Source organism: Pseudomonas sp. 22526, assembly GCF_052044735.1.
Classification (GTDB): domain Bacteria; phylum Pseudomonadota; class Gammaproteobacteria; order Pseudomonadales; family Pseudomonadaceae; genus Aquipseudomonas; species Aquipseudomonas piscium.
Genome location: NZ_JBQENK010000009.1, coordinates 222,490 through 309,286 on the forward strand (window position 1 = coordinate 222,490; position 86,797 = coordinate 309,286).

Annotated in this window: 75 protein-coding genes and 5 pseudogenes (1 of these 80 cut by a window edge); 42 read left to right on the forward strand and 38 right to left on the reverse strand. The window is 57.3% G+C overall.

Features of this window, described 5'->3' with window-relative positions; all coding sequences use genetic code 11:
* From ACTJKT_RS16065 to dadA, 4 genes are all read right to left on the reverse strand, one after another.
* Window positions 1–530: the 5' portion of a cupin domain-containing protein gene (locus ACTJKT_RS16065; protein ID WP_007932420.1), read on the reverse strand. 19 nt of this gene lie to the left of the window's left edge; the window shows 530 of its 549 coding nt (coding positions 1–530); its start codon is at window positions 528–530; the stop codon falls past the left edge of the window.
* 128 nt (window positions 531–658) lie between these two features.
* Window positions 659–1,735 carry an alanine racemase gene (gene alr / locus ACTJKT_RS16070; protein WP_440787752.1) on the reverse strand — a complete coding sequence of 359 codons (1,077 nt, stop codon included), beginning with the start codon at window positions 1,733–1,735 and terminating at the stop codon, window positions 659–661.
* 91 nt (window positions 1,736–1,826) lie between these two features.
* Window positions 1,827–2,180: a RidA family protein gene (locus tag ACTJKT_RS16075; protein WP_025807025.1), complete on the reverse strand. Its 354-nt coding sequence runs from the start codon at window positions 2,178–2,180 to the stop codon at window positions 1,827–1,829.
* Window positions 2,152–3,453 carry a D-amino acid dehydrogenase gene (gene dadA, locus ACTJKT_RS16080; RefSeq protein ID WP_440787753.1) on the reverse strand — a complete coding sequence of 434 codons (1,302 nt, stop codon included), beginning with the start codon at window positions 3,451–3,453 and terminating at the stop codon, window positions 2,152–2,154. Before dadA ends, ACTJKT_RS16075 begins: the two co-directional genes overlap by 29 nt.
* A gap of 155 nt (window positions 3,454–3,608) precedes the next feature.
* On the opposite strand from dadA, the gene ACTJKT_RS16085 reads away from it, so the two are divergent.
* On the forward strand, window positions 3,609–4,097 hold the full coding sequence (locus ACTJKT_RS16085) for an Lrp/AsnC ligand binding domain-containing protein (RefSeq protein ID WP_007932443.1): 489 nt from the start codon (window positions 3,609–3,611) through the stop codon (window positions 4,095–4,097).
* 93 nt (window positions 4,098–4,190) lie between these two features.
* Here ACTJKT_RS16085 and ACTJKT_RS16090 read toward each other — a convergent pair whose 3' ends face one another.
* Window positions 4,191–4,544, reverse strand: coding sequence for a YkgJ family cysteine cluster protein (locus ACTJKT_RS16090; protein WP_009051553.1), 354 nt, complete (start codon window positions 4,542–4,544; stop codon window positions 4,191–4,193).
* A gap of 148 nt (window positions 4,545–4,692) precedes the next feature.
* Here ACTJKT_RS16090 and ACTJKT_RS16095 point away from each other — a divergent pair, with 148 nt between their 5' ends.
* A complete protein-coding gene (locus ACTJKT_RS16095; RefSeq protein WP_440787754.1) occupies window positions 4,693–6,006 on the forward strand; it encodes an NAD(P)/FAD-dependent oxidoreductase in 1,314 nt (437 codons plus the stop codon).
* Window positions 6,007–6,152: 146 nt separating this feature from the next.
* Here ACTJKT_RS16095 and ACTJKT_RS16100 read toward each other — a convergent pair whose 3' ends face one another.
* A complete protein-coding gene (locus ACTJKT_RS16100; protein WP_025807022.1) occupies window positions 6,153–6,398 on the reverse strand; it encodes a DUF1127 domain-containing protein in 246 nt (81 codons plus the stop codon).
* Between the two features lie 180 nt (window positions 6,399–6,578).
* Between ACTJKT_RS16100 and ACTJKT_RS16105 the strand changes: the two genes are divergently transcribed.
* Entirely contained in the window at window positions 6,579–8,009 is a 1,431-nt protein-coding gene (locus ACTJKT_RS16105; RefSeq protein ID WP_440787755.1) for a PLP-dependent aminotransferase family protein, read from the forward strand.
* Between the two features lie 60 nt (window positions 8,010–8,069).
* On the forward strand, window positions 8,070–9,638 hold the full coding sequence (locus ACTJKT_RS16110; RefSeq protein WP_440787756.1) for a phospholipase D family protein: 1,569 nt from the start codon (window positions 8,070–8,072) through the stop codon (window positions 9,636–9,638).
* 93 nt (window positions 9,639–9,731) lie between these two features.
* On the opposite strand, the gene ACTJKT_RS16115 is transcribed toward ACTJKT_RS16110, so the two are convergent.
* On the reverse strand, window positions 9,732–10,880 hold the full coding sequence (locus tag ACTJKT_RS16115; RefSeq protein ID WP_440787757.1) for an MFS transporter: 1,149 nt from the start codon (window positions 10,878–10,880) through the stop codon (window positions 9,732–9,734).
* 142 nt (window positions 10,881–11,022) lie between these two features.
* Window positions 11,023–12,516: an aldehyde dehydrogenase gene (locus tag ACTJKT_RS16120; RefSeq protein ID WP_440787758.1), complete on the reverse strand. Its 1,494-nt coding sequence runs from the start codon at window positions 12,514–12,516 to the stop codon at window positions 11,023–11,025.
* Between the two features lie 235 nt (window positions 12,517–12,751).
* Between ACTJKT_RS16120 and ACTJKT_RS16125 the strand changes: the two genes are divergently transcribed.
* A complete protein-coding gene (locus ACTJKT_RS16125; RefSeq protein WP_097306485.1) occupies window positions 12,752–13,114 on the forward strand; it encodes a cupin domain-containing protein in 363 nt (120 codons plus the stop codon).
* 58 nt (window positions 13,115–13,172) lie between these two features.
* Here ACTJKT_RS16125 and rpmG read toward each other — a convergent pair whose 3' ends face one another.
* Window positions 13,173–13,328, reverse strand: a complete 156-nt coding sequence (rpmG, locus tag ACTJKT_RS16130; protein ID WP_003177274.1) for a 50S ribosomal protein L33 — start codon at window positions 13,326–13,328, stop codon at window positions 13,173–13,175.
* An 11-nt stretch (window positions 13,329–13,339) separates the two neighbouring features.
* Window positions 13,340–13,573 carry a 50S ribosomal protein L28 gene (gene rpmB / locus ACTJKT_RS16135; protein WP_007921114.1) on the reverse strand — a complete coding sequence of 78 codons (234 nt, stop codon included), beginning with the start codon at window positions 13,571–13,573 and terminating at the stop codon, window positions 13,340–13,342.
* Window positions 13,574–14,118: 545 nt separating this feature from the next.
* Here rpmB and ACTJKT_RS16140 point away from each other — a divergent pair.
* Entirely contained in the window at window positions 14,119–15,708 is a 1,590-nt protein-coding gene (locus ACTJKT_RS16140; protein ID WP_440787759.1) for an ABC transporter substrate-binding protein, read from the forward strand.
* A gap of 8 nt (window positions 15,709–15,716) precedes the next feature.
* Here the strand turns inward: ACTJKT_RS16140 and ACTJKT_RS16145 are convergent.
* Window positions 15,717–15,875, reverse strand: a pseudogene (locus ACTJKT_RS16145) (JAB domain-containing protein); the annotation flags it as partial.
* Window positions 15,876–16,006: 131 nt separating this feature from the next.
* Between ACTJKT_RS16145 and ACTJKT_RS16150 the strand changes: the two are divergent.
* The 4 genes from ACTJKT_RS16150 to ACTJKT_RS16165 are packed head-to-tail and all read left to right on the forward strand — an operon-like array spanning window position 16,007 to window position 21,891.
* Window positions 16,007–17,059: a tyrosine-type recombinase/integrase gene (locus ACTJKT_RS16150; RefSeq protein WP_440787760.1), complete on the forward strand. Its 1,053-nt coding sequence runs from the start codon at window positions 16,007–16,009 to the stop codon at window positions 17,057–17,059.
* A complete protein-coding gene (locus ACTJKT_RS16155) occupies window positions 17,052–19,280 on the forward strand; it encodes a hypothetical protein (RefSeq protein WP_440787761.1) in 2,229 nt (742 codons plus the stop codon). Before ACTJKT_RS16150 ends, ACTJKT_RS16155 begins: the two co-directional genes overlap by 8 nt.
* Window positions 19,281–21,275: a hypothetical protein gene (locus ACTJKT_RS16160; RefSeq protein WP_440787762.1), complete on the forward strand. Its 1,995-nt coding sequence runs from the start codon at window positions 19,281–19,283 to the stop codon at window positions 21,273–21,275.
* A gap of 1 nt (window position 21,276) precedes the next feature.
* Window positions 21,277–21,891 (forward strand): hypothetical protein, encoded by a 615-nt coding sequence (locus ACTJKT_RS16165; protein WP_440787763.1) that lies wholly within the window; start codon window positions 21,277–21,279, stop codon window positions 21,889–21,891.
* Between the two features lie 232 nt (window positions 21,892–22,123).
* On the opposite strand, the gene ACTJKT_RS16170 is transcribed toward ACTJKT_RS16165, so the two are convergent.
* Complete coding sequence (locus tag ACTJKT_RS16170; protein WP_440787764.1) at window positions 22,124–23,002, reverse strand: exonuclease domain-containing protein; 879 nt, start codon at window positions 23,000–23,002, stop codon at window positions 22,124–22,126.
* Between the two features lie 262 nt (window positions 23,003–23,264).
* On the opposite strand from ACTJKT_RS16170, the gene ACTJKT_RS16175 reads away from it, so the two are divergent.
* The 8 genes from ACTJKT_RS16175 to ACTJKT_RS16210 all read left to right on the forward strand — a co-directional run bounded on the left by ACTJKT_RS16175 (window position 23,265) and on the right by ACTJKT_RS16210 (window position 35,318).
* Entirely contained in the window at window positions 23,265–25,685 is a 2,421-nt protein-coding gene (locus tag ACTJKT_RS16175; RefSeq protein WP_440787803.1) for a TerB N-terminal domain-containing protein, read from the forward strand.
* Window positions 25,682–26,977: an ATP-binding protein gene (locus tag ACTJKT_RS16180; RefSeq protein WP_440787765.1), complete on the forward strand. Its 1,296-nt coding sequence runs from the start codon at window positions 25,682–25,684 to the stop codon at window positions 26,975–26,977. Before ACTJKT_RS16175 ends, ACTJKT_RS16180 begins: the two co-directional genes overlap by 4 nt.
* Window positions 26,978–27,020: 43 nt before the next feature.
* Entirely contained in the window at window positions 27,021–29,204 is a 2,184-nt protein-coding gene (locus tag ACTJKT_RS16185; RefSeq protein WP_440787804.1) for a DEAD/DEAH box helicase, read from the forward strand.
* A 564-nt stretch (window positions 29,205–29,768) separates the two neighbouring features.
* Entirely contained in the window at window positions 29,769–29,951 is a 183-nt protein-coding gene (yhhA, locus tag ACTJKT_RS16190; protein WP_440787766.1) for a YhhA family cyclophane-containing RiPP, read from the forward strand.
* Between the two features lie 8 nt (window positions 29,952–29,959).
* Entirely contained in the window at window positions 29,960–32,134 is a 2,175-nt protein-coding gene (gene yhhB / locus ACTJKT_RS16195) for a cyclophane-forming radical SAM/SPASM peptide maturase YhhB (RefSeq protein WP_440787767.1), read from the forward strand.
* A complete protein-coding gene (locus tag ACTJKT_RS16200) occupies window positions 32,091–33,104 on the forward strand; it encodes a hypothetical protein (RefSeq protein WP_440787768.1) in 1,014 nt (337 codons plus the stop codon). Before yhhB ends, ACTJKT_RS16200 begins: the two co-directional genes overlap by 44 nt.
* The gene (locus ACTJKT_RS16205) at window positions 33,089–33,544 is read left to right on the forward strand and encodes a GNAT family N-acetyltransferase (protein WP_440787769.1); all 456 of its coding nucleotides are present in this window, start codon (window positions 33,089–33,091) and stop codon (window positions 33,542–33,544) included. Before ACTJKT_RS16200 ends, ACTJKT_RS16205 begins: the two co-directional genes overlap by 16 nt.
* Window positions 33,545–34,130: 586 nt before the next feature.
* Entirely contained in the window at window positions 34,131–35,318 is a 1,188-nt protein-coding gene (locus tag ACTJKT_RS16210) for a Fic family protein (RefSeq protein WP_440787770.1), read from the forward strand.
* A gap of 73 nt (window positions 35,319–35,391) precedes the next feature.
* Here the strand turns inward: ACTJKT_RS16210 and ACTJKT_RS16215 are convergent, their stop codons facing one another.
* The 12 genes and pseudogenes from ACTJKT_RS16215 to cyoA form a co-directional block, all read right to left on the reverse strand.
* On the reverse strand, window positions 35,392–36,276 hold the full coding sequence (locus ACTJKT_RS16215; RefSeq protein WP_440787771.1) for a ParA family protein: 885 nt from the start codon (window positions 36,274–36,276) through the stop codon (window positions 35,392–35,394).
* A gap of 689 nt (window positions 36,277–36,965) precedes the next feature.
* Window positions 36,966–37,139: a hypothetical protein gene (locus ACTJKT_RS16220; RefSeq protein ID WP_440787772.1), complete on the reverse strand. Its 174-nt coding sequence runs from the start codon at window positions 37,137–37,139 to the stop codon at window positions 36,966–36,968.
* A 226-nt stretch (window positions 37,140–37,365) separates the two neighbouring features.
* Window positions 37,366–37,596 (reverse strand): annotated as a pseudogene (locus tag ACTJKT_RS16225) (IS3 family transposase); the annotation flags it as partial.
* Window positions 37,597–38,946 (reverse strand): IS110 family transposase, encoded by a 1,350-nt coding sequence (locus tag ACTJKT_RS16230; protein WP_198919839.1) that lies wholly within the window; start codon window positions 38,944–38,946, stop codon window positions 37,597–37,599.
* 222 nt (window positions 38,947–39,168) lie between these two features.
* Window positions 39,169–39,429, reverse strand: a pseudogene (locus ACTJKT_RS16235) (transposase); the annotation flags it as partial.
* 371 nt (window positions 39,430–39,800) lie between these two features.
* Entirely contained in the window at window positions 39,801–40,730 is a 930-nt protein-coding gene (locus ACTJKT_RS16240; protein ID WP_440787773.1) for a hypothetical protein, read from the reverse strand.
* A gap of 229 nt (window positions 40,731–40,959) precedes the next feature.
* The gene (locus ACTJKT_RS16245) at window positions 40,960–42,483 is read right to left on the reverse strand and encodes a CoA transferase (RefSeq protein WP_440787774.1); all 1,524 of its coding nucleotides are present in this window, start codon (window positions 42,481–42,483) and stop codon (window positions 40,960–40,962) included.
* A 370-nt stretch (window positions 42,484–42,853) separates the two neighbouring features.
* Entirely contained in the window at window positions 42,854–43,798 is a 945-nt protein-coding gene (locus tag ACTJKT_RS16250) for a 3-hydroxyacyl-CoA dehydrogenase NAD-binding domain-containing protein (protein ID WP_440787775.1), read from the reverse strand.
* A 285-nt stretch (window positions 43,799–44,083) separates the two neighbouring features.
* Window positions 44,084–44,485, reverse strand: coding sequence for a cytochrome o ubiquinol oxidase subunit IV (gene cyoD / locus ACTJKT_RS16255; RefSeq protein WP_440787776.1), 402 nt, complete (start codon window positions 44,483–44,485; stop codon window positions 44,084–44,086).
* Complete coding sequence (locus ACTJKT_RS16260; RefSeq protein ID WP_440787777.1) at window positions 44,482–45,111, reverse strand: cytochrome c oxidase subunit 3; 630 nt, start codon at window positions 45,109–45,111, stop codon at window positions 44,482–44,484. Before ACTJKT_RS16260 ends, cyoD begins: the two co-directional genes overlap by 4 nt.
* Complete coding sequence (cyoB, locus tag ACTJKT_RS16265; RefSeq protein WP_440787778.1) at window positions 45,108–47,114, reverse strand: cytochrome o ubiquinol oxidase subunit I; 2,007 nt, start codon at window positions 47,112–47,114, stop codon at window positions 45,108–45,110. The genes ACTJKT_RS16260 and cyoB overlap by 4 nt, the downstream gene beginning before the upstream one ends.
* A 22-nt stretch (window positions 47,115–47,136) precedes the next feature.
* Complete coding sequence (cyoA, locus tag ACTJKT_RS16270) at window positions 47,137–48,045, reverse strand: ubiquinol oxidase subunit II (protein ID WP_440787779.1); 909 nt, start codon at window positions 48,043–48,045, stop codon at window positions 47,137–47,139.
* Window positions 48,046–48,357: 312 nt separating this feature from the next.
* Between cyoA and ACTJKT_RS16275 the strand changes: the two genes are divergently transcribed.
* Window positions 48,358–49,635, forward strand: coding sequence for an NAD(P)/FAD-dependent oxidoreductase (locus ACTJKT_RS16275; protein ID WP_440787780.1), 1,278 nt, complete (start codon window positions 48,358–48,360; stop codon window positions 49,633–49,635).
* A gap of 81 nt (window positions 49,636–49,716) precedes the next feature.
* Window positions 49,717–50,421 (forward strand): OmpW/AlkL family protein, encoded by a 705-nt coding sequence (locus ACTJKT_RS16280; RefSeq protein ID WP_440787781.1) that lies wholly within the window; start codon window positions 49,717–49,719, stop codon window positions 50,419–50,421.
* Between the two features lie 499 nt (window positions 50,422–50,920).
* On the opposite strand, the gene ACTJKT_RS16285 is transcribed toward ACTJKT_RS16280, so the two are convergent.
* A complete protein-coding gene (locus ACTJKT_RS16285; RefSeq protein WP_440787782.1) occupies window positions 50,921–52,180 on the reverse strand; it encodes a PucR family transcriptional regulator in 1,260 nt (419 codons plus the stop codon).
* A 236-nt stretch (window positions 52,181–52,416) separates the two neighbouring features.
* Here ACTJKT_RS16285 and ACTJKT_RS16290 point away from each other — a divergent pair, with 236 nt between their 5' ends.
* Genes ACTJKT_RS16290 through ACTJKT_RS16300 form a run of 3 tightly spaced genes read left to right on the forward strand, consistent with a single transcriptional unit; the run spans window position 52,417 to window position 55,784 of the window.
* The gene (locus ACTJKT_RS16290; RefSeq protein ID WP_440787783.1) at window positions 52,417–52,686 is read left to right on the forward strand and encodes a YtcA family lipoprotein; all 270 of its coding nucleotides are present in this window, start codon (window positions 52,417–52,419) and stop codon (window positions 52,684–52,686) included.
* A gap of 10 nt (window positions 52,687–52,696) precedes the next feature.
* Complete coding sequence (gene mdtN, locus ACTJKT_RS16295) at window positions 52,697–53,776, forward strand: multidrug transporter subunit MdtN (RefSeq protein ID WP_440787784.1); 1,080 nt, start codon at window positions 52,697–52,699, stop codon at window positions 53,774–53,776.
* Window positions 53,760–55,784, forward strand: coding sequence for an FUSC family protein (locus ACTJKT_RS16300; protein ID WP_440787785.1), 2,025 nt, complete (start codon window positions 53,760–53,762; stop codon window positions 55,782–55,784). The genes mdtN and ACTJKT_RS16300 overlap by 17 nt, the downstream gene beginning before the upstream one ends.
* A gap of 167 nt (window positions 55,785–55,951) precedes the next feature.
* Here the strand turns inward: ACTJKT_RS16300 and ACTJKT_RS16305 are convergent, their stop codons facing one another.
* A complete protein-coding gene (locus ACTJKT_RS16305) occupies window positions 55,952–56,863 on the reverse strand; it encodes a hypothetical protein (protein WP_440787786.1) in 912 nt (303 codons plus the stop codon).
* A 166-nt stretch (window positions 56,864–57,029) separates the two neighbouring features.
* Window positions 57,030–57,476 (reverse strand): hypothetical protein, encoded by a 447-nt coding sequence (locus tag ACTJKT_RS16310; RefSeq protein WP_440787787.1) that lies wholly within the window; start codon window positions 57,474–57,476, stop codon window positions 57,030–57,032.
* 84 nt (window positions 57,477–57,560) lie between these two features.
* Here ACTJKT_RS16310 and ACTJKT_RS16315 point away from each other — a divergent pair, with 84 nt between their 5' ends.
* Window positions 57,561–57,842, forward strand: a complete 282-nt coding sequence (locus tag ACTJKT_RS16315; protein ID WP_440787788.1) for a helix-turn-helix domain-containing protein — start codon at window positions 57,561–57,563, stop codon at window positions 57,840–57,842.
* 184 nt (window positions 57,843–58,026) lie between these two features.
* A complete protein-coding gene (locus tag ACTJKT_RS16320; RefSeq protein WP_440787790.1) occupies window positions 58,027–59,262 on the forward strand; it encodes a hypothetical protein in 1,236 nt (411 codons plus the stop codon).
* 379 nt (window positions 59,263–59,641) lie between these two features.
* Here the strand turns inward: ACTJKT_RS16320 and radC are convergent.
* Window positions 59,642–60,154 (reverse strand): annotated as a pseudogene (gene radC / locus ACTJKT_RS16325) (RadC family protein); the annotation flags it as partial.
* Window positions 60,155–60,285: 131 nt separating this feature from the next.
* On the opposite strand from radC, the gene coaBC reads away from it, so the two are divergent.
* From coaBC to argB, 4 genes and pseudogenes are all read left to right on the forward strand, one after another.
* Window positions 60,286–61,494 (forward strand): bifunctional phosphopantothenoylcysteine decarboxylase/phosphopantothenate--cysteine ligase CoaBC, encoded by a 1,209-nt coding sequence (coaBC, locus tag ACTJKT_RS16330; RefSeq protein WP_007921117.1) that lies wholly within the window; start codon window positions 60,286–60,288, stop codon window positions 61,492–61,494.
* Window positions 61,495–61,499: 5 nt separating this feature from the next.
* Entirely contained in the window at window positions 61,500–61,955 is a 456-nt protein-coding gene (gene dut / locus ACTJKT_RS16335; RefSeq protein ID WP_016703155.1) for a dUTP diphosphatase, read from the forward strand.
* 251 nt (window positions 61,956–62,206) lie between these two features.
* Window positions 62,207–63,610 (forward strand): annotated as a pseudogene (locus ACTJKT_RS16340) (phosphomannomutase/phosphoglucomutase); the annotation flags it as partial.
* Window positions 63,611–63,649: 39 nt separating this feature from the next.
* Window positions 63,650–64,555: an acetylglutamate kinase gene (gene argB / locus ACTJKT_RS16345; protein ID WP_007921120.1), complete on the forward strand. Its 906-nt coding sequence runs from the start codon at window positions 63,650–63,652 to the stop codon at window positions 64,553–64,555.
* Window positions 64,556–64,699: 144 nt separating this feature from the next.
* Here the strand turns inward: argB and pyrE are convergent, their stop codons facing one another.
* On the reverse strand, window positions 64,700–65,344 hold the full coding sequence (pyrE, locus tag ACTJKT_RS16350; RefSeq protein WP_009051565.1) for an orotate phosphoribosyltransferase: 645 nt from the start codon (window positions 65,342–65,344) through the stop codon (window positions 64,700–64,702).
* Window positions 65,345–65,425: 81 nt separating this feature from the next.
* Here pyrE and ACTJKT_RS16355 point away from each other — a divergent pair, with 81 nt between their 5' ends.
* Window positions 65,426–66,205, forward strand: a complete 780-nt coding sequence (locus ACTJKT_RS16355) for an exodeoxyribonuclease III (RefSeq protein WP_003176915.1) — start codon at window positions 65,426–65,428, stop codon at window positions 66,203–66,205.
* A gap of 61 nt (window positions 66,206–66,266) precedes the next feature.
* On the opposite strand, the gene ACTJKT_RS16360 is transcribed toward ACTJKT_RS16355, so the two are convergent.
* Complete coding sequence (locus tag ACTJKT_RS16360; RefSeq protein ID WP_007921123.1) at window positions 66,267–66,635, reverse strand: DUF4870 domain-containing protein; 369 nt, start codon at window positions 66,633–66,635, stop codon at window positions 66,267–66,269.
* 31 nt (window positions 66,636–66,666) lie between these two features.
* Window positions 66,667–67,389 carry a ribonuclease PH gene (rph, locus tag ACTJKT_RS16365; RefSeq protein WP_007921124.1) on the reverse strand — a complete coding sequence of 241 codons (723 nt, stop codon included), beginning with the start codon at window positions 67,387–67,389 and terminating at the stop codon, window positions 66,667–66,669.
* Between the two features lie 270 nt (window positions 67,390–67,659).
* Here rph and ACTJKT_RS16370 point away from each other — a divergent pair, with 270 nt between their 5' ends.
* From ACTJKT_RS16370 to ACTJKT_RS16395, 6 genes are all read left to right on the forward strand, one after another.
* Window positions 67,660–68,523 carry a YicC/YloC family endoribonuclease gene (locus ACTJKT_RS16370; protein ID WP_007921125.1) on the forward strand — a complete coding sequence of 288 codons (864 nt, stop codon included), beginning with the start codon at window positions 67,660–67,662 and terminating at the stop codon, window positions 68,521–68,523.
* Window positions 68,524–68,535: 12 nt separating this feature from the next.
* A complete protein-coding gene (gene gmk / locus ACTJKT_RS16375) occupies window positions 68,536–69,156 on the forward strand; it encodes a guanylate kinase (protein ID WP_102676138.1) in 621 nt (206 codons plus the stop codon).
* A 168-nt stretch (window positions 69,157–69,324) separates the two neighbouring features.
* The gene (gene rpoZ / locus ACTJKT_RS16380; RefSeq protein ID WP_007921129.1) at window positions 69,325–69,588 is read left to right on the forward strand and encodes a DNA-directed RNA polymerase subunit omega; all 264 of its coding nucleotides are present in this window, start codon (window positions 69,325–69,327) and stop codon (window positions 69,586–69,588) included.
* A gap of 57 nt (window positions 69,589–69,645) precedes the next feature.
* Window positions 69,646–71,751 (forward strand): bifunctional GTP diphosphokinase/guanosine-3',5'-bis pyrophosphate 3'-pyrophosphohydrolase, encoded by a 2,106-nt coding sequence (gene spoT, locus ACTJKT_RS16385; RefSeq protein ID WP_025807013.1) that lies wholly within the window; start codon window positions 69,646–69,648, stop codon window positions 71,749–71,751.
* Between the two features lie 36 nt (window positions 71,752–71,787).
* Window positions 71,788–72,168, forward strand: coding sequence for a RidA family protein (locus ACTJKT_RS16390; RefSeq protein ID WP_007921133.1), 381 nt, complete (start codon window positions 71,788–71,790; stop codon window positions 72,166–72,168).
* Window positions 72,169–72,223: 55 nt separating this feature from the next.
* Window positions 72,224–72,964: a hypothetical protein gene (locus ACTJKT_RS16395; protein WP_440787791.1), complete on the forward strand. Its 741-nt coding sequence runs from the start codon at window positions 72,224–72,226 to the stop codon at window positions 72,962–72,964.
* A 52-nt stretch (window positions 72,965–73,016) separates the two neighbouring features.
* On the opposite strand, the gene ACTJKT_RS16400 is transcribed toward ACTJKT_RS16395, so the two are convergent.
* On the reverse strand, window positions 73,017–73,868 hold the full coding sequence (locus ACTJKT_RS16400; protein WP_440787792.1) for an SDR family oxidoreductase: 852 nt from the start codon (window positions 73,866–73,868) through the stop codon (window positions 73,017–73,019).
* Between the two features lie 187 nt (window positions 73,869–74,055).
* On the opposite strand from ACTJKT_RS16400, the gene exbB reads away from it, so the two are divergent.
* The 6 genes from exbB (at window position 74,056) to ACTJKT_RS16430 (ending at window position 80,871) form a co-directional block, all read left to right on the forward strand.
* Window positions 74,056–75,039, forward strand: a complete 984-nt coding sequence (exbB, locus tag ACTJKT_RS16405) for a tonB-system energizer ExbB (protein ID WP_440787793.1) — start codon at window positions 74,056–74,058, stop codon at window positions 75,037–75,039.
* Between the two features lie 6 nt (window positions 75,040–75,045).
* Window positions 75,046–75,474 carry a TonB system transport protein ExbD gene (exbD, locus tag ACTJKT_RS16410; RefSeq protein ID WP_007921142.1) on the forward strand — a complete coding sequence of 143 codons (429 nt, stop codon included), beginning with the start codon at window positions 75,046–75,048 and terminating at the stop codon, window positions 75,472–75,474.
* On the forward strand, window positions 75,471–76,217 hold the full coding sequence (locus tag ACTJKT_RS16415; RefSeq protein WP_440787794.1) for an energy transducer TonB family protein: 747 nt from the start codon (window positions 75,471–75,473) through the stop codon (window positions 76,215–76,217). The genes exbD and ACTJKT_RS16415 overlap by 4 nt, the downstream gene beginning before the upstream one ends.
* Window positions 76,218–76,386: 169 nt before the next feature.
* The gene (locus tag ACTJKT_RS16420; RefSeq protein ID WP_025807009.1) at window positions 76,387–77,307 is read left to right on the forward strand and encodes a hydrogen peroxide-inducible genes activator; all 921 of its coding nucleotides are present in this window, start codon (window positions 76,387–76,389) and stop codon (window positions 77,305–77,307) included.
* A 9-nt stretch (window positions 77,308–77,316) separates the two neighbouring features.
* Window positions 77,317–79,392, forward strand: a complete 2,076-nt coding sequence (gene recG, locus ACTJKT_RS16425) for an ATP-dependent DNA helicase RecG (protein ID WP_025807008.1) — start codon at window positions 77,317–77,319, stop codon at window positions 79,390–79,392.
* Window positions 79,393–79,470: 78 nt separating this feature from the next.
* Window positions 79,471–80,871 carry an aminoacyl-tRNA deacylase and HDOD domain-containing protein gene (locus ACTJKT_RS16430; protein ID WP_440787795.1) on the forward strand — a complete coding sequence of 467 codons (1,401 nt, stop codon included), beginning with the start codon at window positions 79,471–79,473 and terminating at the stop codon, window positions 80,869–80,871.
* A 76-nt stretch (window positions 80,872–80,947) separates the two neighbouring features.
* On the opposite strand, the gene ACTJKT_RS16435 is transcribed toward ACTJKT_RS16430, so the two are convergent.
* The 6 genes from ACTJKT_RS16435 to ACTJKT_RS16460 all read right to left on the reverse strand — a co-directional run.
* Window positions 80,948–81,331, reverse strand: a complete 384-nt coding sequence (locus tag ACTJKT_RS16435; protein ID WP_025807007.1) for a hypothetical protein — start codon at window positions 81,329–81,331, stop codon at window positions 80,948–80,950.
* A 204-nt stretch (window positions 81,332–81,535) separates the two neighbouring features.
* The gene (locus tag ACTJKT_RS16440; RefSeq protein ID WP_440787796.1) at window positions 81,536–81,745 is read right to left on the reverse strand and encodes a hypothetical protein; all 210 of its coding nucleotides are present in this window, start codon (window positions 81,743–81,745) and stop codon (window positions 81,536–81,538) included.
* A 103-nt stretch (window positions 81,746–81,848) separates the two neighbouring features.
* Window positions 81,849–82,715 (reverse strand): tetratricopeptide repeat protein, encoded by an 867-nt coding sequence (locus ACTJKT_RS16445; RefSeq protein WP_440787805.1) that lies wholly within the window; start codon window positions 82,713–82,715, stop codon window positions 81,849–81,851.
* Window positions 82,702–83,574 carry a tetratricopeptide repeat protein gene (locus tag ACTJKT_RS16450; RefSeq protein WP_440787797.1) on the reverse strand — a complete coding sequence of 291 codons (873 nt, stop codon included), beginning with the start codon at window positions 83,572–83,574 and terminating at the stop codon, window positions 82,702–82,704. Before ACTJKT_RS16450 ends, ACTJKT_RS16445 begins: the two co-directional genes overlap by 14 nt.
* A complete protein-coding gene (locus ACTJKT_RS16455) occupies window positions 83,555–85,741 on the reverse strand; it encodes a phospholipase D-like domain-containing protein (RefSeq protein WP_440787798.1) in 2,187 nt (728 codons plus the stop codon). The genes ACTJKT_RS16450 and ACTJKT_RS16455 overlap by 20 nt, the downstream gene beginning before the upstream one ends.
* 12 nt (window positions 85,742–85,753) lie before the next feature.
* Window positions 85,754–86,797: bacteriophage T4 gp5 trimerisation domain-containing protein (locus ACTJKT_RS16460; protein WP_440787799.1), on the reverse strand; the 1,044-nt coding region annotated here is incomplete at its 5' end.

Consider the following 86,797-nt stretch of genomic DNA (forward strand, 5'->3'; position numbering starts at 1 on the left):
GCTGCGCTGATTAGTCGCGCGGGTGCATCGAAAGGATTACGGAAACGGTGTGGCTTGGTGCTTTCGAAATAGTAGCTGTCACCGGCTTCGAGCACGAATGTCTCAAGGCCCACCACCAGTTCCAGGCGCCCTTCCACGAGAATCCCGGTTTCCTCGCCTTCGTGGGTGAGCATCTCTTCACCGGTATCGGCGCCCGGCGGATAGATCTCGTTGAGAAAAGCGATCGCCCGGCTCGGATGCGCCCGGCCCACCAGTTTCATGGTCACCGCGCCATCGGAAATATCGATCAACTCGTTGGCTTTGTAGACGATCTGGGTGGGTTTTTCCTGGAGGATTTCTTCCGAGAAAAACTCGACCATCGACATGGGAATACCGCCAAGAACCTTTCTCAGCGAACTGATCGAGGGGCTGACGCTGTTCTTCTCGATCATCGAAATGGTGCTGTTGGTGACGCCCGCGCGCTTGGCGAGTTCACGCTGGGAAAGGCCTTTGAGTTTACGGATGGATTGCAGTCGTTCACCGACGTCCAATGCGGCAGCCTCCTAGGGATCAGGCGTTGTTCTAGTTGAGCGTTATCATGGCGATAGCGTTCAGTATTTACAACACTTGGGCCCCAATCCCAGGAGGCAAGGCGACTTTCGGCAGTGCGCCGCGCTGCTCAGTCCCCGGAATAGACGCGTGGTACCCGGCGCAGGTTGCAGAACAGCTGGTAAGGGATGGTATCGGCGGCGGCCGCCAGCTCGCTGGCGAGGATGTTCTTGCCCCACAGCTCGACGGTAGAGCCCAGCCCGGCCTCTGGCACGTCGGTCAGGTCGATGCACAGCATGTCCATGGAAACCCGGCCGAGCAGCTGGGTACGCTGCCCCGCCACCAGCACCGGCGCACCGGTCGGCGCATGCCGCGGATAGCCGTCGGCGTATCCCATGGCCACCACGCCGATCCGCATCGGCCGCGGCGTGACGAATTTGGCGCCATACCCCACCGGCTCGCCGGCCGGCAGTTCGCGCACGCAGATCACCTTCGACTCCAGGGTCATCACCGGTTGCAGGCGCGCGGCCAGCGGATGCGGCTCTTCGAACGGGGTCGAGCCATACAGCATGATGCCAGGGCGCACCCAGTCGCTGGGAATGTGCGGCCAGCCGAGCACGGCTGGCGAGTTGCGCAGGCTGATCTCGGCGGACAAGCCCTGGCGCGCCGCCTCGAACACCGCGACCTGCTCGTCGCTGCGGCTGCAGCTGAGCTCGTCGGCGCGGGCGAAGTGGCTCATCAGCACGATCTTCGCCACCTTGCCACTGGCCAGCAGCCGCTGATAGGCCGGCTGGTAATCCTTGGGATGCAGGCCGACGCGGTGCATGCCCGAATCCAGCTTGAGCCATACCGTCAGCGGCTTGGCGACGGAGGCCTGCTCGATGGCCTCCAGCTGCCACAACGAATGCACCACGCACCAGAAGTCATGCTCGACGATCAGGTCCAGCTCGTCGGCCTCGAAAAAACCTTCGAGCAGCAATATCGGCGCGCGAATCCCCGCCGCCCGCAGCTCCAGGGCCTCTTCGATGCAGGCCACGGCAAAGCCATCGGCCTCGGCTTCCAGCGCCTGGGCGCAGCGCACCGCGCCATGGCCATAGGCATCGGCCTTGATCACCGCGAGCGCACGGGCGCCCGGCGACGCTTCGCGGGCCAGTTGGTAGTTGTGACGCAGGGCTTGAAGATCGATCAGGGCACGGGCAGGACGCATGGCGGCAGACTTCTAGGCGGTCATGTGGGAAGAAAAAACCGGCGCCGGCCGACAGCCTTGACTATCGGTAGCGCCGGGAGAGGGATCTTGCTTAAGGCAGAGCGGCCACGACGGACAGCTCGACCAGGATTTCCGGTTCGCAGAGCTTGGCTTCGACGGTTGCGCGGGCTGGCGCGACGCCTTTTGGCATCCACTGGTCCCATACGCTGTTCATCCCGGCGAAGTGCGCATCGATGTCTTTCAGGTAGATAGTCACCGACAGCAGGCGCGACTTGTCGGTACCGGCCAGGTCCAGCAAACGCTCGATATTGGCGAGGGTTTCACGGGTCTGCTGCTCAATTCCGGCGTTCATGTCGTCGCCGACTTGCCCGGCCAGATACACAGTACCGTTGTGAACGACGATCTGGCTCATGCGCTCATTGGTGAGCTGGCGCTGGATTGACATGTTTTGCAGGCTCCTGAGGATTACCGTAACGAGAAATATCGAGACCTTCGGCGCTGATCTGCGGCTTTTTCTTCGCCATCAGGTCAGCCAGCAGGCGACCGGAACCACAGGCCATGGTCCAGCCAAGCGTGCCATGACCCGTGTTCAAGAACAGGTTGCGCATGGGCGTGGCGCCAACGATCGGCGTGCCGTCCGGGGTGGTAGGACGCAGGCCGGTCCAGAAGCTGGCCTGGGCCAGATCACCGCCCTGAGGATAAAGATCGTTGACGATCATCTCCAGCGTTTCGCGCCGGCGTGGGTTCAGCGAGAGGTCAAAACCGGCGATTTCAGCCATGCCACCAACGCGGATACGGTTGTCGAAACGGGTGATCGCCACCTTGTAGGTTTCGTCGAGGATAGTCGAAGTCGGGGCCATGGCCGGGTTGGTGATCGGCACGGTCAGCGAGTAACCCTTGAGCGGGTACACCGGGGCCTTGATGCCCAGCGGCTTGAGCAGTTGCGGCGAGTAGCTGCCGAGGGCCAGCACGTAGCGGTCGGCGGTTTCCAGCTTGCCGTCGATCCAGACGCCGTTGACGCGGTCGCCGGCGAAGTCCAGGCGCTGGATGTCCTGGTCGAAGCGGAACTCCACACCCAGCTTGGTGCACATTTGCGCCAGGCGCGTGGTGAACATCTGGCAGTCGCCGGTCTGGTCGTTCGGCAGGCGCAGGGCGCCGGCCAGGATGTCGGTCACGCTAGCCAGGGCCGGCTCGACGCGGGCGATGCCTTCACGGTCCAGCAGCTCGAAAGGCACGCCGGACTCCTTGAGCACGGCGATATCCTTGGCCGCGCCATCCAGTTGCGCCTGGGTGCGAAACAGCTGGGTGGTGCCCAGGCTGCGGCCTTCGTAGGCGATGCCGGTTTCGGCGCGCAGTTCATCGAGGCAATCGCGGCTGTACTCGGACAGGCGGACCATGCGCTCCTTGTTCACGGCGTAGCGGGCAGCGGTGCAGTTGCGCAGCATCTGCGCCATCCACAGGTATTGATCGATGTCGGCGGTGGCCTTGATCGCCAGCGGCGCGTGGCGCTGCAGCAGCCACTTGATGGCCTTGAGCGGCACGCCCGGCGCGGCCCAGGGCGAGGCATAACCCGGCGAAACCTGGCCGGCGTTGGCGAAACTGGTTTCCATGGCAACGGCCGGCTGACGGTCGACAACCGTCACTTCGAAACCGGCACGGGCCAGATAGTAGGCACTGGTGGTACCGATCACGCCGCTACCCAAGACCAGAACGCGCATTTTCATATCCCTCATCGCGGATAACCGCTGACGTTGTTATTCAGAGCGAAGATGCGCGCAGTATAAAAAGCAATGACCAGTGCTTTTCACTATATAAACTCCTATATTTGGCGAGAATTCTCGGCAAAAACCCTTTTCACGGAGGAGCATCCCCTATGCGTACCAACCATCAGACAAAGCGCGAGCTAGACAAGATCGATCGCAATATCCTGCGCATCCTGCAGGCCGATGGGCGCATCTCCTTTACCGAGCTGGGGGAAAAGGTCGGGCTGTCGACCACGCCGTGCACCGAGCGGGTCCGCCGCCTGGAGCGCGAAGGCATCATCATGGGCTACAACGCCCGGCTCAACCCGCAGCACCTCAAGGGTAGCCTGCTGGTGTTCGTCGAAATCAGCCTGGACTACAAGTCCGGCGACACCTTCGAGGAGTTCCGGCGCGCGGTGCTGAAACTGCCGCACGTACTGGAATGCCATCTGGTGTCGGGGGACTTCGACTATCTGGTGAAGGCGCGGATTTCCGAAATGGCCTCGTACCGCAAGCTGCTGGGCGACATCCTGCTCAAGCTGCCCCACGTGCGCGAATCCAAGAGCTATATCGTGATGGAAGAAGTGAAAGAGAGCCTGAGCCTGCCGATTCCGGATTGATTGCTGCGGGTCGGGACCTGTGTTGTCAGGATAATCGCTATCGCGGGNCCTGTGCAACCTGTAGGAACGAGGCTTGCCCGCGATGGCCTTGGATCAGACCAGCACCTGCCGGGTGCTCGCCATGTATTCATGGATCTGCTTCTCCACCCGCGGGTGGATCAGCTCCACCGGGCGCCGGCCATTGGGGCATGGCAGGCTCGGCGTGGTCCCGAACAGGCGACAGATCAGCGGTCGCTCGTCATATACCGTGCAGCCGTTGGGCCCCAGGTGCACACAGTTCAGCTCTTCCATCGCCGCGTCCTGCTCGGCCCGGGTCTTGCGCGGCAGGCGCGACATCTCTTCGGTCGAGGTGGTGACCGGACCGCAGCAGTCGTGACAGCCGGGCACGCACTCGAACGAGGGGATCTGCTGTCGGAGCATGCGGACTTTCTGGCTGTTGCAGCTCATCGAAGCGTTTACCGGGAGTATGGAGAGGCGGCGATTTTGCCCTAAAAGCCCTGCTCCAGACAGCACTGGCCGACCAGTGTTGCCGCGCCGGAAAGGTCCGGCTTATGCTCCGTCAAATTTTCCAAACACACGAATCAGGATGATCCACATGAACACCCGTGTTCAGCCGTCGGGGCCAGGCGATTCACACCCCGCCTCCTACTACGCCGCCAGCAGCCTGCCCCAGCCCGATTATCCGGCGCTGGCCGGCGAGCAGGTGGCGGATGTCTGCGTGGTCGGCGGCGGCTTCTCCGGGCTCAACACCGCGATCGAGCTGGCCGAGCGCGGGCTCAGCGTCATTCTGCTGGAAGCGCGCAAGATCGGCTGGGGCGCCAGCGGGCGCAACGGCGGGCAACTGATTCGCGGGGTCGGTCACGGCCTGGAGCAGTTCGCCCCAATAATCGGCGAGGACGGCGTACGCCAGATGAAGCTGATGGGCCTGGAAGCGGTGGAAATCGTCCGCCAGCGCATCGAGCGCTTCCAGATCCCTTGCGACCTGACCTGGGGTTATTGCGACCTGGCCAACAAACCGCGCGACCTCGAAGGCTTCGCCGAAGATGCCCAAGAGCTGCGCGACCTGGGTTATCGCCATGAAACCCGCCTGCTGCAAGCCCATGAGATGCACAGCGTGGTGGGCTCCGACCGTTACGTCGGCGGCCTGATCGACATGGGCTCGGGGCACCTGCATCCGCTGAACCTGGCCCTGGGCGAAGCCGCGGTGGCGCAACAGCTGGGCGTGCGGCTGTTCGAACACTCGGCGGTGACCCGCATCGATTACGGGCCACAGGTCAAAGTCCATACCGCCCAGGGATCGGTACGCGCCAACAGCCTGGTGCTGGGGTGCAACGCCTACCTCAACGATCTCAACCCGCAACTGGGTGGCAAGGTGCTGCCGGCCGGCAGCTACATCATCGCCACCGAGCCCTTGAGCGAAGAGCTGGCCCACGCCCTGTTGCCACAGAACATGGCGGTCTGCGACCAGCGGGTGGCCCTGGATTACTACCGCCTTTCCGCCGACCGCCGCTTGCTGTTCGGCGGCGCCTGCCATTATTCCGGCCGCGACCCGCGGGACATTGCTGCTTATATGCGGCCAAAGATGCTGCAGGTGTTCCCGCAACTGGCGGCGGTGAAGATCGACTATCAATGGGGTGGCATGATCGGCATCGGCGCCAACCGCCTGCCGCAGATCGGCCGGCTCAAGGACCAGCCCAATGTGTATTACGCCCAGGCCTACTCGGGCCACGGCGTGAATGCCACGCACCTGGCCGGCAAGCTGCTGGCCGAAGCCATCAGTGGCCAACAGAGCGGCGGTTTCGATCTGTTCGCCCAGGTCCCACACATCACCTTCCCGGGCGGCAAATACCTGCGCTCACCCCTGCTGGCATTGGGGATGCTCTGGCATCGGTTGAAAGAACTGGTCTGAATCCCTTGTAGCCGCTGCCGCCAGGCTGCGATCGACTGCGCAGCAGGCGTAAAAAAGCCGCACCCGGTTTCGGGTACGGCTTTTTTTGCGGTCACCGCACAGTTGATCGCAGCCTGGCGCCAGCGGCTACAGATCAGCGGGGGCTTTCAAAGCCGCCAGAACGGCTTGAGCCCTTCCTGCCGCGCCTGTTCGCGACTCAGGCCGATATCGCGTAACTGTTCGGGGGTCAGCTCCAGCAGTGCCTTGCGTGTACGCAGCCGATGCCAGTACAGGCCCCAGAGACCGAGGCCGGACGGCGCATTGTGGACGGACGTCGCCCCTGCCGCCCGCTCCTGCCCAGCCGCCAGTTCCTGACTGTGTAACGACAGACGCACATCGCTCAAGCCGTTCATTTTTGCTGCTCCTGTTTACTTGGGTCGCTATGAGCAGACATCATGCGCGGGAGCCAAAAACCATTACAGATTCAAAGTACCGCTATTATCTCCATACAGAATTTCCCCTATCCGGGCTGAATCCTGTAATTTTGCGCCATCTGTACTGGTTACCCGATTAAATCACCCCGAGGCTGCGCCATGACCCTGTACGTCAATCTCGCCGAACTGCTGGGCACACGTATCGAACAAGGCTTCTATCGCCCTGGCGACCGGCTGCCGTCGGTACGGGCCTTGAGTGTCGAACACGGGGTCAGCCTGAGTACCGTGCAGCAGGCCTATCGGGTGCTGGAGGACAGTGGCCTGGCGACCCCCAAGCCCAAGTCCGGCTACTTCGTGCCGGTCAGCCGCGAGCTGCCGGCATTGCCCGCGGTGGGCCGCCCGGCGCAGCGGCCGGTGGAGATTTCGCAGTGGGACCAGGTGCTGGAACTGATCCGCAGTGTGCCGCGCAAGGACATCGTCCAGCTGGGCCGCGGCATGCCCGACGTCACCAGCCCGACCCTCAAGCCCCTGCTGCGCGGGCTGGCCCGCATCAGCCGGCGCCAGGACATGCCCGGTCTGTATTACGACACCATCTACGGCGTGCACGAACTGCGTGAACAGCTGGCGCGGCTGATGCTCGATTCCGGCTGCCAGCTCGGCGCCAACGACCTGGTGATCACCACCGGCTGCCATGAAGCCCTGTCCACCAGCATCCGCGCCACCTGCGAGCCCGGGGATATCGTCGCCGTCGACTCGCCAAGCTTCCATGGCGCCATGCAGACCCTCAAGGGCCTGGGCATGAAGGCCCTGGAAATCCCCACCGACCCGCTCACCGGCATCAGCCTCGATGCCCTGGAACTGGCCCTGGAGCAATGGCCGATCAAGGCCATACAGTTGACCCCCAACTGCAACAATCCGCTGGGCTATATCATGCCGGAGTCGCGCAAACGGGCCCTGCTGACCCTGGCCCAGCGCTTCGACGTGGCGATTATCGAAGACGATGTGTATGGCGAACTGTCCTACACCTACCCTCGCCCGCGGACCATCAAGTCGTTCGACGACGATGGCCGTGTATTGCTCTGCAGCTCCTTCTCCAAGACCCTGGCGCCAGGGCTGCGCATCGGCTGGGTCGCCCCCGGGCGCTACCTGGAACGGGTGCTGCACATGAAATACATCAGCACCGGCTCCACCGCGCCACAACCGCAGATCGCCATCGCCGAGTTCCTCAAGAGCGGCAATTTCGAGCCGCACCTGCGGCGCATGCGCACCCAGTACCAGCGCAACCGCGACCTGATGATCGACTGGGTCAGCCGCTACTTCCCCACCGGCACCCGCGCCAGCCGGCCCCAGGGCGGGTTCATGCTGTGGGTCGAGCTGCCGGAAGGCTTCGATACCCTGCGCCTGAACCGTGCGCTGCTCGGCCAGGGCGTACAGATTGCGGTGGGCAGCATCTTTTCGGCCTCGGGCAAGTACCGCAATTGCCTGCGGATGAACTACGCTGCCAAGCCAACCCCACAGATCGAGGAAGCCGTGCGCAAAGTGGGGGCCGCCGCTATCAAGTTGCTGGCTGAAGAGTGCGCAACGAACTGACCTTTTCCTGTGAAACCGGCGTCACAGCTGGCCCATCGCAGCGATTCGAGATGAGCTGACTTGAGATCCAGACAGGCCCTGGCCTTCCTTATGCTGATCGCGCTGTGCCTGAGCGGCTGCGTCAGCCTGAATGTGCCTCGCGAGCCCAGCCAGGCACTGCCGGCCGCCGACTCGGCCTTCGGTCGCTCGATCCAGGCCCAGGCCGCCCCCTACCAGGGGCGCTCCGGTTTTCGCCTGCTGTCCGACAGCAGCGAAGCCTTCATGGCCCGCGCCGAGCTGATCCGCAACGCCCAAAGCAGCCTCGACCTGCAGTACTACATCGTCCATGACGGCATCAGCACCCGGATGCTGGTGGACGAACTGCTCAAGGCCGCCGACCGCGGCGTGCGCATCCGCATTCTGCTGGACGACACCACCAGCGACGGCCTGGACCAGATCATGGCCACCCTCGCCGCCCATCCGCGGATACAGATCCGCCTGTTCAACCCCCTGCACCTGGGGCGCAGCACAGGCGTGACCCGTACCATGGGGCGCCTGTTCAACCTGTCGCTGCAGCATCGGCGGATGCACAACAAGCTGTGGCTGGCGGACAACAGCGCGGCCATCGTCGGCGGGCGCAACCTGGGGGACGAGTACTTCGACGCCGAACCCAACCTGAACTTCACCGACATCGACATCCTCGGTGTCGGCCCGGTGGCCGAACAGCTCGGGCACAGCTTCGACCAGTACTGGAACAGCGCCCTGAGCAAACCCATAGGCGAGTTTCTGTCACGCCTGCCATCGGCCAGGGAGCTGGCCAACACCCGGCTGCGCCTGGAGCAATCGCTGGGTGAGGCGCAGCAACAGAACCATGCGCTGTTTCAGGAGCTCAAGACCTATCGGACCCAGCCGCGTATGGACGCCTGGCGCAAGGAGCTGATCTGGGCCTGGAACCAGGCGCTGTGGGACGCCCCGAGCAAGGTCCTGTCCAACGGCGAGCCCGACCCGCGCCTGCTGCTGACCACCCAGCTGGCTCCGGAGCTGCAGGGTGTCAGCAAAGAGCTGATGATGGTTTCGGCCTACTTCGTCCCCGGCCAACCCGGGCTGGTCTACCTCACCGGGCGCGCCGACGCCGGGGTGGCGGTGAGCCTGCTGACCAACTCCCTGGAAGCCACCGACGTGCCGGCGGTCCACGGTGGCTATGCGCCCTATCGCAAGGCGCTGCTGCAACACGGCGTGAAACTCTACGAACTGCGGCGCCAACCCGGTAACGGCGGCGGCAGCGGTCCTCATCTGTTCCACAGTGGCTCGTATCCTGGCTCGGACTCCAGCCTGCACAGCAAGGCGATGATTTTCGATCGCCAGAAGTCCTTTATCGGCTCCTTCAATTTCGACCCGCGCTCGGTACTGTGGAACACCGAAGTCGGGGTGCTGGTGGACAGCCCCGAGCTGGCCGAGCGCGTTCGCAGCCTGGCGCTGCAAGGCATGGCGCCGGCCCTGAGCTACGAGGCGAAGCTGCAGAACGGCAAGCTGGTCTGGGTCACCGAAGACAACCAGCAACTCCATACCCTGACTCGCGAACCAGGCAGCTGGTGGCGGCGCTTCAATGCCTGGATGAGCAATACCATCGGCCTCGAACGGATGCTCTGACTGCCGCCCTTGTAGGAGCGAGGCTTGCCCGCGATCAGGGGCTGACAGGCAACATCTTNAATGTAGTTCCGCCATCGCGGGCAAGCCTCGCTCCTACAGAGGTTGGGGCTGGGCCACGCCAAACGCGCCTTCACGCAACAACAGCACAATCAGCCCCAGGGCCCCGGCCGCCATCAGCAACAGCAAGGCATGCCCGCTGATCCACTGGCTGCCCGCCCCCGCCACCAGCGGCCCGATCAGGCAGCCGATGCCCCACAGCTGGGCGACGTGGGCATTGGCGCGCACCAGCGCGTCGTCGCGGTAGCGTTCGCCGATCAGAATCAGCGACAAGGTGAACAGGCCGCCGGCGCTGGCGCCGAACAGCACCCACAGCGGCCAGATCAGCAGGGTGTCGAGCAGCAACGGGATGGCCAGGCTCGACAGCAGCAGGATCACCGCGCAGCCGGCAAACAAGGCGCGCCGCGATACGCGGTCGGCCAGGGCGCCAATCGGCAGCTGCAACAAGGCATCGCCCACCACCACGGTGCTGACCATCGCCAGGGCAATGTCCTCGGTAAACCCCTGGCGCAGGCAATAGACCGGCAGCAGGGTCAGGATCATCGCTTCAAACGCAGCGAACAGCGCCACCGCCCAGCCAATGGCCGGCAGGCCGCGGCAGAACCGCCACAGATCGCCGAAGGTCACGCTGCAGGACTCGCTGCTCGGCGCGCCGCTACGGCCCATCAGCAGCAAGGGCGACACCACCAGCAGCACGACGCCCACCCAGAAACCGTAGTCATGCTCGGTGCCCAAGGCCCCCAGCAGCAGCGGGCCGGCCAACTGGCTCAGGGCGTAGCTGCTGCCATACAACGCCACCAGGCGACCGCGCCACTGCTCCACCACCAACTGGTTGATCCAGCTTTCGCCGAGGATGAAGACAATGGTCAGCACCACGCCGATCATCAGCCGCAGCACCAGCCACAGTGGATAACTCGGCAACAGCGCCAGCAGGCCAATGGAGATCGCCCCGCCCCACAGGCAGAGGCGCATCAGCCCCGCCGTGCCGAAGCGTGCCGCCAGGCGGCTGGAAACCTTCGCCCCGAGCAAGACGCCAATCGCCGGCATCGAGGCCATCACCCCGATTGCAAAGGGCCCATAACCCCAGCTCTCCAGGCGAAACGACACCAGCGGCATGCTCACGCCCAGGGCCAGGCCCACACTCAGCACAGCCGCCAAAACGGCGAAGTAAGTTGCCCAGCGCATTTCCACGCTCCTGTGGATGGTTTTTTCATGACAGAGACAGCGCAGCCGGACCTCCCTTGCGGAAAGTCCGGCTGCGATATGGATCGGGTAACGGTGCGCGGGATGGCGTCTGTTCAGACGCCCGATATCCGCGCCCCTTGAATTACAGCTTGATCCAGGTCGCCTTCAGCTCGGTGTACTTGTCGAACGCGTGCAGCGACTTGTCGCGACCGTTGCCCGACTGCTTGAAGCCGCCGAACGGCGCGGTCATGTCGCCGCCGTCATACTGGTTGATCCAGACGCTGCCGGCACGCAGTGCCTTGGCGGTCAGGTGGGCCTTGGAGATATTGGCCGTCCATACCGCCGCGGCCAGGCCATAAGGCGTGTCGTTGGCGATCTGGATGGCTTCTTCCACCGTGTCGAAGGCGATGACCGAGAGCACCGGGCCGAAGATTTCTTCCTGGGCGATCTTCATCGCGTTGCTGACGCCGTCGAAGATGGTCGGCTCAACGTAGGTCCCGCCGGTTTCCTGCAGGGTGCGCTTGCCGCCCACCACCAGCTTGGCGCCGTCGGCATGGCCAGACTCGATGTACGACAGCACGGTGTTCATCTGCTGGGTATCCACCAGCGCGCCGACGTTGGTGGCCGGGTCCAGCGGGTTCCCCGGTTTCCAGGCCTTGAGGGCCTCGATCACCAGCGGCAGGAATTTGTCCTTGATCGAACGCTCCACCAGCAGGCGCGAACCGGCGGTGCAGACCTCGCCCTGGTTGAAGGCAATGGCGCTGGCCGCGGATTCGGCCGCGGTCTGCAGGTCCGGGGCATCGGCGAACACGATGTTCGGGCTCTTGCCCCCCGCCTCCAGCCAGACGCGCTTCATGTTCGATTCGCCGGAGTAGACCATCAGTTGCTTGGCGATCTTGGTCGAACCGGTGAACACCAGGGTATCGACGTCCATGTGCAAGGCCAGGGCCTTGCCTACGGTGTGGCCATAACCTGGCAACACGTTGAGCACGCCGGCCGGGATCCCGGCTTCGACAGCCAGCGCAGCGATACGGATAGCGGTCAGCGGCGATTTTTCCGACGGTTTGAGGATCACCGAGTTACCGGTGGACAGTGCCGGACCGAGTTTCCAGCAGGCCATCATCAACGGGAAGTTCCACGGCACGATGGCGCCGACCACGCCCACCGGCTCGCGAGTCACCAGGCCCAGCTGGTCATGAGGCGTGGCGGCAACTTCGTCGTAGATCTTGTCGATGGCTTCGCCGCTCCAGCTCAGCGCTTGCGCCGCGCCCGGAACGTCGATGCCCAGGGAGTCGCTGATCGGCTTGCCCATGTCCAGGGTTTCCAGCAGGGCCAGCTCTTCGGCGTGCTTCTTCAGCAGGCCGGCAAAACGAATCATGGTGGCTTTGCGCTTGGCCGGCGCCAGGCGCGACCAGACGCCGGAGTTGAAGGTGGCGCGGGCGTTTTCCACGGCACGTTGCGCGTCGGCGGCGTCACAGCTGGCAATACTGGCCAGCAGACGGCCATCGACCGGACTGATGCATTCGAAGGTTTCGTTGGAAACGGCGGCGGTGTATTCGCCATTGATATAGGCGCGGCCTTCGATTTTCAGCTCGCGGGCGCGTTGTTCCCAGTCGGCTCGAGTCAGGGTGGTCATGCGAGTGTCCTCCTCTTGTTGGATACAGGCGCCACGCGATCGATGCCGGCACCTTCAGGAATTCTGCCCGGCCAGCCTGCTTCGGCCCATGGCATTCGCCACCCTAAACCAGCGGCACCCGAAGTTTCAATATATTTGACAGAGGCCGGGCAAACGCCATTGCTATGTTCATTTTAATAAACATAGACTTTGGGCTTTCCAGCCACTCGCAGCGTAACCAGGGGGGAATACCAGCATGAGCATCCAGGACATCGTCGACTTCAATCAAGCCAACACTGCGCCCGAGCGGTACCGCCCCGCCCAGGAAAAAGTCCTCAAGGGCGACCCTGAGCAAACCGTGTTCAACCACTACAACAGCCCGTGCGGCCAGATGAACGCCGGGGTGTGGGAAGGCGCGGTTGGCCAGTGGACAGTGAGCTACACCGAGCATGAATACTGCGAGATCGTGCAGGGGGTTTCGGTCCTGCGTGACGGCGAAGGCAATGCCAAGACCTTGCGCGCCGGCGACCGCTTCGTCATTCCCGCCGGCTTCCGTGGCACCTGGGAGGTGCTGGAGCCGTGCCGCAAGATCTATGTGATCTTCGAACCGAAAGCCTGAACCCCAGGCACAAAAAAACCCGCTTGAAGGCGGGTTTTTTTGTCAGAAGAAAAATCAATTACTTGATTTTGCCTTCCTTGTAGATCACGTGCTTACGAACAACCGGATCATATTTCTTGATCTCGATTTTGTCCGGAGTAGTGCGCTTGTTCTTGTCGGTAGTGTAGAAGTGACCAGTACCGGCGCTCGAAATCAAACGAATCAATTCACGCATGATTAGCTCCCTTAAACCTTGCCATCGCGACGAAGTTCGGCCAGCACGACATCAATGCCACGCTTGTCGATGATACGCATGCCTTTGGCAGATACGCGCAGACGCACAAAACGTTTCTCGGACTCAACCCAGAAGCGGTGATGCTGCAGGTTCGGCAGGAAACGACGACGGGTTTTGTTGTTTGCGTGGGAAATGTTATTCCCAGTCACCGGACCCTTACCGGTAACTTGACAGACTCTCGACATGCCTCAGCCCTCTAAAACCACATGCCCAACCCGGCATGGGTTGGCCGCTTAATCTCTCAGTCATTTGGCGCCAGGCGCCGCGTTTCTTTAGGGTCTTACCGGCTACACCTACAAGCGAAGGAACCGGGCCCCTAGAAAAGAGCGCTGCTTTATACCAGAAAGACCCCGTAGCAACAACAGCCGCTGTGCTTTGGATTTCGAAAAGTCCCTGTTTTCTGGCCCCGGATGCCTGCACCAAAGGCTGGCGCCATGCCTGACCGCTCGTCGCAGAATACATTTTCCGTGGACGAAACAGGCGGCAAAACCAGCATGAACCGCCGCTGCGCCGGTCACTCCAGGTCAATATATGGGAAAAACCTCTGTCAATTTATGCCTGATGTGACCATGACAGCCGGCCGCACAGAGGCTTGGCGCAGCAATAAACGCAAAGCTTTCCGGCCCGCAGGCCAAAAAAGGGGATAGTCATTTTCCAGCGAGCCCACTAGGGTAAGCCTTTTCCAGACTGCACTCGCAGATGGGCCTTCGATCTGCAAAGGAAGCCAAACATGCGCCTCGCTGCCCTCCCGCTCCTGTTCGCCCCTCTTCTTCTGAGCCCGCTGGCCCACGCCGCCGCATTAAGTGTGTGCACCGAGGCCAGCCCGGAAGGTTTCGACGTAGTGCAGTACAACTCGCTGACCACCACCAATGCCTCGGCCGATGTGCTGATGAATCGCCTGGTGGACTTCGACGCCAACAGCGGCAAGGTGGTACCGAGCCTGGCCGACAGCTGGGAAGTCTCGGCCGACGGCCTGACCTATGTGTTCAAGCTGCACCCGAAAGTGAAGTTTCACCGCACCCCGTACTTCAACCCGAGCCGCGAGTTGACCGCCGAAGACGTGAAGTTCAGCTTCGACCGCATGCTCGACCCGGCCAACCCCTGGCATAAAGTGGCACAGAGTGGCTATCCCCACGCCCAGTCGCTGCAGCTGCCGGCGCTGATCAAGAAGATCGACGCCCTGGATCCGCTGACCCTGCGCTTTACCCTCGACCATGCCGATTCGACCTTCCTTGCCACCCTGAGCATGGGGTTTGCGTCGATCTACTCCGCCGAATACGCCGACCAGTTGCTCAAGGCCGGCACCCAGGACAAGCTCAACAGCCAGCCGATCGGCACCGGGCCCTTCGTTTTCGGTCGCTTCCAGAAAGACGCATCGATCCGCTACAAGGCCAACCCCGACTACTTTGCCGGCAAGCCGGCGGCGGACTCGCTGATCTTCGCCATCACCCCAGACGCCAACGTGCGCCTGCAGAAGCTGCGCCGCAACGAATGCCAGATCGCCCTGTCGCCCAAGCCGCTGGACGTGACCGCCGCGCTTGAAGAGCCGGCGCTCAAGGTCGAGAAAACCGCGGCCTTCATGACCGCATTCGTTGCTATCAACAGCCAGCACCCACCGCTGGACAAACCTGAAGTGCGCCAGGCCATCAACCTCGCCTTCGACAAGGCCAACTACCTGAAAGCGGTCTTCGAAAACACTGCCGAACCCGCCAACGGCCCCTTCCCGCCCAACACCTGGAGCTACGCCAAGGAGCTACCGGGCTACGCCCACGACCCAGCAAAGGCGCGCCAGCTGCTGGCCAAGGCCGGCCTGAAGGACGGCTTCCAGACCACCATCTGGACCCGCCCTTCCGGCAGTTTGCTGAACCCCAACCCAAGCCTCGGCGCGCAACAACTGCAAGCCGACCTGGCGGAAGTCGGGATCCAGGCGGAGATCCGCGTGATCGAATGGGGCGAACTGATTCGTCGCGCCAAGGCCGGCGAGCACGACCTGCTGTTCATGGGCTGGGCCGGCGACAACGGCGACCCGGATAACTTCCTCACCCCGCAGTTCACCTGCGCGGCGGTCAAGTCCGGGACCAACTTCGCCCGCTACTGCGACCCTGGCCTGGACAAGCTGATCACCGCCGGCAAGACCACCACCGAGCAGGGCGTGCGCAGCAAGCTCTACCAGCAGGCGCAAACCCAGATCCAGCAGCAGGCCCTGTGGCTGCCGCTGGCCCATCCGACCGCCTTCGCCCTGACGCGCAAGGATGTCCATGGGTACCAGGTCAGCCCATTCGGTCGCCAGGACTACTCGAAGGTCAGCCTCAAGCCCTGACCCCCTGGCTACATCCAGCCGTACTCGGCCATCGACAGCGGCTCGCCCTCGCCGACGATGAAATGGTCGAGTACCCGCACATCCACCAGGTCCAGCGCTTCTGTGAGCCTGCGGGTCAGCACCCGATCCGCCTGGCTCGGCTCGGACACGCCCGAAGGATGGTTGTTTATCGCCTATTCTCGTCTCACTACGATTTGTTGACAGTTCCTCTACAAACGAAGCAGAGGCCAACGAGATGAGAGTAATCAAAGTTCCAGATTGCTGCATTGCGTTATCGACCGTCACCCAACGCCCCATTTTGACTGACGTTTTCCTCATCATTGATGAAGACGGCATGCCTCTCTGGCATGAGAACCTCTTCCTTATCGAAACATCTAAAGAGTACGACTCTAATACCTGCAGGGCATATGCCAATGACCTGCTTAGCTTCGCAAGGATGAGCGCGCCTATGGGGGGCTGGAGTTCCGTAAACGACTCAATTATGAGCGGGTATTTTGTTGGCGATCTAATTCAAGCGAGAAATTTCAATGAAAGTAGCATTCTAAGACACGTATCTTCGCTCAAGAAATTCTACAAATGGTTATTTGAGAAAGGATATATCTCTGCAGAGAGCTGCTTCAATTGGAGATATAAGAAATTTTTCATTGAAAAACTAAGCGATTACTTAGCAAACGAAGCCTCTCAGCATAGCCATCACTCAAGCTACATCACAACTGAAAACTATGAAACATTACTTGCAAATGTCAATTCCGACTCTCCTTTTCTGGCCGCAAGGGACAGAATCTGCATCCAACTCGGATATTTAACCGGGACCAGGGCATGTGAAACCTTAAGAATAAAAGCGAGGACTCTACTAACTGCGATAGAACAGGCAAAAAAGAAAAACAAAGACGTTTGGGCGACAACCACTTACGAACTAGTTGGAAAGAGGAACAAGCTTCGACATCTCGAAATACCACCCGATCTATGTAATACGATAAGTGACTTTATCGCGCGCTTCCCAAAGGCCTTCGCAAATGCGGAATGCCTCCTGATATGCCATGAGAGTGGAAAGCCACTACTGAATGAAAAACATGCCTCTTATGCTTTCTCAAAAGCACATAAGCTTTCAAAGCTAACGCGAAAAGGGCATCAAGGCTATCACGCGCTAAGAAAAAGCTTTGCTACGAACCTAGTAACGAAATGCCATGAAGATGGAATAGATCCGTATGTAGTACTTCCCCGCCGATTAGGTCACGACAACATCGAGACCACCATGGGTTACATTTTCTTTGAGGCACTTTTAAGCGGCAGAAGCAAGCTGCTTACCAACATGCGCATGATGCACTTCAAAGGACTGAGACATGCATAGCCGCCATAAGCGAAAGCCTCCAAGTGACCCAGACAGCCTTCTTATAAGCTCTTTAATTGAAGAAGGCAGGATTATCATTGAGGACCCTAAGACCTTTCGAATATCCACATTTGAAGTAATTATAGAAAGAAGCGAACACCTGTACCAAGTGCTAACCATTCCTAAACAGTTCCGTGAAAACCAAGACCTACTCTTAGTCCTTGACTATTTCACCACAAAACATCACTGGTACGAGAACCCATCTAAAGCCACCAGAATAAAAGCACGCAGTACAGCAAATTTATTCTTCGAATTCCTCGAGGAAAATTATGAGAATTTATTATCACTCCCCCAAGCTATCCCAAGATTTTTAAAATACTTAAAAAGCAATAAAAGCCCTGCAACAGTACGTCAGAACACAATAACTTTGAGGAAAATTTTTCACAAAGCAATTGAAGAAAAATATCCGGAGATCTCAAAGAGACCGAAGAGCGCTAGTGAAATCATCAAGGCAACTAACCAAATTCAGACAAGATATGAAGGCAGAGAGAAAAAACCTGCGCTAGGTAAATACCTAGGTATAAGCCACAACAAATATACCAACAATCAACTTTTCAACGGCATTCGACTTGGCACGATGTGGCTTCTGAACAAAATATCCAACTACAGACAGACTATTACGTCTCTACCTGCGATCAGAGAGGCTATTAGCCATTGCTCAGGCTTGAGTGAGGTTGAGATAGAAAGACTGTACCCTAACGATGCTTATTCAATGAGAATAGAAGGTGAGAGGTTGATGACCCCGGCCTATGCACAATGGTCTCTAATACAAAACGATCCACTTCTAACAGAATGGCACTTCTATAATGATAAGAGCTTCCGTAGATACTCACTAGACTATGGAGACGAGGACTCGGTGCGTCCTTTTCCTGAGTCAGCAAGGGATCTATATATAGAGCGACATTTAGATCATAAAAATAAGACTGCGAGGGTATCAGCTAAAGGTTTTGGCCAGAAGGATATGGCGTGGCGAGTTTTGCGACCGGTCTATCACGCGGCCAGACATACTAAACGCCCCAGCACCCACCTTTGGGGAATTGACTGGATCAGACATACTCCAATTGAAAAGCTTTTGTTCGTATGGCTTTTATCCACTGAGCGAATTCAAAGCAGCGGTATCAAGACAATGACAATCCCATGTCTCGAACTTGACAACCCCGAGAAACCAAAAACCCTTCAACTTATTTCTCTAAAGCTCAGAAGAGGACGCACAGGCGGATTAAAACAGTCTACTGTTAGAGGTCAGATATATAAAAAACATCACCCTCCGTTTTACACCTACGCAGAATGGCGAAAAACTTGTATCTCAGCCAGGAAGACCATCGCCAACTTTAACAACGAAGGTTTTCTAATTTCCAACTCAAGTGCGGCACTTCAAGGATGCCTCACCACCGATATGAAATTCGAAACATACACATTATTTCGAATCCTTATCACCGCGGGAACATTATGGCAGGAGAAGTTTCTTTTAGAGAATAATGATCACCCTAATGAGGCACGGGCATTCATTGAAATCCTTCGAAACAGAATACTTGTACCACACGAAAAAACAATACTGCGCCTCTCTCCAGATCCCATCTCACAAAGCCTGGCGCTTGAAAAAGAGCTAGAAACCAATCAAACCGAACTTCACTCGGAGCTCAATTCTCGTGCTGTCGGGCATAGTGCTAAAACTGGAAGACATATATATAAAGATGGTTTTCTGGCCGCCGAAGTTTCTGAGATCGTAGAGCCAGTGAATGCATTCATCCGAAGAGTGGGTGACGAGCGCTTTAAAGCAGCGCTGGCTCTTTCCAGCCAACTGGCAAAATCATCAAAAAAAATGTCTCTCTCGGAACTGAACGAGATCTCAGGAGTTGACGACTCCGCCTTAACAGTAGAGAGATTGATCAACAGCTTAACAGAGAACGATCGCCTACTGCTTACCGGTGAACTTCTTCACAATTCGCAGAAAATAATAATAGAGACTGATTTTACTGCGGCCATTATGGCTAGTTACGTTGAGCACTTAGAGAACTCATTAGCCTCAATTATCTCCACTGAAAGAACCGATACCTGCACTTCACTTCTCGGCGAGCTTATTTATCTAACCCAAACACTGAGGTCTTTTCCGGCGGACGTCAAAACTGCAGGAAATATACTGAGAGCATCGTTAGATCTCAAATTCCCTCCGGTGATATAAATGAGAAAACTTACTTACGAGAAAGATCTCCAAGAAAAATATTCCTCATATGACCCAGAGTCTGACTTTTGGATTATTTGTTACGAAGGGAATGGCAATCTCCATCAATACAAACTGGACTTCTCTATCCAGCCGATTAGCCAGGTTATGCGCATACTGGCCAAGCAAGTTCTCAGCGAATGGTTAAAGGACTTAAATTATAGTGAGGGCAACCCTGTAAAATCTGGCATTATCAAGATGGCCACTAAAACCCTTCTACTACTTAGTGTATTTGAGAAGCTCTTTCCACAAAAAAAATTGTCAGAGGTAGATCAGACCTCACTTGAGATTTGCGTAACCACAGCCATGTATCACTCTTTAGTCCAAAACCCAAGCGAAAACAACATTACCCTTAAGCTCCACCCTCAACCTTTCCGAAAAGGGTACCTGACGACACTCATCACTGCGTACAGATTACTTTATCGCTACCACCAAGAGGGCCGGTGCAATGACGGTCCCGAGCGCGTAGTAACGCAGCCTGTAATTACTAAGTACCTAAAAGAAGATTTGGCTGCTTTAAATTTTGACTTCCAAGACTGGAAGAACTCTAACAGCTATGGCTCCATTCCTTTTGTAGTAGCTAACCTTCTGATGGCTGACGCGATTGAGACGTTGAAGTCCCCAAGAACAAAGCAACTACTCCTTTATTTCAAAACCATAAGAGAGACGCGCCGCTTAGACTTAGTAAGTAAGATGTGGACCTCCAACAATAATAAGATCAGGAAATTCCGCCTTACATCTAATACTGACTGCTTAACTCGTCCATTCGGAGGTGACTCGCATGAGTCAGTGGAGTGCAAGAGCCTAATAATGATCCCGCTTTACAATGAGCTTTATAGAGCTTTCGGCCCAAACTATAAATTCCCATGGCCAAGGTATAACGACCTACAGAACGATCACCAGAGAGTCATGCTTGCCTGTTACATTATATTCTTGTTCGTCATGGGTAAACGTGGAGGCGAGGTTTGTCCTCTTCGCGCATGTGACATTTCAATTCCTCAATATCGCAGTGATTCAGCGACTTTCACCACCCCTAACTTCAAAACTAATGACGGTATTCAAAGCACTCAAGGAGTTACCGACTTCATCGAAGAGGCCTTTGAAACCCTTATCGGGCTTTTCTACACAGATATTCGCGATACGGGAACTCCTCTATTCTCAACTCTCCCTTTTCTTAACAGTACAGATAAACCAAATGGACAGGTGTCACATAGCCATCTCAGCAGGCTTCTTCAAGACTATTATCTTGAATTTATTGAGAGAGCAGCCACTCAAGTCGAAATTGAAATCAGAGAAATCCACCCTCAGATTTCACCACATCAATTCAGACATTCTTTTGCCGAGTTTTCCCTAAGGCGTTTTGACGGAAATGTGGAAGAGTTGCTACGACAGGTGTTTAGGCATGGGCCCAATCTAAAGTGGATAAAAAGCTACTCTGCCGACAAGCTTGATGAAACCACCAATCAGCGCTTGAACCAAGAATACATTAGAGAGCTAGTCCCTAGAGTCCTACGTGATTACAATAATTTAGAAAGTGATTTCGTCGGCGGCATGGCAGTTTACATCAACACGACCATCAGACCGCAAACGTTACACATGACACCATCTGAATTTGAGAAACACCTTGATCGAGTTGTTGAAGACTTCGTCTCTATTACACCCCATGAATATGGCTGGTGCTTACTTCATAAAAACTTTGCCACACAAGCAAAATGCTCGCTTGACGGCATCACTCCATCTCCTCGAGCAACAACATCTAAAAAATGCAATGGTTGCGTTAACTTTTTATCGTCGAGAAGGTCTCATTTCTCTGCTCAGCGCCAAATAGCCATCACACATATTGATTTTATTGAAAGCAAACTCTGGAAGCTTCCAGAGCTAAAAAACGGGAGCACACTCGCAGTCCGAGACGCCCAAAAACTCTTCCCTGAACTTAGAGAACTGGGAGAATTTTGACATGTCTATTCGAGAAAAATTTTCCAAGCCTGATTCTAACGACAACCCAGCCTGGCTTAATGATGCAAGCAATACCACCAAAGAACTTTATCAGTCAGCTCTACACGAGTTCACCCGTTTAAAGAAACTAATTTCTTCAGGCGGAAATGTTTCCTTAAAAAATCGAAAAATCAATCAGAGCTCTGTAGCTAGAAATGCAAACAAGGATAAGAGCATCCTATCAATGCGTCGTCAACCTGAGCTAATGGAATGGATTAGCCAGAAAAACATTGAGCTCTCAAACCTCTCAGCAAACTCTCCACAGCGTAGAACAAAATCAAGATCAGCCACCTCTCTCAAATCTGAAATTTCGAAACTTAGAGAGATTAATAATACCGTCATCCTAGAAGGCCTACGTTCTTTCGTCGAAACCATACTTTCATCTAACTTACTCAGCGATCGAGATTTACTTGCTCGCGAGAATATTCGACTCAAGAAAAGAATCGATGCACTTAACAATCAAGTCATCAACCTACAGGAGAAATGTAATCAACAGGCGATTCAGTTTGCCAAGCTAAAACGCCCAAAATCGCAAGCGTCTCTAACAATAGTTTCTGACACGGAAAGCAATGATTAACCTTCTAGTATTCGCACTCCATTTGCCTCCTGGTCGATTGTATCGGATTTGACCAGCATACTTCGTAACCATGATCGGCAGCCCCCTAGCAGAGACTCGCAGAACAGAGGCACGACCTAAAGTTTTAGGTTGGACAATGGCAGCGAACTCTTGATAGTTCGGGCACTGGGCATAAGAAAGGCCCCGCTCAGGAAAAGCTGCCAAGGAGGGCGATAGCAGAGACACCAGGGGCTTAGTGGCGGTCGCTATCCGTTTGATCGAGCGTAACCATTGCCAAAAAATCTGATTCGCCAATGATGCGAATTTCATGGCCAGCCTCAATGAGTTCTTCGGCTTTCAGGTGCTTGCTGCTTTTTTCTTTTCCCGCGAGCCTCTTCAGGTCTTGGTCTCCGACTACGAGAATCGTTGTCTTTTTGCTCACGGTATTGGAAGGCACACACCCCAACGACGACGCCAGTGTTTGAGCCTGTGGGCGTGCCATCTGCATCGCTCCTGTAAAGACGATGCTCTCCCCTGCAAGTGGCCCCGCCAAATTTATCGCTGATGGAGCGGTGAGTTGTAGGGGAAGCCTGTTTCTCGCCAGCCAGTCAGCAGGCGAAATCTCAGCGACCTCACAAGCCTTCAAAAGAACTTGTCCAGCTGCCCTGGCATCGTCCAGCGCATTGTGATGCCGGGAAAGAGAGACTCCGAGGTACGTACATACAGCCTTCAGTCCAAATCCACCCTCGGTATACCGGTCTGGCCACGCACGCCTGACGACGGGATGGATGTTCAACCATGGGTTGCTCATAGGCATGAGCTTACGTACATCGCAGGCTTGGCTAAATGCAGACCGATCAAAATGGCCGTAACTTGTGATCAAGCTATCTGAAGCCAAGTGCCGGACCTTCTCAAGTGCAGCCTGGAATGAAGGTTGCCCAGCGACCATAGCCGGAGTGATCCCATGAATGCGGATGTTGAACTCGAAGAAATCGTCTTGTGGATCCACTAGGGTCTCCCACTCCCTAACGATCTGACCGTCGGCGAACTCAACGACTCCGACCTGGCAAATTGAGCCGAACCAGGAGTTTGCGGTCTCTACATCAATTGAGATGAAGCGATTACTAGGCATGGGGCCTTCCTTGGTCTGGTGAAAGCCAAACGCTACTACTCCGCACTCCAGATCGCCACAACTGGCACTTACCGGCTATCAATCATCCTAGGCAGCCCGGTTCAAATGATGATGGGGAGGAGATGCGTGAAACGCTCCTCCGCTTCCAACCGCTCGAGAGCATTCCCAATAGCTGCACACGCCCTTCGTCTAATGAGCTTGGCCGGCCATGAAAAATCCGTAAGAATGTCATTTGGCTATTACCTACTGTATGGAAACTCATATGCCACGGAAGCGAAAAGGCGGCGGCGGCTCGATCGCTCTATACGCCTTGTTACTGGTCATAGCACTACTGGCGCAGATTCCAAAACAAGTGTGGATCACCATAGGCATCATGGTGGGGATTGCCGTTCTGGTATGGGTGGTCAAACGTGCTTCGCAGGGAAAGCCCTACGTGGCTGAGGAAGAAGATGTCACTCCAGAAATAACCCCCTCCCCCCGATCCGCGCCCCCTGCAGTCACCATCAGCCTCCAGCTCAACGCAAACCAATGGAAGCCCGAGCTCCATACGGTTCAGGTCGGCTCATCATCAAATCAAAACTTCTCCATTCCTAAACCAAGCGCAAAGCCAGTGGGGGTTCACTGGATTGGTCAGAATGAAACAGTCACTGTGGCCGGGCTGTCCCTACCTTGTGGCATGGTGTACGTATGCGAGAGGTCGACCCAATTCGGTCACATCGAACCTTCACTGATTGATGCCACACTCCGCATCGCTCGCTCGCCGGTAAGCCTCACCGACCGGCAGATGCCTTATTGGCCAAGCTACAAAACTATCACGCCCGAAGCCCGGCGAGCCTACCTGCAATGGCTAGCCGGCGGCCGCTGTGAAGACGCCGATGTAGGTTACATATTCCTGTTCTTTTACGGGCTTGAGCGTCGGGCTTTCATCGATGCTCCAAACGACGCACAAGCCAAAGCAGAGTTGCCGGCCATAGCAGCCGAAGTGACGCGCCTGCTTGGCGTCTATGGTGCAAACTCTTCCTTCCGCGGATACGCTACGCGCTTTCTCGCCCACCTTAGCAGTAGCTCTGTACAGCCTAAGAGCTATCTGCAGGAGCCACCTTCCCTATCGCCCGATGGCTACGAGTTACCCATGCCGCTGCGCATTGCCCTGGGCCAAATGGCGATGGATAAGCATCCATTGAATCCAAGCTGGGCGCTGGTATGGGCCTTGTCCGATCCCAACATCTCAAGACGCACACCGGTAACCCGCTGCCCCGAAGAATTTGCTGAACTGTTCAAAAGCCAATACGCCAAACGCTACCCCAATGGCATTACGCTCGGCCAAAACAAGACGAAACTCAAAATCGCTTATCGACCAGCATCCTCGGCACTGACTATTCCAGCAGTCTCTATTGGCGACTTGCCTGACGTAGCGGCAACCTCAGGTACCCGCAACAAGCTGCAAGTGATCGTTGAGGAATGTACCGTAGTCTTGGACTCTTATAGCCGCTATTTAGGGCGTAACCCAGACGCCAGTGGCACCTTGGAAGGCATACTTCAGTTGCCCACTTCGCTCTGGCCTTTAGAGGCCAAGACGGAGCTTGAGCTGCTTGAGCAGCGCGTAGGTGGCGAGACCATTTGTATGAGTTTCGGTGAGCTGGCAGGCCGGTTCAAATCTGCCGGTGCGCTTTCCCGCGACAAGGTCCTTGCCCTTGCCCGTGCCCTCGAGTCAAAGCGGATAGGTCTGGAGCCGGATGTCCTCTCTGGTAGTCGCATTCCCAAAGCAGAAAATACGATTGCTCTGTTTGCAGCTGACACAGAAGATGGAACCCTGCGTGCCACTGACGCCTATAGCGCTGCTGCCGTGACGCTAGACCTAGCAAGCGCAGTGGCTGCGGCTGATGGTGATACATCACTCGAAGAGGTCAACCTGCTCTCTGGCCATATTGACTCGTGGGATCACCTTTGTGTGGCACACCGCAAGCGGCTCAAGGCCCACCTGCAAATTCAGCTGAAGCAGCCTCCTACGCTGGCCAGTCTGAAGAAGAAACTGGAACCACTCACGCAGGATGCCAAGCGGAAAATCGCTGGCTTCCTGGCCCACCTGGCGCAGGCGGATGGTGAGGTCACGCCACAAGAAGTGAAGTTGCTTGAGCGCGTTTACAAATCATTGGCGCTGGATCCGCAGTTCGTTTACAGCGATCTGCACAGCGCGGCGATAAGACCTTCTCAAACCGTGGCAACAACCATCACTGCAGCAAATAACACCACGGTCGATGAGCATCCACAAAAAGCGGGGGCGGGTTTTGTCCTGGACATGGAAAAGGTGGCTCGCCTGCAGCAGGAGACAGCTGAGGTATCGGCACTGCTTGCCAATGTGTTCAGCGACGAGCCTGCACCAGAACTTGGCACCTCCCAGCAATCCGAAGTTATCCAAGAACCTGAAGAAACCGCTATCGAGCAGCATGTCACGGTTCACGGGCTGGACGTGGAGCACTCAGCATTCCTGCGACTCCTGATTTCTAGAACAGAATGGAGTCGTGCTGAACTTGAGGATGCTGCCACCGACATGGAACTCATGTTGGATGGAGCACTTGAGCAGATTAATGACACAGCCTTCGAGCTGTTCAACATGCCTGTCACAGAAGGCGATGACCCCATTGAAATCAACCCGGACATACTGGACGAATTAGACCTATGAGTAAGATACGGGCAAAGGATCGCGACGCGGTCATCCAATCACTGCGAGCGGGCGTCGTCCCTCGGGTAGGACAGCATTTGATCCAGGTTGGGCGGGCCGGTGAACTCGACTCGCTACTCAAGGACGTGGATCGCCTGGCGGATGGTGGCTCGGCTTTCCGTGTGGTTGTTGGCGAGTACGGCGCAGGTAAAACATTTTTCCTCAACCTCGTCCGGGGCATCGCAATGGAGCGCAAGCTCGTTACCATGCATGCCGACTTAAACCCCGATCGTCGCCTCCACGCGTCAGGCGGGCAAGCGCGCTCGCTTTATTCCGAGCTCGCCAAGAATATGGCCACCCGTACCAAGCCCGATGGCGGTGCACTCCAGGGCATCGTCGAAAAATTCATCTCGCAAGCCAAATCTGAAGCCAAGACCAAAGGCGTAGAGAGCGAGCACGTTATCCGCGAATACCTCGCTGAGCTCACCGAGATGGTGAATGGCTATGACTTTGCCGAGGTAATCGCAGCCTACTGCCGCGGGTTCGAAGACGGTAATGAACAGCTCAAAGCCGATGCCATTCGCTGGCTTCGCGGAGAGTTCTCCTCCAAAACAGATGCTCGAGCTGCCCTGGGCGTTCGCACCATCGTCGACGATGCGTCGGTTTACGATCAGCTCAAACTTCTCTCACGCTTTGTACGCTTGGCCGGCTTTGGCGGATTGATGGTGTGCCTCGACGAGCTGGTCAACTTGTACAAGCTTGCGAACACTCAAGCACGCAATGCCAACTACGAGCAGATCCTTCGGATCCTCAATGACTCCCTGCAGGGTTCGGCTGAAGGTTTGGGCTTCGTCCTGGGTGGAACACCAGAATTCTTGATGGACACCCGCCGGGGTCTGTACAGCTACCCTGCTCTGCAGTCGCGCCTGGCAGAGAATACGTTCGCGAAATCCGGTCTGATCGACCTTTCTGGCCCCGTCATCCGGTTGAGCAGCCTGACTCCTGAGAACTTTTACGTACTCTTGCAGAAACTACGGCATGTCTATGGCTACGGCGAGCCTGAAAAATTCCTGCTGCCTGATGAGGCCATTCCCGCCTTTATGGCCCACTGCAACCAGCGCCTGGGCGAAGCCTACTTCCGCACCCCACGAACAACGATCACCGCGTTCATCAATTTGCTGGCTGTGATTGAGCAGAACCCAACTGCGGATTGGCGCGCCCTACTCGGCGCCGTTGAGCTAGCCAAAGACGAAGGAGGCCAACAAGACCTCGAAGTTGAGGTAGACGATGAGCTCGCCAGTTTCAAGCTCTGAATCTTCGTCGTTTGAACGCCTGCACCCGGAGGTCCAGCAATGGATCTGGTCACAAGGTTGGACGTCATTGCGCGACGCTCAAGAGTGGGCCGTTCCAGCTCTGGTTGATGCAGATCGCGACGTCATTATTGCGGCATCGACTGCAGCTGGTAAGACGGAGGCCGCTTTCCTTCCAATCCTGACCAACCTGCTCAACGACAACGCCTCCGCCGGCGCAGTGCTTTATATAAGCCCGCTCAAGGCATTGATCAACGATCAATGGGACAGACTTAGTCGGCTATGCGAGCGGTTGGAACTACCGGTGGTTGCTTGGCATGGGGATGTATCTGCAAGCAAGAAGCAGCGCTTTCTCAAGTCGCCGCAAGGGATCTTGTTGATCACCCCGGAATCACTCGAGGCGCTGTTTGTGAACCGCGGCTCCAGCCTCCCTGGGGTATTTCAAAGCCTGCGTTACATCGTGGTGGATGAGCTGCATGCGTTCATCGGCAGCGAGCGTGGCAAGCAATTACAGTCTCTGATGCAGCGCGTGGAGATCGTGGTGGGAAAAGCGCTGCCACGAATAGGCCTGTCTGCAACCCTAGGTGAAATGTCTCTCGCTCGTATGTTCCTCAGGCCTAGCCAACCTGATGGCATTACGGTGATTGAATCCAAATCATCTGGGCAAGAACTCCAGGTGCAGGTTCGCGGCTACATTGAGCGACCGATGCAGCAGGTCATTTCAGCGCATGGTTCCCCGTCGAAAGCTGGGGAGTCAGAAACTGAAGAGGCCAGTGATGAAGATCTGTCCAGCTCCAAAGTTTCGATCGCAAGCCATCTATACAAAGTGCTGCGAGGACATAACAACCTGATCTTCCCGAATAGAAGGCAAGAGGTTGAGTGGTTCGCTGACCGGCTGCGCTCACTGTGTGAGCAAGACGGCGTTCCGAATGAGTTCTGGCCACATCACGGGAGCCTCTCCAAGGAGTTGCGGGAAGATGCAGAACGCGCATTGAAAGCCGGTGATCCCCCTGCCTCGGCTGTGTGCACGACGACGTTGGAGCTTGGTATCGACATCGGAAACATCAAAACGGTTGCGCAGATCGGATGCCCACCTTCGGTTGCGAGTCTTCGCCAACGCCTTGGCCGTTCAGGGCGTAGGCCAGGCGAGCCTGCAACACTTCGTGCCTACTGCCATGAAGTCCCGTTGACGGATAAATCAGACTTGTCTGATCAACTCAGGGAGGGTCTGGTTCAAACCATCGCCATGATCCGCTTACTGATCGCCGGGTGGTTTGAACCCCCTCGATCACAGGGTATGCATGCTTCTACCCTGGTTCAGCAGTGCCTCTCCACCATTGCGCAGTTGGGCGGAGCTACTGCAGCTCAGCTCTGGGGTAACTTGATTGCTAGCGGTAGCTTTGCCAGCGTCTCCAAATCCGAACTCATCTCATTGCTCAAGGGAATGGGGGAGAAAGAGCTGGTTGTTCAGGACAGCTCCGGCCTACTTCTGCCAGGCGAACTGGGCGAGCGCTTGATCAATCACTACGAGTTTTACACGGCCTTCACCAGCGACGAAGAATTCCGTCTGCTGAGAGATGGAAAGCCTCTGGGATCTCTGCCTGTCAGCCGGCCATTGACCAAAGGACAGCGAATCATCTTCGGCGGCCGGAGATGGCAGGTACAAGATGTTGATCTAGAGGCCAAGGTGATAGTCGTCACGGCAGCACGCGGTGGCCAACCTCCTCAATTCGAAGGACTGGGCGCTCAAGTGCATGATCGAGTGCGACACGAAATGAAAAACGTGCTCATGGAGACGACACCTTGCCCCTTCTTGGACAAGCAGGCTCAAACGCTACTTGATGAAGCAAGGCGAAATTTTCACGCTCTTGGCCTAGGTAGTAAGCCAATCACCGGCTCAACCAGCAGCAGCCATCTTTTGACCTGGCAAGGAGACTACACCAATGACGCCCTTGCACTTTTTCTGAACCATGTTGGTATCCCATGTGACAACACCGGGCTTTCACTGGCGATCGGTTTAAGCGAGGTGGACACGTTGAAGGCTCTGCGCGTCGTAGGCGAGCTTGATGCAACGGACATCGCACCGATTCTCGAAAACGTTGAAAACATGATCCGGGAGAAATGGGATTGGGCTCTGCCTCGCCATCTGCTCATGAGGTCATTTGCCTCAAGTCACCTGAATCTCCAAGACGCCATTGAGCTGGCTAGAACTATCGGAGCTCGTGACTGAAGCGGGGGGTGCTCTCAGAGCCTGAAGCTGCCCTCACTTTGTAAAGGCGAACTGCCTTCAGATGATGCTTGGGACGGAACCACTGTTAACGACGATAAGTGGGGTCTTCAACCCGGATGTAGGCCATTTCAGCACACGAGCATTGACTGACTGCTAGTACCTCGCGATGAAAGAAGCTGTGAGGTGGAATCACTCTAAGTCGTTGTTCCCGCTCGTACCTGCACCCTGCACGCCTTTTAGGATCTGCCCATCAGCCCAGAGGTATGGATGTGGATCTCAGGAAGAAACCAGCGATCGTGTATTACCACCCCCAGCCCGATCCGCGATAAACATAAGCATGTCCGTGCAAGCAGCAAGAGCTCGACACAAATACTTACAAATCGTGTAAAACCTCTAGTTTCTTGGTCGAATGCAGCAATTATCGGTGTTTTAGTGCTTAAAACCGACAAAATTACTGCAATCATCGCCAATCGGGCAGCCCCAAAATAGATTGGATCCACATCTTGAACTGTAATTAACCCCTGGGCGATGATGCTGGCACTTCAACATGCAATGGAGTTCGTGATGTCGTCTACAGCACTGAAAATCGAAGAGTCGACCCCGTCAGCCATCCGCCAAAGCCTTGCCAAGGGCCAAAGCACCAATCCAGCCATCCAGCGCTTGCGTTCGCGCGTACTGACTGAGTCGGATGTCGGCCAGGTCATTACCAGCTACGACCGTATGCACCACCGCCACAATCGTTCGTAAGGCTCCACATGGACGCCGCTAAGTTCTCGTCGTTTCTGGTAAAGGTGGCATCGCGGTGCAACCTCGATTGCGATTATTGCTACGTCTACCACCACGCGGATCAGAGTTGGCGTTCCATGCCTAAATTCCTCTCCGCCGAGCATAGAGAGGCGTTTGCCTGCCGGCTCGCGGAGTACATCCAGCAGAGTGATCTGAGGCATTGTGCGGTCATCCTGCATGGCGGGGAGCCCTTGTTGGCCGGCGCTCAGGTGTTAGCCGATTTTGCGGCTCTCCTTCGAGAAAAATGCAGCATCCCTGTCGATGTCAGCTTACAGACTAATGGGCTCTTGCTGACTGAGCAGGCCCTAGGAATCCTGACCGCGGCAGACATTGGTGTATCACTGAGCCTCGATGGGCCGCGCGCTGCTAACGACAAGCATCGATTGACGCGCAAGGGACGCTCGAGCTTCGAATCCACCGAACAGGCGCTTGTACGGCTTCAGCGATACCCATCCATCTTCGCAGGCGTCATCGCTGTGGTGGATTCCTCTACAAGTGCGACGGAGTTATTCGAGTATTTCAACCAGTTCGATATTCCTCGCTTGGATTTCTTGCTGCCAGATGCTCATTGGCTTCGCCCCCCACCCGGTCGCAACCAAGATCCAGGATTGTATGAACAGTGGCTGGTAAACGCCTTTGATGTGTGGTTTGACCAGTACGCGCATATCCCGCTCAGGACGTTTGAAGCGCTGCTCGATGTCTGCGCCGGATTGCCTTCTAGTACCGATGCATTCGGCTTCGGCGATGTCAGTTTACTTTCGATCGAGACAGATGGCAGTTACCACGATCTCGACGTGTTGAAGGTGACTCAAAATGGAGCCACCCGCTTGGTAGGTACCGTTGTAGACACCCCAATCTCAATCGTCGCGGAATCAGCTGCGATTGCGCAGCACCGGCGCTACCTGCGTAAAGACGGCTTGTCACAAACGTGCCAGAGCTGTGAGATCGTCGACATATGCGGCGGCGGGTCCCTCCCCCACCGCTTCGCTGAGAACGGTTTCCTGAATCCAACCGTGTACTGCAACGAAATGAAGCGGCTCGTTGCCCATATCAGCCAGCGATTGAATGAGCATCTTGTAGTCGCTGCCCAAGAGGACAGTCTGAAGCCTTTGCCCGACACATTTGATCTGGCCCAATTTGAAGTTGCAGAAACCTCTGAGCAACATCTGAGCGAGCTTTGCGCCAGCGCTAAGTCAGATGCAGTGCGACAGATGCGCGAAGCCCTCGAACTCTTCAATAACGACCTGAGAGCAGCCCACTTGTTGTCGATGGACAATGCCAGCTTCAAATTAGTAGCTGACCTTCCTGGATCAATCGCATGGTCAAATGCAGCCCTCGCTCAAAGTCGAGGACATGCGTTGCTTGCCGTGGATGGGCAACAGATACCGATCACGGCAGATTATCTGGATCAGGCGCTCGTAATCTCTGAAGAGCAGCTACACAGTCCAAACCTGGACGTTGGACGTGACGATCTCTGGCTCAGAGCACCGTTCGGCAAAGCGATCTATTTCGAGAGCGAAGAACTTACACAGGCAGGCCTGGCACTGGTGCACCGTGCGATGGAAATCGTCAAAGCCTGGCGCCCTGCACTAGCAGCCGAAATCTCGATGGCGTGCCGCGCTGTCCAATTCGTTCGCGACCCCTCAGCTGATCCACATAAGATCGTTTCATTCAGCGATAACTCTGTCCCGGGTGCGCTGTATGTTTCGATATCCCAGGGAGACCGACTAATTGATCCCTACGATCTGGCAGACTCACTAATTCACGAACACCGACATCAGAAGCTCTATCTGCTGGAACGGTTCACACCGACTGTTGAGCGTACCTCTGCGCTAGTCGTGTCTCCTTGGCGGGAAGACCTGCGCCCGCCCTCCGGCTTGCTGCACGCTGTGTTTGTTTTCGTAGAGCTCAGACGTTTTTGGCTCTACGTGCGTGACCATGGGCCGGCCGAGTTGAACTCTCGGGCGGTGAACCAGCTTGCAGATACCGATCTGCATCTCAGTCAGGCTTTTGTCACGCTTCAGGACTGTCCCCTGACCGAGATGGGACGAAGCTTGGTAGATGTTCTGAAAAGCGCAGCCACAGAGGATGATCAGCAGCATGAGCCCAACATTAGCTGTCCCGCTGTCCAGGCTCTCAACTGACCCACAAGTGCGGCATGCGCAACTTCGCGATTACTTCTGCGACAAGGACGCGGTCGCTACCGATGACGGGGCTCAATGGACGCTGAACCTGCAATGGTCAAATGACCCCTACCGGTACGTCGACCCTCGGCTTGAAGAGGGTCTGGCTTGGTGGGGGGGCCATCTCAGTTGCCAGGACATGGCCGGAGCTCGCAGACGCAGGGGCAGGCTACTACTATCGCTCAATGACACGTGGACGCTGGAGAGCTGGAGTGAATGGCTGTCCAAGCAGTCGAAGCCCCAGGACATCACCGTGCTTCACGTGGATGACCACAAGGATCTGGGCGCTCCTCGAATCTTCATGCATTCGGACGGCTGGATCGACCCGATTCAAAACAGAGTCGTTGATCTGTCGCAGCCAGAAACGGTAACCAGTGCGATCCACAGCGGCGCATTCGGCATGGGCAGTTTTCTAACCCCGTTTCTGCATTGCTATCCCAACACCGATGTTCGCCATCTCTGCCAAGGGCCAAAATGCACCCGAACGATCGATTCGTTGGTCAAACTGGAGGTGGTAGCTGATTCACTGCTTGATCCATCAGCATCACGTCCTGCGGTGTCTCTTGAGCCTGATGAGGGAGGCGCAGGTAGAGGCCGGTACCGATTCACCAATGATCTTGAAGCCTGGCTTGAGGGGGTGGAGCACAGTAATGCAGCAATCCTCCTCCATATCGACATGGATTACTTCTGCAACCGCTATGACGGTGACAGCGATCACATTGAACATCCAGGCCCTTTGAACAGCCCGCTACACAGCGTTCTGGCGCAAATTGATGATCTGACACAAGCGCTACACCGGCATGATCTGGTTGATTGTCTCGCGGACATCGTTATCGCCTTCTCACCTGGATTCTTCCCGGCTGAGTTCTGGGCAGAAAGCTGCGATCGCCTACTGGCCGGCCTAGGAGAGGTGCAATGGCGCGACCAGTGAAGGAACCCAAACGGGAAACAGCTCGTAAAACCCCAAAACCGCCCGCTGTAACAGCCAAATCGAAACTCGGCCCAGTGGCGCTTGAGAATGTCGAATTTGTTCGTACGTCAGGCACACGCGAGCGCGGTGGTAGCCCAGGAGGTGAAGCGTGGATCATTCTCGCCGAAGGTAAACGTGCAGGGACTGCCTACATCAACATGGTCGAGGATCCGGTTCGCGGACGCCACGCTTCGTTTCACGTTTTCCTGAACAGGCCCAGTCAGGGTAGGCAGATTGGTCGTGCCGCTTATCGGCTTTGCTGCACAGAAAGTCAGCATGACGTTATCTATGCTCACATGCGTAAGTCCAATATCGCTTCTCGCAAAGCTGCGGAATATGCTGGCTTCTCGGACGCGTCGACCCCGGATGACACCCAATTGGTCATGGTATGGCATCGTTAGTCACTGCAGCGATAGAACAATGAACAACTAGAAACTCAAAAGTGGATATGAACAACTCTGTACGAATAGGGGCAATGCTAAGTTTTTCAGCCTGAAACCACTGCTTTAGAGCCCAGTCCGAATGTTCTTCGGAGATTCGAGATTTGATCACCCCCAGCCCTTGAACTAGGTTAGCTAATTCATGGGCTCGCGATGACTATCTTGCGGATGGATAAGCAAAGACGTGGGCAATTAGTTGTGCGTCTTAAGTCCGATAGGCTGGTAACACTGGTTCGCTCGGCCAGCGCAGTTCAAAACAAGAACCACCAGTGGCCGAAGGGTGACAGAAAGCACGTCCCTGAACCTCTGCTGCAGTCAACGTCGAATACTGACTGGTAAAAGCACACCATCCCCGTCGTATAGGTAACACTTTGAGGAAGCGTCAAAATTTATTGAGCGCAGAGTTTCCGCAAAAAAATCCGCAAAAACCCTAAAGGGTTTCTATCGTATAGTATCATTATACCTAGCATATGCTGGCGTAATGACTACTATATTCTCCGAAGAAATTTCCGCAGAAATGAGCGAATAGGCACACTGGAGTACAACGATGATTACGTCGAAAACGTACCTTGATCCAGTACTCGCAGAAAGCCTACCCGACTCGATCATTCAGGCGGCGGACCAACTGCCACGCAAGACGGAATTCCTTGCTGGACGGCTAGCTGATGAAACATCAAAGCAGTTGGCGAGCCTATTGCGCATCACCAATACTTACTACTCGAATCTGATCGAGGGGCACCGAACTGAGATTGCCGACCTCCAGGCTGCTCGTACGACACCGAAACGAGAAAGGAAGGTACTCAAAGAACTCGCCGTGCATCATATGACACAGCAGGAGGTAATGGAGCGGCTGCTTCGCGCGCGGCCTACGACTGACTTCTCTGCCATGTTCGATGCGACATTGATCTCCAACATCCATCGCCGACTGTTCAGGGATGCGTCGACGGAAGCACTGAGCTTGGGTGATGGCCGTGTGATGGTACCAGGTAAACTGCGGAGCGAAGAGAATGAGCAGGTTCAGGTTGGAGCGCATGTCGCTCCGGCCGCCGCAGCCGTGCTGCCCATGCTTCAGCACTTGCAGTTGCATTACGGGCGGATCAAGGACCCGCGACGCCAGCTAATCGCAGTCTTGGCGGGTCATCATCGGGTAGTACTCGTTCACCCATTTCTTGATGGCAATGGTCGCGTGGTCAGGATGCTCACCCATCTGCAGCTTGTTCACCTTGGGCTGAAACCGTTCCTGTGGTCACTGTCTCGCGGCCTAGCTCGGCGTCAGGATGACTATTACCGCTTTTTGGCCTTGGCTGATCGCCCGCGTGAAAATGATTATGACGGCCGTGGCCAGCTCTCCCAGCGCCACTACTTCAACTTCATTGAATTCATGCTCGATGTCTGCCATGACCAAGTCGAGTACATGACGTCGTCACTAAATCCGGCCAGGTTGCGAGAGCAGGTTGCCCATGTGTTCGCAACGGATGCCCACCTTCATCGTGCCGGCATCAGGCCCACCAGTGCTGCTGCGGTACTGGCCCTTCTCACCCAAGGAGCAATGCCGCGCGCGGAGTTCAAGGTTTTCACGGGCTTGAAGGATCGGCTAGCGACAGAGGAATTGAGCCGCTTGATCGACGCGGGGATGGTGGTCAGCAAGACTCCTCGATCCCGCACCGTGGAAGCAGGCTTACCAGCACGCTTTGCCGGATTGATTTTTCCGAACCTACATTTCCAAATAGGATAAAGAAAATTGGTATACCGGCAACGGGTAACAGCTCCACAAGACTTCAGGTGACGACCTCCAGGAACATGCCTGCCTATAACCGGAAATCAACGAGCTCTGTAGCCAACCGACGTATCTCGTCCGCCGCATGCGAGTCGGGGGAAATATCTAGGATGGAGTCAAAGTACGAAAACCCTTCCATAAATGGCTGATCATTGTTGTATTTGTCGATCACGATCTCATGAGCATTGGTCAAGTGGGTCAGTAGACGAGTCAAGGGCAAGGACTTGATATCGCTTAGAATACGCTCCCTAAATTTGCTGGAGACGAACCTCTCTGCCTCCAACCCTTCGACCTGTTCGGGCGAGATCTCCAAGCCCCCACAATACTCTTCCAACTCTCGGCTTCTGCCCCCCACATCATTGCGCGTGACCAACCCGAAGCATCTCGGCGTGCGGCGCCCTCCTTTGCTTTCGAGCAATCGCAAATTCAATCGCTGGGCGCTATCTACTGATTGAGGACAGGCGCTGTCGATGATGATTGCAACTAGGTCTGAATGCGTGCGGATCAGATCAACCTTCAGATTGAGGTCAAGCAGGACATAGTCGTAATTTGCCTTGATGTCTTTGAACATCCTTGAAGATCCGATCCTCTCGACCATCGACCCCAGCGTTCCACCCGTTTCAAACTCAAGTCCACTACGATCCATGGAAGATCCATGATCCACGATGTGTCGCAATCGCTTGGCGAAACTTTCTTTTTCGGCTAGGCAAAAAAATACGTCTGCATAACCAAAGAAGTCGACGCCCGCCACCAACGATCCTGCCTTGGGCTGCGCCCCATTTGAAACGCCATCCTCAAAGCAACAGTCGTGGGTGATTACCGCTACGTTGCTTCCTCGTTCCACCAAGCATGCAGCTACATCAACGGTGATGGGCGACTTACCAACCCCTCCCTTGAGGGATGTGATGCTCAGCACACGGGCTGTCTGCGTAGACCTAAGCAGCTTGGAAGTGTCCGGGGACATTGGAATCCCCGATCGATCATAAAAATTTCGTACCACACTTCTGCGCGGTTTGCGTTGACCCTGTTCGTAAGATCTCCAGGTTCGTTCGCTCACGCCAGCACACTCTGCGGCTCTGAATCTGGACATCGAATGTTCGATCCTGGAATTCATGAGGGCAGCGGCTAATGGGGACATAGCAATTCTCCTTGTCTGTCCAGACAGCGTAAGGGTTTGCAAAATGAGAAAACAGGTGGCACAGAGTGCCAAAGGACTCGACGCCTTACGGGCAATGCAATGGGCTCGTCGAGCACTGAGACAAAGCCCTGCGATAGCAACACTTGTTGCATCGATGGTGGATAACCTGGAAGTAACCTTGGAGTTCTCGAGGCCCTCCATGCGACGTGGCATGCTCCGCTCGCATCCACAAATTTGATACAGCTATGAGGCCATAGATGCCTACGATGTAAGCTTGTGACGTCCATTTGGCAGCAATGCTTGTCGGTCGCAACTGACCCCGAGAAGACGGCAGCGTGTAGTTGTGAGGACAAAGAGAAAAAGGATAATTTCCTTGGCTCATTCAAAGGAAAGTCGAAGGTGGGTCAAGCACTATGCAGGGCGAAGTAGGTTTTTGTGAGTGGCAACCATGGTCGAAGCGGAGTGAACTACCAGGGAAGAATTTTCCAGGTGTCTACTTCATTGCTCGGAGCAGGCGCAAGCCAGACAACCATCGTATAAACAATGATTTCATCATCTACGTTGGTGAAACTACAGGCCAGACGCTCGCAGACCGACTCCGGCAGTTCAATACGTCCGCGTTTGACGAACGACCAGGTCACTCAGGCGGCAACACCTTTCGGCTGACGTTGCTGGAAAGCACCCCTATTGAGCACCTCTGGGTATCCGCATGTCCGGTGGATATGGGAGATCCTTACACGACAGCCTACATAAAGCATCTCGAGCGAAAGCTGCTCTGGGAGTACGTATGCATGTGGGGACGCTATCCAGAGTGCAACCGTTCCTGACCATCAACTATCAGCTTTATCGTTCGCTCAATCAGAAACAGACGTAACGGATACCGGCGGCGCTTCGACTTTGCGTAAACAGTTCGTTGACCCGACTGCGTAACCGAAGTCGCTCAACGTCTGGAGTTCGGCGCCTGAGGCGGTGGGCGTAGTAACACGAGCGAGTGATGTCAAAGACCGCGCAAAGCCAGTCGACCGGCTCATGGGCGCTTAACGGATCAATCAGCGTGTGCGCTCGTGCTCTTCCGACATCAAGAGCGCGGTAGCCTTCCTAAGAAACACCTTCCGCCGGTTGCAGCGTGAAGCCAAGCTCAGCCGCGCGTCGGTACAAGCCTTTCACCACTCGCTCCCGATATTTTTGCTCGTAGTGATCGGCCCCTGGATCTTGATAGTTCATCCCGAAGCGCATGGCGTTGTAGAACAGGATGGCGATCTTCCGAGCAGTAGCCGTGACAGCCTTGGCTTTTCCGATTCGAGCCGCAAGGCGTCGATAGAATGCACCCAATGCCGTGTTCGTTCTTCCGACCGTTACCGCAGCTAACCGCAGGTGGGCGGTCACCCGATTTTTGGTCTTACGGGTATGGGCCGAAAGGACCTTGCCGCCGCTGATACGGCAGCCGGGCGCGAGAGTGAGCCAAGAAGTGAAATGATGACAGGTACGCCATCGACTCAGATCCGTGCCGCACTCGGCAACCAAACGCAAGGCCAGGTAGGGGCCAATGCCGTGGATCTGGGTCAGATCGACGCCGACCAATTGATAGAGCAAGGTACGGACATCAAAGTTGAGCGCGTTGGGTTGCCGGGTACGATGCCGTGGTTTTGGTAGCGGCTCAGTTGGCGATGTCTTTTCTTGCGAGAGCGTGATCAGCGTCTGTGCAATCTGCTGGTCGCAAACCTCCAGCTGCGCCTGATACGCGTCATACATGGACAGCGCCTGCGTCAGAGCAAAAACGTGCTCTGGCTGATAGTTGCCGACCAAAGAGGCTTGAATGACTTCGATACCGGCTTTGCAACGGGTGTCGCTCATGGCTGCCAATACCGAGGGGCTCCGCTCACCCGCCACGATGGCACGGATTATTCGCATACCGGTTACCCCGGTAATATCCGTCACGACATGGTGCAGTTGCAGATTCATATGCGTCAGCGCTTTTTGCATGTGCTGAATATGCGCCGCGGCATAGTCGAGATGACGCTCCCGTAGCCGCAGATAGCTGCGCAAAGCCGAGATTTCGCGATCAGGGTGAAAGCTGGCCCGTAGCAACCCACAGGCATGCAATCGTTGTATCCACTGCGCGTCATTCACGTCGGTTTTGCGCCCTGGTACGGCGCGGGCCTCTCGGGCATTGGCCAGCACGACCTGAAGGCCATGTGCTTCCAATATTTCGTAAACCGGAATCCAGTAAACGCCTGTCGATTCCATCGCGACCGTCGTTATATCGAGATTGACCAGCCAGTTGGCCAGGCGCTCCAAGTCGGAAGTGAAAGCCTGGAAAGTTTGAACAGACTCTTTGGCAAGTTCTGCAGGAACGGCCACCACATGAAAGCGTGAGCCAATATCAATGCCGGCTGCGTGATCATGAATAACCGGTAACCCACGCTGCTTTAGATCGTGCTTTTTCATGAGCACCTCCAGTCAAGTTGAACTGGACGGGGACTCGGATCAAATCACCTTCCTAAACGGGGTCACGGAATATGCCACCACTAACGGGTCCGCAGCTTCCCCTGGGTCAAGTTTTTTGACGGGGACTTAGCCTCCAAAAAGCCAGCGACCACTGTCCAGTGGGATCAGTGTAGAACGTAGTGTTTCTAGTCCAATGGGCCGCGGAACGCCGGGGAGGCGGTTTTTTAAAATGGATTTCTCCCGCTCAAGGCGAGCGATTCGAGTTTCCAGTTCCTGGATTTTCTGCTGCTCAGGCGTCAGCGCCTTGCTCTGCGGGGTCACGCCAGTGCGCTCCTGCTGGAGTGGGTTAACCCAGCGGCGCAACGCAGACTCGACCACCCCGAGCGACCGGCAGGCTTCGATATGGCTATAGCCCTGATCGAGCACGAGGCCTGCGGCCTCGCGTTTGAATTCAGCGGAAAAGGAACGACGTTGCTTGGTCATCAGACACCTCTATCTGGCGAGCATTCTCGCCTAAATGGGTGTCCGGTTTCATTAGACCACTACATGCTGCCGACAAGGCCAGCGTCCTGCTGATGCCCATCGCAGATTCCCCCCTAAGAGCAACGCGCCTTTCTGCGAAGGGGACGAGGTACTTTTCCGGTTTTTTGGATGGGCGGCAAATCTATCCGATTCTCATCGGACAGGGCAAAGACGCAACGCAAGTCCTGCAGGCATTCGACCGTTCACTAGGAACCCATAGGGGAAAATCCATGCGAGAACAGTGAGAGATGCCCAATCCATGATAGACGGACTCTGGCCCCGCTTGAAGCGGCTGAATGCTGCCGCTTCAAGCTAGATGTCCGATCACTAGCTCATCTACTTAACGGGTATGCGAAAGCTATTCCTGTAGCGGGACCGGGACACGAATAAACTGTGGCAAATGTCCCACCATCCATCGAAACAGTCCGGATTGCGCCGCTTAGATCGCTAACGAACGCGCGTCTCCGCCTCGAGTCAAGCGCAAGGCCAATAGCTTCCTTAAGGCCAGTCGCCAACACCTTATGATTGATTAATTTTCCGTTCGCAATGTCAGCCCGATTCAAACTGTTACCTCCATCTTCCGACAAACCACGATCAGTCCAGTAGATCTGATGGCGTTCATGGTCGATTTCCAAATCAATCGGTTCTGGAAGGAGATCAATCAGTAGCTCTACATCTTGACGAGAACCCGGGGTTGAGCCAACTGGGGTGTCCAATCCCATTCGGAATATGCGTCCTTTTCCGCCATCTGGCGGCCCTTTCTGAGTCCAGTAGATGTGTCGATTCGTTATGTCGAGAGCTATACCGACACAATGGCGAAGAACTTCCTCGCAATCGGCTGGCCATGCCCCAGTCTGGTAAAGCATAGTCAGAGCACTCCCATCTACTCTGCAACTGAATATGGCCATCCCTTCTCGATCACACCAATAAAGCAGCCCACTATTCGGATCGAGTTGTATTTGCTTTGGGGTCACAATATTCCCCCCGCCAACGAGCACGTGGTGATCTTGTCCCTTTAAATTGCAGCACTCGATTGTGCCATCGGCGTCTAGAAAAGCTTCTCCGCTTTCCGGCATCTTGCCCATACTGGTCCAATAAATAGCATTACCAGCTAGATCGACCTGAATCCCGTCTGGAGTGCCGTGGGGAATAGAAAGCACAGTCGACACATCACCGGTATCAACATCGAGAGCAATGATAGTGGCAGGATGGGCCTGCAAAATATACAACAGAGTTCCCGCCGAATCGTTCATATCGCTCATGGGAAACCTCACAACGCAATGATTAACGAAACTACGATGATCGTAGGTGATATTGCTGGCGATTTGGTTTGTTTAACAACCAAATACAACGGGCGATTTATCCAATTAAAAGGTAGTACGGTGAGCAGCAATGTCTCCAGGCCTAATGCGCGCGCATGGTTTAACAACAGAGTGCCGGTACAGCGTGCAGCGCTTTGGCCCCACAGTTCGGAGAGCGTGGTTTGATGCCTCACCTCGCCAGCCATTCCGGCTTGGACGAACCACGCGGCACCAGCACTGTCCGGTCGAAATGCCACGGCGTCTTGGACAACACAACTTGATCGGTCATGCCTTGGTAGGTACCGAGCGGCGTGTCTGCGACGAAGGTGTCCGGCGCAACATAAGTGTGCTTGTCGGTGGAACCGGCCGTCGTGCTGGCGTAACGCTTATCGAACACCCCTAAAGCCAGTTGCCAAAGTACAGTGCGCGTTAGCGACACAACCACTCGGTAACTACCGCCTTCTTGTGCACGACGACGCAGAGCAGCAAGCACACCGACAGTACCTAACCAGCCGACAACATAGTCGCAGATCGGCACAATCGGCGGTTGTTTCGGTTGAGTGAGTGAACCTTCGAGCGCGAACAGGCCAGTAACGGCGGCGCCGATTTCGTCGAATCCCGGACGGTTCGACCATGGACCGTGCTCGCCGTGCAGCACCACAGTGGCATGCACCAAGCCAGGACGCGCGGCGGCCAACGTTTCCGCGTCCATTCCATGATCGCGGAGGAACCCAGGACGTTTGTTGGCGTAGAATACATCGGCGCTGCTGAGCAGCGCATCGAACTGCCGACGATCCTCCGGCGCGTTGCCTAGCACCGTCGAACGCATTCCGACCTGGGTAGTCCAGAAGAAGCTCTCGATCTCGGTATCGTTCGGACGCCATATGTTCAGTACGTCAGCGCCGTACAAAGCAAGGTCACGCCCGATTGCAGCGCCGGCAATAACGTGTCCGAGCCCCATCGCGCGAATGCCATCAAGCGGCTTTTTGGCACCGCTGGCAAACGGCATCGGCTCTGATTCTCCGATCTTCTCGATCTTGATCAATGGCAGCTTCGACAGCACCTCGGTGTACTGCCGCTCGCGAAGGAATTCTTCGTTGGTGCGAACCATGCCGAGCACAATTCCTTGCTCGGCTGCGGCATTCTCCAATTCCAACGCATTCCATTGCAGCACAGCATTACGAACCGACTCGGTGTTGTCACTGCAGCGCAAGAAACTTAGCGCACGGTGGCGTAGAGACGGATAGAAATTCAATGGCAATACGTGACGGCCGTCACGGGTCTCATGGAACAGCGGCAACTTCATAAACGGGTTGTATTCGTCGGCGCCCATCGCCGGCGATCGGCCATTGATTAACTCCCACTTGCCCTCGAAGAAACCGCAGAAGCGGCGCAACGCCTGCCGCACATCGACATGAACGTCCTGCTCAATCCCAGTCCGCTCCTTGAACAGAGCAGCAGCAGCGACAGTCTTTGCTGCCAAGCCGATCGCCGCCATGGTACCAAAGCGGATCGGGCTCGGTAGGATCGGATCTGCACCGTAGAAGCTGAGCTGTCCGCCTAGATCGGCCACGCTCATACCGACGTCAGCGAGCACCTCGTTGACACCACGGTGCAGGTCGAACGTCGGGTCCGTCGCGGGGTGAGCCAGTTTCGTCCGCAGTATTTCGGAGAGCCGGTCCACAGATGGGGGTACGGGGGAAGAGGTGTTCATCACGAATTCCTTCATTCGACGGATGGATTGCAACGTCGCCTCGCATACAACGTCGCAGCTATTGACTCGCCTTTAGCTAGTCGGAATCTACAAATACGCGAAACGGATTACCTAGCGAGTAGGGACTTCTGGCTGGAGTCAGCGAAGTTCGTGCTGTAAAAATCGGCGAGATCAGTGATGAATACCCTGCCAAACTTCATTTCCAGCGAAGGCTCGATTGTCTCCATCAGATATGCAACCCGTATCTCCAGCTCAAACTTCCTGACTCCGGCCGAACCCATCGGGCATTGTCGATCGGCTGCATAGTCACGCACCGCTCGCCGTGGTCAGCCCAGCATGAATTTATGTTGTCCTGATGCATCCTTTTAAATCAGGTGAGCCCATGTTCCTTGCGTAGCGCCAGCAGACTGACCATTACACTGTTCTCGTCGTCGGTCAGCGCAGAGACGGATCGTCCATTAGCCTCCTTCAGCACACCGGCGATAATGGTTTGCTTGAGAGCATCATCCACATTCGGGCAGCCCAGCGTCTTCATCAGCCCGGCCAGCGGATCCATCAGGTGCTCCATGAAGTGTTGGATGCCGCCAGTGCCACCACCCAGATGCCATTGCAGGCTCTGCCCCATGCAGCCCCAGCGCACGCCCGGGCCGAAGCTGACAGCTGCATCGCAGTCCTCGACGCTGAGAACACCTTCTTGAACCAGGTAGAGCATTTCCTTGTAGAGCGCCGCTTGCAGTCGATTGGCGACGTGCCCCGGAAGAGCCTTATGCAGCCGGATCGCCTTTTTTCCGATCGAATTGTAGAACTGCATCGCATTCTCGATCGTCTGCTCAGATGTTTTCGAGCCACCAACAACTTCTACCAACGGAATGACGTGCGGTGGGTTGAACGGATGGCCAATCACGCAGCGCTCCGGATTGGCACATTCAGCCTGGATCACGTCCATAGTTAGCCCCGAGGAGCTAGACGCAAGGATCGCAGTTTTCGGCGCATACGCGTCGATCTGGGCAAAAAACTTAGCCTTGAAATCAGGCCGCTCGGGACCGTTTTCCTGAACGAAATCGACTCCGTCGAGCGCTTGTTTTAGATCGGTGGTGAACGTAAGTTGTTCGCGACTGGCACCAGGGGACAGGCCGATCTTTTGAAGTATGGGCCATTCCCTTTCGATGTACTCGCGCAGCGCATCTTCCGCTTTGGGAGCAGGGTCGACGGCAATCACCTCGAATCCGCGCGCTAGATAAAGTGCCGCCCAACTTGAGCCAATGACACCTGTGCCCACAATAGCAATGCGTTTAACGGATTGTGCAAAAGACATGTTTGTATCTCCTTGTAAGCCCTCAGGGAGAAGGACGTTGTGTCTAACCAGACTCAAATCGGTTCGCCAAATCATTTCGAAATAGCTTTCCCCGATGGGTTGCCGAATGGTTCTATCAGAAGCTCTTGTACAATTACGGTAGCGGTAGAATCTCCAATCAGCTCTAGTGGCCTGTACGGGTAGTTCGTTAATCTAAGTCCCCCATAAATAGGCAGCCAACCGATTTAAATAGATAAATGAATTAAACAAACAGTCCACTAGTAGGCGATTTTAGTGAGTTGTTCATCATCGTTGTTGATGAAGGTCTAGCACTCGCTCGGTCGGCATCATGTTGTGGTTAAGGTGCGACATGATCCAAAGCGATCCGACTATGACGATTGCGACGATAAGCACGCCGAACGCCAGAGCAAGGATGTTGTTTGTGTTGTCCGGCCCAGTGTTAAGGTGCAGGAAGAACACTAAGTGAATGCCCATTTGCGCGACGGCAAGCACACCAAGTGCAACCGGGATGCCCGGCTTCCACAGAAACGTATCGTGGATGATGAGGAACGAGGCAGCTGTCAGCAGTAAGGAAATGCCGAGACCGATCAAGTAGCTCCGCACACCTGCGGAAATGCCGCTGTCTTCCATCGCCTCATCACCAGGTGCGAGCTGTCCCGGTCCTTGGTTGTTGTTTTTGGCGCTCATTCGGTCACTCCCATTAAATAAACGATAGTGAAGATGGCCACCCAGATGATGTCGAGCGCGTGCCAGAACAGGCTGAAGCACATAAAACGCCTAATCAACGTCTCATTGAAGCCCTTAACCCAGAACTGCGCCATCATTGTTCCTAACCAGAGTCCCCCCACTATGATGTGTACACCGTGGCAACCAACTAGAGTGAAGAACGCCGTTAGGAAAGCGCTACGCTGTGGACCATTACCAGCTTGAATTAACCCATGGAACTCACGCATCTCAAGAATGAAGAACGCCAGGCCAAGTAGGCCGGTTGCTAGTAGCCAGAGCTGTGTCCAGATCCTATTGCGCGCTGAGACGGCAAGTGCAGCCATGCCACAGGTGAAGCTCGACAGCAGCAAACATACCGTTTCGACTGCAACGTTATTGACGTCGAATAGTTCGCGGCTACTTGGCCCGTCTGCTATCGAGTCCTTGAGTACAGCGTACGCTGCAAAGAAGCCCGCAAACATGATGAAGTCGGACAGCAGGAAGACCCAAAAACCATAACCGACGACGATACGTTTGGGGGCCGGCCCATCGGCACCATGATGGGCACCAAGCCTGTGCGGATCGTGCATTGTTACTGCGACGCTCATGCCTTGATCTCCGAGTCGAGAATATCCTGGCGCACCGCGCGGCGCCGAGCGTCGTAAGCGGCGACGTCAGTTGCGGGGATTTCATACTCATTTTCATCGCGCCAAGCGAACACAACGAAGGCCGCGAATGCGCCGACCAAGGCAACGATTGCCAACCACCAGATGTGCCAGATCATTGCGAAACCAAATACGACAGCGAAGAATGCTGTGAAGAATCCGGTTGGACTGTTACGTGGCATGTGAATCGGTTCGTACTTCGGTTCTTCTTCGAGCTGGCTGGCCTTGATCGCAGCTTGCTTGACGCCCCAGTACGCCTCCTCGCCGCGCACGTCGGGCAGCAAGGGGAAATTGAAGGCCGGCGGTGGCGAAGTCGTGGCCCATTCGAGTGAACGCCCATCCCATGGATCGCCACTCGTATCGAGCAACTCCTCGCGACGGCGGATACTCACGATCAATTGTGCAATCAGACAGATAATGCCGAAGAAGATCAGCACCGCACCGAACATTGCTACGACTAGCCAAGGCTGCCAATCTGGGTTGTCGTAGTGCTGCATGCGCCGCGTCATACCCATGAAGCCAAGCACATAGAGGGGCATAAAGGCGAAGTAGAAGCCGACACACCAGAGCCAGAATGAGGCCTTTCCCCACCCCTCATGCAGCTTGAATCCGAACGCCTTTGGAAACCAATACATGTATCCGGCCAGAGCGCCAAATACAACGCCGCCGATGATGACCTGATGGAAATGCGCTATTAGAAACAAGCTGTTGTGCAGAACGAAATCGTTCGGCGGAATTGCCAACATCACTCCAGTCATACCTCCGATCACGAAGGTAATCATAAAGCCAATTGTCCACAATACCGGCGTGTTGAAGCGCACTCGGCCACCGTACATAGTGAACAGCCAGTTGAACACCTTTACGCCGGTCGGCACTGAGATAACCATTGTCATAATGCCGAAGAACGCGTTGACGTTAGCTCCTCCGCCCATCGTGAAGAAGTGGTGGAGCCAAACCATGAAGGACAGTACGCAGATCACCATCGTGGCCACTATCATCGAGCGGTAGCCGAATAGGGGCTTACCTGAGAAGGTGGCAATCACTTCAGAGAAGACGCCGAATGCTGGCAGGATCAGGATATATACCTCCGGATGCCCCCAAGCCCAGATCAAGTTGATGTACATCATCGCGTTGCCGCCGGCATCATTGGTGAAGAAGTGAAAGCCAAGGTAACGATCAAGCAGCAGCATCGTGAATGTTGCAGTCAGAATCGGGAACGCGGCGACGATCAGCAAGTTCGAAGCAAGCGCAGTCCAGCAGAAGATTGGCATGCGTGTGAGGGTCATACCCGGAGCACGCATTTTGAATATTGTCGCCACCAAGTTGATACCGGACATTAACGTGCCAATACCGGCAATCTGGAGCGCCCATAGGTGATAATCAACGCCAACGTCCGGAGAGAACTCCAATCCCGAGAGCGGTGGATAAACCAGCCAGCCCGCGCGCGAATACACACCCACACCAAGCGATAGATTGACAAGCGCTACGCCGGCGGCAGTGATCCAGAAACTGACCGAATTCAGTGTTGGATACGCCACATCACGCGCGCCGATCTGTAGCGGCACGACGAAGTTCATCAGCCCGACTGTGAACGGCATCGCAGTAAAAAAAATCATGATTGTGCCGTGCGCCGAGAAAATCTGATTGAAGTGATCGGGCACAAGATAGCCAGCATTCGCACCACCGAGCGCCATGGCTTGGTGAGTACGCATCATGATCGCGTCAGCAAAGCCGCGCAGCAGCATGACGAAACCGAGCAGGAAGTACATGACGCCGACGCGCTTGTGATCGACGCTGGTAATCCACTCCTTCCACAAGTACGACCAGTAGCCCTTGATCGTAATCCACGTGAGCACGGAGCCTAACACCAACAGCACGACGATCACTGTTACCAGCGCGATCGGCTCGTTAGTAGGAATCGCATCCCAGGTCAGCTTACCCTGCATATTGTTGGCTCTCCTGCGTCTTTCAGTGCGAATGGGTGCCCACGGGTGATACAGCACCGTCCTTCGGCTTCGGCAGCGTGTGCGACTGCATCATTACGGAGTGGAACAGTCCAGGCTCGACCGCACCGTAGAATCGTGGCTGCCTCTCCACGCCTGGCTCATGTAGAGCCCAATACGCAGTCGTATCAAGCCTCTCGCCCGATGCTTGTATGTTGCGCAGCCAAGTGACGTAATCGTACTCACTGACTGCACGCATTTTGAAATGCATGTCAGGAAAGCCTTCCCCACTAAACTGTGCAGACAGACCGTCGAATTCACCGGGCTCATGTGCCTGTAGGTAAAGTTGCGACTCCATCCCAGCCATCGTGTATATCTGACTGCCAAGTTGAGGCACGAAGAAACTATTCATTACTGTCGCGGATGTCAGACTGAAATGCACTGGCCTAGCCGCCGGCACAATTAACTCATTGACACTAGCGACACCTTCGTTGGGGTATATGAACAGCCATTTCCAGTCGAGTGAGATCACCTGCACTTCAACTGTTTGTTTGTCCGACTCAATTGGCACCCACGGATCCAGGTCATGTGAGCCTACCCAAGCAATACCACCGAGAAACATGACTACTAATGCGGGAATGGCCCAAACAATGAATTCAATGCGACCGGAGTAGACCCATTCAGGGCTGTATTTCGCACGTGAATTAGAGGCTCGGAACCACCATGCGAACGCTAGCGTGAGTACAATCACCGGCACAACAACGAATAGCATTATAACGAACGAGTTGAGCAGGATACTGCGTTGCGCGTCACCAATTGGCCCTTTCGGATCAAGCAAACCGCCGCTACATGCACTTAACAGCCCCATGACCAAGATGAAACTGAGCAGACGGATAAGTATCAGTCCCGAAAAGGGACTCTCGGACTTTCGCATATCCCCTCCCCCATCTGCAGTTAAGTGTTGTTTGAATATAGCCAGCCTGCACAGGCTCAGTAATTGTATTTAAATACAATATATTTTGTGCCTTTCCACAATCGCCAACGCCAACTGGCTGCCCTACGATCAAGGTCGATCCATCATCAGAATAATGATGCGCGATCGATTGCAAAGAAATGATCCGACGGCTTTATGCCTGTAACTTCGTTACTCGGCTCCAACTTGATAAAAGTTCTAGCCACTTAACTTTTGTGAGTCATCCATGTTGCTATATTCAACTGTTCATTGGAGGTGCTCAAGGTGGGACAAGTGGGACAAAGAGTTTTAATCGTTGGAGGGGGAGCTGGCGGATCCGAACTTGCCGCAATGCTGGGGCGCCGCTCACATCGCCTAGACCTGCAGGTCTCATTGGTGGATTGCGCTACGCGGCATTTATGGAAACCGCGACTCCATGAGGTCGCGGCCGGTTTACGCAGCGACAGTGATGCAATTCCCTATCTAGCACTCGCCCGAGGGAATAACTTCCGATTTCGCCTCGGATCACTAATCAGCCTTGACGCGAAAGCACGAACCATTTCACTCGGGCGAGTCACGACAGCGCAGGGTAATACACTTCTGAATGAGCGAGTGCTGCAATACGACACTCTTGTTCTCGCCTTTGGATCACAAGTAAATGACTTTGGAACACCAGGCGTGCGCGAGCACTGTCTTTTGCTCGATGACAGCGAGCGAGCTTTTGCATTCCAGAAACAATTGCTGGAGGCTGCTGTACTCGTCTCGCAAGGAACCACAGACCGTTTACGGATCGGCATCGTTGGCGCTGGTGCGACAGGAGTCGAGTTGGCAGCGGAGCTTTGTCATTCAATCAGGGCAGCACACAGCTCAGGCGGCTTGATGCCCGCCGACAAGCTCGAGATCACTCTGATTGATATGGCACCACGGGTTCTTGCCAACAGCTCGCCGGCAATGTCTGATTTCGCCGCGCGCGCCTTGCAGCAACTTGGCGTTACGCTTCGACTTAACGCAGGAGTGGCACAAGTAACACCCGACGGATTTGAGCTCAAAGATGGCAACACCGTACCTTGCGATTTGAAGGTTTGGGCCTCTGGAGTCATTGGACATCCATTTACGACCGACCTCAATCTCACTCTGGATCGTTCTCGTCGCATTGTCTGTGATTCATTTTTGCGTTGCGTGGGCGAAGACAATATCTATGCATTGGGTGACTGCGCCTCTGTGATTGACCCCGCAACCAACCATCCACTCCCAACAACAGCTCAAGTCGCGCATCAACAAGCAGTCTATTTGCTCAAAGCACTTTCACTTAAACCAGGCGTCGCACCTTCAGAGGTATTTCAATACCAAGATCGCGGCTCACTGGTATCTCTCGGTACAAAATCTACAACCGGAGAAATCCCACTTCGGAAGCGCCGAGCCTGGACGTTCAACGGCATGTTTGCAAAGTTTGGATATGTATTTCTTCAGATAATGCACCGCGCCACGCTATTGGGCTGGCGCAGGACATTGACTCTAACGCTTTCCGACGCCCTCCGACGAACAGCCGTTCCGCCGGTGAAGCTCCATTAGAAGATAACCGCCGACAATCGGCGTCGCATCCGAAGCGAAATCGCACTTCTCTAGAAATTCGAATATCGGAGGATTAGCAAGATGCTGACTGGTGCCATGGGGTATTGGCAGATTATGCTATTGTCGTTAACGCTGACCAGCTTACAGGACGCGAAGGCATCCGGCCCCGAAACGCCTAGCAATATGACAATAGCTGTCCCTGCTCCAAATAGCGAAACTCGTTGGTTTGCGAGAGTCGGTCCTCTCTGGGTTCCGTACCACTCAAGCGCCAACATCGAGATCAATGGAGCCTCCATTCCAGGCGCAACAGCACATGCTCGCAACAACGTCACAGTCATGTTCGATGTAGGTTATGAGGTTACGCAAAACTTTTCAATTATGGTTATGGGGGGGATACCGCCTCGCACTGCCGTCAATGGCGGAGGTACAGTCGAAGCACTGGGGAGTCTAGGAGCCGTGCGGTACGGTCCGATATTTCTCACCGGTATTTATCACTTCCTGCAATGGCGCAGCCTACGCCCATACGCTGGTGGCGGAGTAGCGCATGCCTTCATTCTGAAAAATTACGATGGCGCAGTTTCGCATCTGAAAGTTCACGGTAACTCTGGAGCCGTGATTCAGGCTGGCGTCGAATATCAATGGAGCGAGAAGTGGAAGATTTTCGTCGACTATAAACATCTTTGGCTCCATCTCAACGCAAATGGAACACTCCAAGATTCACCTGTTAAAGCACAGATCACACTCGATCCGGATTTAGTTTCTTTGGGTGTAAAATTTTACTTCTGAACACAAAAACATTTTAATGATCGCAACGTTCAATAATGTGGCAATTACCGCTCCGATGGGATCTTAACACCCATTCGACTATCCAGTTGCTACCAAAACTGTCACGTGCTGCTGTTACCCAACCGAGATGGTCGCAAGGCCAACCAAGTCGGATGACTACATAACCTTCCTGGAAGCCTACCAGTCACTGATCACTGCCTAATATGCTGAAGGATACCTGATACATCCGAGCGCATGAGAAAACTGACGATGATGGCGGAGCTGGTTGTGTCATATTCGAGAGCTGTCCTGCAGCGCTTCGTCAAAAAGACTTAAACGCTATATCCACGGCACTTTCACCAGCGCTCGCCTCACAATGCATATCAGCCTGCTGGATATCGCGAATAACTGACTCAAATCATCAAGCGCATAGCTTGGCTTCCGGAACTCGAACTACCTCCTTCTCAAAATCTAGACTGCTTTCTTCGGGAAAGCACGATGAGCCTTATTAATGCCCCGCTCAACCCTTGGTGCTGCATCTGAGCGAATACCGACGCAACCGCAGTGCGATATCCAGCCTGCCAACCCAGTCGGCGTCATCCAGACTCGCGCCGAGCAGTTCTTCGACCCGCCCCAGTCGATAGTCCAGAGTATTGGGGTGAATCCCCAGGCGCTTCGCCGACTGACCGCGGCGACACCCGAGACCCAGATAGGTTTCCAGGGTTAACAGGAGGTCGGGTTCGTTGGTCAGTTGTTCGAGAAGGGAGACCAAGTAACGCAGCGCATTCTCGTTGCCACGGATGCCATCCTCGACCAGGATGCCCGAGTATCGCCTGACCGTCCGTTCAGCATGCTCGCCAGAAAAGAAATCCAGCGCTCTTAGGGCCTCCTCCGCCGAACGGGCCCAACCTTGCGCACCGTGATTCATGATCCCGAGCCCAGCTTGCCGGATCTCTGCCAGCCCAGTGAGCAGCACCGCTGCCCTCCGAGCTAGGCGCTGATCGGCCTGACTTATTGCCTCGCCGTGGGCGCAGGGCAACCAGATGAGTAGCCTCTCACGATGCCAGGCACGCACCAGATCCGCAGTTGCCACCTTGAAGGTGCGCGCTACCTGCAACAGCAGGCGCTCGATCTCATCCTCCCGCGTCCTCAGCTTCTCGGCATCGATGGCGACATCCAGAGCCAAGGCCACCCGCGACATGCCGGGGTCGAGACCGAGGGCAGCGAGTATTTCGCGAAAGCCCGCCTCATCTTCCGGGGTATACAGCAGGATGTAGTGCAGTCGCTGGTCTAGGTATTCGCGCCAGCGCGCCTGCCTGAGCTGTTCGTCAAGGTAAGCCTGGACGGTTTCCTCGGCAGCCTCGTCGAAATAGCAGAACATGTAGCGAGACACATCAAACAGCAGCTCCCTAGCCAACGCTTCACAGTCGCCGGCCAGTTCCAAGTAGCCCTGCCAGATCTCGCGCTGACCAACGCTGAATGCCCGCATCAGCGATTGCAGCGGAACCCCCTGATGCGCACGACGGCGACCATAATCGGCGAAGACTTCACGGGCCTCGACGGACAAGCCGTTGCCGCTCAGCAGCGCTTCGCACCAGAGCTCCACGAAACAGACCAGAAACTCCTCGACGCTAACCCGGGCCTGCGGGGGCAAATCCCTGTAGCCCTCCATGCCATCCAGTTCGGCATGAACCCGTGCGCTTATACGGCGAGGATCTTCGGCAAGTATTGCAGTGACCGCTTTGAGTCGATCACTGAGCGCAGGAATCGAAACGATCACCTTACCCTCGAGACAGGAAGAAGAAGTTCGGCAAGACAATAAAAATAACCTACCGATAGGCGCCAAAAAGAATAGCAGAAGGCCTATAGCCATTTTAATCGCCTAAAACCACAATAAAACTTGTACTCATTCACAATGGCTATCAGCAAAATTCCAAAATAGCCTATGCAGAGAGCTGATGCTTTTACCATCAGCCCACTCCTATCGCCCAGACCCCATAGCCTCAGGTAGTGTGCATGCCCATTCTTACCCGCCCCAGGCAGGCACTGTTGCTAACCAGCGTCCTGCTCGGCGGTTGTTCAATGCCTCCTTCGCTCGTGCTGTTCGGCGCAGCCTTTCCAGATTGGTTATTCTGCGTTGCCGGCGGGGTCATAGGGATGGTGCTGATACACATGCTGCTGGGGCGCTACGACATGCGCCAACAGCTCGGCCCGCTAGCCTTGAGTTACCCGATGATTACCGCCTTGCTCGCCGTGTCGCTATGGCTGGTCCTTTTCCGTCGATAAGTTCCCGTCCATGATCCAGACCGCTCTCGCCCGCCGTAGCCGCCTGCCCGCCTTGTTGCTCACCCTCGCCTGTCTAGCGGTGCTCGGCTACGTTGTCTATCGCCTGGAAACGACACCGAGTACCGACGACGCCTATGTCTACGCCGACACCATCGACGTCGTACCCGAAGTCAACGGACGGATCGTTGAGCTGCCGGTGCACGATAACCAGTTGGTCAAGCAGGGCGACCTGCTCCTGCGCATCGATCCGCGTCCCTACCGGGATGCCTTGGTCCAAGCCAAAGCCCGGTTGATCACCCTGGACCGACAGATTGAGCTGACCCAGCGTTCGGTTAATGCCCAGGAGTACGAAGCCGCCTCCGCGGTCGCCGGAGTGGAACGCGCCCGCGCCCAAGCCAAGCAGGCCGGCGACACCCTTCGGCGCTTGGAGAAGCTGCTGCCCGGCGGCTACGTGTCGATAGAGTCGGTGGACCAGGCGCGAACCGCGCAACGCTCCACCGGCGCCGAATTGAACACGGCACGACTCCAGGCGCAGCGCGCCGCCGCCGCAGTGAGTGGGGTTGATGCACTGGTAGCCCAACGCGCCGAGGTCGAGGCCCAAATCTCCATCGCCGAGCTGAACCTGGAATTCACAGAGGTCCGTGCACCTTTCGACGGCCGCGTGGCCGCCCTGCGCACCACAGTCGGCCAGTTCGCCTCCGCCTACAAGCCGGTGTTTACACTGATCGACGCGCGCCACTGGTACATCGTCGCCAACTTCCGTGAAACCGACCTCAAGGACATCCAAGCCGGAACCCCGGCAACACTTTACCTGCTCAGCGACACCGGCCGACATTTTCGCGGGTGGGTCGATTCCATCAGCTATGGGGTCATGCCCGACGATGGTGGGGCAGTCGTCGAAGGACTGCCGCGGGTGCAGCGCAGCATCAACTGGGTGCGGGTATCGCAACGCTTCCCGGTGAAGATCGCTGTGACCACTGCAGATTCTGGCCTGTTCCGGATAGGCGCATCGGCCGTGGCGATCCTCCACCCCGGCGAAGCGGAGGCTCACTCCCCTGCTGATGCCCCCCCCCATGCACAGCAGCACTGAGCCCGGTCTCGAGCGGCTGCGCTCCTTCCTGGCCGGTGAACTGCGCGCCTATCCAGGCCGGCTCAATCTGATGCTGCGCAGCCTGCTCGGCTGTACTCTGGTGATTGTCGTCTCGATGACCCTGCAGGTGCCGTTCCTAGCGCTGTCGCTGACCGTGGTGTTCTACGTCACCCAGACCAACGTAGTGGTGACCCGCCTGGTTGGCAGTCTGTTCGTCGTTGGTTCAACGTTGGCCGTCGGCCTGTCGATCCTTCTGCTGAAGTTCACCTACGATCAGCCGCTGCTGCGCATACTCGGGGCTTCGCTGCTGCTCTTCTGCAGTACCTTCCTAATGCGCACTACGCGGATCGGGACAGTGTTCTTCATCGTCGGCATTGTGGTTATCTACTCGCAGACCTTCGCCGACCTCACCGACCAGGGCGAAGTCATCCTACGCCAGCTACTATGGGTCTGGGTCGCGGTGAACTACGCCATCGTGCTAACCCTGCTAGTCAACACGCTGTTCCTTCCAGTTGAACCGCAGAAGCAGTTGCGCGAGCACCTGCTGAGGCAGTTGCGGAGCGTCGCCGACCGCCTGCTGCCGAAAACCGCGATGCCACCTACGCGGATTGTGCAGGCCGATATCCAACGCAGCATTCTGGTCGCGCAAAAGCTTCTGCGCTTTGCCTGCATGCGCGACCCGCGCTACCGCGCCGAACAGGGGGCACACCTGACCCGCATCGGCGCCATTTCCCGGTTATTCATGCTGGCCCGGCAACTGCCGGAAACACCCCCGGCCTCGGATGTCCCGCTGCGCTTGCAGCAAGCCGTCTGCGTCTTGCAGGCCGCCACGGAAGCGGGAGAAACTCTGCTACCGTCCGCCGACTTGGCGCGACTGGACACCCGCGAGCTACCGGCGGTCTATGAGGAAATCCGCCGGGTCCTGCTGTCCCTGGCAAATCAAGACATGCATCCGGACAGCGCTGTGGCCAGCGGCGCGGCGGCGCCAACGGTCAGCGATGCGTTCACCAACCCGGTTTATGTCCAGTTTTCCCTGAAAACCTTGCTCGCTGCCCTGCTCTGCTACCTGTTCTACACTGCCAGCGACTGGCAAGGCGCCCACACCATCATGCTGACCTGCCTGATCGTCGCACAACCCAACCTTGGCGCCATCGGGCAGCGCAGCCTACTGCGAGTGGCCGGTGTCCTGCTCGGCAGCGCCCTCGCTTTGGGCATGATGGTCTGGGTGGTGCCGCACCTCGACGACATCTTCGGCCTGCTGTGCATGGCCCTCCCGGTAATCGCGCTCGGCTCCTGGATCTCGGCTGGCTCGGAGCGGATCAGTTACGCCGGCACACAGATCGTGTTCACTTTCGCCCTGGCGCTGATGGACAACTTCGCGCCCAGTACCAATCTGACGGAAATCCGCGATCGTCTACTGGGCATCCTGCTTGGTGTTGGTGTTTCTTGGGTCATCCATGCCCTACTCTGGCCGGAGGCGGAAGGCGAAGCGCTGCGCCAGCGCCTAGCCAGGCTGTTGCGCGCGACGGCTGCCTCGCTGCGCTCCGGAGGCGGCAGCGCCCCGGACCAAAAACTCTGGAGCGAACTGGGTGATAGCCAGAACATGCTCGCGCGAGTTGCTTTGGAGCCTGGCTGGCAGGCCGGAGAAGGCCAGCAGGAAGTACTGACTCTGCGCCTGCAGGAGATTCTCGTGGCAGTCCAGACGATCATCCTGATCAGCGACAGCCTGCATACGGAGATCGCCCATACCCGGCTGAAACCGGAATTGCACCTGGCCTTTCTGGAAGTCCGCGAACAGGCGAGCGTCTGTCTAGAGCGCTACGCGGACTGGCTGAGCGAACATCCCGACGGAGCACCAATCAGCATTGGCGCCCTGGACGAGAGCTGGCGCAATCATCGTCATGACTTCATGGAACTCAGGAAATCCCCCCTGTCCCGGCTTCTGGATGAACTGGTCGAAGACATAGAACGGCTCACGACGCTCCACCTCTTCGATAAACCTCGCTAATGCGCTTTAGGCAGAGACCAATGTGTCGCAGCGATGAGCAGTTTTGTAAAACTTAGCGTACGCATTTGATGACATTTTGTTCCCCCAAAAGTCCTTGGAATAGGCAGTCTACCATTACGAGGACACTCGCAAGGCGCCATCATTTTCATCTCTGGCTAAACGCTAAGTCAGTAAACCCCAACAGGTTCAGTATCTTTTCGCTTGCGGTAATCCTCACTTGAATTGAGGCGATAGGCGATAGTGGATCTCTTGACGTTGCGTAAAGCCTGGCCAATGTCTTCGACGGTAGCTTTTGAGGAGGAGAGATCCCCGAACCTCTTAACTTGAATACTGAAGATGTTAGCTTTGAAAGCTCCCTTATCCATCGGAGCATATCCTTCTGCGCCATGGTTGTAGATTCGTCCAACTAAAAGGGTTACGGGCTGCCTGCCGAAAGACGGAACATCCACTGTGCCGGAAATATTGAACAACTGACGGTTTTCTAAAACGGTCACATCTGGACCAAGAGCACGCTTCACATCCTCGACAATCTGGTCAATGCATTCCACATACGCCCTTTTGAGATCAGCCTGCTCCGATACCCGACGGTAACAGATGGCTGCACCGTATGTTGTCCGCGGATCTGGTGTTGTGTCAGTACCCGCAATCATCAGTGCAGCTCCTGCTGCGCCTACTGCACCAGCACCGAGGCCCGTTGTGGAAAGTGCATTAACGCTGACAGCAGCAAGATCTGTGTTTACAGGACTTGCTACCTGAGGTTTTCTGGCTACTGCTGGAGAAATGTAGGCCTGAGTTAAACCCGTCTCAGAAGTAGAAAACTTGAAGTTGGAAAACTTTCCGGGCATCACTGCCTGAAAATCTGGCATACCAAAAAGCGCCAGCACTCGCGTAGTTTCACTGACCTGTCCAAGCGTCAGTGGGCTTGCATTTGCAAATCGCATGGTCGACTGAGTCGTTTGAAACTGATAGTTGCGCCCAGAATCGGTGAACTCTGTGTTATTTGGTACCGGGAGTGATGTACAGCCAGAAAGAACACCGGCAAGGGCTAAGGCTGGTGACACTGCTGCGGAGTATCTCAAGGTATCGCTCCTTGGTGCTTTATGAATACTAAAGCCAACTGCTTTTCAGAATCTAAGCTTGACCATTCGAATCTGAGTTAGTCGTTGGCGTGGATTCCCATTGTCGTGAGCGACGTCCTTCTAAATGAGTAGTTATGCTGCGAACTCACCCACGAGTGGTCAGGAATTACTGAGAGGAACTTGAGAGCATCGAACTGCAGAAAAGCGTCTCTCGGCGCGAGTTCTGTCGAGCAACAACTTCTGCTTCCCCACAGATGTAGGTCCTATCGCCTTGGACGTGATAGGCATAGGCAACACCTTCTGCAGATTCAAAGCGCACAATCGATTCCAGCGGCTCCATCATCCATCGACCCGAATGGTTTACATGGTCCGGTGTAACCAAAAGAACGCCTTCCAGGCGCAGCCCATGTCCCTGATCCGCTATGAGCGACTGAAGAAACTGCTCATTACTCAGCATCAACATCGGATGAAAATCAAAGTCATCTGCCGGCTCCGTCGTGGCGACATAAAGCCAAGGGCGGTGGATATTGTGTTCTACATAGCTCCACGCTGTGGGGTCACCGCTAAAGAGCCCCGATTGGTCAATTTTTGCGTGCTGGTAGGTCAGAAACATTAGACAGATCTCAAAATATACTATTAATAGTATAGAACAAAACACACCGAGACGGCTTTATCGTTCCTTTTGCGAGCTGCTTAAATGCGATCGGAACTCAAGCGTGCACTTGGTGCTGTTCTCAAGTCGTACCGGCTGAAGCGAAATATTTCTCAAGAGAGCATGGGCCCGAGCCAGCCCTACATCAGCAACATCGAAGCAGGCCGGTGGAGTGCATCGATCGACAAAGTCGAGCAGATGGCGAAGGTGCTGGGAGTGCACCCTGGCACCGTCATTCTCGCGGGCTATCTTTCATCTGAAGATGGGGCGAGTTCCGAGGAATTGCTTGAAAGGATTCGAAGTGAATTGCGTGAAATTGGGCTTTAGTGCCGGATATTGCAGCCGGAACCTAATCGCGGCCGTAGCTTGAACAGCCAACGCTAGGAACACTACTAGCAACCTAATGAGCGATTGTGCCCAGCACTCGAGAGCACTCTGAATTGTAAGGCTACTACTTACCAGGACCGTTCTTTTCCGCAGGCTCACATCGCAGGGAACAACGAACACTGGCATGTCTTTTTTTAAACGTCTGTATACCTTTCGTGAAACGCCTAGCCGCAGCCCACTGGAAGACTTTTTAACAGAGTTACTCGTGGAGTGGCTACGGCAGCTAACCTTCGCAGGAAAAGCTAGAGAAGTGCTCACAGGCCTGTTCAAGGTCCGCTCTCTTCCACCATATCCAGAAACACTGCAAGACCTCATCTGGGAAACCCAGCATGTCATCGGACCAGGCCATCGTGCAGCCAACAAGCGGCCTGATATTGTCGGCCACTGCAAAGACTTTTTCCTGATCATCGAGAACAAGCTCAGCGCAGGCTACACCAAACATGTCGATGAGGAGGGCGAGTCCAATCAGTTGAGTATGTATGACGAATACAGGAAAGCTCGGCCCGAAAAGTTTGGAACTGTCATTCTGCTCACTCACTACACCTTGGAGCCAGCAGGCTGGAGCGATCGAGTGTGCAACTGGCGTGAGATTCATCGCTATCTAAAAGCCATGCAGTCCTCGCCACACAATGCATGCAAAGACACGGCACTGAACTATGTCAGTGAGAAGTTTTTGGCTTTCATCGGTGAGTACGATATGAACGGTACCCGGCTGGACCTCAACGACGTTGTGGCAATTACTCCGTACAAACGCCTTCTGGTTGGGATGAGAAGGTTAGGGGCAATCGCAACACGAGCATTCAGTTTGAAGATGCAGGATACAACCGCAAGGTGCTCGGTTGAGAACATGAGGGTTCCACATCCGAACGGAATGGCAAAATTTGCTGAGCCTAATTTCTTTGGCTCAATCCTTACTCCGAACGGTAAAAAGACTGATGACTCTATGTTCATCATTTGGGCAGGCGTGATCGGGGATGAGGTTTATGATCACATCAAGCCGGAAATCTTGGGCTTGCCCGAGTTATCGGTAGGGTTCGGGGTGTGGATACCTGATCCTATGCTCAATGAAAAGCTCATGTGCGCACTCGATCAACTGGTGCTGCTGTTCAATGAGGAAAATGTCAGTAGGACATGGCAATGGAGTTATGAACCTATTGATCATGAATACACAGTAGTCAAGGTGTGCACACAACGCTCATTGACCGATGTACACAATCAAGCCCGCGGAGGGGACTGGGACGATATCGCTGCCGAGTTTTTCCGCATGAATCTAGACGTAATGTTCAACGGGTTTTCGATTTCGGCCGCAGGCACTGAAAAATCTTTCTTTTCAGCCTTGCGAGCGTCTGCCGGGACATAGGGTCAGCCTCATTGTTCCGACACGCCGGAAGTGCTCTGAGAGGTATTGATCATGGTAAGCGAGGCGTACGACGAGCCGCTGGTAATTGCCAGTAGAGCCAGGCATTGATGTCGGCTTATGTCTGATAAAGGCGCTAATCGAGCCGCAGATGATGAAAGCGAGTAGAAAGCATTCACCCAGCCCCATATGGCTGCGGGAACCTCCCAAATGCTTCATCCCAAAGAACATCTCTAAACATCAGCAGTAGAACCTACATGAGCACGTCAACGTTGACACCCCCTATCAACTGAAGACATCCAGTAGAAACCCCAGCCATTCAAGCACTGCTACGGAATCTAAAAAATAAGTCAACGAAACCACTTGCGATAATTTGCGGGCACAGGATCAAGGCGGCAGCGTTGTGCGCCAGGGCACGCTTGACCACCTGCCGCGGATAGACGCTGGTGGTGTTGATGGAGCCCTGGAACAGCGCCTCGAACGCCAGCACCCGGTGCTTGGAGTCGAGAAACAGACAACCGAAGACCTCATGCGGCTCATGTCGCAACATCGCCTTGAGGTAGTCGCGGACCGCGACCGGACTTTCCAGCACCGAATTACGACTGAGCTTTTCCGCCAGATGCCGCCGCGCCATTTCCAGCACCGCCTGCAATTGCGCGAACTTGGCCGGGCCCAGGCCCAGTTGCCGGCTGAAGGTCAATTGATCCGCCTCGAGCAGGCCACGCAGGCTGCCGAACTGATGCAACAGGTGTCGCGCCAGGTCGACCGCGCTTTTTCCGGCGACCCCGGTGCGCAGGAAGATCGCCAGCAATTCGGCGTCGGAAAGGGCCAGCGCGCCCTGCTCGAGAAGCTTCTCCCGCGGGCGCTCCGCCGCAGGCCAGTCGCGAATGCTCATAGCACCTCCATGTGTGTGGGCGCCGCTGTTCCATAGCGGTCGCTGTGCTATCTTAGCCCATCTTTTTGCGTGGAATTTCCCCTGGGGAGGGGGTGTTACACGCAGCAATCATTGAACTGAAAGGCAGGCCTATGCAGCGGCTGTATCGGAAACGCATCGTTCTCGGCGTCGGCGGCGGCATCGCTGCCTATAAGAGCGCCGAGCTGGTTCGCCGACTCCTCGACCACGGCGCGGAAGTGCGTGTGGTCATGACCCGTGGCGGCAGTGAATTCATCACCCCGCTGACCATGCAGGCCTTGTCCGGGCACCCGGTCCACCTGGACCTGCTCGACCCCGCGGCCGAAGCCGCCATGGGCCATATCGAACTGGCCAAATGGGCCGACCTGGTACTGATCGCCCCGGCCACGGCCGACCTGATCGCCCGCCTGGCCCAGGGCATCGCCGACGACCTGCTGACCACCCTGGTCCTGGCCACCGATGCCACCGTCGCCATCGCCCCGGCCATGAACCAGGCCATGTGGCGCGACCCTGCCACCCAGGCCAACACCCAACTGCTGCAAAGCCGTGGCCTGAAAGTCTTCGGCCCGGCTTCCGGCAGCCAGGCCTGCGGCGACGTCGGCCTGGGCCGCATGCTCGAAGCCAACGATCTGGCGCTGTGCGCCGCCGACTGCTTCCAGCACCTGGCACTGACCGGCAAACACGTACTGATTACCGCCGGCCCGACCCAGGAAAACATCGACCCGGTGCGCTACATCACCAACCACAGCTCCGGGAAAATGGGCTTTGCCCTGGCTGAAGCCGCGGTCGAAGCCGGCGCCCGGGTGACCCTGATCACCGGCCCGGTACACCTGCCGACCCCGGACCGGGTGACCCGCATCGACGTGGTCAGCGCCCGCGACATGCTCGCCGCCTGTGAAGCCGCCATCCCCTGCGACCTGTTCATCGCCTCGGCCGCGGTCGCGGACTACCGCCCGGAAGTCGTCGCCCCACAGAAATTGAAGAAAGACCCTACGAACGGCGACGGCCTGCTGCTGCAGATGGTGCGCAACCCGGACATCCTGGCCACCATCGCCACCCGCCCCGACCGTCCGTTCAGCGTCGGCTTCGCCGCTGAAACCGAACACTTGCTCGACTACGCTGCGCGCAAACTCAAAGACAAGAACCTCGACCTGATCGTCGCCAACGACGTGGCCAACCCGAGCATTGGCTTCAACAGCGAGGAAAACGCCTGCAGCGTGATTGACCGGGAGTTGCACGCAACTCTCTTCGCCCAGACCAGCAAGGGCAAGATTGCCCGCCAACTGATCTCTTTCATCGCCGAACGGCTGAACCAGGTTTAACTCGCATGCACGCTTTACAAGCCAAGATCCTCGACCCACGCATCGGCAACGAATTCCCTCTGCCGCAGTACGCCACGCCGGGCTCCGCCGGCCTCGACCTGCGCGCCATGCTCAAGCAGGACACCATCCTGGAACCGGGCCAGACCCTGCTGATTCCTACCGGCCTGTCCGTCTACATTGGCGATCCTGGCCTCGCCGCGCTGATCCTGCCGCGCTCCGGCCTGGGTCATAAACACGGCATCGTCCTGGGCAACCTGGTCGGCCTGATCGACTCCGATTACCAGGGCGAACTCATGGTCTCCTGCTGGAACCGTGGCCAGACCGCATTCAACATCGCGGTGGGCGAACGCATTGCCCAACTGGTGCTGGTGCCCGTGGTGCAGGCGCACTTCGAAGTGGTCGAAGCCTTCGACGAAAGCCAGCGCGGCGCGGGCGGTTTCGGTCACTCCGGCAGCCATTGAGCAAAAAATCCGGCCGAGCCAACAGCTCGGCCGGAGATTGGCGGGCTGTGTTTCAACACTAAAATTCTGCTGCTTTACTCAGAGACTGAGCCGCCCGGAATCAAGGCTGAAGGTGGTCGAAAAAGAGCTGACGCTCATCAGATGGCATTTTTGCACCATGAACCCAAGGGCAAAAACACCGTCATACCCTTCAGTTCGAGCCTTCCGGTCAGTATTCCGGCCTGTCCTGCCCCCTTTTAGACGGAGCACCCCCAGTGATGAGCAATGCAGCCCAAGTCGTACCCAAGTTCCCTGAAAGCATCTTTCGCGCTTATGACATTCGCGGAACCGTTCCGGAAACCCTGAACGCTGAAACCGCCTACTGGATCGGTCGCGCCATTGGCTCCGAGAGCCTGGCCCAGGGCGAACCCAACGTCTCCGTAGGCCGTGATGGCCGCCTGTCCGGCCCCGAGCTGGTGGCGCAACTGATCCAGGGCCTGCACGACAGTGGTTGCCACGTCAGCGATGTCGGCCTGGTACCGACACCGGCGCTGTATTACGCGGCCAACGTGCTGGCTGGCAAATCCGGGGTGATGCTGACCGGTAGCCACAACCCGTCGAACTACAACGGCTTCAAGATCGTCATCGCCGGCGATACCCTGGCCAACGAACAGATCCAGGCCCTGCACGATCGCCTCAAGACCAACAACCTGAGCAGCGGCCAGGGCAGCATCACCAAGGTCGACATCCTCGATCGCTACAGCAAGGAAATCACCACCGACGTCAAACTCGCCCGGCGCCTGAAAGTGGTGGTCGACTGCGGCAATGGTGCGGCCGGCGTCATCGCGCCTCAGCTGATCGAAGCCCTGAACTGCGAAGTCATCCCGCTGTTCTGCGAAGTGGACGGCAACTTCCCCAACCATCACCCGGATCCGGGCAAGCCCGAGAACCTGGAAGACCTGATCGCCAAGGTCGCAGAGACCAATGCCGATATCGGCCTGGCCTTCGACGGTGACGGCGACCGTGTCGGCGTCGTGACCAACACCGGCAGCATTGTCTTCCCCGATCGCCTGTTGATGCTATTTGCCAAGGACGTGGTAGCGCGCAACCCGGGCGCGGAGATCATCTTCGACGTCAAATGCACCCGCCGCCTGATTCCTCTGATCAAGGAATACGGCGGTCGCCCACTCATGTGGAAGACCGGCCACTCGCTGATCAAAAAGAAAATGAAGCAGACCGGCGCGTTGCTGGCCGGCGAAATGAGCGGCCATGTCTTCTTCAAGGAGCGCTGGTTCGGTTTCGACGACGGCATCTACAGCGCCGCGCGGCTGCTGGAGATCCTCAGCAAGGAAAAATCCAACGCGGAAGAGCTGTTTGCCACCTTCCCGAACGATATTTCTACGCCGGAAATCAATATCCATGTGACCGAAGAGAGCAAATTCAGCATCATTGATGCGCTGCACGACGCGCAATGGGGCGCAGGCGCCGACCTGACCACCATCGACGGCGTGCGAGTCGACTACCCCAAAGGCTGGGGCCTGGTTCGCGCCTCCAACACCACGCCGGTGCTGGTGCTGCGCTTCGAAGCCGATGACGAAGCCGAACTGCAGCGCATCAAGGATGTGTTCCACACCCAGCTGAAACGTGTTGCACCTGACCTCCAACTACCGTTTTGATTTTCTTCAAGCGCCTTTATTGAAGTGCCGGAGCCCTGAATGACCCTCGAACGCGATGCCGCCGCCAATACCGCCAAGGTCCTGTCCGAAGCGCTGCCTTATATTCGCCGCTATGTCGGCAAGACCCTGGTGATCAAATACGGCGGCAACGCGATGGAAAGCGAGGAGCTGAAGACCGGCTTCGCCCGCGACATCGTGCTGATGAAGGCTGTCGGGATCAACCCGGTGGTGGTGCACGGCGGCGGCCCGCAAATCGGTGACCTGCTCAAGCGCCTGTCCATCGAAAGCCACTTCATCGATGGCATGCGCGTCACCGACGCGGCGACCATGGACGTGGTGGAGATGGTCCTCGGCGGCCAGGTGAACAAGGACATCGTCAACCTGATCAACCGTCATGGCGGCAGCGCCATCGGCCTGACCGGCAAGGACGCGGAGCTGATTCGCGCGAAGAAGCTCACCGTCACCCGCAAGACGCCGGAAATGACCACCCCGGAAATCATCGACATCGGCCACGTGGGCGAAGTGGTCGGCATCAACACCGACCTGCTGAACCTGCTGGTCAAAGGTGATTTCATCCCGGTGATCGCCCCGATCGGCGTCGGCGCCAACGGCGAGTCGTACAACATCAACGCCGACCTGGTGGCCGGCAAGGTGGCCGAGGCGCTGAAAGCCGAGAAGCTGATGCTGCTGACCAACATCGCCGGCCTGATGGACAAGTCGGGCAAGGTCCTCACTGGCCTGACTACCCAGCAGGTCGATGCCCTGATCGAAGACGGCACCATCTACGGCGGCATGCTGCCGAAGATTCGTTGCGCGCTGGAAGCGGTACAGGGTGGTGTGGGCAGCTCGTTGATCATCGACGGTCGCGTACCCAATGCGATTCTGCTGGAGATCTTCACCGATACCGGTGTCGGCACCCTGATCAGCAATCGCAAGCGTCCTTAAGCGCTGCAAATAAAAAGACCCCGCCTGGCCAAGCCAGGCGGGGTCTTTTTTATTGCGCCTTCTGTAGGAACGGAGCTTGCCCGCGATAGCGGTGTAACCTGATGCACCGCTATCGCGGGCAAGCCTCGCTCCTACAAAACAGGGTCAGACGCCGAATTGCGCGCGGTAGGCTTCCACCGCCGGCAGATGCTGCTTGAGCGCCGGGTCGTCCGCCAGGAACTGCAGGACCTGGGTCAGGGAAACAATGCTCACCACCGGAATGCCGAAGTCGCGCTCGACTTCCTGGATCGCCGACAACTCACCGTTGCCGCGCTCCTGACGGTTCAGGGCGATCAACACGCCCGCCGCCTTGGCACCTTCCTGGGATTCGATGATCTGCATCACTTCGCGAATCGCCGTACCCGCGGTGATCACGTCGTCGATGATCAGCACATCGCCAGTCAATGGCGCGCCCACCAGGCTGCCGCCTTCGCCGTGAGCCTTGGCTTCCTTGCGGTTGAAGCACCATGGCAGATCGCGCTGATGATGCTCGGCCAGGGCCACGGCCGTCGCCGCCGCCAAAGGAATACCTTTGTACGCAGGGCCGAAAAGCACGTCGAAGGGAATGCCGCTGTCGACGATCGCCGCGGCATAAAAACGCCCCAGCTGCGCCAGGGCCGAACCGCTGTTGAACAGGCCGGCATTGAAGAAGTAAGGACTGGTACGCCCGGACTTCAGGGTGAACTCACCGAAGCGCAAAACCCCGCGATCGATGGCAAAACGAATGAAATCGCGCTGATACGCCTGCATGAAAAAGCCCCAAATACCACGGATTTAGCTAATTAGGTAGACCTCGGGTATCATACACGCACGTGATTTTTGGGGCCATTTATGCGGATCATCAGTGTGAACGTCAATGGTATTCAGGCTGCAGTGGAGCGAGGTTTGCTCAGTTGGCTGCAAGCACAGAATGCCGACGTCATCTGCCTGCAGGACACCCGCGCCTCCGCCTTTGAACTGGACGACCCAGCCTTCCAACTGGATGGCTACTTCCTTTATGCCTGCGATGCCGAAGTTCCCGCCCAAGGCGGTGTGGCTTTGTATTCGCGGTTGCAACCGAAGGCTGTCATCAGCGGTCTCGGCTTCGAGACGGCCGACCGCTACGGGCGCTACCTGCAAGCCGATTTCGACAAGGTCAGCATCGCGACCTTGCTGCTTCCTTCCGGGCAGAACGGCGATGAAGACTTGAACCAGAAGTTCAAGCTTATGGACGACTTCGCCCGTTACCTGGATAAACAGCGGCGCAAACGTCGCGAGTACATTTATTGTGGCTCGCTGTACGTGGCGCAACAGAAGCTGGATATCAAGAACTGGCGTGACAGCCAGCAATCTCCGGGTTTTCTGGCGCCTGAGCGTGCCTGGATGGACGAGATTGTCGGCAACATGGGTTATGTCGACGCCCTGCGCGAAGTCAGCCGCGAAGGCGATCAATACAGCTGGTGGCCGGACAATGAACAGGCCGAGATGCTCAACCTGGGCTGGCGCTTCGACTATCAGCTGCTGACCCCGGGTCTGCGTCGCTTCGTGCGCAGCGCACGCCTGCCACGCCAGCCGCGCTTCTCGCAGCACGCGCCGCTGATCGTGGACTACGACTGGACGCTGACTATCTAAGCGTCTTTTCGCAGCCACAAAAAAGCCGACATCGCTGTCGGCTTTTTTGTGGGCGCTCGTCCTACTTGATCAATCGCCAGGTGAACGGGTAGCGGTACGCCACCCCTTCATTGGCCTTGACCCCGGCGATGATGGTCAGCACCAGGGCGCCGATCGCCAGCAGACCGAAGAGCAGGAAACCCACCAGCACCACCATCAGCAGGAAGCAGACCAGCGAGGCAAGGGCCACGGTGATCTGAAAGTTCAGCGCTTCCTTGCCCTGGGCATCGATGAACGGATCCGTCTCGCGCTTCATCTGCCAGAGCACCAGCGGGCCGATCAGGGTGCCGAACGGAATCCAGATGCCCAGCAAGGCCGACAGGTGACAGAACATCGCCCACTGACGCACCTCATGGCTCGGGACAGGTTGCGGAAGCTGGTCGTCGTTCATGCTGCTCTCCTTGCTGAAAGCTACCGGGCAATCAGTCAGCCAGGGCTGCCTGTTGCAATTCAAAGATCTCGCTCATGCCTTTCTTGGCCAGCGCCAGCATGGCGTTCAGCTCTTCCGGCTGGAATGGCGCGCCTTCGGCAGTGCCCTGGACTTCGATGAAACCGCCGGTGCTGGTCATGACCACGTTGAGGTCGGTCTCAGCCGCCGAGTCTTCCAGGTAATCCAGATCCAGCACCGGCTCACCCTGGTACATGCCCACGGACACCGCCGCGATCATTTGCTTGATCGGGTCGCCACCCTTCAGGCCGCCACGCTTCTTGATCACTTTCAGCGCATCCACCAGGGCCACCATGGCACCGGTGATCGACGCGGTACGGGTACCGCCATCGGCCTGGATCACATCGCAGTCGACATACAGGGTGACATCGCCCAGCTTGGTCATGTCCAGCGCGGCGCGCAGGGAACGGCCGATCAGACGCTGGATCTCCAGGGTGCGACCGCCTTGCTTGCCGCGACTGGCTTCACGCTGGTTACGCTCGCCAGTGGCACGCGGCAGCATGCCGTATTCGGCGGTCAACCAACCCTGGCCCTGACCCTTGAGGAAGCGGGGCACGCCGTTCTCGACGCTGACCGTGCAGATCACTTTGGTATCACCGAACTCGACCAGTACAGATCCCTCGGCGTGTTTGGTGTAGTTGCGGGTGATGCGGATCGAGCGGAGCTGATCGGCAGCGCGACCACTTGGACGTTTCATAGGGAAATACCTGTACGGGGACGGAAAACTGCCGATCATTATAGAGCCCGCGGCCTTGCCTGGGCAGTTCTAAAAACCCCGGCCCGTCGGCGACACCTCTGGAACGGCCCTCCGGTCGCCCCGCAGCGCTTTGTCACACCCGCAGTTTGGGAGCATCCGCTGCACTGCGCTACAATCCTGCGCCTTCGCAGCCTGTCGGCTTCAATTCATTCATATCGGGCCCGTGCAACCCTCCGCGGTTGGTGGCGGACCTGTATCGGAGGTATCTCCATGGTGCACAGCATGACCGCCTTCGCCCGGGTAGAACGGGCCGGCACTCAGGGCACCCTGAGTTGGGAACTGCGCTCGGTCAACAGCCGTTACCTGGAACCGCACCTGCGCTTGCCGGAATCCTTTCGCGATCTGGAAGGCGCAGTCCGTGAGGCCCTGCGCCAGGGTCTGTCGCGCGGCAAGCTCGAATGCACCTTGCGCTTCACCGAAGAAACCACCGGCAAACCACTGCAGGTCGACCGCGAGCGCGCCGCGCAACTGGTGGCGGCAGCCGAGTCCGTTGCCAGCCTGATCAAGCAGCCGGCGGCGCTGAACCCACTGGAAGTGCTGGCCTGGCCCGGCGTCCTGGTGGCCGATGCCAGCGACCCACAGGCACTGAACAACGAAGCCCTGAGCCTGTTCAACCAGGGGCTGAAAGAGCTGAAGAGCGGCCGCGAGCGCGAAGGCGCGGAGCTGGCCCGACTGATCAACGAACGCCTGACCTCTATCGAGGAAGACGTCGTGACCCTGCGCGAACTGGTTCCGCAGATGCTCGCCACCCAGCGCCAGAAAGTGCTCGACCGCTTCGCCGACATGCAGGCCGAACTGGACCCGACGCGCCTGGAACAGGAAATGGTGCTGCTCGCCCAGAAGAGCGACGTCGCCGAAGAACTGGACCGCCTGAGCACCCACATCATCGAAGTGCGCCGCGTCCTCAAGTCCGGCGGCGCCGCCGGCCGGCGCCTGGATTTCCTGATGCAGGAACTCAACCGCGAAGCCAACACACTGGGCTCCAAGGCCTTCGACCCGCGCAGTACCCAAGCTGCGGTCAACCTCAAGGTGTTGATCGAGCAGATGCGCGAACAAGTACAGAATATTGAGTAAGGCTACCCAGACATGAACCACAGCACCGGCACCCTCTACATCATTTCCGCCCCCTCGGGCGCGGGCAAGACCAGCCTGGTCAAGGCCTTGATCGACGCCGACCCGTCGATCCGCGTTTCCGTTTCCCACACCACCCGCGCCATGCGCCCGGGCGAAGTGGACGGCGTGAACTACCACTTCGTCTCGCGTGAAACGTTCGTGAAGATGGGCGAACACGGCGACTTCCTCGAGCGTGCCGAAGTCTTCGGCAATCTCTATGGCACCTCTCAAAGCCACTTGCAACAGACCCTGGACGAAGGTCACGACCTGATCCTGGAGATCGACTGGCAAGGTGCCGAGCAGGTGCGCAAGCTGATGCCCCAGGCTCGTTCGATCTTCATCCTGCCGCCGTCCCAGCAGGCCTTGCGCCAGCGCCTGACCAACCGCGGCCAGGACAGCGACGAGATCATCGAAGGCCGGATGCGCGAAGCCGTCAGCGAGATGAGCCACTACGTCGACTACGACTACCTGATCATCAACGACGATTTCGCCCATGCGCTGGACGATCTGAAGGCGATTTTCCGCACCAACCAGCTGCAGCAGAAGCGCCAGCAACAGCGTTTCGGCAAATTGCTCGCCGAATTGCTGGGCTGATATAGCACTTCCCAAAACCGCTGCAAGGGCTTTACATTGGCACTTGTAGCGCGTCGGAAAGCTTGGTTAAAAAATCAGCGCTTCCCTAATCGCTGGTGATTTTTTAAACTGTTGAGTCCGCTCGCCCATCCGGGCAGCACGCATATTGCATTTGCTACGAGGAAGACCATGGCCCGCGTAACCGTTGAAGACTGTCTAGAACACGTGGATAACCGCTTTGAGCTGGTCATGCTCTCTACCAAGCGTGCCCGTCAACTGGCAACCGGCGGCAAAGAGCCGAAAGTAGCATGGGAAAACGACAAGCCTACCGTCGTCGCCCTGCGCGAAATCGCTGAAGGCCTGATCGACTACGCAGCTATCGCCGAAGCCGAAATCGTTGAAGATGAACCGCTTTTTGCTGCTTTCGAGGACGAGTCCAACGAGGCCGTCTAAGCCTATGCCTGGTCGACGTAGCACGGCGCGGGATCACAGCTTACGGCAGGAGTCATCATGCCGAGCATAGACGCCCTCGCCGATCGCTTATCGACCTATCTCGGCACGGACCAGGTCAATCTGGTCCGCCGAGCGTATTTCTACGCCGAACAAGCCCATGACGGTCAGCGCCGTCGCAGCGGCGAGGCGTACGTCACGCACCCATTAGCGGTCGCAAACATTCTCGCCGACATGCATATGGACCATCAGAGCCTGATGGCGGCCATGCTGCATGACGTGATCGAAGACACCGGCATCGCCAAAGAAGCGCTTTGCGCGCAGTTCGGTGAAACCGTGGCCGAACTGGTCGACGGGGTCAGCAAACTGACCCAGATGAACTTCGAGACCAAGGCCGAAGCCCAAGCGGAAAACTTCCAGAAGATGGCCATGGCCATGGCGCGCGACATCCGCGTGATCCTGGTCAAGCTGGCCGACCGCCTGCACAACATGCGCACCCTGGAAGTGCTGTCCGGCGAAAAACGCCGGCGGATCGCCAAGGAAACCCTGGAGATCTACGCGCCCATCGCCAACCGCCTGGGCATGCACAGCATCCGCATCGAGTTCGAAGACCTCGGGTTCAAGGCCATGCATCCGATGCGTTCCGCGCGGATCTACCAGGCGGTCAAGCGCGCCCGGGGCAACCGCAAGGAAATCGTCAACAAGATCGAAGAGTCCCTGAGCCACTGCCTGGCCATCGACGGCATCCAGGGCGAAGTCAGCGGACGCCAGAAGCACCTGTACGGCATCTACAAGAAGATGCGCGGCAAACGCCGGGCCTTCAACGAGATCATGGACGTCTACGCGTTCCGGATCATCGTCGACAAGGTCGATACCTGCTACCGCGTGCTCGGCGCCGTACACAATCTGTACAAGCCGCTGCCGGGTCGCTTCAAGGATTACATCGCGATTCCCAAGGCCAACGGCTACCAGTCGCTGCATACGACGCTGTTCGGCATGCACGGCGTTCCGATCGAGATCCAGATCCGCACCCGCGAAATGGAAGAGATGGCCAACAACGGCATCGCCGCCCACTGGCTGTACAAGTCCAGCGGTGACGAGCAGCCGAAGGGCACCCATGCCCGGGCTCGTCAGTGGGTCAAGGGCGTGCTGGAGATGCAGCAACGCGCCGGCAACTCCCTGGAGTTCATCGAGAGCGTGAAGATCGACCTGTTCCCGGACGAGGTCTACGTGTTCACGCCGAAAGGCCGGATCATGGAGCTGCCCAAAGGCTCCACGGCGGTCGACTTCGCCTACGCGGTGCACACCGACGTCGGCAACAGCTGCATCGCCTGTCGTATCAATCGCCGCCTGGCGCCGCTGTCCGAACCGCTGCAAAGTGGCTCCACCGTGGAAATCGTCAGCGCCCCGGGCGCGCGCCCCAACCCGGCCTGGCTCAACTTCGTGGTCACCGGCAAGGCCCGCACTCACATCCGCCACGCCCTGAAACTGCAACGCCGTTCCGAGTCCATCAGCCTGGGCGAACGCCTGCTGAACAAGGTGCTCAACGGCTTCGACAGCGCGCTGGAAAAGATCCCCGCCGAACGCGTGCAAGCGATGCTCACCGAGTATCGCCTGGAGCTGATCGAAGACCTGCTGGAAGACATCGGCCTGGGCAATCGCATGGCTTATGTGGTCGCCCGCCGCCTGCTCGGCGAAGGCGAACAGCTGCCAAGCCCGGAAGGTCCGCTGGCCATTCGCGGCACCGAAGGCCTGGTCCTGAGCTACGCCAAGTGCTGCACGCCGATCCCGGGCGACCCGATTGTCGGCCACCTGTCCGCGGGCAAAGGGATGGTGGTGCACCTGGACAACTGCCGCAACATCAGCGAAATCCGCCACAACCCGGAAAAATGCATCCAGCTTTCGTGGGCCAAGGATGTCACCGGCGAATTCAACGTCGAACTGCGCGTCGAACTGGAACACCAGCGTGGCCTGATTGCTCTGCTGGCCAGCAGCGTCAACGCGGCCGACGGCAATATCGAGAAAATCAGCATGGACGAACGGGATGGTCGCATCAGCGTGGTCCAACTGGTGGTCAGCGTGCACGACCGCGTGCACCTGGCCCGCGTGATCAAGAAACTGCGCGCCCTGACCGGGGTCATTCGCATCACTCGCATGCGTGCATAGCTCGCTATATAGCCCGCCCATTACAAGGAGTCATTCATGACCAAGACCGTTATCACCAGCGACAAGGCACCCGCCGCGATCGGCACCTACTCCCAGGCGATCAAGGCAGGCAACACCGTCTACATGTCCGGCCAGATCCCGCTCGACCCAAAGACCATGGAACTGGTGGAAGGCTTCGAAGCCCAGACCGTCCAGGTCTTCGAGAACCTCAAGTCCGTGGCCGAGGCCGCCGGTGGTTCGTTCAAGGACATCGTCAAGCTCAACATCTTCCTCACCGACCTGAGCCACTTCGCCAAGGTCAACGAGATCATGGGCAAGTACTTCCAGCAGCCTTACCCTGCCCGCGCCGCCATCGGCGTTGCCGCCCTGCCAAAAGGCGCGCAGGTTGAAATGGATGCCATCCTGGTCATCGAGTAACACGTCCGGCGCGGCTACCCAGGCCGCGCCGTCTTCGTTCTGAAAGGATTTCCTCATGCGCAAAGCGCTAGCCCTCTCGTTGTGCGCCCTGTTCCTCGGTGGCTGTGCCAGCGATCCCGCCGACCGTGACATCAGTGGCACCTGGATCAATCAGGTCGCCATCGACGCCGCCGCCAAAGGCGGACCTCTGCGCGAAGCCCTGCAAAGCTACGGCCCGAACCTGGAATGGGACGTCAACACCAAGGCCAGTCAGGCGCGCTACACCAACGGCTTCGAAAACGTCGAAGGCAAGGTGCTGGCTGAAGAGTCCGGCTCCTGGAAAATCGATTTCTACGGCAGCTCCGCCAGCACATTGAGCCGCGACGGCAAACAGCTGCTGCAAGAAGCCAACGACAACGAGCCGGAACAGGTTTTCGATCGTCCCAAGGAGCCAGCACCGGAAGGCGCGCCACTGGGCGCCAACTTCGAGCGCGCGCTCTACTCGGCTTACCTGGGCGGCGAATGGAAAATCGTCAACGGCCCGGGCGAAGGCGGCACCGTGCTGTTCCAGTCCAACGGCCAGGTCATGGGCCTGCCGGGCGCCGATCGCTACGCACTCTGCCTCGCCGGCGACTGCGCATCGATGAGCGGCGGCTACGACAACCTGTGGCTGCAGCTCAACGGCCAGGGCAACCCCTGGATCTTCGCGCGCAGCGGCAAGCAACTGGAGATCTTCCAGACCATCAACGCCTCCCGGGCGGACGAAGTACCGTCCCTTTCCCCCGGTACGCGCCAGTGGCTACTGGAAAAACAGTGATCCCCGCCTCCCTGTAGGAGCGAGCTTGCTCGCGNNNCTCGCTCCTACAGTTTCAGCCTTCGATAATCTCCGCATAACCCTCGCGAAAACTCGGATAACGCGGCTCCCAGCCCAGGGCCTTGGCGCGGGCATTGCTGCAGCGCTTGCTGCCGGAGCGCCGCACACTCGAATTCTCCGCCCACTCGGTCACGCCCAGGTACTCCCGTAGCCAGTCCACCACCTCGGCCAAAGGCGCTGGCGCGTCGTCGACACCGATGTAGCAGTCCTCAAGCAGCACGCCGCGCCGATCGGCCTGCAACAGGAAAGCCAACAGCCCCGCCGCATCGTCGGCATGGATGCGGTTGCCATACAGTGGCGGATCGATGGCCACGCGATACCCCTGGCGCACCTGACTCAACAGCCATTCCCGCCCCGGGCCGTAAATCCCGGTCAAGCGCACCAGGCTGGCTGGAATGCCACTCTGCAAGGCCACTTGCTCGGCCTCGAGCATCAGCCGCCCGGAATAGCCGTCGGCCTGCGCGGGCGAAGTTTCGTCGATCCACTCGCCATCTTTCTGCCCATAGACGCTGCTGCTGGAAACGAACAACAGGCGCTTCGGCAACTGCCCGTTCTGCTTGAGCCAGCCCAGGACGTGAGTCAGCCCCTCGACATAGGCCGCGCGGTAGCCTGCCTCGTCATGCTCGGTGGCGGCCGCGCTGTACACCAGGTAATCCAGCGGTGTGGTGGGCCAGGCTGCCGGGCACTGCTCACTGAAAAGATCGCCCGTCACGCCGATCACCCCTTCCGGCAATTGCGAAACCCTGCGCCGCAGGCCGTAGACCTGCCAGCTTTCAGCCAGCAGTTGCTTCGCCAGACGGCTGCCGACATCACCGCAGCCAGCGATCAGAACAGAAGGGGCGGACATCAGAAAACTCCTATCAGAAAGGCACAGACTAGCGTCGGCAATGGACGAGCGGCTAGCAATCAAAGAAAAAAAGATACTCTATTACTTCTGTTAACAAGAATTAGTTGCAATAATGACGGCCCATTTGTTCTCGGCCCTGCGAGGCCTAGAAGGACACTTACCCTTTTCCCTCTCAGGTCCGGCCAGCATGACACGCAATCAACTCCCCGCTTCGCCAACCCAACGCCCAAGCCCGCTGCGCGTCATGAGCGCGGCCGCAGCGTTGCTGTTCAGCCTGCTGCTGGCACCGACCGCGGCCTTCGCCGATGAACAGGCCTCGACTGGCGCCTCGACCCCTGCGGCGGCCCACGCGCCAACCGATGCCGCGGCACCGGTAGCCACTCCAGTCGCTGCGGTACCGGCACCCGAAGGCGAACCGGCCGAAGACGCGCCTGAAGTCCTCGAAGCGGACAACACCCTGGGCATGGCCCACGACCTGTCCCCTTGGGGCATGTACCAGAACGCCGACATTATCGTGAAGCTGGTGATGATCGGCCTGGCCATCGCCTCGATCATCACCTGGACCATCTGGATCGCCAAAGGCTTCGAGCTGATGGGTGCCAAGCGTCGCCTGCGCGGTGAAATCCTCAGCCTGAAAAAGGCCACCACCCTCAAGGAAGCCAGCGTCACCGCTGCCAAAGAAGGCACCCTGGCCAATCTGCTGGTCCACGACGCCCTGGAAGAAATGCGCCTGTCGGCCAACAGCCGCGAGAAAGAAGGCATCAAGGAACGCGTCAGCTTCCGCCTCGAGCGCCTGGTAGCCGCCTGCGGCCGCAACATGAGCAGCGGCACCGGCGTCCTCGCCACCATCGGTTCCACCGCGCCCTTCGTCGGCCTGTTCGGTACCGTGTGGGGCATCATGAACAGCTTCATCGGCATCGCCAAAACCCAGACCACCAACCTCGCCGTCGTTGCCCCCGGCATCGCCGAAGCCCTGCTGGCCACCGCCCTGGGTCTGGTCGCGGCCATCCCTGCGGTGGTCATCTACAACGTCTTCGCCCGTTCCATCGCCGGCTACAAGGCCCAGGTCTCCGACGCTTCCGCGGAAGTCCTGCTGCTGGTCAGCCGTGATCTCGATCACCTGCCGACCGCCGAGCGCTCTGCGCAACCTCATGTGGCCAAAGTAGGGTAATCAACCATGGGCCTGCATTTGAAAGAAGGCGCGGAAGACGATCTCGCCGAAAACCACGAAATCAACGTCACGCCGTTCATCGACGTGATGCTGGTGCTGCTGATCATCTTCATGGTCGCGGCGCCGCTGGCCACCGTGGACATCAAGGTCGACCTCCCGGCCTCGACGGCCAAACCGGCGCCACGCCCCGAGAAACCGGTGTTTCTCAGCGTCAAGGCCGACCAACGCCTGTACCTCGGCGACGACGAAGTGAAAGCCGAAGCCCTCGGCGCCACCCTCGACGCCAAGACCCAGGGCAAAAAAGACACGACGATCTTCTTCCAGGCCGACAAAGGCGTGGATTACGGCGACCTGATGAGCGTGATGGATGCCCTGCGGGCCGCCGGATACCTGAAGGTCGGCCTGGTCGGACTTGAGACGGCTACCAAGAAATGATCACGACGCGCCAAAAACTGACGCGTTACAGCGGTAGCCTGGCCATCGTACTGGGGGTCCATGCGGTCGCGATCCTGCTCGCGCTCAACTGGAGCTCCCCCATGCCGGTCGAGCTGCCACCCCAGGCGATGATGGTCGAGCTGGCGCCGCTTCCGGCACCGCCTCCTCCCGCACCGCCCAAGGTCGTGACGCCACCGCAGCCGCCGGCTCCGGTTGAAGAGTTGCCGCTGCCCAAACTCGCGGAAGCGCCGAAGCCGACGATTTCCGTGCCCAAGCCGGTCAAACCCAAACCCAAGCCTCAACCGCCCAAGCCGGTGGAGAAAAAGCCGGAACCACCGAAGGAAAAGCCGAGCGAAGAGAAGCCTAGCGACGCTCCGCCGACACCAACCTCCGCGCCCTCCTCGGCACCTGCTCCGGGTCCGTCGCCGGCCCAGGTCGCCGCCAAGGAAAGCTGGCAAGGCACGCTGCTGGCGCACCTGGCCAAGTATAAGAAGTACCCGCCGGGCGCTCAGGCACGCGGCAAGGAAGGCCTGAACCGGCTGCGCTTCGTGGTCGACGCTCAAGGCAACGTGCTGTCCTATGAACTGGTAGGACGCTCGGGCAACGCCGATCTGGACCGGGCCACCCTGGAAATGATCCGCCGCGCCCAGCCGCTGCCCAAGCCCCCGGCGGACATGCTCAACAACGGCTCGATCGAGATCGTCGCGCCCTTCGTTTACTCCCTGGAGAAACGTCGGCGCTGAGCATGACGCACAGGCGATCCCCAGCAAAAAGGCACCCAAAGGTGCCTTTTTGCTTTTGCGGGCATGATCAGCATGCATTGTCCGGTGTCACAGCAAGCACTCTGTCTGATAACGTGCGTCTATCGATTGCAGCCGGTATGCTTGGCCCGCAACCTCATGGACGTCCGCTATGACTCTTACTGAATTACGCTACATCGTTACCCTCGCCCAAGAGCAGCACTTCGGCCACGCGGCCGAGCGTTGCCATGTCAGCCAGCCGACCCTGTCGGTGGGCGTGAAGAAGCTTGAAGACGAACTCGGTGTGCTGATTTTCGAGCGCAGCAAGAGTGCGGTACGTCTGACGCCGGTCGGCGAAGGCATTGTCGCCCAGGCGCAAAAGGTCCTCGAACAGGCCCAGGGCATTCGCGAGCTGGCCCAGGCTGGCAAGAACCAGCTGACCGCGCCGCTGAAAGTCGGCGCGATCTACACCGTCGGCCCGTACCTGTTCCCGCACCTGATCCCGCAACTGCACCGGGTCGCCCCGCAGATGCCGTTGTACATCGAAGAGAACTTCACCCACGTGCTGCGCGACAAGCTGCGCAACGGCGAACTGGACGCGATCATCATCGCCCTGCCGTTCAACGAAGCCGACGTGCTGACCCTGCCGCTGTACGACGAACCCTTCTACGTGCTGATGCCAAGCACCCACCCCTGGACCCAGAAAGAGAGCATCGACGCCAACCTGCTCAACGACAAGAGCCTGTTGCTGCTGGGCGAAGGCCACTGTTTCCGCGACCAGGTACTCGAGGCCTGCCCGACCCTGGCCAAAGGCAACGACGGCGCCAAGCACACCACGGTGGAATCCAGCTCCCTGGAAACCATTCGCCACATGGTCGCTTCCGGCCTTGGCGTCTCGATCCTGCCGCTCTCGGCGGTGGACAGCCACCACTACGCCCCGGGCGTGATCGAAGTGCGGCCGCTGACCGCGCCCGTGCCGTTCCGCACCGTGGCGATCGCCTGGCGCGCCAGCTTCCCGCGGCCGAAAGCCATCGAGATCCTCGCCGACTCGATCCGCCTGTGTTCGGTGGCCAAGCCGCCTGCCGCGAGCTAAGTCGTCGCGATGACTGAGCTGTCGAACGTGCCGGTCACGGCACTCAAGGGCGTCGGCGAAGCCATGGCCGAAAAGCTGGCCAAGGTCGGCCTGGAGAACCTGCAGGACGTGCTGTTCCACCTGCCCCTGCGTTATCAGGACCGTACCCGCGTGGTGCCGATCGGCGCGCTGCGCCCCGGGCAGGACGCGGTGATCGAAGGCACCGTCAGCGGCGCCGACGTGGTGATGGGCAAGCGCCGCAGCCTGCTGGTGCGCCTGCAGGACGGCACCGGCGGGCTCAGCCTGCGCTTCTACCATTTCAGCAACGCGCAGAAGGAAGGCCTCAAGCGCGGCACCCGCGTGCGCTGTTATGGCGAAGCGCGCCCCGGCGCCTCGGGGCTGGAAATCTACCACCCGGAATACCGCGCCATCAGCGGCGATGAACCGCCGCCCGTGGACCAGACCCTGACCCCCATCTACCCGCTCACCGAAGGCCTGACCCAGCAGCGCCTGCGCATGCTGTGCCAGCAGAGCCTGGCCCTGCTCGGCCCGCGCAGCCTGCCGGACTGGCTGCCGCAAGAGCTGGCCCGGGACTACCAGCTGGCGCCGCTGGACGATGCGATCCGCTACCTGCACCACCCGCCGGCCGACGCCGATGTCGACGAGCTGGCCCTGGGTCACCATTGGGCACAGCATCGCCTGGCGTTCGAGGAACTGCTGACCCATCAGCTGTCCCAGCAGCGCCTGCGCGAAAGCCTGCGCTCGCAACTCGCCCCAGCGCTGCCCAAGGCCACCCGGCTGCCGGCGCAGTACCTGAAGAACCTCGGCTTTCCACCCACCGGCGCGCAGCAGCGGGTCGGCAACGAAATCGCCTACGACCTCAGCCAGCCCGAGCCGATGCTGCGGCTGATCCAGGGCGACGTGGGGGCCGGCAAGACCGTGGTCGCCGCCCTCGCCGCCCTGCAGGCGCTGGAGGCCGGCTATCAGGTGGCGCTGATGGCGCCGACCGAGATCCTCGCCGAGCAGCACTTCATCACCTTCAAGCGCTGGCTCGAGCCACTGGGGCTGGAAGTCGCCTGGCTGGCCGGCAAGCTCAAGGGCAAGAACCGCACAGCGGCCCTGGAACAGATCGCCGCCGGCGCGCCAATGGTGGTCGGCACCCACGCGCTGTTCCAGGACGAAGTGCAGTTCAAGAACCTGGCGCTGGTGATCATCGACGAACAACACCGCTTCGGCGTGCAACAGCGCCTGGCTCTGCGCCAGAAAGGCGTGGGCGGGCGCCTGTGCCCGCACCAGCTGATCATGACCGCCACACCGATCCCGCGGACCCTGGCCATGAGCGCCTACGCCGACCTGGACACCTCGATCCTCGACGAGCTGCCCCCTGGCCGTACGCCGGTGAACACCGTGCTAGTGACCGACTCGCGAAGGGTCGAAGTCATCGAGCGGGTGCGCGCCGCCTGCGCCGAAGGGCGCCAGGCCTATTGGGTGTGCACGCTGATCGAGGAATCCGAAGAGCTGACCTGCCAGGCCGCGGAAACCACTTACGAAGACCTGAGCAGCGCCCTGGGCGAACTGCGGGTCGGCCTGATCCACGGGCGCATGAAGCCGGCGGAAAAGGCCGAGGTCATGGGCCAATTCAAGGCCGGTGAGCTGCAGCTGCTGGTGGCCACCACCGTGATCGAGGTTGGTGTCGATGTGCCCAACGCCAGCCTGATGATCATCGAGAACCCCGAGCGCCTGGGCCTGGCCCAGTTGCACCAGCTACGCGGTCGCGTTGGTCGGGGCAGCGCCGCCAGCCATTGCGTCATGCTCTACCATCCTCCCTTGTCGCAGATCGGCCGCCAGCGCCTGGGCATCATGCGCGAAACCAACGACGGTTTTGTCATCGCTGAAAAGGACCTGGAACTGCGCGGCCCCGGCGAGATGCTCGGCACCCGCCAGACCGGCCTGCTGCAATTCAAGGTCGCCGACCTGATGCGCGATGCCGACCTGCTGCCGGCCGTGCGCGATGCCGCCCAGGCCTTGCTGGAGCGCTGGCCGCATCATGTCAGCCCGCTGCTGGAACGCTGGCTGCGCCACGGGCAGCAATACGGCCAAGTGTGAGCAGTGTCTCAGTTAAGGGGCGAATGCCCCGATCAAGCTGGTTATACTCCTGAAATTGTTTGAAAACGGATACAGACCATGACAGAAGTTGCCCTCGCCACCGCAGCCCCGCACGCTCCGTCTGTAATCCGGCTGCTGCTCGGCAAACTGAACATCGGCTTCACGGAAGTCCTCGATCACCCGGGTCTGCCAGCCGCGCGCAAGGTACAGGCCGTCCTGCTGGACGACGCCGTCGGTGCGCTGATGGTGCTGTTCCCGCAGAGCCAGTTGCTGGACCTCAATCGCCTCGCCGAACTGACCGGCCGCCGCCTGACCGCCGTCTCCACGGAGCGCCTGGAGCGCATGCTCGGCAAACACAACCTGAGCCTGCTGCCCGGCCTGCCGGCGCTCACCAGCTCGCCCTGCCTGTATGAAGAAAGCCTGCTGCGCGAGCCGCTTCTGCTGATCAACTCCGGCGAACCGGGCCTGCTGCTGGAAATCACCAGCGACGCCTTCAAGAGCATGCTGAGCAAGGCCAGCGCCGGCAACTTCGGCGAAGCCCTGAGCAGCATCCGCCCGAACCTCGACCGCCCGGACGACGACCGCGAGGAAATCACCCAGGCCATGCAGGCCTTCACCGCACGGCGCATCCAGCAACGCCTGGAAGCGACCATCGAGATTCCGCCGCTGGCCGAAACCGCGCAGAAGATCATCAAGCTGCGGGTCGACCCCAACGCCACCATCGACGACATCACCGGCGTGGTGGAAACCGACCCGGCCCTGGCCGCGCAAGTGGTGAGCTGGGCGGCTTCGCCCTACTACGCCTCGCCGGGCAAGATCCGCTCGGTGGAAGACGCGATCGTCCGCGTGCTGGGCTTCGATCTGGTGATCAACCTGGCGTTGGGCCTGGCCCTGGGCAAGACCCTGAGCCTGCCCAAGGACCATCCGCAACACAGCACGCCGTACTGGCAGCAGTCGATCTACACCGCCGCCGTCATCGAAGGCCTGACCCGCGCCATGCCGCGCGCCCAGCGCCCGGAATCCGGCCTGACCTATCTCGCCGGCCTGCTGCACAACTTCGGCTACCTGCTGCTGGCCCACGTCTTCCCGCCGCACTTCTCGCTGATCTGCCGTCACCTGGAGGTCAACCCGCACCTGTGCCACAGCTACGTGGAACAGCACCTGCTGGGCATCAGCCGCGAGCAGATCGGCGCCTGGCTGATGCGCTACTGGGATATGCCGGACGAGTTGTCCACCGCCCTGCGCTTCCAGCACGACCCGAGCTACGACAGCGCCTACGCCGAATACCCGAACCTGGTGTGCCTGGCCGTGCGCCTGCTGCGCAGCCGCGGCATCGGCTCCGGCCCCGTCGAAGACATCCCTGACGCCCTGCTCGAACGTCTCGGCCTGTCCCGCGACAAAGCCGAAGACGTGGTCAGCAAAGTCCTGGAAGCCGAAGTGCTGCTGCGCGAACTGGCCTCGCAGTTCAGCCAGCACTGACACCCAGAAAAAAGCCCCGCTCCCGTAGGAGCGAGGCTTGCCCGCGATCATCTTCCGGCTGATATACAGCTCGCCCTCAAGCCTTCGGCTTGGCCTTCTTCGGTTTCAGGTACTTGGTCAGTCCCTGGAACCAGATCACCAGCGCCGGGTTGCCCTTGATCTGGATCGACTTGTCCTGAATCCCGGTCATAAAGGCCAATTGCTTGTTCTTCGCCTGCATCGTGGCAAAACCATAGGCGGCGTCTTTAAAGGCAATGGCGAACGCCGGCTCGGGATACACACCCGACTTGCTGGTAATCCGCTGGTCCTTCACCCGGAAATGCCGCGCCACCTTGCCATCCAGCGTCTGCAGCTGGAACACCAGCTCCTTGTCACCCAACTGCTGCTGGAACGCAGGATTGGTCCGACTGGCCTTGCCCATCAACAGCCCCAGCATCCACAGAAGAAAACGAAATTTCATGCGCAAAGCCCCAAAGGAAAAATGAACGGCTGGCGCAGTGTAGCGGCTTCGGAGGGGAACGCCACAGTTATGCAGCGTTAAGGGAAGATGAACGCGTTATTGAGGATTATGACCGCCAAGTCACGCTCGTTTACGAGCAGCCTTTATAAGTCGTCACGAAGAGACCTGCTCATAACCCTGTGAATCCTGAAACCTGATCCAGCCTCATCCACTCCTGGGCCAGGCAATAGCCAGCACTCCAGACAACAGGCTCAAGGCGAGCAGCACTTTGGCAACCAGGAACGCAACGTCGACAGAATCGGAAATGCCCCCACTGCCGCTTGCCCCACTAGCAATGCCAGCCAGCCCGAGCAAAGCGCTGAGTGTCGAGATGGCAAGCAGCAAGATCGCCAGTACCGTGAATATCTTATGCATTGTGCGGCTCCTTGATCGGGACAGCCCATAGGTCGCGTTTTGATGCTTCGCATAGGCTCGTTGAAGCTATTTTTTCGGGATACTTCTCGTTGTGGGGTTTCTCTTAATAATCGTCATCGCGTCCGGTTGGTTTCCAGTTGATGTCTTTATCGGCGTGATAGCCCTGAATAGGATGCGCTGGAAGTGGGTAGTCTTTGGCCAAATTAGGAAGCCGGAGATCAGGATCTTTATATAGCCGACTAGAGATATCACTGTAAGCACGTGCTATTTTTTCATTTTTCACATAACCAAAGTCACCATCCCTGAAAGTATTTTCAATTAATAAAGAGCCTTTTTCCAAACCTAGAGCCGCAGCGCTTTGATAATAATGCATGGCAACAGGATAGTTCCTATCAACTATCTTGTAGTATGCTGCCAGCTCGTAATTCGCGCTTGCATCGTTTTGATCTGCAGCACAGCGTAGATAGGAAACCCCTAGATCTCTTTTCTTGGCCTCATAAATATAGATATTTCCCAGCCTGACTTGAGCTATCGGGCTACCTACATCTCCCGCCTTGAGTAAATATATTACTGATTGCCTATCAGACTGCACCACACCGATGCCTCTTTTGGTCATTACACTCATATCGTAATAACCCAACGGCACCTGTAGCTTGACCATTTCCAGATACAGATCAATAGCTTTATTCGTATCCTTGACTACCCCGTCACCGCGTAAATATAGCTCTGCAAGGTTGTGCATCGCTTTCCAATGGTTCTTTTCTACAGCCTGCTGATACAGGCTGGCCACTTTGCTCCAGTCAGCCGGGCGTTTTTTGCTAAGCACCCGAGCTTGCTTGAACCATTGGTCTGCTTGCTGATCCAGAGGCGGAGCAGTGTCTTTTTCATGAACACACTTGAAATCGTATGCCATGGAAAAACCGCTGCTGCCCAATAGCACAACAGCCAGCAGTGCTTTAATAGTCGTCATCACGTCCGGTCGGCTTCCAGTTGATGTCTTTGTCTGCGTGATAGCCCTGTACAGGATTCGGTGGTAGTGGATAGTCTTTGGCTAGATTTGGAAAACGTAAATCTGGATTCTTGGCGAGTTCTCTGGATATTTTGTAATAGGCATCTTCTGTCTTTTTATCTTTCTGATAGGAGAACTCTCCATCTTTAAACACTCGCTCTATTGCCATAGCTCCTTTACGCTCACCCAAAGCAGCCGCTTGTTGGTAATAGTGCATTGCCACAGGATAGTTTTTATCTACAATTTCATAATACTCAGCCAATTCGTAATTTGCGCTTGCATCGTTTTGATGCGCAGCGCAGCGTAAATAAGAAACACCTAGATCTCTCTTTTTTAGATCATAGATATAAATATTTCCCAGTCTAACCTGGGCTAATGGACTACCTATATCCCCCGCTTTTAGCAAATACATCATTGCGTCTTTCTCAGACCGCACAACTCCAACACCTCTCTGAGTCATTACACTCATATCATAATAACCTAGCGGAACTTCAAGTTTGACCATATCTAGGTATAAATCAATAGCTTTATTTGTATCTTTGGGTACACCATCCCCACGCAGATACAATTCAGCAAGATTATGCATGGCTTTCCAATGGTTTTTTTCGACAGCCTGTTGATAGAGCTGCGCTACTTTAGGCCAATCAGGCAAACGTTCTTTACTTATAGAACGAGCCTGTTTAAACCACTGATCTGCCTGTTGATCCAGAGGTGGAGCAGTGTCTTTTTCATGAGCACATTTGAAATCATAAGCCATGGCAACGCCCCCAAAAAGAAAGGTAAAAAATACAATTATTAAATTAATCAACAGCTGTCGCATAAGGCGTCACCAAGTCCCAGAACCTAACTAAATTTCCTTTAAGTGGTAAATTTTCCTTCTGGTTTTTCCAGTTCTTATTTACCACCTGTTCCCAGGCTTCAAAGTCATCCTGAATATTATCGATTAAAAAAGGGGTCTTCTTACTAATACCCATCCCCGAATGCATCCCCCACAACCGCTCCCGCCAGGTCCGGGTGGTTTGCGGGCTTGGCATGGCGATATTCAGTTCGGAGTCGGAATTCAGGCTGCGTTCGTTGATGTTGGCGGAGCCCAGGGTGAAGAACAGGTCGTCCACCAGCAGCAGCTTGCTGTGTACATAGATGGACTTGTACTGCGCCATGCCTTGTTCCGGGCCGAGGTGTTCGGTGATATCGCGTTCGGTCTGGCGTTGCTCACGCGTCTTGGCAGTAGCGGGTTCGCCGCCGTCCTTGCAACTGACCAGGGTCGCGACAATGATTTTCAGCCCCTTGGGCGGCAGCAGTTCCGGCTCCAGTTCGCGAGCCGCGGCCTGGTTGTAGTGTTTGTTGGGGTCCATGGCCAGGAGTTCATCGGCGCGACTTGGGTCGATGCCCTGCTCATGCATTTGCGTCTGCACCTTGGCCAGTTCCTGATCGCGTGTCGGCGATTCGTCGCGGGCCTTCAGTTCGCGCTGGCGGTAGGCAAGCTGGCGTTGATCGTAGAGCAGGTCGCGGTGGGCCAGGGGCATCAGTTCGCCCTGGCCAAGGGTGTCGAGCATCTCGTAGGTGGAACTGGAAAAATGCCCGCTCTCCGGATTGTTGGTGACCACGAACAGGTGCAGATCCTGTTGTTTGCCGGCAGCGACATAGTCGGCGGCAACTTTCTTCAGGCGTTCGGCCAGCGGTTTGTAGCGGAAGTACTGGTTCTCGATATAGGCGTACTGATGCACATTGCCCAGGGCCTTTTCATATACCTCGAGAATGGTTTTTTCCGGGCCTTCTTCCGGTTGAGTCCGGCAAATCTGCGCGGGCTCTCCACCATCACAAATCAGGCTCAGCGGTTTGACCGACGACCGCTCGTGATTCAGGGTGCCCTTGAAGACACGGCGTATCCAACTGCTGCTCTTGTCCCAGGCATTGCAGAAGTTGTGATTGAGATCGAACAGCACCGGCCCACGTACGAATAGGGAAAGGTCCTGCCAGGGGCCGAAGCCCAGGTCGCGCTTGCCGGCTGCATCGTCGTAGGCGTGGGCGGTGGTGTCCCAGTAGTTGCGCTGCAGGTTGTGGCCCATCACAAGACCTTCTGCCTTTTGCGGGTCCATGTAGTCGACCACCAGGGTTTTCTGGTGATGACTGGGAAACAGGCTCAGGGCCAGCATCTGCATGAAGGACACATCGTGAGACTCGTCCTTGAGCAGTCGCCACAGGATGGCAAGGCGTCCCCAGTGCATCCGCAGTCCATTTTGATCGTCGTAGGTCAACTGTCCTATGAACTCGAAATCCCGTGTACGAAACTCGATATTGCGGGCTTCGCGGCTGTGTACCCAGCGATACCAATCGCGGGTCTCGACCTGTTCGTTCGGGGCTTGAACCGTCCCTCCCGAATCACGGCCCTTGGTGTAGCCGCTGTTCAGGGCATCCAGGCTTTGCTGGATGTCGATCAGACGGTCGCGCGTGGCTCGTCGGCCGGCCTCGTCGTTTGCCGGAAGTTTTTCCAGGCGTGCCTGCTCCTGCTGCTGTTTTTCCAGGAGCTTTTTCCGTTTTTCACCCAGGGCGCTGGTGTCAGCCGGCTTGCCCGCGGTCATTCCGGAACCCATCGATGTTCCGCCGGCGCCGCTCCAGCCCTCGCCGATAACCGAGTTTTCACCGAGCTGGGCCAGTCGGTTGTTCCAGATCAGTATCCGTACCTCGACACCACTATCGGCCTTCTGCCTGAGCAGTTTTCCCAGACTGGGGCTGTCGGTCGAGGCCCGGTCGAGACGCAATCCCGGGTCGAAGCCCCAACTGATGAGGTCGATGCTTTTCGTAGCTGCCTGGATGCATTCATAGACCTTCTTGAAGGCTTCCTCGCCACACACCAGCGGCGTCACCACGTTGCCTGCCGGACGTGGCGGGCTTAGCGGATTGTTCTTATGGGCGAACCAATCCGAAGTCAGGGTTGCGGCGCTTTCTTCAAGCGAGATCGACAGTTTCTGATCGAGGTATGTCATGGAGTGCTTCCTTTACTCTTTCTGCTCGCTTTGATCCGCCCACAATTGGCGGAACGCCTCACTGCTGCTCAACGCCTCCAGAGAGGCAGCCGCGCCCGGGAAGTCGCGGTATCCCTCACGCCCCAGGCGTTCACTGCGTTGGCGCGTCTGTTCGGTCGAGGTTTCGCTCATGTCCAGATTGAAGCGGTGTCCGTTCACCGTTTCCACCGAGTAGTTGCGAGTACCGGGAATATGCTGGAAAAGCACATTGCCCTTCTCATCGCTGAAGCCTTTGTCGATAAGTGCGCCATCGGCGTAGAGCTGATAGGGCTCATCCGGATACCCCGGCATGTTGGGCAACGGGGAAATGCGGATGCACAGCTGACCCGGCACGGTTTCTTTCGCCGGGTTGGCCAACGCCTCCTCCATCAGGCTGCCAGCCTTGTCCGCATCGGCGGCCCCCGGCAGGCCCGGCATCAGAATGCCGATCCCAGTGCCACTCCCCGCCGAGCCCCCCGCATTGATCTTCACCACCGGCCCCACCACCGTGACGCCGCCGGCATCGAGTTTGATAAAACTCCCCCCGGCCTTGATCGTCAGTTCGCTGCCGGCTTCGATGACCATCTTGGCCCCGGCCTTGAGGTGGATTTCCTGGCCGGCTTTGGTCAGTTGCGCGGTGCCGAGTTTGATGTGCTGGTTTTCGCCCACGGTCAGGTGGTCGTCGACGCGGGTTTCGGTCTTGCGGTCGGCGTGGGTGATGCGGTGTTCTTCGGCCTTGAGTTCGGTGTAGGTGTTCTTTTCCACGGTGTCATGGCGTTCGTGGCCGATGCGGATTTTCTGGTCGTGCTCGATGTTCTCGTCCCAGTCGCGCTGGGCGTGGATGAAGATCTGTTCGGCGCCTTTTTTGTCTTCGATGCGCAGTTCGTTGTAGCCCGCGCCGCCCGGTGAGCTCATGGACTTGAACACCGTGCGGGTCTTGTTCGCCGGCAGGGCGTAAGGCACCGGGTGTTCCTTGTGGTACAGGCAGCCGGTGATCAGCGGTTGATCCGGGTCGCCTTCGAGGAAGGTCACCAGCAC

What these genes read in the sequence shown, in the direction of transcription:
- alr (WP_440787752.1), bottom strand. Translation starts at nt 1,735, where the DNA reads ATGCGTCCTGCCCGTGCCCTGATCGATCTTCAAGCCCTGCGTCACAAC.
- ACTJKT_RS16075 (WP_025807025.1), bottom strand. Translation starts at nt 2,180, where the DNA reads ATGTCAATCCAGCGCCAGCTCACCAATGAGCGCATGAGCCAGATCGTC.
- dadA (WP_440787753.1), bottom strand. Translation starts at nt 3,453, where the DNA reads ATGCGCGTTCTGGTCTTGGGTAGCGGCGTGATCGGTACCACCAGTGCC.
- ACTJKT_RS16085 (WP_007932443.1), top strand. Translation starts at nt 3,609, where the DNA reads ATGCGTACCAACCATCAGACAAAGCGCGAGCTAGACAAGATCGATCGC.
- ACTJKT_RS16090 (WP_009051553.1), bottom strand. Translation starts at nt 4,544, where the DNA reads ATGAGCTGCAACAGCCAGAAAGTCCGCATGCTCCGACAGCAGATCCCC.
- ACTJKT_RS16095 (WP_440787754.1), top strand. Translation starts at nt 4,693, where the DNA reads ATGAACACCCGTGTTCAGCCGTCGGGGCCAGGCGATTCACACCCCGCC.
- ACTJKT_RS16100 (WP_025807022.1), bottom strand. Translation starts at nt 6,398, where the DNA reads ATGAACGGCTTGAGCGATGTGCGTCTGTCGTTACACAGTCAGGAACTG.
- ACTJKT_RS16105 (WP_440787755.1), top strand. Translation starts at nt 6,579, where the DNA reads ATGACCCTGTACGTCAATCTCGCCGAACTGCTGGGCACACGTATCGAA.
- ACTJKT_RS16115 (WP_440787757.1), bottom strand. Translation starts at nt 10,880, where the DNA reads ATGCGCTGGGCAACTTACTTCGCCGTTTTGGCGGCTGTGCTGAGTGTG.
- ACTJKT_RS16120 (WP_440787758.1), bottom strand. Translation starts at nt 12,516, where the DNA reads ATGACCACCCTGACTCGAGCCGACTGGGAACAACGCGCCCGCGAGCTG.
- ACTJKT_RS16125 (WP_097306485.1), top strand. Translation starts at nt 12,752, where the DNA reads ATGAGCATCCAGGACATCGTCGACTTCAATCAAGCCAACACTGCGCCC.
- rpmG (WP_003177274.1), bottom strand. Translation starts at nt 13,328, where the DNA reads ATGCGTGAATTGATTCGTTTGATTTCGAGCGCCGGTACTGGTCACTTC.
- rpmB (WP_007921114.1), bottom strand. Translation starts at nt 13,573, where the DNA reads ATGTCGAGAGTCTGTCAAGTTACCGGTAAGGGTCCGGTGACTGGGAAT.
- ACTJKT_RS16140 (WP_440787759.1), top strand. Translation starts at nt 14,119, where the DNA reads ATGCGCCTCGCTGCCCTCCCGCTCCTGTTCGCCCCTCTTCTTCTGAGC.
- ACTJKT_RS16155 (WP_440787761.1), top strand. Translation starts at nt 17,052, where the DNA reads ATGCATAGCCGCCATAAGCGAAAGCCTCCAAGTGACCCAGACAGCCTT.
- ACTJKT_RS16160 (WP_440787762.1), top strand. Translation starts at nt 19,281, where the DNA reads ATGAGAAAACTTACTTACGAGAAAGATCTCCAAGAAAAATATTCCTCA.
- ACTJKT_RS16165 (WP_440787763.1), top strand. Translation starts at nt 21,277, where the DNA reads ATGTCTATTCGAGAAAAATTTTCCAAGCCTGATTCTAACGACAACCCA.
- ACTJKT_RS16170 (WP_440787764.1), bottom strand. Translation starts at nt 23,002, where the DNA reads ATGCCTAGTAATCGCTTCATCTCAATTGATGTAGAGACCGCAAACTCC.
- ACTJKT_RS16175 (WP_440787803.1), top strand. Translation starts at nt 23,265, where the DNA reads ATGCCACGGAAGCGAAAAGGCGGCGGCGGCTCGATCGCTCTATACGCC.
- ACTJKT_RS16180 (WP_440787765.1), top strand. Translation starts at nt 25,682, where the DNA reads ATGAGTAAGATACGGGCAAAGGATCGCGACGCGGTCATCCAATCACTG.
- yhhA (WP_440787766.1), top strand. Translation starts at nt 29,769, where the DNA reads ATGTCGTCTACAGCACTGAAAATCGAAGAGTCGACCCCGTCAGCCATC.
- yhhB (WP_440787767.1), top strand. Translation starts at nt 29,960, where the DNA reads ATGGACGCCGCTAAGTTCTCGTCGTTTCTGGTAAAGGTGGCATCGCGG.
- ACTJKT_RS16200 (WP_440787768.1), top strand. Translation starts at nt 32,091, where the DNA reads ATGAGCCCAACATTAGCTGTCCCGCTGTCCAGGCTCTCAACTGACCCA.
- ACTJKT_RS16205 (WP_440787769.1), top strand. Translation starts at nt 33,089, where the DNA reads ATGGCGCGACCAGTGAAGGAACCCAAACGGGAAACAGCTCGTAAAACC.
- ACTJKT_RS16210 (WP_440787770.1), top strand. Translation starts at nt 34,131, where the DNA reads ATGATTACGTCGAAAACGTACCTTGATCCAGTACTCGCAGAAAGCCTA.
- ACTJKT_RS16230 (WP_198919839.1), bottom strand. Translation starts at nt 38,946, where the DNA reads ATGAAAAAGCACGATCTAAAGCAGCGTGGGTTACCGGTTATTCATGAT.
- ACTJKT_RS16240 (WP_440787773.1), bottom strand. Translation starts at nt 40,730, where the DNA reads ATGAGCGATATGAACGATTCGGCGGGAACTCTGTTGTATATTTTGCAG.
- ACTJKT_RS16245 (WP_440787774.1), bottom strand. Translation starts at nt 42,483, where the DNA reads ATGAACACCTCTTCCCCCGTACCCCCATCTGTGGACCGGCTCTCCGAA.
- ACTJKT_RS16250 (WP_440787775.1), bottom strand. Translation starts at nt 43,798, where the DNA reads ATGTCTTTTGCACAATCCGTTAAACGCATTGCTATTGTGGGCACAGGT.
- cyoD (WP_440787776.1), bottom strand. Translation starts at nt 44,485, where the DNA reads ATGAGCGCCAAAAACAACAACCAAGGACCGGGACAGCTCGCACCTGGT.
- ACTJKT_RS16260 (WP_440787777.1), bottom strand. Translation starts at nt 45,111, where the DNA reads ATGAGCGTCGCAGTAACAATGCACGATCCGCACAGGCTTGGTGCCCAT.
- cyoB (WP_440787778.1), bottom strand. Translation starts at nt 47,114, where the DNA reads ATGCAGGGTAAGCTGACCTGGGATGCGATTCCTACTAACGAGCCGATC.
- cyoA (WP_440787779.1), bottom strand. Translation starts at nt 48,045, where the DNA reads ATGCGAAAGTCCGAGAGTCCCTTTTCGGGACTGATACTTATCCGTCTG.
- ACTJKT_RS16280 (WP_440787781.1), top strand. Translation starts at nt 49,717, where the DNA reads ATGCTGACTGGTGCCATGGGGTATTGGCAGATTATGCTATTGTCGTTA.
- ACTJKT_RS16290 (WP_440787783.1), top strand. Translation starts at nt 52,417, where the DNA reads ATGCCCATTCTTACCCGCCCCAGGCAGGCACTGTTGCTAACCAGCGTC.
- mdtN (WP_440787784.1), top strand. Translation starts at nt 52,697, where the DNA reads ATGATCCAGACCGCTCTCGCCCGCCGTAGCCGCCTGCCCGCCTTGTTG.
- ACTJKT_RS16300 (WP_440787785.1), top strand. Translation starts at nt 53,760, where the DNA reads ATGCACAGCAGCACTGAGCCCGGTCTCGAGCGGCTGCGCTCCTTCCTG.
- ACTJKT_RS16310 (WP_440787787.1), bottom strand. Translation starts at nt 57,476, where the DNA reads ATGTTTCTGACCTACCAGCACGCAAAAATTGACCAATCGGGGCTCTTT.
- ACTJKT_RS16315 (WP_440787788.1), top strand. Translation starts at nt 57,561, where the DNA reads ATGCGATCGGAACTCAAGCGTGCACTTGGTGCTGTTCTCAAGTCGTAC.
- ACTJKT_RS16320 (WP_440787790.1), top strand. Translation starts at nt 58,027, where the DNA reads ATGTCTTTTTTTAAACGTCTGTATACCTTTCGTGAAACGCCTAGCCGC.
- coaBC (WP_007921117.1), top strand. Translation starts at nt 60,286, where the DNA reads ATGCAGCGGCTGTATCGGAAACGCATCGTTCTCGGCGTCGGCGGCGGC.
- dut (WP_016703155.1), top strand. Translation starts at nt 61,500, where the DNA reads ATGCACGCTTTACAAGCCAAGATCCTCGACCCACGCATCGGCAACGAA.
- argB (WP_007921120.1), top strand. Translation starts at nt 63,650, where the DNA reads ATGACCCTCGAACGCGATGCCGCCGCCAATACCGCCAAGGTCCTGTCC.
- pyrE (WP_009051565.1), bottom strand. Translation starts at nt 65,344, where the DNA reads ATGCAGGCGTATCAGCGCGATTTCATTCGTTTTGCCATCGATCGCGGG.
- ACTJKT_RS16355 (WP_003176915.1), top strand. Translation starts at nt 65,426, where the DNA reads ATGCGGATCATCAGTGTGAACGTCAATGGTATTCAGGCTGCAGTGGAG.
- ACTJKT_RS16360 (WP_007921123.1), bottom strand. Translation starts at nt 66,635, where the DNA reads ATGAACGACGACCAGCTTCCGCAACCTGTCCCGAGCCATGAGGTGCGT.
- rph (WP_007921124.1), bottom strand. Translation starts at nt 67,389, where the DNA reads ATGAAACGTCCAAGTGGTCGCGCTGCCGATCAGCTCCGCTCGATCCGC.
- ACTJKT_RS16370 (WP_007921125.1), top strand. Translation starts at nt 67,660, where the DNA reads ATGGTGCACAGCATGACCGCCTTCGCCCGGGTAGAACGGGCCGGCACT.
- gmk (WP_102676138.1), top strand. Translation starts at nt 68,536, where the DNA reads ATGAACCACAGCACCGGCACCCTCTACATCATTTCCGCCCCCTCGGGC.
- rpoZ (WP_007921129.1), top strand. Translation starts at nt 69,325, where the DNA reads ATGGCCCGCGTAACCGTTGAAGACTGTCTAGAACACGTGGATAACCGC.
- spoT (WP_025807013.1), top strand. Translation starts at nt 69,646, where the DNA reads ATGCCGAGCATAGACGCCCTCGCCGATCGCTTATCGACCTATCTCGGC.
- ACTJKT_RS16390 (WP_007921133.1), top strand. Translation starts at nt 71,788, where the DNA reads ATGACCAAGACCGTTATCACCAGCGACAAGGCACCCGCCGCGATCGGC.
- ACTJKT_RS16395 (WP_440787791.1), top strand. Translation starts at nt 72,224, where the DNA reads ATGCGCAAAGCGCTAGCCCTCTCGTTGTGCGCCCTGTTCCTCGGTGGC.
- ACTJKT_RS16400 (WP_440787792.1), bottom strand. Translation starts at nt 73,868, where the DNA reads ATGTCCGCCCCTTCTGTTCTGATCGCTGGCTGCGGTGATGTCGGCAGC.
- exbB (WP_440787793.1), top strand. Translation starts at nt 74,056, where the DNA reads ATGACACGCAATCAACTCCCCGCTTCGCCAACCCAACGCCCAAGCCCG.
- exbD (WP_007921142.1), top strand. Translation starts at nt 75,046, where the DNA reads ATGGGCCTGCATTTGAAAGAAGGCGCGGAAGACGATCTCGCCGAAAAC.
- ACTJKT_RS16415 (WP_440787794.1), top strand. Translation starts at nt 75,471, where the DNA reads ATGATCACGACGCGCCAAAAACTGACGCGTTACAGCGGTAGCCTGGCC.
- ACTJKT_RS16420 (WP_025807009.1), top strand. Translation starts at nt 76,387, where the DNA reads ATGACTCTTACTGAATTACGCTACATCGTTACCCTCGCCCAAGAGCAG.
- recG (WP_025807008.1), top strand. Translation starts at nt 77,317, where the DNA reads ATGACTGAGCTGTCGAACGTGCCGGTCACGGCACTCAAGGGCGTCGGC.
- ACTJKT_RS16430 (WP_440787795.1), top strand. Translation starts at nt 79,471, where the DNA reads ATGACAGAAGTTGCCCTCGCCACCGCAGCCCCGCACGCTCCGTCTGTA.
- ACTJKT_RS16435 (WP_025807007.1), bottom strand. Translation starts at nt 81,331, where the DNA reads ATGAAATTTCGTTTTCTTCTGTGGATGCTGGGGCTGTTGATGGGCAAG.
- ACTJKT_RS16440 (WP_440787796.1), bottom strand. Translation starts at nt 81,745, where the DNA reads ATGCATAAGATATTCACGGTACTGGCGATCTTGCTGCTTGCCATCTCG.
- ACTJKT_RS16445 (WP_440787805.1), bottom strand. Translation starts at nt 82,715, where the DNA reads ATGACGACTATTAAAGCACTGCTGGCTGTTGTGCTATTGGGCAGCAGC.
- ACTJKT_RS16450 (WP_440787797.1), bottom strand. Translation starts at nt 83,574, where the DNA reads ATGCGACAGCTGTTGATTAATTTAATAATTGTATTTTTTACCTTTCTT.
- ACTJKT_RS16455 (WP_440787798.1), bottom strand. Translation starts at nt 85,741, where the DNA reads ATGACATACCTCGATCAGAAACTGTCGATCTCGCTTGAAGAAAGCGCC.